Annotated in this window: 106 protein-coding genes, 4 tRNA genes and 1 rRNA gene (1 of these 111 cut by a window edge); 88 read left to right on the top strand and 23 right to left on the bottom strand. The window is 28.7% G+C overall.

The genetic code is table 11. From position 1 onward, the window contains the following. The 12 genes from IC174_RS15480 to dnaA form a co-directional block, all read right to left on the bottom strand. Nucleotides 1-67 (bottom strand): 16S ribosomal RNA (locus IC174_RS15480); the annotation flags it as partial. A gap of 181 nt (nt 68-248) precedes the next feature. Beyond that, a complete protein-coding gene (locus IC174_RS15475) occupies nt 249-1,022 on the bottom strand; it encodes a SigB/SigF/SigG family RNA polymerase sigma factor (protein WP_227436593.1) in 774 nt (257 codons plus the stop codon). After that, entirely contained in the window at nt 1,022-1,429 is a 408-nt protein-coding gene (locus tag IC174_RS15470; protein ID WP_227436592.1) for an ATP-binding protein, read from the bottom strand. Before IC174_RS15470 ends, IC174_RS15475 begins: the two co-directional genes overlap by 1 nt. 3 nt (nt 1,430-1,432) lie before the next feature. Further along, on the bottom strand, nt 1,433-1,750 hold the full coding sequence (locus IC174_RS15465; protein ID WP_227436590.1) for an STAS domain-containing protein: 318 nt from the start codon (nt 1,748-1,750) through the stop codon (nt 1,433-1,435). 11 nt (nt 1,751-1,761) lie between these two features. Beyond that, nucleotides 1,762-2,022 (bottom strand): hypothetical protein, encoded by a 261-nt coding sequence (locus tag IC174_RS15460; RefSeq protein WP_054272124.1) that lies wholly within the window; start codon nt 2,020-2,022, stop codon nt 1,762-1,764. Continuing rightward, complete coding sequence (locus IC174_RS15455; RefSeq protein ID WP_227483332.1) at nt 2,022-2,318, bottom strand: YtxH domain-containing protein; 297 nt, start codon at nt 2,316-2,318, stop codon at nt 2,022-2,024. The genes IC174_RS15460 and IC174_RS15455 overlap by 1 nt, the downstream gene beginning before the upstream one ends. 68 nt (nt 2,319-2,386) lie before the next feature. Beyond that, a complete protein-coding gene (gyrA, locus tag IC174_RS15450; protein ID WP_227436586.1) occupies nt 2,387-4,813 on the bottom strand; it encodes a DNA gyrase subunit A in 2,427 nt (808 codons plus the stop codon). 19 nt (nt 4,814-4,832) lie between these two features. After that, the gene (gene gyrB / locus IC174_RS15445; RefSeq protein WP_227436584.1) at nt 4,833-6,734 is read right to left on the bottom strand and encodes a DNA topoisomerase (ATP-hydrolyzing) subunit B; all 1,902 of its coding nucleotides are present in this window, start codon (nt 6,732-6,734) and stop codon (nt 4,833-4,835) included. Continuing rightward, nucleotides 6,735-7,850: a DNA replication/repair protein RecF gene (recF, locus tag IC174_RS15440; protein WP_227436582.1), complete on the bottom strand. Its 1,116-nt coding sequence runs from the start codon at nt 7,848-7,850 to the stop codon at nt 6,735-6,737. It lies immediately after the preceding gene. A gap of 16 nt (nt 7,851-7,866) precedes the next feature. Continuing rightward, nucleotides 7,867-8,073 (bottom strand): S4 domain-containing protein YaaA, encoded by a 207-nt coding sequence (gene yaaA, locus IC174_RS15435; RefSeq protein WP_227436580.1) that lies wholly within the window; start codon nt 8,071-8,073, stop codon nt 7,867-7,869. Nucleotides 8,074-8,210: 137 nt separating this feature from the next. Next, nucleotides 8,211-9,317 carry a DNA polymerase III subunit beta gene (gene dnaN / locus IC174_RS15430; RefSeq protein ID WP_227436578.1) on the bottom strand — a complete coding sequence of 369 codons (1,107 nt, stop codon included), beginning with the start codon at nt 9,315-9,317 and terminating at the stop codon, nt 8,211-8,213. A gap of 241 nt (nt 9,318-9,558) precedes the next feature. After that, nucleotides 9,559-10,878, bottom strand: a complete 1,320-nt coding sequence (dnaA, locus tag IC174_RS15425) for a chromosomal replication initiator protein DnaA (protein WP_255613010.1) — start codon at nt 10,876-10,878, stop codon at nt 9,559-9,561. Nucleotides 10,879-11,536: 658 nt separating this feature from the next. Between dnaA and rpmH the strand changes: the two genes are divergently transcribed. The 12 genes from rpmH (at nt 11,537) to IC174_RS15365 (ending at nt 21,838) form a co-directional block, all read left to right on the top strand. Further along, nucleotides 11,537-11,674 (top strand): 50S ribosomal protein L34, encoded by a 138-nt coding sequence (gene rpmH / locus IC174_RS15420; RefSeq protein WP_003420485.1) that lies wholly within the window; start codon nt 11,537-11,539, stop codon nt 11,672-11,674. Nucleotides 11,675-11,751: 77 nt separating this feature from the next. Further along, entirely contained in the window at nt 11,752-12,096 is a 345-nt protein-coding gene (gene rnpA, locus IC174_RS15415) for a ribonuclease P protein component (RefSeq protein WP_227436576.1), read from the top strand. Nucleotides 12,097-12,128: 32 nt separating this feature from the next. After that, a complete protein-coding gene (gene yidD, locus IC174_RS15410) occupies nt 12,129-12,380 on the top strand; it encodes a membrane protein insertion efficiency factor YidD (protein WP_227436574.1) in 252 nt (83 codons plus the stop codon). A 31-nt stretch (nt 12,381-12,411) separates the two neighbouring features. Further along, nucleotides 12,412-13,119, top strand: coding sequence for a YidC/Oxa1 family membrane protein insertase (locus IC174_RS15405; protein WP_227436572.1), 708 nt, complete (start codon nt 12,412-12,414; stop codon nt 13,117-13,119). Further along, the gene (jag, locus tag IC174_RS15400; protein WP_227436570.1) at nt 13,088-13,717 is read left to right on the top strand and encodes an RNA-binding cell elongation regulator Jag/EloR; all 630 of its coding nucleotides are present in this window, start codon (nt 13,088-13,090) and stop codon (nt 13,715-13,717) included. Before IC174_RS15405 ends, jag begins: the two co-directional genes overlap by 32 nt. A 109-nt stretch (nt 13,718-13,826) precedes the next feature. Continuing rightward, the gene (gene mnmE, locus IC174_RS15395; RefSeq protein WP_227483331.1) at nt 13,827-15,206 is read left to right on the top strand and encodes a tRNA uridine-5-carboxymethylaminomethyl(34) synthesis GTPase MnmE; all 1,380 of its coding nucleotides are present in this window, start codon (nt 13,827-13,829) and stop codon (nt 15,204-15,206) included. 122 nt (nt 15,207-15,328) lie between these two features. Then, entirely contained in the window at nt 15,329-17,224 is a 1,896-nt protein-coding gene (gene mnmG, locus IC174_RS15390) for a tRNA uridine-5-carboxymethylaminomethyl(34) synthesis enzyme MnmG (RefSeq protein WP_227436566.1), read from the top strand. After that, nucleotides 17,217-17,936, top strand: a complete 720-nt coding sequence (gene rsmG / locus IC174_RS15385) for a 16S rRNA (guanine(527)-N(7))-methyltransferase RsmG (protein ID WP_227483330.1) — start codon at nt 17,217-17,219, stop codon at nt 17,934-17,936. The genes mnmG and rsmG overlap by 8 nt, the downstream gene beginning before the upstream one ends. 164 nt (nt 17,937-18,100) lie before the next feature. Further along, entirely contained in the window at nt 18,101-18,886 is a 786-nt protein-coding gene (noc, locus tag IC174_RS15380; protein ID WP_227436562.1) for a nucleoid occlusion protein, read from the top strand. A 135-nt stretch (nt 18,887-19,021) separates the two neighbouring features. Further along, nucleotides 19,022-19,795: a ParA family protein gene (locus IC174_RS15375; protein WP_227436560.1), complete on the top strand. Its 774-nt coding sequence runs from the start codon at nt 19,022-19,024 to the stop codon at nt 19,793-19,795. A gap of 1 nt (nt 19,796) precedes the next feature. Continuing rightward, nucleotides 19,797-20,663, top strand: coding sequence for a ParB/RepB/Spo0J family partition protein (locus IC174_RS15370; protein ID WP_227483329.1), 867 nt, complete (start codon nt 19,797-19,799; stop codon nt 20,661-20,663). 32 nt (nt 20,664-20,695) lie between these two features. Next, nucleotides 20,696-21,838: an aminotransferase class V-fold PLP-dependent enzyme gene (locus IC174_RS15365; protein ID WP_227483328.1), complete on the top strand. Its 1,143-nt coding sequence runs from the start codon at nt 20,696-20,698 to the stop codon at nt 21,836-21,838. 78 nt (nt 21,839-21,916) lie between these two features. Here IC174_RS15365 and IC174_RS15360 read toward each other — a convergent pair whose 3' ends face one another. Continuing rightward, nucleotides 21,917-22,498 (bottom strand): GerMN domain-containing protein, encoded by a 582-nt coding sequence (locus tag IC174_RS15360; protein WP_227436554.1) that lies wholly within the window; start codon nt 22,496-22,498, stop codon nt 21,917-21,919. A 258-nt stretch (nt 22,499-22,756) separates the two neighbouring features. Between IC174_RS15360 and rstA the strand changes: the two genes are divergently transcribed. The 19 genes from rstA to IC174_RS15265 all read left to right on the top strand — a co-directional run bounded on the left by rstA (nt 22,757) and on the right by IC174_RS15265 (nt 35,554). Beyond that, complete coding sequence (rstA, locus tag IC174_RS15355; RefSeq protein ID WP_227436552.1) at nt 22,757-24,049, top strand: toxin production/motility transcriptional repressor RstA; 1,293 nt, start codon at nt 22,757-22,759, stop codon at nt 24,047-24,049. Between the two features lie 104 nt (nt 24,050-24,153). Beyond that, nucleotides 24,154-24,741: a sulfurtransferase-like selenium metabolism protein YedF gene (gene yedF / locus IC174_RS15350; protein WP_227483327.1), complete on the top strand. Its 588-nt coding sequence runs from the start codon at nt 24,154-24,156 to the stop codon at nt 24,739-24,741. 78 nt (nt 24,742-24,819) lie between these two features. Continuing rightward, nucleotides 24,820-25,083 carry a DUF3343 domain-containing protein gene (locus tag IC174_RS15345; RefSeq protein ID WP_227436548.1) on the top strand — a complete coding sequence of 88 codons (264 nt, stop codon included), beginning with the start codon at nt 24,820-24,822 and terminating at the stop codon, nt 25,081-25,083. A 14-nt stretch (nt 25,084-25,097) separates the two neighbouring features. Beyond that, entirely contained in the window at nt 25,098-25,283 is a 186-nt protein-coding gene (locus IC174_RS15340; RefSeq protein ID WP_054275506.1) for a DUF951 domain-containing protein, read from the top strand. Nucleotides 25,284-25,385: 102 nt separating this feature from the next. Continuing rightward, a complete protein-coding gene (locus tag IC174_RS15335; protein WP_227436546.1) occupies nt 25,386-26,582 on the top strand; it encodes a PLP-dependent aminotransferase family protein in 1,197 nt (398 codons plus the stop codon). A 219-nt stretch (nt 26,583-26,801) separates the two neighbouring features. Then, a complete protein-coding gene (gene rpsF, locus IC174_RS15330; protein ID WP_227436544.1) occupies nt 26,802-27,080 on the top strand; it encodes a 30S ribosomal protein S6 in 279 nt (92 codons plus the stop codon). 36 nt (nt 27,081-27,116) lie between these two features. Beyond that, the gene (locus IC174_RS15325) at nt 27,117-27,551 is read left to right on the top strand and encodes a single-stranded DNA-binding protein (RefSeq protein WP_227436543.1); all 435 of its coding nucleotides are present in this window, start codon (nt 27,117-27,119) and stop codon (nt 27,549-27,551) included. Nucleotides 27,552-27,569: 18 nt separating this feature from the next. Next, nucleotides 27,570-27,797, top strand: a complete 228-nt coding sequence (rpsR, locus tag IC174_RS15320) for a 30S ribosomal protein S18 (protein WP_021386573.1) — start codon at nt 27,570-27,572, stop codon at nt 27,795-27,797. A gap of 141 nt (nt 27,798-27,938) precedes the next feature. Beyond that, a complete protein-coding gene (locus IC174_RS15315; protein ID WP_227436541.1) occupies nt 27,939-28,259 on the top strand; it encodes a MazG-like family protein in 321 nt (106 codons plus the stop codon). 7 nt (nt 28,260-28,266) lie between these two features. After that, nucleotides 28,267-29,223 (top strand): YybS family protein, encoded by a 957-nt coding sequence (locus IC174_RS15310; RefSeq protein ID WP_227436539.1) that lies wholly within the window; start codon nt 28,267-28,269, stop codon nt 29,221-29,223. 10 nt (nt 29,224-29,233) lie between these two features. Then, entirely contained in the window at nt 29,234-31,228 is a 1,995-nt protein-coding gene (locus IC174_RS15305; RefSeq protein ID WP_227436537.1) for a DHH family phosphoesterase, read from the top strand. Next, nucleotides 31,229-31,678 carry a 50S ribosomal protein L9 gene (rplI, locus tag IC174_RS15300; protein WP_054275501.1) on the top strand — a complete coding sequence of 150 codons (450 nt, stop codon included), beginning with the start codon at nt 31,229-31,231 and terminating at the stop codon, nt 31,676-31,678. 18 nt (nt 31,679-31,696) lie between these two features. Further along, entirely contained in the window at nt 31,697-33,025 is a 1,329-nt protein-coding gene (gene dnaB, locus IC174_RS15295) for a replicative DNA helicase (protein WP_227483326.1), read from the top strand. Between the two features lie 204 nt (nt 33,026-33,229). Continuing rightward, complete coding sequence (locus tag IC174_RS15290) at nt 33,230-33,538, top strand: hypothetical protein (protein WP_227436532.1); 309 nt, start codon at nt 33,230-33,232, stop codon at nt 33,536-33,538. Between the two features lie 81 nt (nt 33,539-33,619). Then, nucleotides 33,620-34,909, top strand: coding sequence for an adenylosuccinate synthase (locus tag IC174_RS15285; protein ID WP_227436530.1), 1,290 nt, complete (start codon nt 33,620-33,622; stop codon nt 34,907-34,909). 307 nt (nt 34,910-35,216) lie between these two features. Continuing rightward, nucleotides 35,217-35,292, top strand: a tRNA-Lys gene (locus IC174_RS15280). Nucleotides 35,293-35,298: 6 nt separating this feature from the next. After that, nucleotides 35,299-35,373, top strand: a tRNA-Glu gene (locus IC174_RS15275). A gap of 4 nt (nt 35,374-35,377) precedes the next feature. Next, nucleotides 35,378-35,453 (top strand) — tRNA-Val (locus tag IC174_RS15270). Between the two features lie 26 nt (nt 35,454-35,479). After that, nucleotides 35,480-35,554, top strand: a tRNA-Thr gene (locus IC174_RS15265). 365 nt (nt 35,555-35,919) lie between these two features. Here the strand turns inward: IC174_RS15265 and IC174_RS15260 are convergent. Together IC174_RS15260 and IC174_RS15255 are read right to left on the bottom strand one after the other, a co-directional pair. Continuing rightward, nucleotides 35,920-36,912, bottom strand: coding sequence for an ATP-binding protein (locus IC174_RS15260; protein WP_227436528.1), 993 nt, complete (start codon nt 36,910-36,912; stop codon nt 35,920-35,922). An 8-nt stretch (nt 36,913-36,920) separates the two neighbouring features. Next, a complete protein-coding gene (locus tag IC174_RS15255; RefSeq protein ID WP_227483325.1) occupies nt 36,921-37,979 on the bottom strand; it encodes a DnaD domain protein in 1,059 nt (352 codons plus the stop codon). A 124-nt stretch (nt 37,980-38,103) separates the two neighbouring features. Between IC174_RS15255 and IC174_RS15250 the strand changes: the two genes are divergently transcribed. From IC174_RS15250 to rlmH, 4 genes are all read left to right on the top strand, one after another. Beyond that, nucleotides 38,104-39,567 (top strand): M1 family metallopeptidase, encoded by a 1,464-nt coding sequence (locus tag IC174_RS15250; protein ID WP_227483324.1) that lies wholly within the window; start codon nt 38,104-38,106, stop codon nt 39,565-39,567. Between the two features lie 84 nt (nt 39,568-39,651). Continuing rightward, nucleotides 39,652-40,449: an MBL fold metallo-hydrolase gene (locus IC174_RS15245; RefSeq protein ID WP_227436522.1), complete on the top strand. Its 798-nt coding sequence runs from the start codon at nt 39,652-39,654 to the stop codon at nt 40,447-40,449. A gap of 12 nt (nt 40,450-40,461) precedes the next feature. After that, complete coding sequence (locus tag IC174_RS15240; RefSeq protein ID WP_227483323.1) at nt 40,462-42,564, top strand: EAL domain-containing protein; 2,103 nt, start codon at nt 40,462-40,464, stop codon at nt 42,562-42,564. A 68-nt stretch (nt 42,565-42,632) separates the two neighbouring features. Next, on the top strand, nt 42,633-43,112 hold the full coding sequence (rlmH, locus tag IC174_RS15235; protein WP_227436517.1) for a 23S rRNA (pseudouridine(1915)-N(3))-methyltransferase RlmH: 480 nt from the start codon (nt 42,633-42,635) through the stop codon (nt 43,110-43,112). Nucleotides 43,113-43,173: 61 nt separating this feature from the next. On the opposite strand, the gene IC174_RS15230 is transcribed toward rlmH, so the two are convergent. Beyond that, nucleotides 43,174-43,803, bottom strand: coding sequence for a BglII/BstYI family type II restriction endonuclease (locus IC174_RS15230; protein ID WP_227483322.1), 630 nt, complete (start codon nt 43,801-43,803; stop codon nt 43,174-43,176). 186 nt (nt 43,804-43,989) lie between these two features. Between IC174_RS15230 and IC174_RS15225 the strand changes: the two genes are divergently transcribed. From IC174_RS15225 to IC174_RS15180, 10 genes are all read left to right on the top strand, one after another. Next, a complete protein-coding gene (locus IC174_RS15225) occupies nt 43,990-45,255 on the top strand; it encodes a DNA (cytosine-5-)-methyltransferase (protein WP_255613402.1) in 1,266 nt (421 codons plus the stop codon). A 125-nt stretch (nt 45,256-45,380) separates the two neighbouring features. Continuing rightward, nucleotides 45,381-45,719, top strand: a complete 339-nt coding sequence (locus tag IC174_RS15220) for a hypothetical protein (protein ID WP_227483321.1) — start codon at nt 45,381-45,383, stop codon at nt 45,717-45,719. A gap of 84 nt (nt 45,720-45,803) precedes the next feature. Continuing rightward, on the top strand, nt 45,804-46,064 hold the full coding sequence (locus tag IC174_RS15215) for a Mor transcription activator family protein (RefSeq protein WP_227483320.1): 261 nt from the start codon (nt 45,804-45,806) through the stop codon (nt 46,062-46,064). A gap of 19 nt (nt 46,065-46,083) precedes the next feature. Beyond that, nucleotides 46,084-46,788, top strand: coding sequence for a hypothetical protein (locus IC174_RS15210; protein WP_227483319.1), 705 nt, complete (start codon nt 46,084-46,086; stop codon nt 46,786-46,788). A 76-nt stretch (nt 46,789-46,864) separates the two neighbouring features. Next, nucleotides 46,865-47,155: a DUF960 family protein gene (locus tag IC174_RS15205; RefSeq protein ID WP_227483318.1), complete on the top strand. Its 291-nt coding sequence runs from the start codon at nt 46,865-46,867 to the stop codon at nt 47,153-47,155. 18 nt (nt 47,156-47,173) lie between these two features. Then, entirely contained in the window at nt 47,174-47,461 is a 288-nt protein-coding gene (locus IC174_RS15200) for a hypothetical protein (protein WP_227483317.1), read from the top strand. Nucleotides 47,462-47,792: 331 nt separating this feature from the next. Then, on the top strand, nt 47,793-48,161 hold the full coding sequence (locus IC174_RS15195) for a hypothetical protein (protein WP_227483316.1): 369 nt from the start codon (nt 47,793-47,795) through the stop codon (nt 48,159-48,161). A 159-nt stretch (nt 48,162-48,320) separates the two neighbouring features. Then, complete coding sequence (locus IC174_RS15190) at nt 48,321-49,967, top strand: recombinase family protein (RefSeq protein ID WP_227483315.1); 1,647 nt, start codon at nt 48,321-48,323, stop codon at nt 49,965-49,967. Nucleotides 49,968-49,998: 31 nt separating this feature from the next. Further along, the gene (locus IC174_RS15185) at nt 49,999-50,664 is read left to right on the top strand and encodes a hypothetical protein (protein ID WP_227483314.1); all 666 of its coding nucleotides are present in this window, start codon (nt 49,999-50,001) and stop codon (nt 50,662-50,664) included. 252 nt (nt 50,665-50,916) lie between these two features. Then, nucleotides 50,917-51,198 carry a hypothetical protein gene (locus IC174_RS15180; protein ID WP_227483313.1) on the top strand — a complete coding sequence of 94 codons (282 nt, stop codon included), beginning with the start codon at nt 50,917-50,919 and terminating at the stop codon, nt 51,196-51,198. A gap of 827 nt (nt 51,199-52,025) precedes the next feature. Here the strand turns inward: IC174_RS15180 and IC174_RS15175 are convergent. Next, on the bottom strand, nt 52,026-52,769 hold the full coding sequence (locus IC174_RS15175) for a PHP domain-containing protein (protein ID WP_227483312.1): 744 nt from the start codon (nt 52,767-52,769) through the stop codon (nt 52,026-52,028). A gap of 165 nt (nt 52,770-52,934) precedes the next feature. Here IC174_RS15175 and IC174_RS15170 point away from each other — a divergent pair, with 165 nt between their 5' ends. The 9 genes from IC174_RS15170 to IC174_RS15130 all read left to right on the top strand — a co-directional run bounded on the left by IC174_RS15170 (nt 52,935) and on the right by IC174_RS15130 (nt 61,112). After that, nucleotides 52,935-55,502 (top strand): sigma 54-interacting transcriptional regulator, encoded by a 2,568-nt coding sequence (locus tag IC174_RS15170; RefSeq protein ID WP_227483311.1) that lies wholly within the window; start codon nt 52,935-52,937, stop codon nt 55,500-55,502. Between the two features lie 230 nt (nt 55,503-55,732). Beyond that, complete coding sequence (locus tag IC174_RS15165; RefSeq protein WP_227436507.1) at nt 55,733-56,137, top strand: PTS sugar transporter subunit IIA; 405 nt, start codon at nt 55,733-55,735, stop codon at nt 56,135-56,137. A gap of 23 nt (nt 56,138-56,160) precedes the next feature. Next, nucleotides 56,161-56,658 (top strand): PTS sugar transporter subunit IIB, encoded by a 498-nt coding sequence (locus IC174_RS15160; protein ID WP_227436505.1) that lies wholly within the window; start codon nt 56,161-56,163, stop codon nt 56,656-56,658. Nucleotides 56,659-56,660: 2 nt separating this feature from the next. Continuing rightward, complete coding sequence (locus tag IC174_RS15155; protein ID WP_227436503.1) at nt 56,661-57,062, top strand: PTS sugar transporter subunit IIA; 402 nt, start codon at nt 56,661-56,663, stop codon at nt 57,060-57,062. A 17-nt stretch (nt 57,063-57,079) separates the two neighbouring features. Next, nucleotides 57,080-57,568 (top strand): PTS sugar transporter subunit IIB, encoded by a 489-nt coding sequence (locus tag IC174_RS15150; protein WP_227483310.1) that lies wholly within the window; start codon nt 57,080-57,082, stop codon nt 57,566-57,568. A gap of 27 nt (nt 57,569-57,595) precedes the next feature. Next, entirely contained in the window at nt 57,596-58,351 is a 756-nt protein-coding gene (locus IC174_RS15145) for a PTS mannose/fructose/sorbose/N-acetylgalactosamine transporter subunit IIC (protein ID WP_003425166.1), read from the top strand. Continuing rightward, entirely contained in the window at nt 58,351-59,214 is an 864-nt protein-coding gene (locus IC174_RS15140; protein ID WP_227436499.1) for a PTS system mannose/fructose/sorbose family transporter subunit IID, read from the top strand. The genes IC174_RS15145 and IC174_RS15140 overlap by 1 nt, the downstream gene beginning before the upstream one ends. Nucleotides 59,215-59,260: 46 nt before the next feature. Continuing rightward, nucleotides 59,261-59,740: an L-2-amino-thiazoline-4-carboxylic acid hydrolase gene (locus IC174_RS15135; protein WP_227436497.1), complete on the top strand. Its 480-nt coding sequence runs from the start codon at nt 59,261-59,263 to the stop codon at nt 59,738-59,740. 64 nt (nt 59,741-59,804) lie between these two features. Continuing rightward, entirely contained in the window at nt 59,805-61,112 is a 1,308-nt protein-coding gene (locus tag IC174_RS15130; RefSeq protein WP_227436496.1) for a M20 family metallopeptidase, read from the top strand. 308 nt (nt 61,113-61,420) lie between these two features. On the opposite strand, the gene IC174_RS21150 is transcribed toward IC174_RS15130, so the two are convergent. The 3 genes from IC174_RS21150 to IC174_RS15120 form a co-directional block, all read right to left on the bottom strand. After that, nucleotides 61,421-61,543 carry a hypothetical protein gene (locus IC174_RS21150; protein WP_413926651.1) on the bottom strand — a complete coding sequence of 41 codons (123 nt, stop codon included), beginning with the start codon at nt 61,541-61,543 and terminating at the stop codon, nt 61,421-61,423. Next, nucleotides 61,540-61,773 (bottom strand): transposase, encoded by a 234-nt coding sequence (locus IC174_RS15125; RefSeq protein WP_255606218.1) that lies wholly within the window; start codon nt 61,771-61,773, stop codon nt 61,540-61,542. The genes IC174_RS21150 and IC174_RS15125 overlap by 4 nt, the downstream gene beginning before the upstream one ends. A 108-nt stretch (nt 61,774-61,881) precedes the next feature. Then, nucleotides 61,882-62,763 (bottom strand): LysR family transcriptional regulator, encoded by an 882-nt coding sequence (locus IC174_RS15120; protein ID WP_227436494.1) that lies wholly within the window; start codon nt 62,761-62,763, stop codon nt 61,882-61,884. Nucleotides 62,764-63,105: 342 nt separating this feature from the next. Here IC174_RS15120 and IC174_RS15115 point away from each other — a divergent pair, with 342 nt between their 5' ends. From IC174_RS15115 to IC174_RS15010, 22 genes are all read left to right on the top strand, one after another. Beyond that, nucleotides 63,106-64,494, top strand: coding sequence for an LVIVD repeat-containing protein (locus tag IC174_RS15115; RefSeq protein WP_227483309.1), 1,389 nt, complete (start codon nt 63,106-63,108; stop codon nt 64,492-64,494). 26 nt (nt 64,495-64,520) lie between these two features. Then, entirely contained in the window at nt 64,521-65,477 is a 957-nt protein-coding gene (locus IC174_RS15110; RefSeq protein WP_227436490.1) for a flavodoxin family protein, read from the top strand. A 50-nt stretch (nt 65,478-65,527) separates the two neighbouring features. After that, entirely contained in the window at nt 65,528-65,797 is a 270-nt protein-coding gene (locus IC174_RS15105) for a hypothetical protein (RefSeq protein WP_227436488.1), read from the top strand. Beyond that, complete coding sequence (locus IC174_RS15100; RefSeq protein WP_227436486.1) at nt 65,790-66,302, top strand: DUF1097 domain-containing protein; 513 nt, start codon at nt 65,790-65,792, stop codon at nt 66,300-66,302. Before IC174_RS15105 ends, IC174_RS15100 begins: the two co-directional genes overlap by 8 nt. A 31-nt stretch (nt 66,303-66,333) precedes the next feature. Next, on the top strand, nt 66,334-67,188 hold the full coding sequence (locus tag IC174_RS15095) for an acetyl-CoA hydrolase (RefSeq protein WP_227483308.1): 855 nt from the start codon (nt 66,334-66,336) through the stop codon (nt 67,186-67,188). A 196-nt stretch (nt 67,189-67,384) separates the two neighbouring features. Beyond that, on the top strand, nt 67,385-67,513 hold the full coding sequence (locus IC174_RS15090) for a winged helix-turn-helix transcriptional regulator (RefSeq protein ID WP_227436484.1): 129 nt from the start codon (nt 67,385-67,387) through the stop codon (nt 67,511-67,513). Continuing rightward, nucleotides 67,510-67,770: a MerR family transcriptional regulator gene (locus IC174_RS15085; RefSeq protein WP_227483335.1), complete on the top strand. Its 261-nt coding sequence runs from the start codon at nt 67,510-67,512 to the stop codon at nt 67,768-67,770. The genes IC174_RS15090 and IC174_RS15085 overlap by 4 nt, the downstream gene beginning before the upstream one ends. A gap of 228 nt (nt 67,771-67,998) precedes the next feature. Beyond that, a complete protein-coding gene (locus IC174_RS15080; RefSeq protein ID WP_227483307.1) occupies nt 67,999-68,520 on the top strand; it encodes a cysteine hydrolase family protein in 522 nt (173 codons plus the stop codon). A 494-nt stretch (nt 68,521-69,014) separates the two neighbouring features. Next, entirely contained in the window at nt 69,015-71,096 is a 2,082-nt protein-coding gene (locus IC174_RS15075) for a BglG family transcription antiterminator (protein ID WP_227483306.1), read from the top strand. Nucleotides 71,097-71,111: 15 nt separating this feature from the next. Further along, nucleotides 71,112-71,399, top strand: a complete 288-nt coding sequence (locus tag IC174_RS15070; protein ID WP_227436477.1) for a PTS sugar transporter subunit IIB — start codon at nt 71,112-71,114, stop codon at nt 71,397-71,399. A gap of 27 nt (nt 71,400-71,426) precedes the next feature. After that, nucleotides 71,427-72,698, top strand: a complete 1,272-nt coding sequence (locus IC174_RS15065) for a PTS ascorbate transporter subunit IIC (protein ID WP_227483305.1) — start codon at nt 71,427-71,429, stop codon at nt 72,696-72,698. A gap of 63 nt (nt 72,699-72,761) precedes the next feature. After that, a complete protein-coding gene (locus IC174_RS15060; protein WP_227436474.1) occupies nt 72,762-73,364 on the top strand; it encodes a KpsF/GutQ family sugar-phosphate isomerase in 603 nt (200 codons plus the stop codon). Nucleotides 73,365-73,368: 4 nt separating this feature from the next. Continuing rightward, a complete protein-coding gene (gene dapA, locus IC174_RS15055; RefSeq protein ID WP_227483334.1) occupies nt 73,369-74,274 on the top strand; it encodes a 4-hydroxy-tetrahydrodipicolinate synthase in 906 nt (301 codons plus the stop codon). Between the two features lie 105 nt (nt 74,275-74,379). Continuing rightward, nucleotides 74,380-75,012: a ketohydroxyglutarate aldolase gene (locus IC174_RS15050; protein ID WP_227436597.1), complete on the top strand. Its 633-nt coding sequence runs from the start codon at nt 74,380-74,382 to the stop codon at nt 75,010-75,012. Nucleotides 75,013-75,295: 283 nt separating this feature from the next. Further along, nucleotides 75,296-75,721, top strand: coding sequence for a helix-turn-helix domain-containing protein (locus IC174_RS15045; RefSeq protein ID WP_227483304.1), 426 nt, complete (start codon nt 75,296-75,298; stop codon nt 75,719-75,721). Nucleotides 75,722-76,722: 1,001 nt separating this feature from the next. After that, a complete protein-coding gene (locus IC174_RS15040) occupies nt 76,723-79,233 on the top strand; it encodes a diguanylate cyclase domain-containing protein (protein WP_227483303.1) in 2,511 nt (836 codons plus the stop codon). Between the two features lie 326 nt (nt 79,234-79,559). Next, nucleotides 79,560-79,904 (top strand): zinc ribbon domain-containing protein YjdM, encoded by a 345-nt coding sequence (locus tag IC174_RS15035; protein ID WP_227436468.1) that lies wholly within the window; start codon nt 79,560-79,562, stop codon nt 79,902-79,904. A 104-nt stretch (nt 79,905-80,008) separates the two neighbouring features. After that, complete coding sequence (locus IC174_RS15030; RefSeq protein ID WP_227436466.1) at nt 80,009-80,248, top strand: hypothetical protein; 240 nt, start codon at nt 80,009-80,011, stop codon at nt 80,246-80,248. A 350-nt stretch (nt 80,249-80,598) separates the two neighbouring features. Then, nucleotides 80,599-81,465 (top strand): pentapeptide repeat-containing protein, encoded by an 867-nt coding sequence (locus IC174_RS15025; protein ID WP_227483302.1) that lies wholly within the window; start codon nt 80,599-80,601, stop codon nt 81,463-81,465. Nucleotides 81,466-81,581: 116 nt separating this feature from the next. Next, nucleotides 81,582-81,986 (top strand): YmaF family protein, encoded by a 405-nt coding sequence (locus IC174_RS15020; protein WP_227436462.1) that lies wholly within the window; start codon nt 81,582-81,584, stop codon nt 81,984-81,986. 314 nt (nt 81,987-82,300) lie between these two features. Beyond that, the gene (locus IC174_RS15015; protein WP_227483301.1) at nt 82,301-82,750 is read left to right on the top strand and encodes a GNAT family N-acetyltransferase; all 450 of its coding nucleotides are present in this window, start codon (nt 82,301-82,303) and stop codon (nt 82,748-82,750) included. 492 nt (nt 82,751-83,242) lie between these two features. Then, entirely contained in the window at nt 83,243-85,078 is a 1,836-nt protein-coding gene (locus tag IC174_RS15010; protein ID WP_227483300.1) for a glycerophosphodiester phosphodiesterase, read from the top strand. A gap of 90 nt (nt 85,079-85,168) precedes the next feature. Here the strand turns inward: IC174_RS15010 and IC174_RS15005 are convergent, their stop codons facing one another. Beyond that, a complete protein-coding gene (locus IC174_RS15005) occupies nt 85,169-85,495 on the bottom strand; it encodes a winged helix-turn-helix transcriptional regulator (RefSeq protein ID WP_227436457.1) in 327 nt (108 codons plus the stop codon). Nucleotides 85,496-85,727: 232 nt separating this feature from the next. Here IC174_RS15005 and IC174_RS15000 point away from each other — a divergent pair, with 232 nt between their 5' ends. The 6 genes from IC174_RS15000 to IC174_RS14975 all read left to right on the top strand — a co-directional run bounded on the left by IC174_RS15000 (nt 85,728) and on the right by IC174_RS14975 (nt 91,536). Next, on the top strand, nt 85,728-86,132 hold the full coding sequence (locus IC174_RS15000; protein WP_227436455.1) for a pyridoxamine 5'-phosphate oxidase family protein: 405 nt from the start codon (nt 85,728-85,730) through the stop codon (nt 86,130-86,132). Nucleotides 86,133-86,410: 278 nt separating this feature from the next. Beyond that, nucleotides 86,411-87,193, top strand: coding sequence for a DUF2268 domain-containing putative Zn-dependent protease (locus IC174_RS14995; protein ID WP_227483299.1), 783 nt, complete (start codon nt 86,411-86,413; stop codon nt 87,191-87,193). Between the two features lie 481 nt (nt 87,194-87,674). Beyond that, nucleotides 87,675-89,087 carry a potassium/proton antiporter gene (locus tag IC174_RS14990; protein ID WP_227483298.1) on the top strand — a complete coding sequence of 471 codons (1,413 nt, stop codon included), beginning with the start codon at nt 87,675-87,677 and terminating at the stop codon, nt 89,085-89,087. A gap of 81 nt (nt 89,088-89,168) precedes the next feature. After that, entirely contained in the window at nt 89,169-89,981 is an 813-nt protein-coding gene (locus tag IC174_RS14985) for a MerR family transcriptional regulator (protein ID WP_227483297.1), read from the top strand. A gap of 284 nt (nt 89,982-90,265) precedes the next feature. Further along, complete coding sequence (locus IC174_RS14980) at nt 90,266-90,871, top strand: hypothetical protein (RefSeq protein WP_227483296.1); 606 nt, start codon at nt 90,266-90,268, stop codon at nt 90,869-90,871. A gap of 47 nt (nt 90,872-90,918) precedes the next feature. Beyond that, entirely contained in the window at nt 90,919-91,536 is a 618-nt protein-coding gene (locus tag IC174_RS14975) for a DUF488 family protein (RefSeq protein WP_227483295.1), read from the top strand. 159 nt (nt 91,537-91,695) lie between these two features. On the opposite strand, the gene IC174_RS14970 is transcribed toward IC174_RS14975, so the two are convergent. Next, nucleotides 91,696-92,148 (bottom strand): staygreen family protein, encoded by a 453-nt coding sequence (locus IC174_RS14970; RefSeq protein ID WP_227436443.1) that lies wholly within the window; start codon nt 92,146-92,148, stop codon nt 91,696-91,698. 511 nt (nt 92,149-92,659) lie between these two features. On the opposite strand from IC174_RS14970, the gene IC174_RS14965 reads away from it, so the two are divergent. The 5 genes from IC174_RS14965 (at nt 92,660) to IC174_RS14945 (ending at nt 96,845) form a co-directional block, all read left to right on the top strand. Further along, nucleotides 92,660-94,018, top strand: coding sequence for an MATE family efflux transporter (locus tag IC174_RS14965; RefSeq protein ID WP_227483294.1), 1,359 nt, complete (start codon nt 92,660-92,662; stop codon nt 94,016-94,018). 272 nt (nt 94,019-94,290) lie between these two features. Next, nucleotides 94,291-94,671: a VOC family protein gene (locus IC174_RS14960; protein WP_227436439.1), complete on the top strand. Its 381-nt coding sequence runs from the start codon at nt 94,291-94,293 to the stop codon at nt 94,669-94,671. Nucleotides 94,672-94,782: 111 nt separating this feature from the next. Further along, nucleotides 94,783-94,983, top strand: a complete 201-nt coding sequence (locus IC174_RS14955; RefSeq protein ID WP_003420681.1) for a hypothetical protein — start codon at nt 94,783-94,785, stop codon at nt 94,981-94,983. Nucleotides 94,984-95,177: 194 nt separating this feature from the next. Further along, nucleotides 95,178-95,906 (top strand): ATP-binding cassette domain-containing protein, encoded by a 729-nt coding sequence (locus tag IC174_RS14950; protein WP_227483293.1) that lies wholly within the window; start codon nt 95,178-95,180, stop codon nt 95,904-95,906. A 21-nt stretch (nt 95,907-95,927) separates the two neighbouring features. Beyond that, nucleotides 95,928-96,845: a SufB/SufD family protein gene (locus IC174_RS14945; RefSeq protein ID WP_227436436.1), complete on the top strand. Its 918-nt coding sequence runs from the start codon at nt 95,928-95,930 to the stop codon at nt 96,843-96,845. On the opposite strand, the gene IC174_RS21425 is transcribed toward IC174_RS14945, so the two are convergent. Then, nucleotides 96,837-96,944, bottom strand: coding sequence for a hypothetical protein (locus tag IC174_RS21425; RefSeq protein WP_227436595.1), 108 nt, complete (start codon nt 96,942-96,944; stop codon nt 96,837-96,839). The two genes, IC174_RS14945 and IC174_RS21425, sit on opposite strands and share 9 nt — an antisense overlap. Nucleotides 96,945-96,987: 43 nt before the next feature. Here IC174_RS21425 and IC174_RS14935 point away from each other — a divergent pair, with 43 nt between their 5' ends. Continuing rightward, a protein-coding gene (locus tag IC174_RS14935; RefSeq protein WP_227483292.1) for an amidohydrolase family protein crosses the window boundary here: on the top strand, nt 96,988-97,776 show its 5' portion. It continues 396 nt past the right edge of the window; the window shows 789 of its 1,185 coding nt (coding positions 1-789); its start codon is at nt 96,988-96,990; its stop codon lies beyond the right edge, outside the window.

Genomic DNA, 97,776 nt, shown 5'->3' with positions numbered 1-97,776 from the left:
GCTCAACTTGCATGTGTTAGGCACGCCGCCAGCGTTCATCCTGAGCCAGGATCAAACTCTCAAATAAAAGTTTATCAGGCTCAGATACTATTGTTATCTAAATATCTGGCTTTATGGTTTGTTTCTTAATATAAATTAACCTACTGTTTAATTTTCAATGTTCGTATTTTTTCTTGTTCCTTTTTTTCAAGGACAAGTAATACTATACCATCATTCAAACAGTAGGTCAATACTTTTTTTATTATTTTTTAGAAATTTTTTTCATATTCTTTTTTTAGCTTTTCTACGACCTTTTTTTCTAAGCGAGAAACAGTCATTTGAGATATATCTAATTCTTTAGCTATACTAGACTGGGTTTTATCGAAGAAAAATCTATCTTTAAATATTTTTACTTCTAACTCATTTAAAGTTTCAATAAACTTATTAATAAAATCTTCGTATTCTATACTTCCGAAATTACCTTCTTCTTTTCCTATTTTATCAATAAGAGTTATGTCTTTGTCTTCTGAATCATCATTACTTGATGAATCTAAAGACATAGGTTGATAACCATAAGATGCTTCCATAGCCTCTAGTACATCTTCTTCACTAACTCCTATATAGTCAGCGATATCTTTTACCTTTGGATGTTTTTTATTTTCTTGCTCTAGTTTAATTTTCGCATCACTTATCTTTTTGCTTAATTCTTGTATTCTTCTTGGTACTCTAAGTGTCCATACTTTATCTCTAAAATATTTTTTAATTTCTCCTACTATAGTTGGTGTTGCAAAACTGGAGAATTCAAATCCCTTTTCAACATCATATCTATCAATAGCATAAATTAATGCTAATGAAGCAACTTGATATATGTCTTCAAAATCAACACCCTTGTTTATATACTTTTTAGCTAACAACCTTGCTAAATATAGATGTCTTTCAATAAGAATATTCCTGATATCTACGTTTTTATTTGTATTATATAAATTAAATAGCTCTTTTGTATCCATATTTAGGTAATGTGTAGCATTAGCTACATTTTTCATTAAATATCAACTCCTAAATACTTAGTCATTTTTATTTTTGTTCCTTGATTACATTCTGATTCAATATCTACATCATCCATTAAAGTTTTAATTATAAATAATCCAAGACCACTTTCTTTTGGATTCTCTAAATCTGGTGTACTTATTGAGCTAACATCATATCCTTTTCCATTATCTTGAATCTCTATATTAATTGCATCGTCTAAAATATTAAATACTATATTGAATACATCATCATTACTATGTTTTATTGCATTGGTACATGCCTCTGATACTGCTACCTTTATATCTTCTATATCATCTATTGGAAACCCCATTTTATTTGCAATCCCAGACGCTGTTAATCTTATTATGCCTACATAATCTGGATTTGTAGTAATTTCCATCTTTATAGTTTCACAAGCCAAAATTTATCCCTCCACTTTAAATATTTTATCTAGACCTGTTATAGTAAAAATTTTCCTAACATTACTCTTAGGATTTACTATGTATATCTCTTTTTCATTTATTTTTAGTTTTTTTAAAACACCTATCATAGCTCCTAAACCTGTAGAATCTATATAATCTAAATCTTTAAGATTAATCTTTACATCCAACATGTTTCTTTCTATTAAACCATGTAAATGTTCTTTTAATTTATCTGCTGTAGAGACATCAAGTTCTCCATCAATACAAACATTCCAAAACTTATTTTGAGAATCTAAATTTGAATCTATATTCATAGACATGTAAAAACCTCCTATTTTCTCTTAATAATTTTAAATATATTACCTATACTCAATATCTTATTAATTACATAAACTATATCATCTATTCCCTTTGATATTGATGATGCATTTTCAACAATATCTTGTATATGTCTTTCATTGTAATCTACAATCTTATAAGCTTTTTCAACAACTTTATTTAAACTATTTAGAGTTTTAGCTAAATAAATTGCTACTATAAGAGCCGAACTACCTACTAACACTGCTCCTATTTGCCACCCCCATGCATTCATTAGTTAACATCTCCCTCTTCGTCAAAACTTTTACTTATTACTATATCTTCTTCTGAAATTTTTATATCTTCTTCATTATTATCATCATCTACTAAAGTTATTATTCTCTCTTTAACATCATTAAATGTTTCATGTAGAACTTCTTTTGGGTTTTCTTTCACTTTATCAAACTTATCTTTTGTCTCTTTTCTTAACTCAGAACCTTTTTTTGGTGCAAGAAACATACCAAATATAAAACCTAAAATGGCTCCTATTAATAAAAATCCACCTTTTTTACAACCTCTTTTATTACACATAACAACTACTCCTTTCAATTTTAAATTTTTATCTAAGTACATTATACAAAAAGAATAGGATATTTATCCTATTCTTCTTCAATATTTATTTTAGCAATCGAAACTACATTCACTTCTTCATTAGTTTTCATTAATTTAACACCACTTGTAACCCTTCCAAATAGTGAAATTTCATTAACTCTTATTCTAATAAGAACTCCATCAGAATTTATAATCATTATCTCATCATCTTCATTGACCATCTCTGCACCAACAATTGTACCAGTTTTTTCAGATATGTTATAAGTTTTAATTCCTTTTCCAGCTCTTATTTGGCTTCTATATTCTTCTATATTTGTTCTTTTACCAAAACCATTTCTACTGACAACTAATACATCTGTACCTTTACTACAAAGATTCATAGATACAACAAAGTCTTTTTTACTTAAAGTTATACCTTTTACACCCATTGCTGTTCTACCCATATATCTTATATCATTTTCATCAAACCTTATAGACATACCTTCATTAGTTACTAAAAGTACTTCCTGTTTTCCATCTGTTAGCTCTACTCCAATAAGTTCATCATCATCTCTTAAACCTATAGCAATAAGACCAGATTTGTTTATATTTTTAAACTCTTCTCGTTTAGTCTTTTTAACGATACCTTTTTTAGTTGTAAGTAATAAATATTCATTTTCATCATTACCATCTATAGGTATTAAAGTTGCAATCTTTTCGTCTGCTGACAATTGAAGTAAGTTTACTATAGCAGTACCTTTTGCTTGTCTCTTACCTTCAGGTATTTCATATGCATTTAATTTAAATACTCTACCCTTATTTGTAAAGAACAGTAATCTACTATGAGTAGTTGTAGTTATCAAATGTCTTACAAAGTCCTCTTCTCTAGTTGTAAGTGCTGAGATACCTCTTCCACCTCTTTTTTGGCTCTTATAAGTATCAGATGGAAGTCTTTTTATATATCCAAAGTGAGTAAGAGTTATGGCTATTTCCTCATCACTTATAAGATCTCTCATATCTATCTCGCCTTCAGCATGTCTTATTTCTGTTCTTCTTTCATCAGAATAATTTTCTTTTATTATTGTCATTTCATCTTTTATTACATTTAAAAGTAATCTTTCATCAGCCAAAATTTCTTTTAATCTATTTATTTTCTTTATTAAGTCTTCATACTCAGCTTCTATCTTATCTCTTTCTAGACCTGTAAGTCTTTGAAGTCTCATATCTAGTATAGCTTGAGCTTGAATCTCAGTTAGATTGAATTTTTCTACTAAACCTATCTTAGCTTCTTGGCCTGTTTTTGAAGCTCTTATCAAGCTTATAACAGCATCTATATTATCTAAAGCAATTTTTAATCCTTCTAAAATATGTGCTCTTGCTTCAGCTTTGTTTAATTCAAATTTAGTTCTTCTTGTAACAACATCTTCTTGATGTTTAATATAATGATATAGTATTTGCTTAAGATTTAAAACTCTTGGTTGACCATCTACAAGAGCAAGCATTATTATACTAAATGTATCTTCCATTTGAGAATGTTTATACAGATTATTTAATACTATATTAGCATTAGCATCTCTCTTTAATTCTATAACAATTCTCATACCATTTCTATTACTTTCGTCTCTTAAATCTGATATACCTTCTATTCTTTTTTCTTTAACTAACTCAGCTATTCTCTCAACTAATTTAGCTTTATTTACTTGATAAGGTATTTCTGTAACTATTATCTGTTGTTTTCCTTTTGGAAGTTCTTCTATAAAAGCTCTAGATCTAACCTTAACTTTACCTCTTCCAGTTCTATATGCCTCTGCTATATTCTCTTTTCCCATTATAATTGCAGCTGTAGGAAAATCTGGACCTTGTATAAATTTTATTAAGTCCTCAACACTACAATCTGGATTGTCAATCAAATGTACAGTTGCATCAATTACTTCAGCTAAGTTATGTGGAGGTATTGAAGTTGCCATCCCAACAGCTATACCATTAGACCCATTCACTAATAGATTGGGATACCTTGCTGGTAGTACTGAAGGTTCTTTTAATGATTCATCAAAGTTTGGTTTAAAATCTACAGTTTCTTTTTCTATATCTCTTAATAATTCTAATGATAATTTACTCATCTTAGCTTCTGTATAACGCATTGCCGCTGGTGAGTCTCCATCAACAGAACCAAAGTTACCATGACCATCTACTAAAAGTGCTCTAGTTGAAAAGTCTTGAGCCATTCTAACCATTGCAAAATAAACAGCAGTATCTCCATGTGGATGGTACTTACCTAAAACGTCCCCAACAATACGGGCTGACTTTCTATATGGTTTATCTGGTGTTAAGTTTAATTCACTCATTGAGTATAGTATTCTTCTGTGAACTGGCTTTAGACCATCTCTAACATCAGGAAGAGCACGTCCAGCTATAACACTCATCGAATAATCGATATAAGATTTTTTCATTTCTTCCGCTATTTCAATAGGGAGTATTTTGTTATTTTCTTCCATGTATACTAATCCCCTCTCTCTATATATCTAAGTTTCTAACGAATCTTGCATTTTCTTCTATAAATTCTTTTCTTGGAGCAACCTTATCACCCATAAGCATTGAAAATACTTCATCTGCAATTGCAGCATCTTCTACAGTTACTTGCAATAAAGTTCTTGTATCAGGATTCATAGTGGTATCCCATAATTGTTCTGCATTCATCTCTCCAAGACCTTTATATCTTTGAAGTTCTGCACCATTTCTTCCAATTTCATCTAATAAAACATTTAATTCTTTATCTGAATAAACATAATGTTCCTTTTTTTGCTTTGTTACTTTATATAAAGGAGGTTGTGCTGCATAAACATACCCCTCATCTATAAGAGGTCTCATGTATCTAAAGAAGAATGTTAATAGTAAAGTTCTTATATGAGCTCCATCTACATCGGCATCGGTCATAATTATAATTTTATGATATCTAGCCTTATCTATATCAAAATCTTCTCCTATACCACAACCATAAGCTGTTATCATATTTTTTATTTCGTCTGAAGATAATATTCTATCTAGTCTTGATTTTTCGACATTAAGTATCTTACCTCTTAATGGAAGTATCGCTTGACTATTTCTATCTCTACCTTGTTTTGCGGAACCTCCCGCTGAATCTCCTTCGACTAAGAATATTTCACTTTTAGCAGGATCTTTTTCTGCACAATCTGCTAATTTTCCAGGTAAAGATGTGCTTTCTAAAACACTCTTTCTTCTTGTTAATTCTCTTGCTTTCTTTGCAGCTTCTCTAGCTCTTTGTGCTCTCAAAGCTTTATCAACTATTATTCTAGCTGTTGCTGGATTTTCCTCTAAGAAAGAGCCAAGTTCATCAACCGTTACACTATCAACTACACCTCTCATAAAACTATTACCTAGTTTTGTTTTAGTTTGTCCTTCAAATTGAGGTTCTGGTAATTTAACTGATACTACAGCTGTAAGTCCTTCTCTTATATCTTCACCTAATAAGTTAACATCATTTTCTTTTAAGAATTTATTTCTCTTAGCATAATCATTTACAGTTTTAGTAAGAGCTGCTTTGAATCCACTTAAATGAGCTCCTCCTTCATGCGTATTTATATTATTTGCAAAAGAATATATGTTCTCTGTATAACCATCCGTATATTGCATAGCTAATTCGACAATACAATCATCAACTTTTTTATCTATATAAACTATGTCATCATGTATTCCAGTTCTAGATTTATTTAAATACTTAATATATTCTACTAGACCACCTGTATAGTGAAATTCTTTTCTTTTTTCTTGATTTTCTCTTTTATCTTCAAATACTATTTTTATTCCTTTATTTAAAAAAGAAAGTTCTCTAAGTCTATATTCTAATGTTTCATATTTAAACTCTATTTCATCAAATATAGTAGCATCAGGCATAAATTGAATTATTGTTCCTGTACTTTGAGATTCTCCAACTATCTCAATCTTAGATGTTGGTAGACCTTTTTCATATGTCTGCTTATATATTTTTCCATTTAAATAAACTTCTGCTATCATCCATTTTGATAATGCATTAACTACAGAAACACCAACTCCATGAAGACCTCCAGATACTTTATATCCTCCGCCTCCAAATTTTCCTCCTGCATGAAGATTAGTTAATACTGTTTCTAAAGTCGATTTTCCAGTCTTAGGATGTGTTTCGACTGGGATACCTCTTCCGTCATCTTTTACTAAAATACTGCCATCTTCATTAATAGATACATATATATTTGAACAATAGCCTTGTAAAGCCTCATCGATACTATTATCTACAACTTCATAAACTAAGTGGTGTAAACCTCTTGGGCTTGTACTACCAATATACATACCTGGTCTTTTTCTAACGGCCTCTAATCCCTCTAATACCTGTATCTGACTTGCACCGTATTCTTGTTTCATTTAATTTCCTCCATTCTCTATGCTAATAACATTGCCGTTTTCAATATTAAATATTGTAACATCCTTTTCATCAAATATTTTTTTATGTGAAATTTCAGCACTTGTTATAAACATTTGAACATTGCTTAAATTATTTACTAAAAGTTTTTGTCTTGCTTCATCTAACTCACTAAAAACATCATCTAAAATTAATACTGGATATTCTTCAACCTCATTTTTTATTAATTCTATCTCTGATAGCTTTAATGATATTGAAGCAGTTCTTTGTTGACCTTGTGAACCAAAAAGTCTTGCATCTAAATCATTTATGAATATATTTAAGTCATCTTTGTGTATACCATATCTAGTAGTTCTAGATTCTATATCATTAGGTCTATTTGATGACAACTTGGCTAAAAATTTATTATATACTGTTTCTATAGTATCTTCGTCAGTTATATTTATTTGAGTTTTATATTTGATTGATAATTTTTCAACTCCATTAGTCAAATTCATATGCATATGTTCAGATATATTAGCTATCTTTTTTATAAAGTCTCTGCGTAAAATATAAATATAACTTCCGTATTTTGCTAGTGTATCATCATATACATCTAATAAAGCTTCATCAACATGCATGCTTTTTAGAACTCTACTTCTTTGAGAAAGTATTTTATTGTAATTAGTAAGATAATTATAATATTTAGGAATAATTTGGCTAATCTCTTTATCTATGAAAGTCCTTCTCTCTTTAGGACCTTCTTTAACCAGTCTTAAATCTTCAGGTGAAAATATGACAACATTTAAGTTGCCAAGTAATTCCTGCATTTTTTGCAAAGGAACTTTATTTATTCGTATCCCCTTTTTATCTTTTCCAATAATTAGCTCTATTAGACTATATTTATTATATTTTGAAAAACTTCCTCCAACATATAAATTTTCACTATTAAATCTAACCATTTCTCTATCTTTGTTGGTTCTAAATGACTTGCCAAAAGAAAGCATATAAATAGATTCTACTATATTTGTCTTTCCTTGACCATTTTTTCCAACAAGAAGATTCACTTTACCATTAAATTCCAGATGCAACTTTTCATAATTTCTAAAATTAACAAGCTGCAAACTTTTAAGTTTCACAAAAAGTTCTCCTTTTTTACAATACTTTTATTTTAGTTCCTTCTATCTCAACTATATCTCCTGATTTTATCTTTTTCCCTCTTCTTAATTCTATTTCATCATTTACAGTCACTAAACCTTCTTGAATTAAAAATTTTGCATGACCTCCGGTTGATGCAATCTCTGCTAGTTTTAGGAATTGATCTAACTTTATATAGTCTGATTCTATAGTTATTTCAGTCATAAGAGTTCCTCCTTGCCATTATTTTAGGTAAATAGGTATTAATACACTAAAAATATATTATACCATAAAAATACTTGCAAAAGGAGTTGCCTAAGATTAGAAAAATTTTTCTACAAAAGACAACTCCTTAATATCTACTATATATTAGATGATATTCTTACTGGAAGTAATAAGTAAATATAATTAATATCATCTGTTGGTTTAATTATACAAGGATTTACATTTGTAGTAAATTCTATAAATATTTCCTCATTATCTATATTTTTCAATCCTTCAATAAAGTATCGAGAGTTAAAAGCTATATCTAAATAATCTCCATCTAAATCTATTTCAACTTCTTCATAGACATTTCCTTTTTCTGTATTAGAAGTAATTGCCATTACTTTATCCCTTATAGATAATTTTATAAGGTTATTTTTTTCTGATTGAGACAATAAAGATGCTCTTTCTATACTATTTAAAAGTTCTTTAGTATTTAACTTTACTCTACTATTATGCTCTCTTGGCAATAATTTTTTATAATCAATAAAATCTCCTTCAAGTAATCTTGTAATAATTTTTGTATCATTAATTATAAAAATAGCATTTTTTTCGTTAAATCCAACTTTAACATTATCTTCTCCAGAAAGCAAGCTATTTACATCTATAAGTGTCTTTCCTGGAATTATTACTTTTATATTTTCAGTTAAACTATCAACTGAACAGCTTTTTACAGCTAATCTATAGCCATCAATTGCTACTAGATTTAAATTTTTATCTACAATTTCTAGAAGTTCTCCCATTAAAACAGGTTTTGTTTGGTCTTGTGAAATAGCAAATACAGTTTGTTTAATCATATTTTTTAGGAGTTCTTGAGGTATGCTGTATAAATCTTCTTCATTTAATTCTGGTAGTTTAGGAAATTCTTTAGCTGCATATCCTTTAATTTTAAATCTTGAATTTACACAATTTATGTAAATATTATTTTCTGAATCTGTTTCTATCTCAACAAAAGAATCTGGTAATTTTCTAATTATATCTCCAAATAATCTTGCATCTACAACAACATCACCTTTTTCTATAATCTCTGCTTGTACATAAGTTTCTATTCCTATCTCCGCATCATATCCAGTAAGTTTTAACTGGCCTTCTTCTGTAGATATAAGTATACCCTTTAATAGTTCTATAGTTGTTTTTCCATTAATAGCTTTTTGAGCAATCCCGATTCTATTTGCTAGGATTTTTTGATTACAAATTATTTTCAATGTGGATAACCTCCTCTGGCTTTTTATATAAAAAAATAAGTTAAAATCATAGTAGTAATAGTAGTAGGTGTTGTTGATAATGTTAATAAGTACATGTAACATTATAAATGCAAAGATATCAACATGTGTATAAGATGTTGATATCTTTGTTATTTTATACTTAATTATTTGTTAATAAATTTTAATATAAAAAAGTATAAACAAGTTATTCAATAGATATAAACAGACAATTGTGTATAAATTATCCCTTTAAATCTGATATAATTTTGTCTATTTTAGTCTTAATTTCTTCGCTTTCTTCTATGTCTCTAGATACTTTATCATGAGCATGAATTACTGTTGTATGATCTCTTCCTCCAAATTCTTCACCTATTTTAGGGAGAGACAAATCAGTAAGTTCGCGCGTTAAATACATAGCTATTTGTCTTGGAAAAGCTATTGAACGAGTTCTTTTTTTAGAATTAAAATCTTCCATTTTTAAATTGAATACAGAAGAAACTTTTTCTTTTATTCTAAGCACATTGATTTCTTCATTTTTAGAAGTTGTTATAATATCTTTTAAAGCTTCTGTAGCAAGATCAAAAGATATCACTCTATTACTAAGAGAAGAGTAAGCAACTACTCTAGTTAAGGCACCTTCTAGTTCTCTTATATTTGACTTAATATTTTTTGCTATATATGACATAACTTCGTTTGGCACTTCTATACGTTCTAGTTGAGCCTTTTTTCTAAGGATAGCAATCCTTGTTTCAAAGTCTGGTGCCTGAATATCAGTTATAAGTCCCATTTCAAATCTCGATCTTAATCTATCTTCTAGTGTAGGTATATCTTTTGGTGGTCTATCACTAGAGATAATTATTTGTTTATTTGCCTCATGAAGAGTATTAAATGTATGGAAAAACTCTTCTTGAGTTCTTTCCTTCCCAGCTATAAATTGAATATCATCAATTAATAAGACATCTACATTTCTATATTTATTTCTAAATTCTTCATTTTTATCATCTTTTATAGAGTTTATAAGTTCATTAGTAAATTTTTCTGAAGAAACATAAACAACTTTTGAATCTTTTTTTTGGCTGACAATATGATGTCCAATAGCGTGCATTAAATGAGTTTTACCTAAGCCAACCCCTCCATACAAAAAAAGTGGATTGTAAGCTTTAGCAGGAGATTCAGCAACTGCAACACATGCAGCATGAGCAAATCTATTGCTATTACCAATAACGAACGTATCAAATGTGTATTTTGGATTCAGGTTAGGGTAAAGTACTCTATAATTTAAATCTGCACTATCAGAATTTAGGTCAGCAACTTCTTTTTCGCTCAATACAAATTTAATATTATACTTTTTTAATGACAGTTGATTTATAGCATCTTCAATTAAATGCAAATATCTATTTTCTAGAATATCTTTATTAAAATCACTAGGAGCTAGTAGTATCAAGTCATTAAGATGTATTTTTAATGGTACGATGTTTTTAAAAAAGGTATTAAAACTTACTGAAGTTAAGTCACCTTTTATTAATTGTAGGGTTTTGTCCCATAAAGAAACTATATCCATAATATAAACCTCCGAACAGAATAATTAATATTTTCCACAAAGTTATTAACAGAAAAGCAAAAATATATATAAATTTTACAGAATAACTAAATTTATGGATAATGGTGTTGATAAATTAATAATAGTATAAATTATTAAAAAAATATGAAAAGATATAAACAATATGTAGATAAAGTTATAAATAACATAAACATACAATAAATGGTGATTATAACTAGAGTATTGTCAGTAATCTTAAAAGTTATACACAAAAGTATCCACAAGCTGTGAATAATTTTTAATAAGTTGATAACATTTATACACATTATCAACAAGTATATTTATAATATCAAAATATATGTCAAACTTCAATGATTTGTAACTAATTTATCCACAATATTAACTAATTGTTGATAAAAATATAAACATGTTAAATTTGCTTTATTTGTGTATATAATTGAAAAAAATAATTTAGAATAAAATTAAATAGATTTTTACTAGTATTTTCAATAAAAAAAATACATAATATATATATGGTAGATTTTGTGATGCAAGCATACCAAAAACTCGTTGACAACGATAGTAAAAGTATTTATAATTATATGTGTTATGTTTACTTTGAGGGTAAAGTTATTATTTTTATAAACGGAAAATGAAATCTGAAAGGCGGTGCAAAATAATGAGTAAAAGAACTTATCAACCAAAAAAGAGACAAAGAAGTAAAGAACATGGTTTCAGAAAAAGAATGAAGACGTCTAACGGAAGAAACGTGTTAAAAAGAAGAAGAGCTAAAGGAAGAAATAGATTAACTCATTAATTACAAAAGGGCCGCTGCAAAGGTGGCCTTTTTGTGTAAATAATTACAATGCATAGCTGTGTTTATGGAGGTTAACTATGGACTTTAATAGGACAAAGGGGTTAAAAAAAGACTCTGATTTTAGAAAAGTATATAAACACGGCAAATCTTTTGCAAACAGATATTTAGTAATATATATACTTAAAAATAAATCAGATTATAGTAGAATAGGTATTTCTGTTTCAAAGAAAGTAGGAAAAGCTATCACTAGAAATAGAGTAAGAAGATTAATAAAAGAAGTCTACAGATTAAATATTGATGAAAAAATTAAGCCTGGATATGATATAGTATTTATAGCAAGAGTATCTAGTAAAGATGCTAGTTTTAAAGAGATAGACAAGTCTATAAAAAATTTAGTTAAAAGAACGGATATTTCTCTTTAAATTATATGCTATAAATATGGAGGTTAATAATTTTGAATAAAATAATTTATATATTAAAGGAAATAAGTAGGTATTTATCGAATTTATGTATTTATTTAGTAAAATTTTATCAAAAGTATATATCTCCCTTAAAGGGACCTACTTGTAGATTCTATCCAACTTGCTCACAATATTCAATAGAGGCATTTAAAAAATATGGATTTGTAAAAGGTATGTACTTAACAATAAGAAGACTTCTAAAATGTCATCCTTTTCATCCAGGAGGTTACGACCCTCTAAAATAAAAGAGAGTAACTATTAGGAGGTATAAAAAAATTGAATATAATAGGAAATTTCTTAGGATTAATTCTTAAGGTAATATTTGAATTTGTTAACCACTATGGTATTTCTATAATAATTTTTACTATACTTGTAAAGATTATTTTACTACCATTAACAGTTAAACAGACTAAGTCAACAAAGGCAATGCAAGATATACAACCTCGTATAAAAGAGATACAAGAAAAATATAAAAATAAGCCAGAAAAACAAAATGAAGAAATTGTTAAGTTATATGGAGAAGCTAAAATTAATCCACTATCTGGTTGTTTACCTTTATTAATACAGTTTCCTATATTAATAGGATTATTTAGCGTTTTAAGAGAGCCAGTTGCTCATGGCGTTTTTGCAAATCAAGCTGCATTTATGGCAGCTGACAATGGGTTTTTATGGATAAAAAGTTTAACAGCACCAGATTATGTATTAGCAGTATTTTCAGGAGCAAGTGCATATGTAATGCAAAAGGTAATGACTCCAAAGGACCAACTACAAGGCTCTATGAAAGTAATGACATATGTAATGGCAGGGATGTCTTTCTATTGGGGATTTATATTCCCAGCAGGACTTACATTGTACTGGACAGTAAGTAACTTATTCTCAATAGCTCAGTATTACTTAATAATGAATCCTTTAAAAGCTAAGCTGGCTGCTAACTCTAAGGAGGAAAAAGTTAATGAGAAAAAGCCTAAAATTAATAAAAAGTAAAAGTAAAGAAGAAGCTATAAATAAGGCGATAGCAGATTTAAATTTAAAAGTAGAGGATATAGAGGTAGAAATACTAGAAAATCCAAGCAAGGGGTTTTTAGGTTTTATAGGTGCTAAAGATGGTACCTATGAAATTTTTGTTATTGAAAAGGAACTAGATGTAGCTAAAAATTTTATAGAGGTAATGTTGAAAAATGCAAATGTTGATGCCAAAGTCAATGTATCTCAAAAAGATAATTTAATCATGGTTGATATTGAAGGCAAAGAAGCTGCAAGTTTAATTGGTAGAAGAGGGGAAACTTTAGATTCTATTCAATTTTTAACTGGATTAGCTCTTAATAAAATAAATAAAGACTCTCATACAAGAGTACTTGTAGATATAGAAAACTATAGGTCAAAAAGAGAAGAATCTTTAATAAGATATGCTAATAAGGTTGCTAGAGAAGTAGCGAAAACAAGAAAAACTAAAAAATTAGATTATATGAATCCATATGAGAGAAGAATAATACATTCAGCCCTTCAAAATGACAAATATGTAATTACATATAGTGAAGGAACCGATCCATATAGAAGATTAGTAATTGAGTGTAAAAGATAAAATCAACCTCCTAAACATTAGGGGGTTTTATTTTTTAATCTTATTAAATCATTGTAATTGGTCAAAAATAAATCTATATGTAAAAATTATAAATTAAGAGGTGATAAATTTGTTTATAGATGATACAATAGCGGCTATAGCTACAGCACCTGGAGAAGGTGGTATAGGTATACTGAGAATAAGTGGAGAAAAAGCTTTAAAAGTTGCAGAAGAAATCTTTAAATCCATGTCAGGAAAGAGTATAAAAGATTATAATAAAAGAACATTAATATATGGAAATATTGTAGATAATGAAAATGCAATAGATGAAGTATTATTGGCATATATGAAGGGGCCCAATTCATACACAGGAGAAGATGTTATAGAAATAAATTGCCATGGTGGATTTATTTCAGTAAAGAAAATTTTAGAACTAATATTATCTAAAGATGTTAGATTGGCAGAAGCTGGGGAGTTTACTAAAAGAGCATTTTTAAACGGAAGAATAGATTTATCTCAAGCAGAAGCAGTAATAGATGTTATAAAGGCAAAAACTGATATAGCTCATGAAGTTGCTCAAAACCAGTTAGAGGGTTCTCTATCAAAGAAGATAAGAGACTTAAGAGATAAAGTTACTGAGATACTGGCACATGTAGAAGTTGCTATAGATTATCCTGAAGAAGATATTGAACATATAACATATCAAACGCTTAAGGATAAAACTGGTGAACTTAAAAAAGAAATTAAAAAATTATATGATACAGCTGAAAGTGGGAAAATACTTAGAGAAGGCTTGAAAACAGTAATTGTTGGGAAACCAAATGTAGGAAAATCTTCACTGCTTAACTCTATTTTGGGAGAAAATAGAGCTATAGTTACAGACATACCAGGAACTACTAGAGATGTTATAGAGGAATTTGTTAATATAAAAGGTATACCTCTTAAGATAGTTGATACAGCAGGTATAAGAGATACTGATGATATAGTTGAAAAAATAGGCGTTGAGAAATCTAAAGAATCATTTACAAGTGCTGATTTAATTATAATGGTTTTAGATGCATCAAGAAAGTTGTCAGAAGAAGATGTAGAAATATTAAAGAAGCTTAAAGATAAACAAACAATAGTACTATTAAATAAAAATGACTTAAAACAAGAGATTGAAGAAGAAAAAATACTTAAATATGTAGAAAATAATAGTATAATAAGAATATCAGCTTTACAGCAAGAAGGAATAGAAGCATTACAAGATAAGATAGAGTCTATGGTATATAAAGGAAGTATCAAAAACAATTCTAGTTTAATAGTAACTAATTCTAGACATAAGGATGCACTTGGTAAGGCATATAAGTCTGCAACAGATGCTTTAATTGCTCTAGAACAAAGTATGCCATTTGACTTTGTAGAAGTAGATTTAAAAAATATATGGGACTATCTTGGATATATTAATGGAGATACAGTAACAGAAGATTTATTAGATAATATATTCCACAACTTCTGTATAGGAAAATAGGATGTAAAACACAAAAGGAAAGAAGATATAGAAGTAATAAATTTCATTTTTTATTGTAGAAATTATAGATATTTTATAGTGTTTCTCATGAAACATTAATATTAAAAAGAAAGGAATTATAAATGATAAAGTTTGAAGCAGGAAAATATGATGTTATAGTAGTTGGGGCAGGTCACGCGGGATGTGAAGCTGCTTTAGCTACGGCAAGAATGGGATATAAAACTTTGATAATAACAATGTCTTTAGATTCTATTGCATTAATGCCTTGCAATCCATCAATTGGTGGAACGGGTAAAGGTCAGTTAGTAAAAGAGATAGATGCTTTAGGTGGTCAAATGGGACTAAATATAGACAAGACATATATACAAAGTAGAATGTTAAATACTGCTAAAGGACCAGCAGTTCATTCCTTGAGAGCCCAAGCAGATAAATTTAAATACCATGAAGAAATGAAAAAAACATTAGAAAATGAGCCAAACCTCGATATAGCTATGGATGAAGTTGTAGAAATATTACATGAAGGAAATGTTGTAATAGGTGTTGGAACTAAGCTAGGATGTTCATTTAAATCTAAAGCTGTAATATTAGCTACTGGAGTTTATTTAAATTCAAAAATATATATGGGTGAGGTGGCATTTTACGAAGGTCCTAATGCATTAGGATATGCAAAATACCTTACAGATAGTTTAGTTGAATTAGGTCTTAGAATGAGAAGATTTAAAACAGGAACACCAGCAAGAGTCCATAGAGATAGTATAGATTTCTCTGTAATGTCTCTACAAGAAGGTGACGAAAAAGTAACTCCTTTCTCATTTATGAATGAAAACATAGAGAAAGAGCAAGAACCTTGTTATTTAACAAGAACCACTGAAGATACTCAAAGAGTTATACTAGATAATTTAAAAAGGTCTGCCATGTATAGTGGAGTTATAGAAAGTACTGGGCCAAGATATTGTCCTTCTATAGAAGATAAAGTAGTAAGATTTAGTGATAAAACTTCACATCAATTGTTTATAGAGCCAGAGGGTTTGAATACTAAAGAAATGTATATTCAAGGGATATCAACTAGTTTACCTTTTGAAGTTCAACTAGATATGTATAAAACTATAAAGGGGCTTGAAAACTGTAAGATAATGAGACCTGCATATGCTATAGAATATGATTGTGTGGACCCAACACAATTAAAAATAAGTTTAGAAATAAAAGGTGTTGAAAACTTATTTAGTGCAGGGCAATTTAATGGAACTTCTGGATATGAAGAAGCAGCAGCTCAAGGGCTTATGGCGGGTATAAATGCTGTTAGAAAGATAGAAGGAAAAGAACCTTTTGTATTAGATCGTTCAGAAGCATATATAGGTGTATTATTAGATGACCTTGTTACTAAAGGAACTAATGAACCTTATAGAATGATGACATCAAGAGCAGAATATAGATTGTATTTAAGACAAGATAATGCGGATATGAGATTAACTCAAAAGGGTTATGAATTAGGCTTAGTTAAAAAAGATAGATATGAAAGATTCATAAATAAGAAGAATGCTGTTGAAAAAGAATTTGAAAGATTAAAGAGCGAAAGAGTTACACCAAAGGAAGTAAATAATTTACTAGAAGAAAAAGGTGCAACGCCAATAAAAGTTGGAATATCACTGTATGAGTTTTTAAAAAGACCAGAGGTATCCTATGAATTGCTTGAAGAAATAGGAAAAGATGCTGGTGAAGATGTTTCAAGAGAAGTTAAAGAACAATGCGTAATAATGACTAAGTATGAAGGTTATATAGACAAGCAATTAAAACAGATAGACCAATTTAAAAAGCTTGAGAATAAAAAATTAGATGAAAAAATAAATTATTCATCAATAGAAGGACTTAGATTAGAAGCAAGACAAAAGTTAGATGACATAAAACCTATTTCAATAGGTCAAGCATCTCGTATATCAGGTGTTTCTCCAGCTGATATATCAGTGTTACTTATACACCTAGAACAAGTTAGAAGAACTAGAGGTGGAAAAAGTGAATAATATAGAACTTCTAGAAAATGGAATTAAAAATTTTAATATAGATACAAATGATGATATGTTACAAAAATTTAAAACTTATAGAGATATATTAGTTGATTGGAATCAAAAAATGAACCTTACAGGAATAGAGGATGAAAAAGAAGTATATATAAAACACTTTTTAGACTCTATTTCAGCTGTAAAAAATGGATATATAAAAAATGGTATGTCCATAATAGATGTTGGTACAGGTGCTGGTTTTCCAGGTATACCACTAAAAATATGTTTAGAGGAGTTAGAGTTAACCTTATTGGACTCTTTAAATAAAAGAATAAGCTTTCTAGAAGAAGTTGCTAGAGCATTAGAACTAGAGGGTATTAAATTTATACATGGAAGAGCTGAAGATTTTGGAAAAGATGAAAAGTACAGGGAAAAGTATGATATTGCTACAGCAAGAGCTGTAGCTGGATTACCAATTCTTATGGAATTTTGTGTACCATTTGTAAAAGTAGGAGGATATTTTATTTGTTTAAAAGGTCCAAATGCTAATCTAGAATTAGAGGAATCAAAAAAGGCTATAGATACTTTAGGATTAGAGTTTATTGAAAAAATAGATGTAGAATTACCAGAAATAGATTTAAATCATAATATATTAGTTTTTAAAAAGATACATGAAACACCAGTTAAATACCCTAGAAAAGCTGGTAAGCCAGCTAAAAATCCTATTAAATAATCAAGATATTAATTAGTAGGCAACCTTAATCATTTCTCAGGAAATAATTAAGGTTGCCTCAAAACAAACAAAAATAAAGGAATTATTAAAGTAGATGCAGAAATAAAATTGTATGTACATATAGAGAACAAAAATATTTATATCTAAAATAAGAGAGGTATGTTATGGAAGATAAAAGAGTTATGGAGATACCTATAGAAGATATAGTTCCAAATCCATACCAACCAAGAAAAATATTTTCACAAGTTTCATTGGAGGAATTGAGCAATTCTATAAAGGTATATGGTATAATTCAACCTATAACAGTTAGAGCAAAAGATGGTAAATATGAACTAATTGCTGGAGAAAGAAGATTAAGAGCAGCTAAGTTAGCAGAGCTTAAAACTGTACCAGCAATTATAAATAATATGAACGATGAATCTTCTGCTGTTCTAGCGTTATTAGAAAATTTGCAACGAGAAGACTTAAATTTTATTGAAGAAGCAATTGGCTATGAAAACTTAATAAAAGAGCATGCTTTTACTCAACAGCAATTAGCAGAAAAATTAGGTAAAAATCAATCTACTGTAGCAAACAAGCTTAGAATATTAAAGCTTCCAAACGATATAAAAATGAAGCTAATAGAGAATAATTTAACAGAAAGACATGCTAGGGCATTCCTTAAATTACCAAGTGAAGATTTAATGAAAAGTGTACTAGAAAAGGTCATAAAGAATGAATTGACTGTTAAAAAAACAGAAAAACTGATACAAGATATACTAGAAGAAATTGAAATTCAAGAAGAGCCTGATAAAAAACAGAATATAAAGGGTGCTATGAGTATAAGAATTTACATAAATACTATAAAGCAAGCCTTTGATGCTATATCAAATACAGGAATTGATGCTAAGTATAATGAAATAGATAAGGGAGATTATATGGAAGTTGTTGTAAAAATCCCTAAAAAATAGAGATTACTGCTTACCAGTAATCTTTTTTTTTAAAACAAGCCTTGTAATATAAATTGATTTATAGACATTATTTATAATTATAAAAGCAACTAGTCAATATTTAAAATTAATTTGATTCTTAAAGGGGGGAACATCATGGGCAAAGTTATAGCTATATTTAATCAAAAGGGCGGAGTCGGAAAAACTACAACAAATGTAAATTTAAGTGCCAGTTTAGGAACCTTAGGAAAAAAGATATTAGTATTAGATTTGGACCCTCAAGGAAATACAACTAGTGGATATGGTATTGATAAAAATGAAGTAGAAAATACAATCTATGAGATTATGTTAGATGGTTTGCATATTAAAGAAGCAATAATAAAAACAGAGTTTGAAAATGTAGATGTAGTTCCATCAGCTACGGAACTAGCAGGTGCAGAGATAGAGCTTGCATCTATAAATAATAGAGAGTATATTTTAAAAAATTCCATAAAAGTAGTAAAGGATGAATATGACTATATATTTTTGGATTGCCCACCTTCACTTGGAATGCTTACAATAAATTGTCTAACGGCTGTAGATAGTGTTTTAATTCCTATACAATGTGAATATTATGCCTTAGAAGGTGTAAGTCAATTAATGGAGACTATAAAATTAGTAAAATCAAGATTAAATACAGATATAGAAATTCAAGGTGTTGTTTTGAGTATGTTTGATGGAAGAGCCAATCTATCAATACAAGTTGTTGAAGAAGTTAAAAAGTACTTTAAAGGTAGTGTATACACTACTCTAATTCCAAGAAATGTAAGACTTGCAGAAGCTCCTAGTCATGGTAAACCAGCAATTTATTATGATAAAAGATGTAGGGGGTCTGTAGCTTATTTGGAACTAGCAGAAGAATTTATAGATTTAGAAGAGGAGGAGTGGTAGTATGGAGAATAAGTCTAAAAGAAGTAATAGATTGGGTCGAGGTCTTAGTGCATTGATACCAGAAATTAAAGGAGAAACTTCAGATAAAGAAATAGTTAATATAGATATAGACAAAATATATCCAAACGAAGTTCAGCCAAGAAAGCAATTTGATGAAGAAAAAATAAAAGTATTATCTGAGTCTATAAAAAATTATGGTGTACTACAACCAATAGTAGTTAAAAGAGATGAAAACAATAAGTACATGATAATAGCTGGTGAAAGAAGATTTAGAGCATCAAAACTTGCAAATAAAAGTCAAATACCTGCTATAATTAAAGATATAGAGATGAAAGACATAATGGAGATAGCTTTAATTGAAAACTTACAAAGAGAAGATTTAAATTCAATAGAAGAAGCACTAGCATATAAAAGTTTAATTGAGCATTATAATGTAACTCAAGAAGAAATATCAGAAGCTGTCGGTAAAAGTAGACCTCATATAACTAACACTTTGAGACTTTTAAATCTAGGACAAGATGTTATAGACATGATAGATAGTGGTAAAATCACAGCAGGTCATGGAAAGGCTCTATTAAGGATTGTAGATAGAAAATTACAACTACAAATTGCAAAAAAGATAGAAGAGGAAGAACTTTCTGTAAGAGAAGTTGAAAATATTGCAAAAAAAATATCTGAAAATAAAGAAGAAGATATGCCAAAGAAGTCTAAGCCTAAAGATGTATTTATTTTAGATGTAGAAGATAAACTTAGAAATATTTTTGGAACTAAAGTAAATATTTCCAAAGGTAAGAAAAAAGGTAAAATAGAGATAGAATACTATAATGATGATGATTTAAACAGTATTGTATCAATGCTTCTTGAATAACACACAAATATAAAATAGAGAGGACGATGAATATGATTTATCTAGACAATGCTGCAACTACATATCCAAAACCAGAAAGAGTTTATGATGCTGTTTTAGATTGTATGAAAAACTATTGTGCAAATCCAGGAAGAGCAGGGCATAAGCTTGCTATGCGAGCTGCTAGAGAAATTTATGATACAAGAGAAAATATAGCTAAGTTATTTAATGTAAGTAATCCTATGAATATAGTATTTACGTCTAATGCAACAGACTCTTTGAATTTAGCAATAAAAGGTGTATTACAAAAAGGAGATCATGTAATAACAACATCTATGGAACATAATTCAGTAATAAGACCTATAAAAGCTCTTGAGAAAAAAGGGGTTGAAAATACTGTAGTAAAATGTGATGATGAAGGTTTTTTAGATTATGAAGAGTTAGAAAAATCAATAAAGGATAACACTAAGCTGATTGTAACTACACATGCATCTAATGTATGTGGAACATTAATAGATATAAAAAAAGTTGGAGAAATAGCTAAGAAACATAATATAATATTCTTGGTAGATGCATCACAAACAGCAGGTGTTTATGATATAGATGTGAAGAAATGTAATATAGATATGTTGGCTATGCCAGGTCATAAATGCTTATTTGGACCTCAAGGAACAGGTATCTTATATGTAAGAGAAGGCCTAAATTTGAATATATTAAAAGAGGGTGGGACAGGTAGTAAATCAGAAGAAATGGTTCAACCAGAACTGTTCCCAGATAAATACGAGTCAGGAACTCATAATACTCCAGGTATAGCAGGGCTTAACCAAGGTGTATTATTTATATTTGAAAGAGGAATCAACAATATAAGACAACATGAAGAAGAATTATGTCAATATATGCTAAATAAGTTAGAAGGAGTATCAGATGTAAAGATATATGGACCAAAAGACAGTAAAAAAAGAGCCTCAGTAATAGCTATAAATATAGGAAACATGGATTCTGGAGAGGTTACTTTCTTATTAGATAGTGAATATAATATAGCAACTAGATCAGGAATACATTGTTCTCCATTAGCTCATACTACTTTAGGTACATTAAAACAAGGTGCGGTAAGATTCAGTATAGGATATTTTAATACGAAAGATGAGATAGATAAAGCAATAGATGCCTTGAAGAAAATTTCAAAAAATAAATAGTATAAATTACAACATAAAAATAGTGTCAACTTTATAGATAGTTGACACTATTTTTGTAACTTAATATAATTTAAAAACTTACTTTAAATAATCTCCATCTTCAAGAACTATATGACCGCTTTCATAGTTAGCGCCATCAACAGTAAGCTTTATTTGTTCAACATTCATGTTTTTTATGTAAGTACGTGCAACTGAATCAAGCATTAAAGTTTCTGCATCACTACCTAAGTTTGATTTTGTAAAATCAGAGTTAACATCTAATATACCAGTTTTTACACCATCAATATCTTTTGTAGTAAATGAATTTAGTTTTGCAGATTCTGGAATTACTTTAAGCTTTTGTAGCTCAGCAAATAAAGTGTTTTCATCAATTTTTTCTAAATCAACCTTATTCTCAATTAAATCTGTTTTGTCTACATCAAAAGAATAAATAACAGCAGACTCCGTCTTTTTTTCTTCCTTTGGAGCTGATGTAGACTTTTTATTAGGAACTTCTTTTTCATCATTATTTTCTTTATTGTTTTCTTCCTTTGGTTGCTCAACATTTGTATTATTTTTAGTTTCTTTTTTAGTTGCTTCATTTTGAGCATTGCTACATCCAACTGCCAATATAGATATAGATAATATACTTAACACTAACATTATTTTCTTGTTTTTCATAAAAATTACTCCTCTCAAGATACTATTCTTATATATAATTATAATCGTTATGACTGAATATATGAATACAAAATAGTAACAAATTTAAAAAATGATTTATTTAAGTTAATTAAATACAAAATAAACTAAATATTAGTCATTTTTATGGGAAATCATTTAATGTATAGAGAAAATATTGTAAAATAAAAGTAGTGTTTTTAAAATAAATATAAGTTATAATTATATTATAAAAAAATGTCTTCAAAAGGTGGGAATAGTATGGAAATTTTGAGCTTAGGAGAAAAGATTAAGAAATTAAGAAAAGAAAAAAATATGACATTAAAAGAGTTAGCTGGAGATAGAATAACAGCAGCACAAATAAGCCATATAGAGAGAGATAAATCTCATACTAGTTATGAACTGTTGGAATATCTAGGTGATAAGTTAGATGTAAGCGTGGAATATTTATTAGAAACAAAAGAAATGCAGTCAAAAAAGATAACAGATAATTTAATACTGCAAAGTGAAATTTATATAAAAGAGAATGAGTTAAACAAGGCTGAGGACCAAATAAAAGAAGTTTTAGATATATGTAAGAGATACGATTTAATGGAGAACTATGGCAGATGCAATTTTCTTATGGCTAACATTAACTTAAAAAAATCTAATTACAATAATGCTATAGAAAACTTTGAAAAGGCTTTATTTTTCTTTATAAAAAACAATGATAGTGAAAACATACTAAAGTGCTATTTAAACATAGGAAAGATATATATGCAAGAAGACTTTTATAAAGGTGCGATAAGTCACTTTAATTTTGCAGAGGAAATTTTGTCAGAGAATAAGTTTGAGGATATTAACGTATATAAGGAATTATATAGTAAGATGGCATATTGTTATATAAAATTAGATAATCCAAATATGTCATTAAAGTACATAGATAAAATAAATGAAATAGATAATAAAAATGATAGAAAAGAAGATGTCGATATTTTGGTGTTAAAAGCAAACAACATGCTTGAGATTGGAAAATATGAGGAATCAAAAGAGTATTTTAAAAAAGCACTAAAAATACTTGAAAATGAAGATAATAAAACTGGAATAGCAAATGTATACTTAACAATTTGTGATGTTTATAGAAAAATAGGTGAGACAGATAGAGTTCTTGAATATTCTCAAAAAGTGTACAACATAAAGAAAAATGATGAAGACGAATATATGATGTCAGGTTTATTCAAGATAATAGAAGCGTACATAGATAAAGAAGATTATGATTTAGCTAGAAAATATTGTAAAATAGCTTTAGCATCATCAATAAAAAATAAAAATAAGTTTAATGAGTATAAGGCATTAAAATTCTATTCTAATATGTATAAGAATCAAAATGAAATTACTCTTGCTATTGAGTACTTAATTAAATGTATAAAAATAGTATCAGACTTAGGTAATAATAAGATATTAGCAAACTTGTACATAGACTTAGGTCAATTATATTCAAGCATATCAAAAGAGAAAGAATTAGAGTACTACCAAAAGGGAGTATTTATGTATAAAAATTTAGAGATAATGTAAGTATAATAAACCTATAATAGTATAGAAACAATCTATAACAAGCAAGATAATATCTATGATAAAATATAAATTGTATGAATAATTTTAAGGAGATGAATCAAACAATGAGTATAAAAATAGATGCTAGAGGGCTTGCTTGTCCTAAACCAGTTATAAATACAAAAAAAGAATTAGATAATATAGAAGAAGGCATTGTAGTTACAACAGTTGACAATGAAACAGCAAAAGAAAATATATTAAAGCTTGCTAAATCTTTAAATTGTGAAGCAAGGATTGTTGATGAAAAAGAAAACTTAATTTCTATAGAAATTAAAAAAGGTAATAATGTTGTAGTTCAAAAAGAAGAAAGCGAACTAGAATATACATGTGTATTTATATCTTCAGATAAGATGGGATTGGGAAATGATGAATTAGGACAAGTATTAATAAAAGGTTTTATATATACTTTAACAGAATCAAAGCCATATCCTAAACATATACTTTTAGTTAATGGAGGAGTAAAATTAAGTGCTGAAAATGAAGCAACTATAGAAAATCTTAAAATACTTGAAGATGCAGGGGTAGAAATTTTATCTTGTGGAACCTGTTTAGATTACTATAATTTAAAAGAAAAATTACAAGTTGGTTCAGTTACAAATATGTACACTATAGTTGAAACATTAAAAAATGCATCAAATACTATTTCTATATAATGTATGTTTGTTTAACAATATAAAGTTAATAGGAAATATTAAACTAAAGAAAAGTAGATAGTCAGAAAGGATTAAGCAATGAATCAAATGTATATAGTATCATTTAATTCTACACATCATGCAATAAGGTCAGAAAAGCTATTTGGTGAAAATGGTTTAAAAGTAATGGCTCTTCCAACACCAAGAGAAATAACAGCAAGCTGTGGAATATCAATTAAATTTTCTTTTGAAGATATGAAAAAAATAAAGACAATTTTAGTTGAAAATAATGTAGATATAAAGGGAATTTACTGTATAAGTAAATTAGAGGATGGCTCAAGGGAAGCAAAGAAGTTAGATTAGGAGGCTAATTATTTATGCCAATGGATTTAAAAATAGGGGATATTGTTGAATTGAAAAAACAACATGCATGTGGATGTAAAGAGTTTGAAATCGTAAGAACTGGAATGGATATAAAGATAAAATGTACGAAATGTTCAAGGCTAATAATGCTTGATAGAGAGACATTAGAAAAGAGAGTAAAAAAGCTAATAAAAAAATGATATAAATTTAACATTTAAAAAATGTCAAATACCGTATATTAATATCCAAATTTTTGGTATAATAGAAATTGAAGAAAACATTTTCATGGGGGTGCTTTAATTATGGCAGTTAAATATGCAAAAAGAATGGAAGGTTTACAAGGATCTGAAATACGTGAGCTTTTAAAACTTACTCAACAACCACAAATAATATCTTTTGCGGGTGGAATGCCTGCTCCAGAATTATTTCCAGTTGAAGAAATGAAAAAAGTATCAGTTGCAGTGCTTGAAGAAAATGGAAGATCAGCTATGCAATATACTACAACAGAAGGATATGAACCATTAAGAGAAAAAATAGCAGCTAGAATGAATGACAAAAACAAAACTAATGTAGATAAAGATGATATATTAGTTACAAGTGGTTCTCAACAAGGTCTAGATTTTGCAGGAAAAGTATTTATTGATGAAGGTGATGTAATTTTATGTGAAAGCCCATCTTACATAGGAGCTATAAATGCATTTAAATCTTACCAACCTAAATTCATAGATGTTCCAACAGATTCTAATGGAATGATAATGGAAGAACTAGAAAAAATACTAGAAACAACTGATAGAATAAAAATGATTTATGTAATACCTGATTTCCAAAATCCAACAGGAAGAACTTGGCCACTTGAAAGACGTAAAAAATTCATGGAAATAGTAAATAAATATGAAATACCAGTAATAGAAGATAATCCATATGGAGATTTAAGATTTGAGGGAGAATCTTTACCATCTTTAAAATCAATGGATACAAAAGGATTAGTAATATTCTTAGGAACTTTCTCTAAAATATTCTGCCCAGGATACAGATTAGGATGGACTTGTGCTTCTCCAGAAATACTATCTAAATTTAACTTTGCAAAACAAGGTGCAGACTTACAAGCATCAACTATATCTCAAATGGAAGTAAGTAAATTTATGGATATGTATGACTTAGATGAACACGTTGATAAAATAAAAGCTGTTTATATCAAACGTAGAGATGTTATGCTTAAGACTATGGAAGAAGAATTCCCAGAAGGATTAGTATTTACTCATCCAGAAGGTGGATTATTTACATGGGTAGAGCTTCCAAGTAATTTAAATGCTAAAGAATTAATGCCAAAATGCTTAGAAAAGAATGTTGCTTATGTTGCTGGAGGAGGATTCTTCCCTAATGGTGGTAGAGAAAATACTTTCAGACTTAACTATTCAAATATGCCAGAAGAAAAAATAATAGAAGGTATCAAAAACATAGCATCAGTTTTAAAAGAAGCTATGGGTGTTGAAGCTTAATTAAAAATAATAACTTAAGATATATTATAAGGGATGGCAATAGCCATCCCTTGTTAATTTAAAAAATATATTTCACCTTATATTAAATATTAAAATTTGTCCAAAATTTAAATTGACATAAATAAGAAAAAATGATAAAATGTGTAGGTATGAGATTTTAGTCTCATTTCTCTGCTCTAAGAGTGTAGAGCCGTTAAGTCCAAAGGGAGGTGAATTATAGTGAGAAATTATGAATTAGTTTATGTAGTAAAGCCAAACTCTGATGAAGAAACAAGAGAAGCTGTACTAAACAAAGTTAAGGAAGTTGTTGCAACTGAAGGAGAAATAGTTAAAGTTGATACTTGGGGAACTAAAAAATTAGCTTATCCAATAGCTAAGTTTACAGAAGGTTTCTATGTGTTAGTTAACTTCAAATCAGCAGTAGACGTTCCTAAAGAAATAGACAGAAACTTAAAGATAAATGAAAACGTAATAAGACACATGATAGTTGTTGCTTAACAACTAGTTTTATTATAAAAAATAGGTGGTGTTTTTATGAATCAAGTTGTATTAGTGGGAAGGTTAACTAAAGACCCTGAATTAAGATACATCCCAGGTACAGGAACACCAGTGGCATCATTTACAATAGCCATTGATAGAGACTATGTAAAAAAAGATGGATCTAAAGAAACTGATTTTATACCTGTTGAAGTAATGGGTAAATCCGCTGAATTTTGTGCCAACTACATAACTAAAGGTAGATTAGTTGCACTTCAAGGATCGATAAGAGTAGACAATTATCAGACACAATCAGGCGAAAAAAGAACTTTTACAAAAGTAAGTACTAGATCGGTACAAGCTTTAGATAGCAAGAATAAATCGGAAAATTCATATAAAGAGAGTGCTCCAGCTTTTGAGCCAAGCTTTGAACCTCAAGGGTTAGACCCACAAGGTTTCCAAGCTATAGATGATGACGATATACCATTTTAAAAAGGAGGGAAAAAAGTCATGATGAATAAAAAAAGACGTAAGAAAAAAAGAGTTTGTCAATTTTGTGCTGACAAAAACGCTAAAATAGATTACAAAAGTACTCAGAGATTACAAAAGTATATAACTGAAAGAGGAAAGATATTACCAAGAAGAATATCTGGAACTTGTGCTAAGCATCAAAGAGAATTAACAGTTGCTATAAAAAGATCAAGAAATATAGCACTTTTACCATATACATTAGATTAAAAAATGAGCCTTGTGCTCATTTTTTATTATAGATATTTATATAAGTAAATGAGACGAGCTATAACGCTCGTTTTTTTGTTTATATACTTAAATATATTATTATTTATGATATAATATTATATATTAAGGAGGGTTGCAAACGTGAAAATAGATAAAGGTTCTGAGATAACAAGAAACATAAAGATAATAGAGTGGATGAAAACAGAAATATTAATGAGTGTAAGTGATTTGTTTAACTTATTATTTAAAGGGGTAAAACCTTTAGATGAGGCAATTCAAGATACTCTAGCAAATATAATAATGATAACATATCTCTTAGCAAAGAGATTAGGAATTAGTTTTAGAGACGTAGATTATAAAGTCAAGGAAAAAATAAAAATTGGTATAGAGGAAGACCATAGTGTTGAAAGATGGTATGGAGATTTATCTAACTTAAAAAAACATATGGATAATAGGGAGTGATATTAAATTGAATAATAAAATTAGACTATCTAAAGCCATGTCTATAATAGTTTTAGCTATAATAATTGCTTTAGTAATAGCCTATATTCCAATGCTAGGAATGTTTAGCATATTAGCAGCTGTCCCATATGTAATTATAGGTGCCATCACTGATAAAAAGTATTCTTTTTTATCTATTTTGATTACATTTTGTGTGCTAGTTTTATTTGCAGACATTTCGTATGCATTAAATATATGTATAATGTATTCTTTGCCAGGCATAGCAATAGGAAAGATGCTAAAGAGAAGTTTTGAGCAAGAAGATAGTAATAAATTTGAACCAATATATGGAGGAACAATAATATTTGTGCTTGCAATGGTTGTGTATTTCTTTGTATTGAAGACATTTTTAAATGTAAATTTATTAGATGAAGTTTCTAAAATGATAACAGAAATTGTAAATATTCAAAAAAATAGTTTTTCTGCAACTGAGCTTAAAGTATTTGATAAAATGAAGCCAGATGAAATTGTAAGTTATTTTACAAATATGCTACCAATGATGTTATTCTTACAGGGTTTATTATCAGCATTTGTAACATATTATTTAAGCGTATTCTTTATCAAAAGGATTACAAATTTGAATATAAGATTTCCTAAATTTGCTGACTTTTATTTACCAGGAAATGCTATAGTCACAACTTTTTTACTTTATTTATTAGTCTTATTTATTGAAATTATTGGCTCAAAATTATATACAGAATTAATAATGACTAATTTACAGCTAGTTTTTAACTTAATGTTTGTAATTCAAGGAATAGCAGTTTGTATTTATTATTTAAAGAAATGGATAAGACAAGGGCCAAATAAAATTATGTTTCTTTCAGGGATAATTTTATGTTTATTTGGATTTATGGGAATATCTTTTGTTGGTATGGTAGATAGTATAATTGACTTTAGAAAGGTGAGAAGTTATAAATCCACTTAGGAGGATAGAAATGAGTAATAAACAAACCTTTAAATTAAATATGCCAGAAATAAATTTATATATAATTATTATTGGTATTTCTAGTATAATTTTGCTTTATTACAACTTGTATGTAGGGTGTTTATTTTTCTGTATTTTTGCATATATGGTTTTTCACAATTGGAGAACAACTAATATTAGACGTCATGAATGGACAGAGTATATTCAAAATTTATCTTTAGATATAGATGAAACAACTAAGAAAGCTATAATAAATCTTCCAATACCACTATGTATTCTAGAATTTGATGGAAATATATCATGGTATAATGGAAAGTTTTATGATATGATTGGTCAAAAAGATTTACTTGATAAAAATATAGAAGATATAGTTAAAAATCTTAATTTAAGAAAAGTATTAAATGAAAATAAAGAGATGTACACTGAAATAAACTATAAGGATAGAGAATATACAATAGTTTATAATGTTATAAAAAATGATCAAGAAAAAAATCCTAAATATTTAATGATATTATACTGGATAGATAAGACAGAATATTTACAAGTAAAACAAGATTATGATGATGAAAAAGATGCAATGATGTTAATACAAGTAGATGGATATGATGAAGTATTAAAAAGTGCAGCAGAAGATAAGAGAGCTTTAATTAATGTTGAAGTAGAAAAAATACTTTCTGCTTTAGAATTAAATTCAAATGGTGCTTTGAGAAGGACTTCAAAAGATAAATTCTTCTTGGTAATGCATAAAAAAGAGTTAAAAAAATTGGAAGCTGAGAAGTTTTCTATTTTAGATACAATAAGACATATTGATTATGGAAATAATCTTCCTGTTACAATAAGTATAGGAATTGGTATAGATGGAGATACATTAAATGAGAACCTAAAACTTGCTACAGGTGCTCTTGATTTAGCACTTGGTAGAGGAGGAGACCAAGCTGTTGTAAAGACAAAAGATAAGTTTGTATTTTATGGTGGAAAGTCTAAGGCTGTAGAAAAGAAAACAAAAGTAAAATCTAGACTTATAGGTCATGCTCTGAGAGAGGTTATACAAGAAAGCGATCATGTTTATATAATGGGTCATAAATATCCTGACATGGACGCTATGGGAGCCGCAGTTGGGGTTTATGATATATGTAAATCTTGCAATAAGACAGCAAATATAGTTTTACAATCTGTAAATGAATCTATAGAGATATTTATAAACAAAATAAATGAAAGTAATTATTATAAGAAGTTGTTTATTGGAAAAGAGGAGGCTATTGATAACTGTACTAAAAATACACTAGTTGTTGTAGTTGATACTCATAGACCTAATTATACTGAATGTGAAGAACTCTTAAAGTTATCAGAGAAGGTAGTAGTAATAGACCATCATAGAAGAGGTGTAGAGTTTATAAATGATGCAGTGCTTTTATTCCATGAAATATATGTATCTTCAACATGTGAAATGGTTACAGAATTAGTTCAGTATATGGATGAAGAGGTAACAATCAATAAACTTACAGCTGAAGGTCTTTTAGCAGGAATAAGCTTAGATACTAAAAACTTTGCATTTAAAACAGGTGTGAGGACATTTGAAGCTGCTTCTTACCTTAGAAAAGTTGGAGCAGATACAATAGAAGTCAAGAAGTTTTTCAATTCTGATGTAAAAGATTTTATAATAAAGGCTGAAATAATTCAAAGTACAAAGATAATTAATAATAGAATATGTCTAGCATATTCAAGTACAGAAATAGATAGTATAAACGTCATAATAGCTCAAACTGCTGATGAGCTATTAAATATAAAAGAAGTAGAAGCCTCCTTTGTATTAGGAGAAAAAGATGATACTATATTTATAAGTGCAAGGTCTTTGGGGCAAATAAATGTACATGTACTTATGGAAAAATTAGGAGGCGGGGGACATATAGATATAGCTGGTGCACAGTTAAAAAATGTTTCTCTAAAAGAAGCTTACAAGATAGTAAATAAAATAATAGAGGAGTATTTAGAGGAGGAAGAATAGATGAAAGTTATATTATTAAAAGATGTAAAAGGAACTGGTAAAAAAGGGGAAATGAAAGAAGTAAGTGATGGATATGCAAGAAATTTCTTATTTCCTAAGAAAATGGCTGTGCAAGCAGATAGTGTAGCAATCAAGGAATTAAATGAAAAGAATAAATCTAAAGAAATAAAAGCTCAAAAAGAATATGAAGAAGCTGTTTTACTAGGAAAACAAATGGAAGAAATTAATATAGAAATATATTCAAAATCAGGTGAAGGTGGAAGATTATTTGGTTCAATAACAGCCAAAGAGATAGCTGAGCAATTGAAGAAACAAAAAGATATAGATGTAGACAAAAGAAAGATTTTATTAGATGAACCAATAAGAACTTTAGGTTCAACATTTGTAGAAATAAAAATACATCAAAAAGTAACTACTAAAATAAGAGTAGATGTAAAAGAAAAACAGTAATAACTAGAGGTGATAAAGATGGAAGACATGACGAGAATTCCTCCTCACAGTGTAGAATCAGAGCAGTCAATATTAGGTTCTATACTGCTAGACAAAGATGCTATAATAACAGTTACAGAAACTATAAGGCCTGATGACTTCTATAAAGAGGCTCACAAAATAATATATGAATGTATGATAACTTTAAGCAATAAAGGTGAGCCTATAGACTTAATAACATTGACAGAAGAGCTAAGAAAACAAGGGCATCTTAATGATATTGGAGGAATCAGTTATATTACAAGTCTTTCTACAATAGTGCCAACAACTTCAAATGTAAAATACTATGCTGATATAGTAAAAGAAAAGTCTGTACTTAGAAAGCTTATAAAAGCATCTAATGAAATAATAAATCTAGGATATAGTGGAGCAACGAAAATTGAAGATGTTTTGGAACAAGCTGAAAAGAGAATATTTGATATATCACAGGAAAAAACTAGTGATGATTTTAAATCTATAAACTTAGTTTTGATGGATGCCTATGATATGATAGAAAAATTATATACAAATAAAAGCGATGTAACTGGTATAACTACTGGTTTTAAAGATTTAAATAAAAAAATAAATGGTCTTCAAAGAACAGATTTAATATTAGTTGCGGCAAGACCTGCAATGGGTAAAACGGCCTTTTCTTTAAATTTAGTACAAAATGCAGCTTTAAAAGGAGATGCTTCTGTAGCTGTGTTTAGTTTAGAGATGTCAAAAGAACAGTTAGTACAACGTATGCTATCTTCGCAATCTAGTGTAGAATTGAAAAAGATAAAGACTGGAACACTTAATGATAATGATTGGCCTAGGATTATAGATGCAATGGCAGTACTGTCAGATGCAAAAATACACATAGATGATACTCCTGGAATAAAAATATCAGAATTAAGGTCAAAGTGCAGAAAGTTAAAGATAGAAAAAGGTCTAGATTTAGTGCTTATAGATTATCTTCAACTTATGGAAGGTGAAGGTAATAATGAAAGTAGACAACAAGAAATATCTAAAATATCAAGGTCATTAAAAGTATTAGCAAAAGAATTAAATTGTCCTGTAGTAGCATTATCTCAGTTATCACGTGCCCCAGAGCAAAGAGCAGACCATAGACCTATGTTATCTGATTTAAGAGAATCTGGAGCAATTGAGCAGGATGCAGATATAGTTATGTTTTTGTATAGAGATGAATACTATCATGCTGATTCTGAGAGTAAAAATATAGGAGAAATAATAATAGCAAAAAATAGACATGGTGAAACTGGTTCTGTGGAACTAGTTTGGCTTGGTGAGGTTCAAAGATTTGGGGATAAGTTGAGAGACCTATAATTTAACTAATATCCACAGAACATCCTTTCTTTCTACAGGAAAAATGTGGATACATGTCACTAAATATGTCTAAACCTTGAAATTTAGCTAAAAAATTATCCACACTATCCACAGATAGCCTGTTGATAAGTGTGAATAAGTAGATAAAGCAAGCTTTTAGCTTGCTTTATCTGTGTATAAGTATTAATTATCAGGAGGAATAATATGGAAAAAATAAGCTTAAAATGTATATATCCCAATATAATTAAAGTACTTGATGAAATAAACTTATTTAGGATAGTTGATAATAATTTAAAAGAATCAATTGTTGTTTATGCTAGTATTGTGGACAATCAATATCATATAAACATGACTAATACAAACTTTGGAAATATAATTAATGTATGTAAATTAGAAAAACTTTTAGACGTGGACAAGTTTATAGAAAAAGTTATAAAAAATAGCACAGAAATTAAAAAAATAGATGACTTTTCAAAAATAGAAGAGTATCTGTTAAATATTGGAGAACGTTAAAAAAGTTGAAAAAAATACGAATATTTGATAGAATAAATAAGTAAAGCGTTCGAGAGTATATAAAATATAGAGGTGAATTACATGAAAACAGTTGCAATTGTTGGTTCTCAATGGGGAGATGAAGGTAAAGGTAAAGTTATCGATTATCTTGCTACTCAAGCAGATGTAGTAGTAAGAGGACAAGGTGGAAATAATGCAGGTCATACATTAGTTGTTGAAGGTAAAAAATATGCATTACACTTAATTCCATCTGGAGTTTTAAATCCAAAGACAGTGAACATAATCGGAAATGGAATAGTATTTGACCCTAAAGGATTCTTAGAAGAATTAGAAATGTTTAAAGCAGATAATATAAATACAGAAAACATAAAAATTAGCGATAGAGCTCATGTTATATTCCCATACCATAAAGAGCTAGATGCATTATCAGAAGAAGCTAGAGGCGATTTAAAGATAGGTACGACAAAAAAAGGTATTGGACCTTGCTATATGGATAAGACAGAGAGATCTGGAATCAGAATATGTGATTTAATGGATAAAGATAAATTTGCCATAAAATTAAAGGCTCAGATAGAAGCTAAAAACAAATTAGTTAGAAACATATATGGAAAAGAAGAATTATTTGATTTTGAAGCTATATATAATGAATATATTGGGTATGCAGAACAAATAAAAAAATATGTAGCAGATACATCAGTTATTGTATATGACGCGGTAAAAGCAGGTAAAAAAGTGTTATTTGAAGGAGCACAAGGTACTTTATTAGACTTAGACTTAGGAACTTATCCATTTGTTACATCTTCTCATCCAATATCTGGGGGATTTGCTATTGGTGCAGGTATAGGACCAAATATGATAAAGGATGTTGTTGGTATAGTAAAAGCTTATACTACAAGAGTTGGAGAAGGTCCATTTGTTACAGAACAAATAAATGAAACTGGTGATAAGATAAGAGAACAAGGGCATGAATTTGGAGTAACTACTGGTAGACCAAGAAGATGCGGGTGGTTTGATGCTGTTATAGTAAAATATGCAGCTAGAGTTAATGGATTAACTAGTATTTCATTTATGTTATTAGATGTGTTAACTGGATTTGACAAAATTAAAGTTTGTACATCTTATAAAATGGACGATAAAATAATAACAGATTTCCCAGCTTCGTTAGATGATTTAGCAAAATGTGAACCTATATATGAAGAATTAGATGGATGGAATGAAGATATAACTCAAGTAGACAATTTTGATGACCTTCCAGAAAATGCAAAGAAATATATTGCTAAAATAGAAGAGTTGATTGGAGTAAGTGTAGATATGGTTTCTGTTGGGCCTAATAGAGCTCAAACTATAATAAGAAAAAACATATTTGCTTAGTATCTTAAGTAAGTGATTTAAATTATAAATGATTAAAAAAAGAGTATCTCAAGATAATATTTACAATTATTAGAGATGCTCTTTTATATTGAGTTAAAATTATTTATGTATATTTTAATAAAATTAAGGTCGAATTTATACCCTTGAATTAGATGTCTTATTTAGATGATTTTGTTGAAAATCAATGATTCAGGATTATTTTAATTATGTACTAAAAAAAATAAAAAAAACTGTTGACTAAAAGTTATACAGCAGTTATAATATAACTTGTGAGTGAAAGAAACGACGAAAAAAGTCGAAAAAATGTGGTCTATTAGCTCAGTCGGTAGAGCACCTGACTTTTAATCAGGGTGTCCCGCGTTCGAGTCGCGGATAGATCACCAAATCATGGCTCGTTGGTCAAGAGGTTAAGACACCGCCCTTTCACGGCGGTAACAGGGGTTCAATTCCCCTACGAGTCACCAATATGGGACTATAGCTCAGCTGGGAGAGCACCTGCCTTACAAGCAGGGGGTCACAGGTTCGAGCCCTGTTAGTCCCACCAGTTTTTAGATGAAAAATACTATATATGCTGGTGTGGCTCAACGGTAGAGCAGCTGACTTGTAATCAGCAGGTTGTAGGTTCGATTCCTATCACCAGCTCCACAAAATACATACATGTAAATTAATATAATTTTCTATGCTACAGGATACTTTTAGGTATCTTTTTTTTAATTGCGTCAAAAATTAATTATAATTAAATTTTTAAATATTATACAATATCATATATTTAGAAACAGAGTCTATAAATGTACTATAATAAATTTAAATAATGCAATATATTAAGAATGATATTAATATATATAAAATTACAAACTAGATAAATGATTAGTATATTAAAAGGTATATTAGGAATATAATTAGAAAAACTGAATGGATAATGTGATTATATAGTATAAGTTTTAAACAGAGAAGCAAGTATGTTCTTACCTCTCTATTTAAAAATAAAAAAATGTTTTTTAAGGGCTACGTTATTTAAATCTCTCCCATCTCAAATCATCTCCAGTAAATTCTAAAATTCTAAACTTATCTAAAATCCTAGATAGAATTCTTTGAGTATAAGTATTTCCTATTTGAGATGGTGTTAAGTTGGTTGATATAATAATCTTTTTACCAGCAACAAGTCTTGTGTTTACAATATTGAAAATCTCTCCACTAGTAAAAGAATTATTAAGTTCAGTGCCAAGGTCATCTATTATTAATAAATCACAATCAAACAAGTTTTTATAATTTTCTTCACTTATTTGATTGTTTGGGTCTCTTCTAAATTTATAGTCTTCAAGAATATCTAAAATTCTAAAAGATGTTTGATAAATTACAACATTACCTTTGTCTAACAATTCTTTTGCAATACAGTTACACATATATGTTTTACCTAGTCCAGTAGAACCATAAAACAATAAGTTTTCACTATTATCTACCTTAAAGTCATGAACAAAATTTTCGCAGATACTTAGATTATTTAACATATTTTCTCTTGGAGATATTTCTCCATCAGGACTCTTTTTAGGAGAAAATATATTCAAGTTAAAATTCGAAAAATTTTCCTGACTTAAAATTCTATCTAAATTAGACATTTTATAAGCCTCATTTACAATTTCTTGTTTTAGACAAGAACATTTTTCACCATTAGGTAAAAATCCTTTGTCTTTACAAGAGTCACATTGAAACTTTATTTCTAAGTAATCAAGAGATATGTTGTTTTTAACTAAAAGTTCTTCTTTTCTCAATTTTAAAGATTCTATAGTTTTCTTAGACTCATTTACAATTTCATCTTTAGATTTAGGATTTAAAAGAACTGTTTTAGCTAAGTTAAGACCTATTTTAGAAATATCATCATCTATAGATTTTATCTCAGGAATTCTATTATAGACCTCATTTTTTCTATGTTCCAATAGTAGCTCATTTTTATCTCTTTTATTGGCATATTTAGCCAGTATTTTTCTTATTTTATCTTCATTCATTTAATCACCTACTTAAACTTTTCTTTTTGACTTTTTTTAATAATTTCATCGAGTTCATCAGATGTATATTGAGTAAATGTTTCGTTGAAATTATGAAACTTAGTTTTCTTGTAAGTATTGTTGTTTTGAGTAGTATTAATCTGCTTCTTATTAATATTCTCCTTAACTATACGTTCTTCCTCTTTTTGCTTTAAATCATTTAAATTTTTTATATTTTTTTCGTGCCAATTTTTAATTATTCCATTTATATAAGATATACTTGGGTTTGGTATATTCTTAGATTTAGAACATGCATTTACTATTAAGTCCATATCCATGTCAAATTTATCAAACCAAGCATCTATGAGTTCTTTTTCTGATTTCGTTGCTTGTCTTGAAAATCCCAATTCATTGAAAATAGTTTTATATAAAATATATCGTTCACTTCTAATCAAGAAGCTGTCTTCAACATCTTTTGGGGTATATAAATTTGAATCATACCAGTTTCTAATAATGCCTTCGATGTATTTAACTGGTTTAGATGTACCAGTTTTATCTTTAACATATTCATAAGCACAAAGTATCATATCAGGGCCCATGTTGTATTTATTCATTATATCCATAATACTTATTTTTTCACTTGGGTCAAGATATCGACCAACTATTTTATTTATAGAATTGAACATCTTTCTAATACTTGGATTTTCAGAAGTAGATACAACTTTATCTGTATTAGATTTTACAGATGAATTATTACCTAATATATTTTCGATATAGAAATTTTTTAAATCTAAAAATTCTATTGAATAATTAAAATTATCATATTCTCCATTATCATGTATTTTTATAATCTTTTTTTCTTCCCAGAATTTCCAAGCAGATAGTACATCAGACAAAGGTATATTTAGGTTCTTGGCTATTGAGCTATTGTCAAACTTAGGATTAGAAGTAATATCACATGCCTGTCTATAGCCTAAAAGATAAACTTTTACGTATAACCCGTCCGCCATTGGCATAAATATATCTATAAAGATATTGGGAATAGTGATTTCACCTAAATCTATTTCATTGCTTTCTTTGAAAAACATTTTATCACCTCAGATTAAATTATATCATTTTTTGTATTACATTTGGTTGTAAACAAATAAAAGGTCATAAGATTAGCATGTAAATATTTTCTAAAAGTATTCATTTTAAAAAGGAGGAGATATTTTGGTTATAAAATTCAACCAAAAAGTAAGAAGAACATTATCAGTAGCAATTTTATTTATGGTACTAATAATAGGTTGCTTCATAGAAAAGGATGACAGTTTAGAAACGTACAAAGAAAAATCTAATTCAAAGATAAATCAATATAATATGGATGTTATATTTGATGATGAAACTAAGAGGTTAATGTGCAATCAGAGTGTTGAGTACATAAATAAGACAAAATCAAACATGGATAAAATATATTTCCATATATATCCGAATGCTTTTTCTAAAAAAGAATTTGCTCCTTTTGAAAAAGATGAGATGACAAGAGCCTATCCTAATGGATTCAATGAAGGATATATAGATATAAAAAACATACTAAATAATAGCAGTAAAATGGAATATAAAATCAAAGGAGATAAAAATGATATACTAGAAATAGAATTGGGGAAAGAGTTAAAGCCAAATGAAAAGATATCTCTGGATATAAAATATAACGTAAAAATACCAAACTCAGTGGGAAGGTTTGGATATGGAGAAAACACTATAAATATTACTAATTGGTTTCCTATAGCTTGTGTTAATGATGAAAGAGGATGGAATCTAAAGAGTTATGAAACTATTGGGGACCCATTTTATAGTGAAACTAGTGATTTTCATGTGAAACTATTGATTCCAAATAAGTATAAGATTGCTCATACAGGTAAACTTGTTAATGACAAACATGATAACAAGAAAATGTTGTATGAGATAGAAGCTGAAAACGTTAGGGATTTTGCATTTATATTAAGTAGTAAATTTGATGTAAATAAAGTTGACTCAAAGGGTGTAGCTATTAGTACATACAATTTAAATAAGAAACTTTCTAGCAGAGCAACAGAGATTGCAAAAGATTCAATAAATATATTTAGTGAGTTGTTTGGCAAATACCCATATAAAGAATATTCTGTTGTAGCAAGTGATTTCTTTATAGGTGGAATGGAATATCCAATGCTTGTTATGATAGACCAAAGCTTATATAATGAAAAAAATGAGTTTTTACTTGAGTATGTTATAGCACATGAAACAGCGCATCAATGGTGGTATTCTGCTGTTGGAAATGATGAAATAAGTGAACCTTGGTTAGATGAAGCACTTACTGAATATTCTACAATAGTTTATTTTGAACAAAAATATGGAAAAGAAATGGCAAATAAACTTATAAAAACTATGCAAATACAAACAAAGAGTTATTTGAGTGAAAACATATTTAAACCATCAAATGAGTATAAAAATTCTACTGAATACAGTTTAAATGTTTATACAAAAGGAGCAACAGCTTTTAATGAAGTAAGAAAAGAAGTTGGAGATAAGGTATTCTTTGAAACACTAAATGAATATTACAATAAATACAAACATAAAAATGCCAATGGAAGAGCTTTTGTAGAGTTATGGAACAGTAAAGGGGTAGATATAAATAAGATTATAAGTGAATACAAGTAAATTTCGTACAGAGTATTAAATTTTATTTAATACTCTGTTTTTTTGGTATAATATAATTTATAAGGCAGAAAAAGAGGTGAAATAATGCTAAAGTATTGTTCAGTGGGAAGTGGTAGTAGTGGAAATTGCCACTATATAGGATATAAAAATACTAATATACTGGTAGATGCAGGATTAAGTGGAAAGAGAATAACTACAGGTCTTAAAGACATTGGAGTAGATTCAGATAAATTAAAAGGGATATTTATAACTCATGAGCATATTGACCATATAAAAGGGGCAGGTATATTGTCAAGAAAGTTTGACATACCAGTGTTTGCTAATATAAAGACATGGTGTTCTATGAAAGACAAGCTTGGTGATATTAAGGACAAAAATATGAAGGTCTTTGAAAATGATAAAACTTATTCATTAGGAGATGTTATAGTAAGACCTTTTTCAATAGAACATGATGCAGCTGACCCAGTTGGATATAATTTCTATACAGAAAACGATGAAAAAATGTCTATAGCTACTGATATAGGGTGTATTACTGAAAATATAAAAAAACATCTATATAAATCTAAATTAGTGGTATTAGAATCAAATTATGACCCTAATATGCTTATGATGGGTTCATATACATATGCTTTAAAGAAAAGAGTAATGTCAGATACAGGACATTTATCTAATGAAGATGCAGCAAATTTCTGTGTTGAACTTATTGATAAAGGTACAGAATCTATATTATTAGCACATTTAAGTAAAGAAAATAATTTTCCAGAATTGGCATATGAAACTTCAAAGGGAGTATTAGCATCAAACGATATAGTAGTTGGGCAAGATGTAAAACTAGATGTATTATCACGCAATGATGTTTCTAATGTTTATAAGATGAAGTAGAGGTGAATAACTTTGCTAAAAAGAAATTTCGAAAATGTTGAGGATAATAAAATCTTATATTCTATAAAGCAAGGGATGATTTTAGCAATACCTGCTATTATGACTGGTTCAATTGCACTTGTTATTTTGAATCTTCCAATAAAAATTTATCAAGAATATATAGCAAGTTTATTTAATGGTGAGATTTTAAATATGCTTACATTTATAAATGATTCTACCTTAGGAATTATCTCATTAATAATATTGTTGACAATAAGTTATAGCTATGGAAAAATCTATGGGAGCAAGTATACAGTACTTGTTCCTATAGTTGCAATGTGCTCTTTTTTAGTATTTTCACATGGTAGTGAAATAGATTCTTATGTGGAGATATTTAAAACAAAGTGGTTGTTTACAGCTATTATTGTTTCCATAACGTCTTCTATGTTATTTGTAAAGCTCACAGAGTCTTTTATAACAAGTGTAAAGTTTCATACAGAGGGGGCTGATGCTGATTTTAATATGGTGGTTTCAGCTATAATTCCATTTATAACTGTAGTATTTTTATTTTCTATTTTGCGTGTAATAGTAATAAATCTAATTGGAAGTTCAAATTTTCAAGATATATTTTATAATTTATTTTCAAATATATTTAATAGTATGGGAAGAAACCTTATGAGTGCTTTGCTATTTATATTTCTAATGCATTTTATGTGGTTCTTTGGTATTCATGGAAGTAATGTACTTGACACAGTTGCAAAAAATTTATTTGAAAATGGGATGGCAATTAACATAAATTTAGTTAATAATAATCAATTACCAACAGAAATTTTTACTAAGACTTTTTTTGATACAATGGTTTTATTTGGTGGATGTGGAGCTTTGTTGTGTTTAGTAATTGCCATTTTTCTTAGTGAGAAACGTATAAATGTAAGAAAGCTGGCTAAAATTGCTTCAATACCAGCTCTTTTTAATATAAATGAGATGCTAGTTTTTGGGATTCCAATTGTTTTTAACTACATCATGTTTATACCATTTATAATTACACCTATGATTCTAACAATTACAAGTTATGTAGCTATGTCTACAGGTATTGTACCTTGTACAGTTTCTGCAGTAGAATGGACATCACCTATATTTTTAAGTGGATATATGGCTACAGATTCAATAAGAGGAAGTTTGTTGCAATTGTTTAATTTGTGTGTAGGAGTTATGATTTATATTCCATTTATAAAGATGTCACAAAATAGATATATTTACATGTTTAAAAATAATATAGAAAATTTAACAAATTTAGTAAAAAGATGTGAATTAACAGGAGAACAACCAAATATTTTAAATCATAGTGGAAAAATAGGTTCAATATCAAAAATGCTAGCATCAGATTTAAAGTTTGCTATGAAAAAAGAAGATATAGAGATTTTTTATCAACCACAAGTTAATTATGATGGGAATATTGTAGGAGCAGAGGGGTTACTTAGGTGGAGGCATTCAATAGGTGGATTTATTTATCCGCCACTTGTTATACTTTTAGCTAAAGAAGAAGGTTTTTTAGATGAACTTGGAGAGTATATTATTAATAAAGCATGTGTTGATTTAAAGAAAAGTGAAAGCTTATTAATAAATCCTATTAAATTTTCTGTAAATATATCTCCAGACCAACTTAATGCTCCTAATTTGCCAGAGCAAATAAAAAATATAATTGAGAATAATAATATCAACCCTAATATGCTTGGTATAGAAATCACAGAGCAGGTTGCATTGTCAGGTTCTCAGATAATTATAGATCGAATAAATGCAATACATGATTTGGGTATAAAGCTTATTATGGATGATTTTGGAATGGGACACAGTTCCCTTGTATACCTCCAAAATAATAATTTTGATATAGTTAAGTTGGATGGTTCACTTGTTAAAGAGATACTTACAAACAAAAGAAGTAGTGAAATCATAATGTCTATTGTAAATCTTTCAAAAAACCTAGATTTTGATATAATCGTGGAGTATGTTGAAAATTTAAATCAGAGAGATAAGTTGTATGGCTTAGGATGTGAAATATATCAAGGATATTATTATAGTAAAGCTATACCTTTTGAGGAGTTTATAGATTATGCAAATCGAGAACTTGCTAAATAGTCTTACTAATAGTTTGTAAGTTATATTAGTATATAAATTTGTAATAAGATTAAGTTTAGGAGAAGTATATGAATATAAGTATAGTTGTAGTAGGTAAAATTAAAGAAAAATATTTAAAGTTAGGTATTGATGAATTTAGAAAGAGGCTTTCTAAGTATTGCAAGTTGGAAATTATAGAGTTAGATGATGAAAAAGCTCCCGAAAATTTAAGTGCTAAGGAAATGGAAATTATAAAAGATAAAGAGGGAAAGAAGATTTTAGGTAAGATAAAGCATAACAGCTATGTTATAGCTCTTGCTATTGATGGAAAGAATTTGTCTTCCGAAGAACTGGCTAAGACTATGAGTGATTTAGCAGTTAGAGGTAACAGTAGTCTTTGTTTTATAATTGGAGGTTCTCTAGGGCTTTCTGATGATGTTTTGGCTAGGGCTGATTATAGATTATCTTTTTCTAGGATGACTTTTCCTCATCAGATGATGAGGTTGATATTGTTAGAGCAGATTTATAGGGCTTATAGGATAAATAATGGAGAACCGTACCACAAGTAACGGAGCACGGTTTTTGAAGATAAATAAGAAGATAGTAGAAACATACTATCTTCTTATTTTGTTACTCATTTAATCTAGAGACTCTACCATAAAAATTTCTACCTTCTTTGTAATGTTCTATTACAAAAGATTCTGGAGCTGTTAAGCCTATAATTACCATGGGAACAGTTAATATATTATTTAGTGGGGGTAGGTATTGTAAGAACTTTTCATAAGAGCCTGTGGCACCATCAAAACCACCAGCAGATTTCATTTCATCAGTTGCGCATATAAGTATACCAGCCCTAGTTTGAATATCTTTTTCGACATGGTTTAATTCACTTGCAAGCACAGGCTTTATAAGATTCCATGCTACAGCTTCGCCATGATTAAATGCAACTTCTATGGAAATACCATCTTTCGCAAAATCTAATCTCCAGTTACTATTACCTCTACTACTTCTATAAGTAGGATCATTAAAAATAAAGCTTTGTCTACGCCATCCTCTAGATATTAACCTATCATCTATCAAATAGTTTATTGCTTCTGAAATACTTTTAGCCCTTCTTTGCTGAGACTCGAAATAATTTATGATATCTTCATCACTAATACTTTGAAGAGCATGAATAACTTCATGCCATAAAACTTGGAAATCTTCTTGAGTATTAAAAATTTCTAATCCATATCTAAAAGAATGAGTTACAAAATTCATAGATACCTCCTATATTAAGTTATTATTTAAGGAGATTATAGCATAACAATAACAACTTTAGTAGAAAATAAATATATATAATTATTAAAATAATTTATAAAATCGATCTTTTATTTATATTTAAATTGTATTATAATAAATTATATTGATAAAACGAATGATAAGTGGAAGTGCGGTGAATACAAAATGGCTATAAATAAAACAGTATGTGAACTTTTTGCAGGTGTAGGTGGATTTAATGTAGGTTTAAGTAAATCGGATGAGTGGAATGTAGTTTTTGCAAACCAATGGGAACCAAGCAGAAAATCTCAGTATGCATATGAATGCTATAAAAGTAATTTTCCAAATCACTATATATTAAATAAGGATATAGCAGAAGTTAATGAAAACTATGAAAAATATAATATACCTAAATATAACTTACTAGTGGGTGGTTTTCCATGTCAAGATTACTCAGTGGCGAGAACAAAAGCTAAAGGACTAGAAGGAAAAAAAGGTGTTCTTTGGTGGGAAATAAATAAATTTTTAGAAAGAGATAGACCTAGATTTGTATTACTTGAAAATGTAGATAGATTACTAAAATCTCCAGCTAAACAAAGAGGAAGAGATTTTGGTATAATGTTAGGTTGTTTTAGAGATTTAGGATATAGTGTAGAGTGGAGAGTAATAAATGCGGCAGACTATGGGTTTGCTCAAAAAAGAACAAGAGTATTTATATTTGCATCTTTAAATACAACTAATTACTATATGAATCAAATAGGTAAGATAGAAAATAAATATATAAAAGAAGAAGGATTTTTTTCAAATCAGTTCCCAATAGAGGAGATATGCAAAACAAATGAATTTGATTTATATCAAGACATACTTACAATATCTAATGATTTAAGTTTTGAATTTTTAAATAGTGGAATTATGTTTGAAAATAGAATAATAACTCAAAAATATACTCCTAAAATAAAAAATCCAGTAACTATTAGAGAAATATTAGAAACAAATGTCGACGAACAATTTTACTTAGGTGATAATCTCGAAGATTGGAAGTACATGAAGGGTGGTAAAGCTATACCGAGAACATCAAAAGATGGGCATGAGTATATTTACAGAGAAGGTGCATTGTCTTTTCCTGATAAACTAGATAAACCTGCCCGAACAATGTTAACAAGTGAGTCATCAAAAAATAGGAGCACACACGTAGTTAGAGACTTAGAAACTAATAGATTGAGAGTATTAACTCCTATAGAATGTGAAAGACTAAATGGATTTCCAGATAATTGGACAAATACAGGTATGACTCAAAAGTTTAGATATTTTTGTATGGGAAATGCATTAGTAGTAGGATTAGTCGAGAGAATGGGAAGAAGTTTAAGTGAAATATTTGAAAATGAAAGTGGAATATTTGAAAATGCATATGATGAAGTAGCAATAACTAATACTGATATTAATATAGAGTAAATATTAAAGTAGAAGAGATTGTAACAAAATTTAATTTTAAATATATATTATAACTATGATAGGGCTAGATGAGATAAATACAATTCATCTAGCTTATTTTGTTTTCAAATAAGGAGGAAGATACGATGATAATAAATATTTGGAAAAAACAAGACTTAGACTTAGTAAAGGAACTACCGACAGAAGTACTATCTTCAATAGAAACTACCATAGAACTACTAGATGAAAACTACGGTATAGAAAGAATAGCAGAAAACTTAGGTGGATATGTAGTTGTAGTAGATAAAGCTAGAATAGAAGAGCTAAAACAACACCAACTAAAAGGAATAATACCTGAATACATAGACGAAATAGAAGGAGCTGAATATATTTCAGCTCTATTTTTGTGTTCAAATGATTTCTCAATAGTAGTTGTTTGCAAGAAAGAATTAAAGAATCTAATAGAAATAGATAAGGAACAATAGGTGGAACTTTTCAAGGGATAATCGCAGAAGAAACTTTCCAAAGAAATAGTTATTATTAATAGGTACTGATAGAGGAGGTGGAGCATGAAAAAAGATAAGAGTGACTATAGAGGAATCTATTCAGAAATGGTAGAGATTTTAGGTGAAGAGATTGTAAAGATGATACATAAACACTATAAGGGACAGCAGATAAATCTACCTATGAAACTACATTCAAATGAGTACGTTGAAAGGTACATCATTGAAAATAAGGATAATAAAAGTTTAAGAGAGATGGCTAGAGAACTAGGTTACTCTGATAGATGGGTAAAAAGATTGATAAATAAGATTACAACAGAGGAATAGCATTTGGAGGAGATTGGGCATGAAAAAAATAACTATAGCAATAATGATGATAGTAATAATATTTGCACTTACAGGATGTAAAAATACTGAGGAAATGGAATCTAAATACACTCACGACCAACAAGTATTTGGATATTTTCAAAGGGCAGAATCTGATTTACAAGACAATTACGGATATTACAAGAAACAAGACAATCAAGATTTAGCGATAGCTGATTTTCAAAAAGAGTGTCAAAATTTAATTAAAGATATGAATGCATTAGAATTACAAACAAAAGAAGGGAAAACAGTGAGAAAGCATAAGGTAGAACAATTTACATACTTGTGCAACTACTTAATAGAGAATTGGGGAATGATTTTTAGTGATGCAATAGCTGATGAAGGATATCAAGAATTAGTCGAAAGAGGATATGAGTACTCAAATGACCTTAATAAAGCAAAAGAAGAGGTAAGAAGTAAAAACGAGAATAAATCGTATAATAGGGAAAGTAGATATTTCATATTCGGAATAATTGTAGGTACAGTAATATTTGCAATGCTTAACAAAATGGTAAACATACGATATTTTGGGTGTGCAGGAATAACTTTTACTTGGGGGACTTGTATAGCAGTAAGTACATATGTAATAGCACCAATAGTAGGAGAATTACTAATGTGGGTAATAGGAATTGGTTCAGTAATAATATTGTATGCAACATTAAAGAATAAGAGTAATAATGTATAAAATAAGAGTAGTAGAAGAGGTAGTCGATAAAAAGACTATCTCTTTTTCTATGTTCAAAATGAAAGGATGAAGATAAATGTTTGATAAAGATAGATACTTAACTAGAGGTGTTTCCAAGGAAATACCATTAGAAATACAGATACTATTGTGGTCAATGATAGGAGAAATAAAAATAAAGAAAGACTATTTACAGGTATTTGAAATAGAGCCTATAAAAAATAGCTTACTTAAAATAGAGCATAGGCAAGAAGTACCTAAGTATCAAAAAGAGCATGTAGTAGTAAATACAGGAATAAATTCTAAAGTAAAGATATTTGTAATAGATGATGGAGAGTATTCAACAATGATGTTGAGTAGTGAGTACTAATAAAAAAGGAGAAATAAAATGAGTAAAATAATAAAAGAAACCAAATACTGTAAGGTACTTAAACAAACTAAAATTAGAGAAGATAATATAGCTTACGGAATAGAAAAAATATTTGTAAAAGAACTAAATCAAGAAGAAATAAGATTTGTTTACTTCAAAGACACATACAGACAAGAGGAACAATTAGTACCAAGACCACTAGATTTACCAGAAGAAGATTTACTAAAACTAATTGAAGTTGCAATAAAACAAAATGTGTTTTCAAAAGAGTTTTTAAATAATCTAAAAGAAGTAGTAAATAAGTAGGTGATACTAGGAGGTGCAAAATGACTGTAGAGCTATTTGTAGAAGGAGTAACATTTGGAATAACAACATTTAAAACTATAATAAATCAAAGGAAAGAATATCTTAAAAAATAGAGGAGGATGTAAAATGTGGGGATTTGTAATAGGAGCAGTAATAGGTTTAGGAGTTTGTATAGCAGTTGAAATAATGGTTTCTAACAAAGCTATATTGGTATAAAATAGTAATAAGGTTGACATAGTTAGCCTTATTTTTTTTGACAATAGATATTTACAGAAAGAAGGTAATATATTGAAATAGATAATAAAAAATAAACTAAATTAGGAGAAAAACAATGGATACATGCAGAATGAACATATACAGTAACTATAAAAATGAAAACGTAGCAATTTACGCTAAGAAAAGTTTAGAGAAAGAAAATGTAAATGAGCTTGTAATGGGAAAAGTAACATGGATGAAAATGGAGATAGAAGAGTTTGGTGTAAACATATTAGAATTTGTAGATAGTCATACAAAAGGAGAGTATCAAGAGATAAATAAGCTAATAGAGCTAGTAAAGAAAGATGAAATAAAAGCAATCTTAATTTGGGATTTTGATGATATACCAGCAGAGCTGGTAGAAATCTTAGTAGACGAATGTAGTAAAAGGGATGTTTACTTAAATGGATTTCTAACAACTATAAAAATAAAAGATGTAATATAATTTAACAAATAAAAATAAATTGCATCTAAAAAATAACGTGAAAACGTGAAAATAATATTAAAACCCTTGGAACAACAAAATGTTTAACGTGAATCTAAACGTGGTTTCAAGGGTAATTAGTGACAAAAAACGAGAAAATAGTGTTTGGAGGACATCAAGATGACTAAAAAGGTAGCAATATATTGTAGAGTATCAACGGTAGAGCAAGCAGAAGAGGGCTATAGTATATATGAACAAAGAAGAAGGAACATAGAATACTGTGAAAAAGAGGGGCATGAAGTTTTCAAAGTATATGAGGATAGAGGTATAAGTGGTAAGAATATTTCGGGTAGACCAGGACTAAAAGATCTTTTACAAGATGCCAATATAGGTAAGTTTGATTTAGTAATAGTTTGGAAGCTAAATAGAATAAGTAGAAGGCTGATAGACATACTTAACATAGTAGATACGCTAGATAAAAATAAAATAGCATTTCGCTCTCTAACAGAAAGCTTTGAAACAGAAACACCAGCAGGAAAACTACAACTTAATATCATGGGGGCAATAGGAGAATTTGAAAGAGGTACTATAGCAGAGAATGTAAAAATGGGAATGATAGCAAGAGCTAGAGAAGGAAAGTGGAATGGTGGAAAAGTACTGGGATACGATATAGTAGAAATACCAAGTGAAGGAAAAAAGAGAAAAGATACTAAATTAGTAATAAATGAAAAAGAAGCAATGACAGTAAGAAGAATATTTGAGTTGTATAGTGAGGGGTATGGATACAAAGCTACTGTAAATAGAGTAAACCAAGAAGGTCATAGGAGTAAGAAAGGTAATGCATTTGCTACAGCTACAATAAAAGAAATACTAAAAAATCCAGTCTACATTGGAAAGATAAGATACAATTTAAGACAAGATTGGAATGAAAAAAGAAGAAGAAATATCAATCCTGACCCAATACTTGTAGATGGGGAACATGATGCAATAATAGATACTCAAACATGGGAAAAGGTACAAATAATACTAAAAGACAGAAGCAAAACTCACAATAGAGTCTATGATAGTGAGCTAATTCTAAGTGGGCTATTGAAATGTCCTGTTTGTGGAGTATCAATGACAGTAAGCAGGTCAACTAGAAAAAGAAAAGATGGAAGTAAAGCAGTAAATGAGTACTATGCATGTAGCAATTGGAAGAATAAAGGAACAGCAGTGTGTAATTCAAATTCTGTGAAGGCAGAGGTTGCAGATGAAGTTGTAATCAATAAACTAATAGAAACAGTAAACAATGAGCTACTACTAAAGAAGGTAATAAATAACATCAACAAGAATAAGTCTAGTAAGTTAAAGCCTAAACTAGATGAAATGAACTTAGTAAATAAGGAAATTGATAAACTGAATGGTAAGAAGAACTCTAGCATAGAGCTATTTGAAGATGGAATATTGGCTAAGAGTGAGTTGGCAGAGAGAGTAAAGAAACTAAATGAAGATATAGATACTTTGAAGTTTAGGCTAGATGAAATAAAGCAAGATGTAATGTTAGCAGAAGGAGAACCAATACCTTTTGAATTAGTAAGTCAAGTAATAAAGAAGTTTGGAGAAGTATTTAAGGAGAGTAGTACAAGACAACAAAGAAAGCAGTTGTTGAATTTACTTGTATCAAAGGTAACAATAGATAAGTCAAGAAAAATAGATACTATAGAGCTACAGATAAATGAAGATGTAATAAGATACTTAGTGAAGGAAGGGTCGTCTGAAGAAGACGAAGACCCTTCCTTTTTTCATGTTTCTATGTTTAATTGTACTACTTTAAAATTTGTAATATAATAAGAAGGAATAAAAACTAGGGGGAGAGATTGTGAATAACACATCTAAAAAAATAATAATACGTACATTTTGGATATCAGTACTATCAATAGTAATAATAAATGGAATAAACTATATCAGTATAAAGTCACTTCCTATAGCACATAATAGTGATTGGATTCCATTCTATGGTAGTTTTATAGGTGCGATATTAAGTGGAATTGTAGGGGGATTAATAACATTAGAAGGTGTAAAAGAAACTATTGATGATGCAAAAGAAGCAAGAAAAATAGATGAAAGACAAAGAATTAGACCATATTTACATATGGAATTAGAATCATTAGATGGGTCTTCTAAGGATATAAAGATAGATGTAAAAAATACAGGAGAAAATAGAGGGAATAGTAAATACCGTATATTTTCAATAAGATTAAAGAATATAGGATTAGAATCGTGTGTAAATATAAGAATGAATGACAAGATAATAGAAAATAGTTTGCAAAAAGGTTTCTTAACTAGAGAATTTACAATAAACTCAGAATTCTATGATGGGGAAGAATCAATAAATAACATACCTGTAGAGATTACATTTGAAGATTTAATGGGTAATTTATATAAGCAAGAATATTGTATAAATTTCTTGGGAAATGTTGAATACAATAAATTGAGAAGGATACAAAATAATACTTCTCCTATATATATTGAAACAAGAAAGTAAAACACGCTCCGTTGGAGGTGTAACGGAGAACCATATCATAAGTAAGGGAGCACGTTAGTCTTAACCACTGAAATAAGTTGGTTAAGGCTACTTTTATTTTACAGGCATATAATAAGTTAAAGTACAAATAATATATAGTATTTTGATATAAATTATCAGATTAGATTTAGTAAAGTATCGAAATTGATTAAAATATAGATAAATAAGTAGATAAAGAGGGATTAAACAATGAAGTATAAAATAATAAATTAGGTGAGGTCTGATTTAGAAGCGAAAAACTTTGAAAAAGTGGCTGAAGTTGAAATTTTAAGAAACTTAGCATCTTGTGTCGGTTTAGGTGTAACTAAAGAAGAAATGAATAAATTAAGAAATTTATCATCAGAGGAATTAAAAAATATTGCGGAGAAATGCAAGAAAGCATATTTACATGCTGTAGACTTTATAACAACAGAACTACCTTTAACTAGTCATGGATATTTGCCTTATCCATTACAGTTAACATATTTCATTTGCATTAAGAAATGTATTAAGTAAAACATATGCTCTTATTCTTTCTATGAACAACCTTAGAAGCTTACTGGACGGAGCTCTAATAAATACACAGTCAGTACTGTCTATAGTCAATAAAAATGAATATCATCACATTTTCCCAAAAGATTATTTGAAAAATAAAGGGTTTAATAAAAATTAAATTAACTGTAATGGAAATATATGTATAATTAATCTGAATAACAGTAGAACTATATCAAATAAAGTACCTAGTGATTATTTCAAAATAATTAAAAATAATTTAGGTGATAACTTAAAAGATGTGTTAAGTAGTAATTTCATAGATTAAGAAAGCTATGAGTACCCCTTAAAAGATGATTATGCTGGATTTATAACAGCTAGAATAAATTAATAGTAAAAAAGCTAAGGAATTGTGTGAAGATGACTTAGCTTTTTTACCTGGACATGATTTATTTAGAGAACAAGATATTGACGAAACAAGTAACAATGAACAATTAACTCTAATTTAATATTATTTTATAAAATTGTAGCAAAATATATGCTCTGTTGGATTTATAATGGAGCAGTGTTTCAAAGGTAATAATGAATAAGAAAAGAGAAATAGATAGCATAGAGATATAAATAAATGATGATGTGATAATATACTTAATGAAGGATGGGCTGCCTAAATAACAAGGTAACCCATCCTTTTTGTATTTACTTGGAATAAATTGTGTAAATTTGAAAAGTAAATATATAAAAAGTAGACAAATACGTAAATTATAGTCTATTTGTAGTTAATATGAGATTGGCATTTTAAATAGGATAATACTCTAATTTTTATAAGAGTTAAAGCAAGCATGTATTATTACTTAAATATTTGTATAATCAACATCTAGTAATTTACCTTTTTGGTGAAAATGATTAATAAGTTTTTTAGGATAATTCATTATTAATTCATTTGGAAAATTACCTTCTTTTAAGATATTCTCAGAATACTCATAGTTACCTATATCAAAACAAATGTGAGCATCTGAAGTTAGTATGATTTTAGTACCATGTTTTTTGCAAAGTGTAGCAATATACTTACAATTATCCGAGCTACCATTTCTTGACACTCCTTTGATAGAACAATTATTTATCTCTATTAAGATATTCTTTTCCATGGCTAATTTAATGATTAATTCATAGTCGATTGGGTAGTTTGGGTTTCCAAGGTGGCCTAATATTTCAATATTATCATGCTTATTTATTGCATTTATTAAGGCTTTAGTATTATTCTCTAATGTATTTGGTGAAAAAACGGCTTCGTGAAATGACAAAATAAGATAATCTAATCGAGAAATGACAAAGGGTTCTAAATCGATGTTTCCTTCAGTGTCTAGTGTATTTGCTTCACATCCTCTTAAGATTATAATGTTATTTATGATTCTTGGGATATTTTGAATGTTGTGAAAGTACCATTTGTGGGGAGAACCAGGCATCTTAGGACCATGTTCAGATGTACCTAGTATCTTAATTCCATTTTCTTTACAATAATTAATATTTTCTAACAAAGTGCTATAGCCATGACCACTGACTATAGAGTGGGTGTGTAAATCTGATAAAAAATTCATATAAATTCCTCCTCTATAAAAGATGAGGGTAACGTAATTTATATTATAAAATGAACAGGAAAGAAAATCAATAGTTACACAATTAGACAAAAATATTGAAATATTGTAGAATTAAGCTTAATAATAAATATTTAACAGTATTACTGCTTATAGGGGAGGTTAACTATGATACAAAAGAAGCTATCAAGGAAAGAAAAAGTTTTAATTTGCTTGAAAAGATTAACAGAAGAACACTTGAACCTTAATAATGGCATTAGATTTGGATTTGATGCAGAACATATTGCTACTGAAGTAGGTATAAATAGAAGTAATGCTAGTAAGGAATTAAATCAATTAATAAAGGAAAATATCATTATAAAGATAAAGGGAAAACCTGTTCAGTACTTATATAAAGAACGTATTGAGAGTATTTTAGGAAAGAAACTAAATACAGGGATATTTGATAATATTAACTCTATAAACGAATATAGTGAAAATGATTCTATCAAAGATGAGTATATTGTAGAGGGTATAAAAAAAGAGAACAATATTTTTAATTTAGTAGGATGTGACGGAAGTTTAAAGTCCCAGATAGAGCAAGCTAAAGCAGCAGTAATATATCCACCTAAGGGGTTGAGTACATTAATAATAGGACCTACAGGAGTTGGTAAATCTATATTTGCAGAATATATGTATAAGTATAGTTTAACTATAAAAGAAGATAGTGATAATGCACCATTTATCATATTTAACTGTGCTGATTATTCTGATAATCAGCAATTATTATTAGCACAGCTTTTTGGATATGTAAAAGGAGCATTTACTGGAGCTGATAAAGATAAATATGGTATTGTACATGAAGCTAATAATGGAATATTGTTTTTAGATGAAGTTCATCGACTATCTGCAGAGGGACAAGAAATGTTATTTCTGCTTATGGATAAAGGTATATATAGAAGATTAGGAGAGGCTAATAAGGTACATGAGTGTAGGGTTATGATAATTGCAGCTACTACAGAAGATCCAGAGATAGCAATGTTGGAAACGTTTTTAAGAAGAATACCTGTAACTATAAAGATTCCGTCTTTAGAGGAAAGAGGCTTTCAAGAGAGAATGAAGCTTATATGTTATTTTTTTAAAGAAGAAAGTATTAGGATTGGTGTTAAGTTAAAGGTTTCAAAAGAAGTTATTAAGGCATTTATTTTATATAAGTGTAAGGGAAATATAGGACAATTAAAAAGCGACATACAATTAATTTGTGCAAGAGCTTTTTTAGATTATATGACCTATAAAAGAGAATGTGTATATGTAAGACTCTCTCTTCTACCAAACAATATTAGAGAATCATTATATGGAAATAATAGAAAAGAGGAGTTTGTACAAAACTTCAGTTTTATTGGGAAAGATGATATTATTTTTTTACCAGAAGAAAAGAATTTTGAAAGTGAAAATTTATTAATAGAAAATAAAAAATATGATTTAGATTTCTATGGAATGATAAAAGAAACTTGGAATAAACTTCAACAGGAAGGGATTAAAGAGTCACAAATTAGAAGCGTTATAGATGAAGATATACATAAGTATTCCTATAATTTAATGAATACTTTTATATATAATAGTAGTAATCAAACAGCTTATAACAATATTGTTAATGATTCAATTGCAACTACTGTGAAGTATATTTTACAAAAGCATGATAAATGGAGCAAAAGAGAAGGATTAGATAAATTAATAAAAGCTATAGCCTTACATATTCAGAATTTAATTGAAAGAATAAAGATTGGGAACATAGTAAAGCATCCTAATAAAGATGAGATTATGAAGGAAAGAGCATATGAATATAACATAGCAAAAGAAATATTATCTAACATGTCGTTAATGTATGGAGTTGAGTTTCCAGAAGATGAAGCAATTTTTTTAGCAACGTTTCTTTATTTATCTTATGTGGGATTAAATGAGGAGAGTATAGCAATATTAGTTATAATGCATGGTGAATCTACGGCATCTAGCATGGTGAATGTAGCTAATACTTTACTGGATTGTAACCATGCGGTGGCAATCAATATGGGATTAGAAGATAGAGTTCAGGATATTTTAGTCCAAGCTGTAGAAATAGCCAATGAAATTGACAAAGGAAAGGGAATTTTAATTCTAACTGATATGGGATCTATTTTAACATTTGCTAAAGTTATTCATGATGCTACTGGAAAAGAAGTAAAAGCAATAGATATGGTAAGTACACCTATTGTAATAGAAGCAACTAGAAAGGCCTTAACTCCGGAAATGACATTAGAGAAATTATATTTTAATATTATAGAATCTATAAAGAAACATTATGGAGATATGGAAATTATGTATGCTGAAAAAGATAATGGTGGTAGATATTTTGATAGATTACTAATTGATAATATTAGTAAAACTTTGACTTTTTTAAATGGGGAAAAGGCTTATTTTATATTAAAAGAAGTAATTAATAGAATTAGCGAACATTATTCTTTAGTAATTCAAGATGAGCTTTTAGTAAAGTTTATATTTCATTGTTCATGTATGATTGAAAGAGTAATAATAAAAGAGTCTTTAGTTTATAAATTATATGAAGAAAGAATTAGTAGAAGTAAAGAATTATATTTAGTTATAAAAGAAAGCTTTAAGCTTGTAGAAGAGACATTCGATATAATTATTTCAGATATGGAATATGCAAATATATTAGATATATTTGAATCACAGTATGATACAGATAAATTCAAAAGTTGATACAAAATTTAAATATAGCCAAAAGGCTATCTTTTTTTTACCTATTTTTGATACAGATTTGATACAGGTTTGAAAAAGATTTTGATACATATTGAAAAAGTGAGTTTTTTTTATAAATTAAGTAAAAAGATTTGATTAAATCCTGTAAAATAGCCATTTGTTATTGATACACATAAGTTGGCACAACAATTGCTTATATAAAAAGTGACAAGAAAAGTGAGGTGAGATTGGTGATTGGGATAATAGTTATGACTCATGGGAATTTTAGTGAAGAAGTTATAAAAAGCTGTGAACTTATTGCAGGACCAGCAGAAAGAACAGCAGCAATTAAACTAAATAGGAATGATAATATTGAAGACTTAAATAGAAATTTTGTAGAAAAGTTAAATGAATTAGATGAAGGTGACGGAGTTTTAGTATTAGCTGACCTATTAGGAGGTTCACCAAGTAATGTTGCAAGTTTAAACCTTAAAAAAGGTGGAAAGTTTCATGCACTTACTGGAGTAAATCTTCCAATGCTACTTGAAGCTTTAATTAATAGAGATGGAAAAAGTTTAGAAGAGTTAGCAGAGACATGTATTGAAGCGGGGAAAACTGGTATAAACCATATTAATAAAGTTCTTGGCTCAATGTAATAGAAAAAGGAGTTCGATTAAAAATGTCTTTAGTAAAATATTGCAGATGTGATGATAGATTAATACATGGTCAAGTGATATATAAATGGGTTAAGCATCTAGGTGTTAAAAAAATAGTAGTAGTAGATGATGAAACAACCAATGATGTTATTGCTAAAGGTTTGATAAAAATGGCAGCACCAAAGAATATTGATTTATCAATATTAACTGTAAGTGAATCAAGGAGGTATTTTTATAATAACCAAGCTGATGATAACGTTTTTGTATTAATTAAAAACTTAGATACTGCAAATAGAATGAAAGAAGAAGGAATTGATATTAAAAAACTTATTATTGGAAGAATACCTACAGGGATAGGAAAAAAGAAAATATCTCAAAGTGTATATATTAATAAAAAAGAATTTCTTTTAATAGATGAATTTATTAAAAAAAATATTAATGTATCAATTCAAATGGTACCTGACGAGGACGAAGTAGAGTTAAATCACATTATTAATCGCTATAAAGGAGAGTTTGTTTAGCAATGAATAAATATAAGGCAATCATACTCTGCCATGGAACTTGGGGAAAAGTATTAGTAGAAGAAGCAAATAAAAACTTTGGATTGTCAAATCAATACGAAGTTTTATCACTAAGCCCTGAAAAAGATGTTTCTGTATTCATGAAAGAGGTTGAAGAAATAGTAGATAAAGAGGATGTGAAAATTATAATATCAGATCTATATGGGGGATCTACATCAAATGTTGCAATAGCTGTTGCTATAAGAAGAGGGATAGATGCAATAAATGGACTTAGCTTACAGACAATTTTAATCGTAGATGAAGAATTAAGCAAAGAAGATAAAGTACATACATTACCAGAAAGAATCGTCAGAAAAAATAATAGCCTTTGTGTGGACTTAATTAAAGAATTTAAAAAAATATAAATTATGAGGTGGATATAATGACAAAAATAACATTAGTAAGAGTAGATCATAGATTAATTCATGGACAAGTTATAACAAAATGGGTGAAAATCGCTCAAGCTCAAAAAATAGTAATAGTTGATGACTTCTTAGGTCAAGATGAATTTATGGCTGACGTATATAGGATGGCAGCACCATCAGGAGTAGAAGTGGCTATTTTAACAGTAGAAGATGCAGGGCAAGCATTCCAAAACAATACTTTAGGAGATAAAAATATATTTATTCTATTTAAGAACGTTGATATGGCAAATAAGGCGTATAAGGCAGGTCTTAAGTATGAAAAGATTCAATTAGGAGGTATTCCAAATGAAGCAGGAAAGAAGATGGTATTTACAGCTGTTTCATTAGGAAATGAAGATGTAGAACAACTAAATGAACTTAATGAAAATGGGGTTGAAATAGTTCTACAGGTTATACCAGAGGAATCATCTATGACGTATGAAAATGCGTTAAAGAAATTTAAATAAAAATTTATAAATTAGGAGGAATTATAAATGGAATCTGTTTTGATGTTGGCAATTGTAACAGGATTATGGTATTGGTTTGCAGCAGGTCTTGCAGGGTATACCCTTTTCTCAACACTAAAGTCTCCTTTATTTATAGGTTTTAGCCTTGGATTACTTTGGGGTGATGTAACAACTGGTATGATTGTTGGTGCAAGTATAGAAATGGTTTATCTAGGAATGGTAGCAGCAGGAGGAAATATTCCATCAGATAAATGTTTAGCTGCTCTTATTGCAATACCAGTAGCACTTCAAACTGGTGTTAATGCAGAAGTTGCAGTATCTATTGCGGTACCTTTAGGTGTTATAGGAGTATTAGTTAATAACTTAAGAAGAACTGGTAATGCTGTATTAGTTCATAAGGCAGATAAGTATGCCGAAGAAGGTAATACAAAAGGTATCTGGAGATGTGCAACACTTTACTCTTTAATATTTGGGTTTGTTTTAAGATTTCCAATAGTTTTTGTATGTAACTTTTTTGGAGCAGATTTAGTTCAATCATTATTAGATGTTATACCACAATGGTTAATGAATGGATTAACAGTAATGGGTGGTATATTACCTGCATTAGGTTTTGCAACAACAATATTTACTATAGGTAAAAATAAATTCTTACCAATGTTTATTATAGGATTTTTTATGGTTCAATATTTTGAAATATCAATTACTGCAGCTGCAATATTTGGTGTTTGTATAGCTCTTTTAATTACATTTATGAAAGAAGATAAAAGGGTGGGTGAAGTATAATGCAAGAAATAAAAAACAAAGAAGTTAAAAATGAACAAGGTACGACTGAAGTTAATAAGACAAGAGTACTTACGAAGAAAGATGTAACAAAAACATATCTAAGATGGTGGTGGACAGCAGAATTATCTAACTCTTTTGAAAGAATGCAAGCATTAGCAGTTTGTGCAAGTTTCACTCCGGCTTTAGAAAAGTTATATAAGAGAAAAGAAGATTTAATAGATGCGTTAAAGAGGCATTTACAATTTTTTAATACTCAAGCTATATGGGGAGGGTTAATTCACGGTACAGTTTTAGCTATGGAAGAAGAGAAAGCTACTGAAGGAAAAATCCCAGGAGAAGTTATTTCAGGTGTTAAGAATGGGCTTATGGGACCTTTGGCTGGAATTGGAGATACTTTAGATTTTGGTACATTTCAAACAATATTCTTGGCTTTAGGTGCTTCATTTGGAGCAGAAGGAAGTGTTATAGGTGCATTTTTCCCAATAATGTTTAGTATATTACTATTTTGCGAAGGTTATTACTTATTCCATTTAGGATATTCTTTAGGTAGAGATTCAATTAAGAAAATTCTATCAGGTGGTATTGTCAATAAGATAATTGATGGTGCTTCAATTCTAGGAATGTTTATGATGGGAGCATTATCTGCAACTACAGTTAAGCTTTCAACTCCATTATCATTTGATATTGGTGGTAAAGCAATTGTTGTTCAAGACACATTAAATATGATTGCTCCAGGTTTATTACCACTTGGTGTTGTATTCTTCGTATATTGGGGAATGAAATACAAGAAGTGGACAATAACTAAGTTATTAGTAATTTTAGTTGTAGTAGCATTAGTAGGATCATTAATTGGAATATTCTAATTTACAATGATTAAAATATAGAATTTAATTTTAGGAGGAGAAAGACATGTCAGAAAAAATGTATACAGAGAAGGAATATTTAGAAGGAATTAGAGGAGCAACAGGAGAAAGAGCAGTATGGTTCTATCTTCTTATGAAAGAAGCTGAAAAATTAGGAGTTAATCCAGATGATATATGTAAAGAAGCAATATATGGATTTGGCAAAATGAGAGGTCAAAAATATAGCGTAGCAGATACTCCAGGAAAAATGGCAGAAATGTTATATAACAGTAAAGGACAAAAAGTGTTTGAAATGGAATTAGTAGAAAATACAGATGAGAATGGAGTTTTAAAATTCCATCACTGTCCATTAGATGCTGCTTGGAAAGAGTATGGATTAACTAAAGAAGAAAGAAAAGAAATTTGTAGATTAGCTTGCTACGGTGATTATGGAAGAGTTGATTGTGCACAAGGTGTTAGATTAGAGTTTGCTCAAAAATGTGCTCATGATGATGAAGTTTGCGAATTAGTATTCACAAGAAAATAGTTTTTAATGCTAAAAGCCTGTTCTTTAAGAACAGGCTTTAAAAAAACAGAAAGTAGGTTGATTTATGGATATAAGCAGAAGTGTAGATAATAGTTTAAATAGAACAGTAGAATTCCTAAAAGAATTAATAAAAATTGATACACAACAAGGTGAACCTATTTCACAATGTCCTTTTGGTATCGGACCTAAAAAATCTTTAGATAAAACTTTAGATTACTGCACTAGTTTGGGTTTTAGCGTTAAAAATATTGATAATTATATTGGATATGCAGAAATTGGAGAGGGAGAAGAATTAATAGGAATTCCAATGCATTTAGATGTAGTTCCCCCAGGAGATGGTTGGAGTGTAGATCCATTTTCGGGAGCAGTAATTGACAATGTTATTTATGGAAGAGGTGCCATAGATAATAAGGGGGCTGTATCTATGCTTATACATGTATTGAAAAACATAAAGGATATGTACCCTACAATTAATAAAAGAATAAGATTAATTTTTGGTACAAATGAGGAAACAGGTATGAAGTGTATCAAATATTATTTAGATAAAGGTGAAGAAATTCCAAGTATGGGCTTTACTCCAGATGCTATGTATCCAGTGGTTAATGGAGAAAAAGGAAGAGTTCATATAAGGATAGAAAAAGAGATTAAAATTGATAAAAGTAAACCTTACATAATAGTAAGTGGAGGAACTAAAGAAAATGTTGTTCCGTCTTATTGTACTGCAAAGATTATTAATGGAATTATTTCAGAATTAACTACTAAAGGAGTAGCTGTGCATGCAAGTAATCCTGAAAAGGGAGAAAATGCTATATCTAAAATGATAATAAAGATAGTTAAAGATAATATGGATTTTCAGTATAGAGAAGATATAGAATTAGTTTCAAAATACCTTTGCAGTGACTATTATGGAGATGCATTGGGAATTAATCAATATGATGAGGTGTTTAAAAGCACTACTTTAAATTTAGGAATATTAAAAGTGAATGAAGAAAAAATCATATGTGAGCTAGATATAAGGTATGGTAAAAATATAGTTTTAAACAATATAATAGATAGATTCAAAAAGTTTTTTTGTAATGGTTGGAAAATAAAGATTATTGATCATAAAGACTTACATTATGTGGATGAGAGTAGTTTAGTACTTAAAAAGTTATTAGAAGCCTATGAAAAAGTAACAGATGAAAATGGATATACAATTGCTATGGGTGGTGGCACATATGCAAGTTGGTTTAAAGATATGGTGGCGTTTGGACCTAAGTTCTTAGAGTATAAAACTGGTGGTCATGGAGCAGATGAAAGAGTACCAATAGAGCATATACGAAAGAATATGGAGATATATACCTTGGCTTTAATAAAACTATTAGAATTGTAAAAGGAAAATAGAACTTATGTGCAAATATAATTAAGAATACATTAAAGGTAGGTATACCTGGAACTGGGAAAATAGGAATAAAAATAACAGCTGGACTTGGTGGTGTTATTAAAACAATAAGGTTTTTGAGTTTGGAAATATTTATGTGTATTCTTTAAATAAAAGTTTATCTTTTAAGTGATAATTAAATATTTATTGATAAGGCTATGGCTTTAAAAATCATAGGCTTATTTTGATATTTTTTCCATTTTTGCAAAAATTATTATCCCTTTAAGAAAATTTCTTGAATTTTTTGAAATATTTCTTTATTAACTTAAAGTTAAAATTCTTTCTTCAAAGTAAATACTTAAATGAGCTAAAATTTGAGTCCAATTTCTAATTACCTTTGGTTCAAAATCTACATTTCGGTCTCTTGGAATATTTAAAGTTATTTCTCCAAAATCTGATTTAACATTTTTATTTCTATATCCATTTCTAGAGTTTTAGTATTTTTATTCTTATTATCATACCTATCATAACCTAGATGCTCATCAAGCTCCGCTTCTAACATTTGATGAATTGTACTTGCAAATAAATCCTTTAACATGTCTTGAACATCTGTAGTTGTTTTAACATCATATTCTTCAATAAGTTTTTTTAATATTTTGTTTTTGTTAAACATAAAAAGTGTGTACCTTCATTTATATAGTGATATTTAATATTTTAATTATCATTACTTTTTAGAAGAATACACACTTTATTTTAAAGACCAAGTTAATATTAATTAATTTTATATTATAGAAATAAATTTTTCTAATGCTGGATTTGTATTGTTTTTATTCCATACAACTACAACTTCGATTCTATTTTGTACTTCATTTATAGGTACAATTGCAATATCCTGTTTTATCATAGTATCTACAACACAAAATGAAGGTAAAATGGATATACCCATGTTAGAGGCTACTAGTGACTCAATAGTATTAAAATCATTTGAACGTTGTACAACATTAGGTACGAATCCCGCTTCACGATATCTATTCTGTATCATGGATTTTTGCCCATACTCATCTCCTGTTTCCTTTACAAAAATAAACTTCTCATGTTGTAGCTCAATTAAATCAATAGAATCCTCATTGCAAAGTGGATGACCATGGGGTAAAAGAGCTACCAAAGAATATCTTTCTACAGTTTTATATTCAAAATCTTTTAATGGTTGATTCTCTGGATTAATAACAAAGGCAAGATCCATAAAATTATTTTTTACTAAGTTTAAAAGTTCAGTTATCTCGTTAGTACAAATTTCCATAGATATATTAGGGTATGTATTAGAAAATTCTTTTAAATATTGTTGGAATTTGTTTTTTTCATATCCTATTAAGATTCCAATACTCAAAGTTCCAAAAGAACCATGTGCAAATTGTTGTGTCTTTTCAATAGCGTCATTGATATTTTTTATTATAGTACGAGCCTCAGATAAAAAAACTTTTCCAGCTGGTGTTAGCTCAACATGTCGTTTACTTCTTGTAAATAGAGTCACATTTATTTTTTCTTCTAAAGCTTTTATTTGTTGTGTAACAGCAGTTTGGGAAATATAAAACTTTTCTGCTGTTTTGGTAAAACTTAGATTTTCTGCTACAGATATAAAATATTCCAATTGCTTAGTATTCAAATAATCACCCCTATTTAAACTTTATTGTTTGTAGACCTTATTCATATATAATTAAAACTTATTATAGTATAAGAAAATTTACTTTTAAATAATATTGGAAAATATTTGTATAAAAATATATGTTTTAGACATATTTCTATATTAGGTTTTATAAAATTATCAAAGATAGACTAACTACTTCATCCTCAACATAAGTAGGCTGGAAAGGTAGTTAACATGGAGTAGCTCAATAATAAGAATAACTTATATATTCCCATGAAAACGATATTGGATTTAAGTAAGTTTGTCTCATAAAATGAAAGTATAGCAATTAATAATATTTTAAATGAGAAGGGAGAAAAAATGGAAGATAAATTTTATGCAAAAGGAAAAGGAAATAACGGATATGTTAAAAATCTTGAAGTTTGTTCCTTTAATGACTTAGATGGAACTTGTGGAATGTTTCAGATGGCTCTGTACAAAAGAGATGAAAAATACTATTTATATGGATGTTGTTTTGGGGGAAGTAAAAAAAATGGAGTAATGATTAGTGATGTGACAGATCCTTATAATCCACAATTTATAAAACATTTTCAAATGTTAAATCCAAAAGAGTATCCTACAACAACTACTCCAAAAATTCAAATAGCAGATGATTTAATGATAGTAGCTATGAGTTGTGGAAGTGGACCAGGAGCACTTGTAGATCAAGCTAAATTAGCAAGTATTAAGTGTGAAGCAGGAATCAGAATATATAGTTTAAAAGAAGACCCTTTAAATCCTAAGTTTTTAGGTTACTGGGATTGTGGATTAAAGCATGTAATGGGTGTTCATAGATTTATGTACAATGGTGGAAGATATGTACATTTATCAAGTGATTGTGTTGGATTTGAAGGTCTGATTTATAGAGTTATAGATATAATAGATCCAACTAATCCAGTGGAAATAGGTAAGTGGTGGAGACCAGACCAATATGCAGATGGATATCCAGATAGAACTTTTGATGCAGGAGCACCTCATTGTCCAGAATTTATGGATAAAGGATGGCTTCATGGACCACCATTTGTAAGAGATGGAAAAGCATATTGTGGTTATGGAGGAGCTGGTTTAGTTGTATTAGATGTTGAAGATTTAACAAGACCAAGATGCTTAGGTGAATTACCATTTATGCCTGCATTTTCTAGTAAACTCGCAGGAGCAAGAACTCATACAGCACTACCATTACCAGGAAGAGATTTAGTTGTTGTGCAAAATGAGGGAGAACGTTTCCAGTTTTTTAAGCCAGAGAGTATTACAGATGTTCAAGCTATGAATAATATACATATGGTTGATGTTAGTAATCCAACAAGACCAACATTAATTGCTCAATTCCCATATCCTGAAGTACCAAAGGATTTCCCATATCCTAACTTTAATGTTGCAGGGCTAGGAAAACCAGGGCCATTTGGTCCACATAACCTTCATGAGCCAATGGATAATAAACCATGGCTAGAGCAAAGAGGAGATAGAGTATATTGCTGTTATTTCCATGCAGGATTAAGGGTTTATGATGTATCAGATCCATATTACATCAAAGAGTTAGCATATTTTATACCACCAAATCCAAATAAAACGCCAGAAGAATCTTATTTCCCAGGATTCCCTGGACCACGCTTGGCAGTAACAGAAGATCTTATTGTTGACGATAGAGGTTACATCATTATAGATGCCCTAGATGATGGATTCTATATATTAAAAATGAAAGAAGATTAATAAACACTAAAGAGGGAGAGTTAAAAATGAAAATACTAGGTATTTCTTTTGGAACAAAAAATGGAAATAATGACACCATGTGTAAAGTGGCACTTAAAGGTGCTCAAGAAGCAGGAGCTGAAGTAGAATTTATTCAAATGTCATCTCTTAACATTAAACATTGTACTGGATGTTGTGCATGTGTTAAGACTTTATTATCTGGAAAAGGTAGTATGTGTGTATTAAAGGATGATTTTGAATGGTTACTTGACAAAATGAAAGATGCAGATGGGATAGTAGTTTCAGACCCTATATTTGAGGAAGGAGCATCAGGTCTATTCCATACTATAATGGACCGTTTTGGACCAAGAGCAGATAGAGGAAATAATATTATAGGAATAAAAGTTGCAGAAGCTACAGGAGGAAAAACTCCAGACCCAAGAATGCTTAATGATAAAGTAATATCATTCATGGGAATAGGAGGGTCAGACTGGGGTACAAGAGTTCAATGTGAGCATGCTATGTTAGCATTAATACCAATGTGGAAAGTTATAGATAATGCTTGGTTCCCATGGGCAAAGGAATTAGTAATGGATGGCTCAAAACTTGCTCAAGTTCATCAAATAGGTTTAAACATAGTTGAAGCAGCAGAAGATTTTGAAAAAGCTTTATACAAAGGAGAAGAAGGAGTCTGTCCACATTGTAATAATAGATTATTCTACCTTGAGCCAGGTACTAAAAAATCAATATGTGCTCTATGTGGTATAGTTGGAGAATTAGATACTGCAAGTGGAAAAACTGTATTTAGTTTCCCAGAAGAGCAATTAGGTCATGCTCATGATACTTTAGCAGGTAAGTTTATACATGGTGATGATATTAAGAAAATGGAAGGTCATTATGCAGAAGTTCGTAAAACACCAGAATTTAAAGAAAGAAAAGCCGCTTACAATTTTATAGAACCATTAACCAAAGAAAAGCATGCTGAACTTTCATTAGGAGAATAATTAAAATATGAAGATTCATATTTTAATTAGTGTTATAGGAGATTTATTATATGAATGAAAAGCCACACTTTAAACAAATTGGAATTATTAATATAGTAAATAATATCCAAATAGCACTTATCATATCGACTATAGAAGCAATTATTGCTTTAGTACCTGCATATTACAATGTTAGATTAGCTCCAGTGTTTATTGCTATGTTTATACCACTACACTTAATTTGTTTTGTAGTATCTATGATTGCAAATCCAATAACAATAAGGTTAGTGGGAATGAATCAAGCTATAGAAACTACTAATTATAATATAGGAAATGGATAGAAAGAAAAAAGAAATATTAACACTATCCATAGGGATTGCTTTACTACCTCCTTTATGGGCAGTGCTAGCACCTTATATAGGAATAAAAACTGGAGCAGTAGCATTAATTTGTGCAGGATTATATGTAACAAATGGTAATAAACGAAAAGATGGATTAAAAATAATGTTTGGTTTTTGGTGTGGAGATTTATGGGCAGTGTTGGCTATTATAATTATGGAATACATAAATCTCAACCCAAATCTAGAATTATTTTTAACACTTGGTATATTAGGTTTTTTTGCAGTTATAATTGCATCCTTATTTGAAAAAGTAATTTTCTTACCATCATGGCTTTGTGGTTGGGCCATAGGTCTAACTATTATGACAGGTGAAAGTATTATTAACTTACAAAGTCTTTGTATTCAAGTTGCTGTGGCTATGGCAGTAGGAGTATGGTATGTAGGAGCAGGCGTAGATTTATTTACTGTATGTATTTTGGAGAAAGATAAAAAAACGGGAAATTGAAAGCATATGAATATAATTTGATTATAGGAGAATGTTTATGGGATTTGAATTTAAAATAATGAGAAGTTTAATATATGTAGGACTTGCTAAGGAAGAGTATAGACCTAAATTAATGGACTGGTTATATCGCTACCATATTCCAGATAGTATTAGTAATTTTGGGCCATATTGTACTAAATATGCTTTTTATCAAGCATATCCTACACCAGATGAAGGCGAACGTTTTGGTGTACGTAAGATGCAATTAACAGAGCATTATTGGATTGTAGATGAACATATGCCTGAAATGGCAAATAGAATTATGACAGAATACATGCCTATGGATGTTCTCCGTTGGCAAGGGTGTATACCAGATGTGGAGAATAAAAAAGTTCATGAGAATGCAGAAAGTGGAGATGCAGGACGTGCAGTAGGTGGGGATAATGGATGTCCACCATTTATATTTGCTTTTGTTCCAATAAACTGGGAAGAAGATTTTAGAGGAAAAGGACGTACTGTACAAGATGGACCAAACTATCGTTGGCAATTTATGATTAAGTACCCAGATGGAATTTCTAAAGAAGAAGGAGAAGGATGGTTCTATGATGAGGTAGTTCCATACTTTACAAACTGCTGTTATGTTAATCGTTTTGTAAGTAGTAAAATCATGATTAACTATGGAGCAACTGCCTTTGATCGTGTAGTAGAACTATGGTTTGAAGGAGAAGAAGAATGGTATAAAGCTGTGGTTGAGGGGACAAAATCATTTATCAAAAAGCCAGAATGGGCACAAGAAGAAGAGTTCCCATATTTAAAACCACAATTTAATATTGCCTCAGTATTCTTAGGCGATATAGCAACTATGGACGCATATTCACAGTATCGTGGATATATTCCAATGAGATAAAATCAAGAAGTTCCTTTTATGATGACAAATAGTTAAAATAATAAAACTGTTATCATGAAGGGAACATTTTTGTGTCTAGAAAAACTTTTGAAGTAAAAGTTAAATATGTGAGAGTGTATCTTAAAGGTAAAGAATCATTGTTAGATACATGTAGATAATATAATATTTACAATGTATCATATTAATAAGTTTATACTTGAGTTATGAAGTAAAAAGAGTAATTCCAAAGATTACAAATGGTATGATGATTGTGATACTTCAAGTTTTAGAAGGTGTTGGAATTGTTAATAGGAAGAAATTTAATGAACATGAAGAACTCATATAACAGTAGGAGGATACAATGTATACAATTGGACAGTATCTAAATTTTTAGGAATATCTAGAGACACACTAAAATTTTATGAGAACAAAGGCTTAGTAAATCCCAAGAAAAATGATGAAAATAGATATAGAAAATATAATCAGTTTGATATATATGATATTACAACAATAAATTTTTATAGAGAAATGGAGATAGAAATTAAAAAGATTCAAGAAATAAGAAAAAGTAAGAGTATAAACAACTTAGAACTTTTGCTATAAGAGAAAGAACAAACTCTTTAAGAATGTAAGGGATAATCATATGCTAAGTGAGTGATATGATTATCTCTTATTTATTAATTGAATTTAAGTAAAAATTACTTGTAGATATTCTCTTAAGCTGGAGCCTAGTTTTAATAGGTTTTTCACAATAAAAATTTATAGGCTAATATTTATTTTTATAGTAAAATATAAAGAAATTATTAGAGTAACATTCAAGGAGGAATAGGTATGGTTTTATTAATTGTTGATACACAAAAACTAATAACAAATGAAAAGTTATATAAATTTCATGAATTTGTAGCAAATGTAGAAAGTTTAATTGATACAGCAAGAAAAAATAATATAGAAGTAATCTATGTCCGTCATGACGATGGAGTTGAAAATGAGTTGACTAAAGGTAAAAACGGATTTGAAATATATGAAAAATTTAAACCATGTGATGAAGAAAAAATCTTTGATAAAGAAGTAAATAGTGCTTTTAAGGGAACAGGCTTATTAGAATACTTAAAAAGTACTAGTGAAAAAAATATAATTATTGCGGGACTTCAAACAGATTACTGTATTGATGCTACTATAAAATGTGGATTTGAACATGGATTTAACATAATAGTCCCAGCTTATGCAAATACAACTGTTGATAATTCATTTATGTCAGCAGAACAATCATATAAATACTACAATGAATTTATCTGGAATGAAAGATATGCAGAATGTATTTCAGTGGACGAAACACTTAGAAGGATGAAATAAATATAGATTATTACATAAGAAAAAACTTAACTTACTTAGTCTAAAATATTAAAATCATAAGGAACATAGACTGCGACATTTATATTTACATAAGTTGATTTCAAATTTAAGTTCCAACAAAGGATGTTAAATTCCAAATTAAAAATCAGACTTAACATATTAGAGTTATATATAAGGCACATCAATTTTATTTTGAATTAATGTGCTTTTTAGTTGTAGTAATTTATTCATAATCAATATAATTTTTATTATTTAAATCAATTTTTCTTGTGTTTCTTTATTTAAGAAACTCTTTTTTTATCTATAGAATCTATACATATATTATAGTTTGTATTTTAGATAAGTTTAATTTTTGTCTTAATCTAAAACAAAAGTTAGACTTAAATGAAATTGAAAAGGCTAAAATTATCAAATAAAATAAATATTGTGGAGGTGATGAAAATCTAGTGATAATACAAAGACTAATCTTAACAAGAAAGTAGGGATTAATAGAAGTGGATAAAGAAATTGTATCAATTCTTCAGGTTTTATTAAATAGCACATTGATTACAGCTGACGAACTACAAGAAGAATCTAATGCATCAAAGAGGCAAATTACTTATAGAATAAATAAAATCAATGACATACTTAAAGTAAAAAAAGTACCACTTATATATTTAAGAGCTGATAAAGATATTATTGTTAAAAAAGATACAAAAGATGCAATTAGAGAAATCCTCGAAAAAAACTATTCTAAGAATACTTACTATTTTAGCAAAACAGAAAGACTTTTATATATGTATTTAATGCTTTTTATTAATCTGGAGGATATTTCAATTAATCATTTTATAGATTCTATAAAAGTAAGTAGGTCTACTGTAAATCTTGATTTTAAAGATTTGATACCAGAACTTGAAAAAAAGAACATTAAAGTTAAGAACAATCGTATAAACGGATATTACCTAGTCGGGAATGAGATGGAAATTAGAAGAGTACTTATTAAAAACATTATAGAAACTCTATCTAATGAGAAAAGTTCAAGAGTATTTGATATTTTTATTGAAGAGTATAAGTTAGATAGTTTTGAAGAAGCTAAAAAAATTATATTAAAGCTTGTAAAAAAATATGAAATTACTTTTGTTGAAGATAGATTAATAGAGTTTATATATATCTTTATCTTTCTAAAAGCAAGAATGTATTCAAATAGAATAGTTATTCAAGAAAATATAGATATTCCTAATATTGCAGTCATGAGTTCGATGAAGGAATACAAATTTGCTAGGGAGTTATTAGAAGTATATGAGAGTAAAGAGAAGATAAAATCTCATAATATAATGTATATTAGTGCTTGGATTTTAGGTATATCAGTAGGAAATGATGAAGAAGATACAGAAGATAGAGCTGTTATTTCAAAAATTGTAAATAAAATGATGACAAAGTTTGGATATTTAAGTGGAGTTTATTATATAAGTCAAGAAAAAATATTTAAGAGACTATATTCTCATTTTAGACCAGCCTATTACAGACTTTTATTTAAATTACCTATTTATAATCCAATTTGTGAAAAGGTAAAAGAAGAATATAGATTAGTTTATAGAATTGTGAGTAATGCAATGAAAGAGTTTTGTGGGCTATTTGGAGAAGACATTCAAGAAGAGGAATTGGCATATTTAACTATGCATTTTGCAACCCTTTTCTCAGATAAAAAAGAGTTTGATGGACCTAGAAAAAGGAGAGCATTGATAGTTTGTTCAAATGGTGTTGGCAGTTCAGCTATTTTACATGCAGAACTTACAAGCTTGTTCCCTGATTTGCATTTTCTACCAATACTAGAATCCTCTGAACTGGGAAATATTAGTGAATCTGTAGACATTGTGTTTACAACTAATTATAAGGCGGAGGGTTTAAAAACAGATGTGCCAGTGATTAAAGTTAGTCCTGTTATGACCCCAAAAGAAAAATATAAGGTTACACGTGAAGTGTACATTCAATTGGGTGATATTTTTTTAAGGCAACCTAAAATCGATGAGGTTATGGATATAATAAAAAAATATGCGAAAGTAACTTCTGAAAGTATGCTTTCAAGTGAGTTATTAGCCTATTTTACACAGATAGAAAATTTTACGTCTAAGGAAGGAGAAGGACCTATGCTAAGTGACATTACTAATGAAACGCTAATAAAACTAAGGATAAAAGCTAAAGATTGGGAGGAAGCTATTAGACAGTCAGCTTCTGTCTTAGTTGAAAATAATAAAGTAACTGAAGCCTATGTAGATGCTATGGTTAATTCAGCAAAAGCGTCTGGACCATACATAGTAATTACAAAACATGTGGCACTTCCACATGCTAGACCAGAAGCAGGGGCAAAAGAAATTGCAATAGGGATTGCTACTTTAGAAAATCCTGTTGAATTTGGAAATGATAATAATGACCCTGTAAAATATGTATTTTGCTTAAGTGCAATAGATAATAATAGTCATTTACGTGCTATGTCAGAGTTAGTTGAACTATTGGAAGAAGAAGAATTCTTTAGAGTTTTGGATAATGCTAAGGAAGCTAATGAAATTATTGATTTTATAAAAACACATGAATTATAAAAGGGGGATTTAATTATGTATAAAATTTTAATCGCATGTAGAGCAGGAGTTGGCTCAAGTTTGATGTTAAAAATAAAGACTCAACAAATTATTAAGGAAAATAATTTTCCAATTGAAGTAGAGCATGGTTCATTAGACTCCTTAAATGGATTCAATGGAGATGCTGTAGAAACATTAATTGATGTTGCTGAAGAGTTAAAAAATAAAAATTTGAAATTTGATATAATTGGAATTCACAACATTGTTGACCGTAATGAAATTAAAACAGCATTAGAAAAATTTCTTGCATCAAAAGAAAAATAAAATTTAATAGAATAAGGAGGGCTATTTATGGAGTTTATTATTAGTTTATTGAGTACGCCAGCTGTTTTACTTGGTGTAGTTGCATTTATAGGATTGATTCTTCAAAAGAAACCAGCTGTTGAAGTATTTACTGGAGCTTCAAAAACACTTATAGGTTTCTTGATATTTGGTATTGGTGCTTCAGCTATGACTGGAGCATTACAGAACTTCAATAAATTATTTCAACAAGGTTTTGGAATTACAGGTGTTATAGCTTCACCAGAAGCAGCTACTGCACTTGCACAAGGTACATATGGTTTTGCGGTTTCATGTACATTGATTCTTGGATTCATATTAAACTTAGTTTTTGCACGTATTACAAGATTCAAAAATATTTTCTTTACAACAGGTCATAGTTTATTCTTTTCTTGTGTATTAGTTTTGATTATGAAAGCACATGGATTCGATAACACAATTACTATTTTAGTGGGTGGTACTATCTTAGGATTTATGTCTGCTGCATTACCTCAATTCTGTCAACCATTTATGCGTGAACTGACAGGTGGGGATGAACAAGCTATTGGTCACTTCAACATGATTGGTTATGGCTTATCAGGTTATATTGGTCGTTTATTTTCAAAGCATAAAGAAGAAACAACAGAAGCGATTAAATTTCCTAAGTGGTTATCAATATTTAGAGATTTCTTAATGGGTCTGTCTATAGTTATGTTAATCTTATTCTATGTAGCAACTTTAAAAGCTGGACACGCATTTACTCAGGAACTTGCTGGCTCAACACATTGGTTAGTATTCCCTCTTATAGAAGCATTTACATTCGTAGCTGGTATGTCAATATTAATGTCTGGTGTTCGTATGTTCTTGGCTGAAATAACTGCAGCATTCGTAATTATTTCAGAAAAATATATTCCAGGTTCACGTCCTGCATTAGATGTACCAACAGTATTTCCATACGCACCAAATGCAGTTATTATTGGATTTATCTCAGCATATGCTGCTGGTCTATTAGCAATTGTTATTATGGCATCATTTCCTAATATATTCCCTGTAGTAATTATTCCAGCTGCTCATATATGTTTCTTCTCAGGTGGTACAGCTGCGGTATTTGGTAATGCATCAGGAGGATGGAGAGGAGCTATTGTTGGCTCATTCGTTGTAGGATTATTTCTTGCATTCTTACCAGTTATACTATATCCAGTTTATGGAACACTTGGTATAGAAGGAGCAACTTTCCCTAATATTGATTATAACGTGGTTGGTTCAATATTACATAATATTTTACAATTTATAAAACCTATCTAAAACATATTAATATTATACAAGGATAATAGGTATTCCTATTATAATTTTAAGGAGGATAAATCTATGGTAGAAAATACATTACCTGTATTTCTAGAGAATCTATCTAATGAAGTTGCAACGTTCATTGCTTCAATAGATGAAGTATCTATAAACAAAGCATGTGATTTAATTTTCGAAGCAGAAAGAAGTTATGGACGTGTGCATGTAACTGGTATTGGTAAACCAGGTCATGTATCAGGGTATATTTCTTCATTACTTTCATCTACTGGAACACCAGCATATGTATTGCATGGTACAGAAGCAGTACATGGGTCAAGTGGTCAAGTACTTGAGGGTGATGTTGTTATTGCAATATCGAATAGTGGTGAAACTCAAGAATTAAAAGCAACTGTTGAAACATTAAAAGCAAATGGAGCAAAAATAATTGGGGTGAGTGGTAATGTTGATTCATACTTAAAAAATTCTTCTGATATATTCCTATTTGCAGGCGTTAAACAGGAAGGAGATTGCCTTAATAAGGCTCCTCGTGCATCAATTCTTGCTGAAACTATAGTATTACAATCATTAAGTGTTGCACTTCAGTACGCTAAAGGTCTTGATGCAAAGCAGTATTTAAAGTGGCATCCAGGAGGAAGTCTTGGAAAGTCTATTAGAGAGGGAATATAATTTTATGAAATATAAAGGTATTATATGTGCAATGATAACTCCATTTGATGAAAATCAAAATATCAATCCACACGCAACATGTGAATTGATTGATTATCTAATTGATAGAGGAATCTATGGATTATTTATTTTAGGAACTAATGGTGAATGTCATGTGCTTACAGATGATGAAAAGGTTGAATTTGCAAAGATTGTTATCAATCACACTAACAATCGTGTACCTGTTTTTGTTGGAACAGGAGGTAATTCAACTCGTGAAGTTATAAGTTTATCCAAGAGAATGGAAGAAATAGGTGCAAGTGCATTATCAATTATTACGCCATATTTTGTAACACCAACACAACAGGAATTAATTTTACATTATAAAACTATTGCTAATGCAGTTAACTTACCAATTATGATGTATAACATGCCAAGTAAGACTGGAATTAATATTGAACCTGAGTCAGTACATGAATTATCTAAGGTAAAGAATATTGTTGGAATAAAGGATAGTAGTGGTAAGCTTGATAATATAAAAGCTTATATTGAAATAACTAGGAATGAAGACTTTAGTGTATTTTCAGGTTCAGATTCCCTTATTCTTGATACTTTGAAATCTGGTGGGCAAGGTGCTGTAGCAGCCACAGCAAATTTTTTAACAGAGATTGATATTGCTATTTATGATAACTTTATTAAGGGTGATTTAAGAGCAGCTCAAAAAGCTCAAAATAGTATTGAAGAACTTCGTCGTATCCTAAAATTTGGGACTATTCCATCTGTTATAAAGAAAACTGTTGTCTTGAATGGAATTAATGTTGGGACTGCACGACTTCCTGTAATTGAGCCAATGGGAGAATTGCTTGAAGAAATTAAGCAAGTAGTTGAAAATTATAAAACTTTATTCAATAAAAACTGTGAGAATAGATAACACAGATAGTGACATCACATTGACATATAACTAATATAGTATTGTAAAATGGGATTGGAATTAATGAAGAATCAAAATGCTTTGATGAATGTAGAGGTGAATGGTATGAAAAAGATGAATATAACTAAAAGAATGGTAGAATGTGGAGCTCTAGCAATTGTAAGAGTGGAAACACTTGAGCGTGCATGTGAGATTGCTGAAGGCTGTATTAAAGGTGGAGTACCAGTTATAGAAATGAGTTATACCTTGAATAATGCTGGAGAAATCATTCAAGGGCTTAGCAAAAAGTATGGTAAAAGACTTTGTGTGGGTGCTGGAACAGTTTTGGATAGTGAAACAGCTCGTCATGCCATTTTACATGGAGCTCAGTTCATTATTGCACCGAATTACAATGAAGGTGTAGCAAAAACTTGTAATAGATATCAAATTCCTTACGCACCAGGGTGTACATCACTAACAGAAGCAGTAGATGCATTGAGTTTAGGAGCTACCTTTATCAAAGCTTTTCCAATATCAGATTTCTATGGACCTAAACTAGTAAAGGTATTTAAAACACCAATACCTGATATGCCAATATTGGCAAGTGGTGGAATTACTCTTGATAACTTGCATATATGGTTGGAAAATGGTGTTGATGTGTGTGGATTTGGTGGGTTATTAACCAAGGGTAGTGTTGAAGATATTGCTGAAAATGCCAGAAAGATTCGTGAAACAATTAAAAATATAAGAAAAGCTTAAAGTTAGAGCTGTTGCTGAACAATTATAAATTGATGTGTAACAGCTTTTTTTTTACGAAGAGTAGCTTATTTTCAAGAAATAAATTTCATTTAAAATTCCAAAAAAGGAGTTGAATTTAAAATTTGATTAGAAAAAAATCAATTTTAAGGCAACTCCTTTATTATTTTTTTATTTGAAATGTAGATAAATTCAGCAATGCAACTAATAGTTAACATGGTGCAACTATATAAGTCTTGTGAATAAATCAATAAATAAATATAATTTAAATTGAGATGAGGTGATTATGTTGAACTTGGGGGAAAGTTTAAAAAGACTAAGAAAAGAAAGAAATCTATCACAAGAACAACTTGCTGAAATGCTAAATGTATCTAGGCAAGCTATATCAAAATGGGAATCCAATAAAACATATCCAGATATAGAAAATTTAATACTATTAAGAAATCTATTTAATGTAACTTTAGATGATTTGATAGTTAATACAAATAAAACTGAAGCTGAAGATACGATTGTACCAGGTAAATTACCTACTGATAATATCGCAGATTATGATAAAAATGAGGAAGAAAATGACCCATCAGATAATTTAATTATAGGTGGTTTTATAATTGGCATCTCAATTGGATTTGTCACAAGTAATTTTATGTGGGGGATAGTTGGTAGTTTTATAGGTATGGGAATTAGTTATATACTTGACTATGTAAAAAAATAGAATAAATTAAATTTTAAAAAAGTTAAACCTACAGATTTACTTTTAGTTGAAGATTGAGGTAGTTTTTCTGATGCTATATTAGATAATAATTATCTAGGTATAACCACTTACTTTTTAATTATTGATAAGAAAGAAAATAAATTTATTAAACAATTTTAGTACATTTACTGTAGTACACTTAAAAATAAAACTTTATAATAATGAATAATTAACATAGACCATATAAGATAATTACTTATGTGGTTATTTTTTAGTGAAGAAATTACTTTTAAAAGTATAGCAAATAACTATACTATAAGTAATAGATACAGTTTTTATGTGTATAGTATATAACATAGAATAAAAAACAAAGAATATATTTAATTGATATTAAAAAGAATTTAAGAATAGATAGTATCTCTAAGTTTAAAAAAATGAATATTAATATATAATTAACTCGAAAAACATATAGTTTTATAAGATAATTTAGAAGAATATTTAAAAATACGTATTAAAAATAGCAATGGTCAATCAGACTTGTAGAGTTAATACAAAACACTGTAGATAGTATATTTAAATTGATATGATTTTCTATTATTTTTTCCATAATTTCAATGGTTTTATCTTATTTTTCTATTTAGAAAAGGACTGATTTAAAGTTCAAGTTATGATATAATTTCATTAAAAGAAGGCAAATTTTAGATAAATATCAGAAAATTATGGTTAAGAAACAATAAGTTCCACCCTATATATAAAATTAATCAAGTTTTGTTTGCAATAAATCAAACCTATTGCCTAAATTAGAAGAAATCAATTTGTATAATTTTTGAAGTTGTAGCATTAGGGAAATCAACAATAGCCATACCTTTAGCATTCAAGCTGGACGATGTGTGAAAATTTAAAAGTTAAATAAAACAATATTGTAAATAAAATAATTTGACACACTGATTATTCACTTTTATCATTATGCTAATTAGCACAATAGATTAGAAGTGGGTATAAAGAGAGGAGGATAATTAAAAATGAAGCAAGAAGATACTGGGACACATCGAATGTGTAAAGAAGAGAAAGTAACAAATAATGAAGTTATTTCAGAGGACATGCTAAAAGCTATGGATATTGGAGTTAGTAAGCATATTTTAGATGATTCATTTACAATTATCTGGGGAAATACAGCTTTTTATCAGTTGTTGGGATATACAGAGAAAGAATTTTTGTCTCATTTTTCTAGTCTTAGACATTATTATGAAGATAATCTTTATCATTTTGAAGCTATGAAAAGTCATTTTTTAGATGCTTATCAGAATGGTAAGAAAAGTGTAGAATATCAAACTTGCATTCCAGTAAATCATGGAGAATATGTTTGGGTAATAATGACTGGTATATTAGTTGAGCCACAGGAGGATGGAAAAGCAATAGTCTATATCATATATTCAAATATTGATGAGTTAAAAATTAGACAGAATGAACTATATGAGATGGAAAAAGAAAGTACAGAGAGTTTTAAGTGGATGATGTCAGAGTATGCTGGAAATGTATATATAAGTGATATGGATACATATGAGTTGTTGTACGTAAATAAACAGTCATGTAATACTCTACAGGCATCAGCAAATGAGGTGATTGGGAAAAAATGCTATGAGGTAATTCAAGGTAGAACTTCCCCATGTCCATTCTGTACCAATTCATGTTTAAAAAAAGATGAGACATATGAATGGGAGTTTTACAATTCCAAGTTGAAGCGAACATTTATGATTAAAAATCGTATGATAAATTGGGAAGGACACAGAGCACGCATAGAGTTGTCTTATGATATGTACAGTTCTGAGTATAGACTTGCAAAAAAAGATCAGGAAAGAGAATCAATCCTGAAAACTATTCCAGCAGGAATGATTCGAATGGATGCAAGGGATTATCTTACAATACTCTGGTATAATGATATATTTCTGAATATGATTGAATATACAAAGGAGCAGTTTAAAGAGGAACTTAATAGCCAATGTTTATATTTATATCCTGAGGATTATAAGCGTGCGAAGATGATGGCGCAAGATTTAAAAGAGTCTGGAGATAATGTTGTATTTGAAGCAAGAGCATATACGCGCTCAAAAGAAGAACGTATATGGACTATCACTCTATGTTATATTAGTGGAGAAGACAGTTGGGATGGAATACCATCTTTTTATAGTGTAGGACTTGATATTACAAAAGAAAGAAAACAGATTGAGAAATTGCAATACATAGCAGAGAAAGATGCATTGACAGGAATTTATAATCGTGCTGAAACAGAAAAGCAGATTAAGGAATATGTTGAACAAAATTTAGATGCTATGGGTGCGCTATTTATGATTGATACAGATAATTTCAAACATATTAATGATACAGAAGGTCACATGATTGGAGACATAGTGCTCACAGAGATGGCATCAGGCATGAAAAAAATAATGCGCGATAGTGATGTTGTTGGCAGAATAGGTGGAGATGAGTTTGCAATTTTTATGAAGAACATTTCTTCAACTAAAGATGCAGAAAAGAAAGCAGAAGAATTGCTGTATATGTTCCGTCATCTATTTCAGAAAGAAAAAAGCTCTGTAAAAGTAACCTGTAGTATTGGAATCTCTATATATCCGAAAGATGGTAATACATTCAAGGAAATGTATACAAGAGCTGATAAGGCTTTATATCAGGCAAAAAGTTTGGGTAAAAACAATTATGTCATCTATAATCATGATGCCTTTAAAGGCTTGGAAGAATTGAATTACTCTTCTCTTGGGACAGCTATTGATTCAGAAAAAAAATACGTCGAATCTTCTGATAATCTTACACGTTATATATTCCGTGTCCTTTATCAGACCGATAATATAGACCAGACGATTAATATGATACTTGAAATTATTGGTAAGCAGTTTAATGTGAGTCGTGCTTATATCTTTGAAAATTCAGAAGATGGTCGATACACTTCTAATACTTATGAATGGTGTAATGAGGGAATCATTCCTCAAATAGAATACTTGCAAAATGCTGATTATGAGGACTATGGAGATTATGAAAAACTCTTTGAAGATGATTCTGTTTTCTATTGTCGTGATGTACATACATTAAGTCCTGAATTAGAGGAATTGTTTTCTAGTCAAGACATACATTCCACACTTCAATGTGCATATAGAGAAGATGAGGTATTCAGAGGATTTGTTGGATTTGATGAATGTACTGGTCTACGTCTATGGACACAAGAAGAAGTCAGTACATTAGCTTTGATTTCTCAAGTTCTATCAATATTTTTGCAACGTAAGAAAAAGAAGAAATTAAATCAACAGATGCAGCAATACCAGGCTATTATAGATAGTATTGATCAATGTATTTATGTTGTTGATAAGGAAGATAATTTGTTATTGTATGGAAATAAAAGATTTAAGAGTACATATCCTAAATTACATATTGGGCAGTATTGTAATTATGACTCTATAGATATTAATAAGACTCTTATAACATGGAATCAAAAGGAAGCATATTTATGTGTCAGTATGATTTAGTAGTAAAAGAAGTACTATGTTGGGCATAAATTAAATTTTACTTTAGACAAAATATTTTCGTTGACTATAGGAAATATTAGAGTTCTTATTTAAGGAATTAGGTAAATTTTGTAATGATATTGAAATATCAATTTATAAAAAATAGTATTAGTTTTAAAAGCAGTTGATTATAACAGATTGACTGTTTTTTCTTTTATAAATATTTAAAACTATAAGTACAAGGCTATATTTGTCAATATAAGTATAATGTGGTATCATATAGGCTCAAAAGAAATTTTATATATTTAAAAATAAAATTAAAAATAATAAATGGAGGACATATGAATATGGAAAATTTGCCAAATTGCCCGAAATGTAATTCAGAATATACTTATGAAGATGGAACTCTTCTAGTTTGCCCAGAATGCTCTCATGAGTGGACTTTAGAACTAGATACAGAAGAAGATACAAACATTATTAAAGATGTAAATGGAAATGTGTTAAATGATGGAGATGCTGTGACAGTAATCAGAGACCTTAAAGTAAAAGGAAGTTCATCATCTATAAAAATAGGAACAAAAGTAAAAAGTATACGTTTAATTCATGACCCATCTGATGGGCATGATATAGAATGTAAAATAGATGGTTTTGGAGCTATGAAACTAAAGTCTTCTGTTGTCAAAAAAGCATAGTATAAAAAATTTGTGGTATTTATGAAATAATCTATATAGCTATTATACAAATATAAATTTAAGACTTTAATGTAGTAATAGAAAATTCATTAGGAGGGTAACGTATGTGTTATTTTTTAAAAGGTGAAGAACAAGATTATTATGTAAATAAAGTAATGGAAGAAATGAAAAAAGTAGTACCTATAGTATACAGATGCTGTGAAGATAGTGAAGATGGAGAAGCAGTAGTTGGGTGTGACGAAAATGGGGAAGCAAAGTTATGGATAACATTTGGCCCAAATGAAAGATTAGAAATGGATAAACACATAGAAAAAGGTACATTACTAGAATATATTATTGGTTAAGAAAGAAATCTTATGATTTCTTTCTTTTTTTGTGACAAATTTAGATTATATATTTAAAAAGAAAATTAATGATGCAATACAAACATCAATTCACATTGGAGAATAAAAAGCGAAAAATTTTTAGTTTATTCTGCAATGTGTAATATTAGACTATTGTGGATGCAAAAACTATTGGCATGAAAAAGGCATTGTCACAAATATTAATATTGATAGATTACTGTATACTATTGGAATAAAGGACACTTTAACTTATAATTAAGAAGAAGTAATTTTGTATAAATAGTTTAAAAATGATTTGTTAATAAATATTAATTTATATTATAAAATGTAAAAATAAAAGGAGAGTAAATATGAAAGCTATACATAGAGATACATATAATAATCAATTATTTAAAGATTTAAAAATTGATTGTGAAAAGTGCTTTGGACTTTGTTGTGTGGCACTTTATTTTTCTGCTTCAGAAGGTTTTCCTGCTGATAAGGAATCAGGTAAGCCATGCACTAACTTACAATCAGATTTTAAATGTTCTGTACATAAAAATCTTAGAAATCAAGGATTTAGAGGCTGTACTACGTATGATTGCTTTGGTTCGGGTCAAAAGGTAGCACAGGTAACATACAAGGGAAAAAACTGGATACAAGAGCCAGAATTAGCAAACCAGATGTTTGAAGTATTTTTAATTATGAGGCAGTTACATGAAATGTTATGGTATCTTAAAGAAGCATCTACATTAGATATACCTAATTCAATCAAAGAAAAACTCAATCTAATAATTGAAGAAACTGATGAGCTAACTAATATGAGTCCAGAACAACTAATAGATTTAGATATAATATCACATCGAACAAAAGTTAATTCATTATTGTCACAAGCTAGTGACTTTGTACTAGAAAAAGCTAAATCCTTTGTAAAGACTTCTAATTTTAAAAATAAGAAAAAATTAAGTAAAAGTATAGATTTAATAGGAGTAGACCTTAGAAAAACAAATTTAATAGGAGCAGATTTAAAAGGTAAATTTCTTATAGCGGCTAATTTAAGGGAAACAGATTTAAGTGGTGCTAATTTGATAGGGGCAGATTTAAGAGACTGCGATATTAGAGGGGCAAATCTTAAAAATAGTGTATTCCTTACACAATTACAGATTAATACTGCAAAGGGAGATTCTAATACGAAGTTACCAGATACACTAGTACATCCTAAATACTGGGATAAATAATTAAATTATTACATAACTTTACAAAATATGAACCTTTTTGACTCCAGTTCATAGTATATATTAGAGATTCTTTAGAGGAATTTCTTAATATATAATATAATAGGAGAGATATAAAAATGAGTTGTCAAAATTGTAAATGTGAAAAAAATTATATGTATGAGGATTATAAATATAATAAGTGTAATAAGTGCTATAATGACTATGAAGAAATGACACATGTCCATGAATACTCAGAAAGTGTTAAATTAGCAGAAGAATGTGAAGATAGACATAATCATCGTGCTGCAGGAGTTACAGGTGAAGTTATACCAATAAATGGCGGAACAAATCATGTTCATAAAATAAATGATAATGTAGATTTTCTTGACCATTTCCACAAGATATGTGTTACAACAGGTCCAGCAATTAATATACCAGGAACTAATAAGCATGTTCACTTAGTATGTGGAAATACTACTGTTAGTGATGGTCATTGCCATAAATTCCTTTTTACTACTCAAATAGAAGCACCTTTAGTATAAACTAAGGTAAATTATTGTAGCAAATTTATTGAATGTAAGTAAAGTATAAAAGTGTATTATATACAATGTTTAAACTTAATGAGGACTATGATATTAGCTTTCATAGTCCTTTATAACTTCTATCTTTGATAAAAAAGAATATTCATTTATAAGTATCAGAGGCATTTTAACTAGTATTCAACAGTGAATTTATTTGCCCAAAATACATGATTATAAATTATAATAAACTATTTACAAAATAAAATTTTATTGTGATTATACTTAACATAAGGTTGTACTATGTAATTAAAATATACTATGGAGAGGAGATTATTATGAGCTCTGAAATAGTTTTTGAAGTTAAACAAAGGAGTGCAAAAGAGCTTCAAGAGATGTTACAAATTTGGGAATCATCAGTAAGAGCAACACATGATTTTTTGACAAAAAAAGATATTGAATCTTTGAAGCCAGTAGTTAAAATTGGTTTGACACAAGTAGAAACTATGGTTTGTTTAAAAGTTGATAACATGATTAAAGCTTTTATGGGAATAGATAAAGATAAAATTGAAATGTTATTTATAAAAGATGAATATAGGGGTAATGGTATTGGAAAAAAACTAATATTATATGCTATAGATAAATACAATATAAAATATGTTGATGTAAATGAACAAAATAAAAAAGCAGTGGGATTTTATATTCACTTAGGATTTAAAGAGTTTGATAGGTCTGAAATAGATGGGCAAGGGAATCCATTTCCAATATTACATATGAGGCTAAGTTAATATAGATATAGTTAAATGAAAAAATATGCATATGAAAATATAAATATGCATATAGAGAATTCTACAACTTAAATAAAATTGTAATTGTCCTAATCTATTTGGGTAAATATGATACTATATTTGCTACAGAACTTACAAATGATAATACACTAAAATATGACTGTAAAGAAGGAAGAAAGTTATATTTAGTTATTGTTTGATATGTCCAATAAAATAATATTATAAAATGATAAACCTTATAATTTTAATTCTAGCAATTAAATTTGAAAATAATTTATTTTATTTTCTATAGATTCAGCACTATATTAAATATATAAGCAAATACAAGTTAATAGTAAAAAGCACTTTCTTAAGAAGAAGAAAGTGCTTTTTTATTTGTGAATAGTTGTAAATATAATAATTTGAGAGATATTAAATTATAAATTATTAAAAGATAATATATATTTAAGTGATTTACAGGTTAAAATATAATAAAAAGATTAAGGGGATATCATGAAAAAGAAAGTTTTAAATAATTTTATAAAATTGGTGAAATATAACTGGAGTACATTAATTCTATTTGAGCTATTTCATAAAGGATTAGCTTTGTTGATTATATTACCATCAATCAAACTTGTATTAAGTAGCTCTATGAAAAGTGCAAATATAGTGTATTTAAGTACTGATAACATAGGAGAAATATTAACGAATCCTCTATCAATAATATTAGCCATACTGTCAATTATAATATTGGCGTTTTATATGTTTTTTGAATTTACTTCAGTGATTATTTGTTTTGATAAATCACGAATTTCTGAAAAAATTACTTTGTTTAAACTTATTAAATTATCCTTAAGAAAATCTATAAACATATTGAATCCTAAAAATATATTATTATTTGTGTTTGTATTACTAATAGTTCCATTAACGAATATAGCCCTAACCTCAGGCTTTATAGGGAAAATAAAACTTCCTGAATATATATTGGATTATATAAGTTCTAATATTGTTCTGAATATAATTTATATGGTTTTAATTTTAATATTATATATATCAGTCATTAGATGGATTTTTAGTATACATGAGGTAACTCTAAATACAAATAGTTTTAAAGAAGCAAGGAAAAAAAGTGCTAGCCTTACAAAAGGAAAAGCAATAAAATTAATACTTTATTCCTTAGGATTATCTCTAATAATTACTGTTATGGGGTATATAATTTATCATGTTATTATTATATTGATAGGAATATGGACTAAAAATTACACAAATGCAAACTTTTTAAAAGATATATTTATTAGTAGATGCATTATGTTTAATGATTATGCAGCATTTATTTCATCAATAGCTATATTTATAATTAGTACTGGATTTATTTCTGCATTTTATTATGAATATAATGACATTCGTGTCTATAAAAAGAATCTAGAAAAACAAAAAAACTCAATAAAGTCAGTATTAAAAGTTACTTTGAAAATAGTAGTAATTTTATTTATCTTACATATTGAGTCAATGATGTACTCTTTAAATAATGATATTTTATTTAATACTTCATTTTTTTACAACACAACAGCAACGGCTCACAGGGTTTCAGCGTTGGTTGCTCCAGAAAACACTATAGCAGCATTTAAAGAAACCTTCATAACTCAAGCTGAATATGCTGAAATTGATGTTCAAGAAACTAAAGATGGAGAGTTGATTTTATTTCATGACTATAATTTTGAAAGAGTCACTGGTGTAAATAAAAATGTTTGGGAAGTGAATTATGATGAAATTAAGACATATGATGTAGGAAGTCATTTTAGGTCAGATTTTGCTGGGGAGAAAATACCAACTCTTGATGAGGCAATGAAGTATTCTAAAGGCAAAATAAAATTGCTAATAGAAATAAAGCTTAATGGTCATGAAAAAACTGATGTAGAAAAAAGAGTATTAGAGCTAATTAAATCAAATAGAATAGATAATCAATGCGTTGTAGCATCCATGAATAAAAATGTATTAAAAAGGGTTAAAAAATTAAATCCCAATATGGTAACTTGTTATTTAACAGCAGTTGCATATGGGAATTTTTATGACTGGGACTATGTTGACATATATGGAATAGAGTCCACCTTTATAAATAAAAAGGTAGTAGATAACATACATCAAAAAGGAAAACAAGTTTTTGTATGGACTATTAATAGCAGTAAATTAATGAAAAAAATGATTATTTTAAATGTAGATAGTATAATTACAGATAATCCATTTTTAGTAGATGATGCAATTTATTGGCAGAAAAATGGATTCATAAATAGAGTAGCTAATTATTTATTTAGGCATGATTCTGATAAAGATATAATTGAAGTGTATTAGACTAAAAAATGTGCAAATTCCAAAATAATAATATATTTATTTTATAATATTTTTAAATAACCGTATCATAGTGAAGAGATACGGTTATTTTTATTTGTTAATAACTTTGTGTCTGTAATCATTTCCCCATTCATGCATTGAATTTAGAACTGGCTCAAGACTATAACCAGTTTCTGTTAGAGTATATTCTACCTTTGGAGGAACTTCTGGATAAACTTTTCTAGTTACTAAGTCACTTTCTTCCATAGACCTTAAGTTTGATGTTAAAACTTTTTGAGTTATATCTCCAATAGATTTTTTGATTTCACCAAATCTTTTAGTACCATCTAATAGCTCTCGTATAATTAATACCTTCCATCGATTACTGATGAGTTGTAAAGTAATCTCTACAGGACATTCAGGTAAATCTTTTTTCATAAATCACAACATCCTTTCTTTAATAATCTTCTTTAAAGTATTATATCATTTTAGGGAATATGTATAAAAATTTCTTTTAAATATATAAGTATTAAAAAAATAAACTGTGCCAATAGTTTCTATTAGGTAACTATAGTACTTTAAAGTGCTTACTATACAATAGATACTAATGAGCTTATTATATTATTAAAGAAATAAAAAATACAACAAATTATTTTAGGGGGTAGATGAAATGAATGAAGTAGTAAAATTTTTAAAGGAAAATCCAGTTCAATATTTTGCAACAATAGGAGCGGATGGAAAGCCAAAAGTTCGCCCATTCCAATTTATGATTGAAGAATGTGGAAAATTATATTTTTGTACAAGTAATGAAAAAGATGTATTTAAACAAGTTAAAAAAAGTCCATATGTAGAAATAACTACGTCAACTCCTGAATTTGCTTGGATAAGACTATGTGGAAAAGTCATATTCTCAGACAATAAGGATATAAAGAAAAAAATAATTGAATCTAGTGAACTTGTTAAATCAATCTATAAGAATGAAGATAATCCTACTTTTGAAATATTTTATCTTGAGGACGCTAAGGCTGTAATCTCAGATTTTTCAGGCGAGCCACCAAAAGAATATAGTATTTAATACAAAAAAATAATTAATATCAAGAGCTAGCAATATTATTTTAACAACATTAAAATAGAATTTAAGTTAGATGATAATATTATACTTGTTTTAACATAATTAATTTTAAGAAATAAAATAAATGTTTAAAAATCTTATACAAATCCATCACATTACAAATATATAAGAGAGTCATATTATATGAAATTAAATGATTCTCTTGTTTATTTGTATAAGTTTATATATTGACATTGACGCTACGTAATTCTATATACTTTATTTTAAAGGAGATGATAAAAATGAATATTGTAGAGGTACGCTCAGATAAAATATATAAAAAAATAATGAATGCACCTGCAAATAAGAAAGAGGATATATACAGATATGAGTTGATGAAGCCTTTTGAGTTTAAATGGATGTGTATAAATGTTCCAATCACTGCAAAACAAGAAGGTGGATATGATGTAATTATGGCAAGTGATATGATGGGGGTTTTATCTCCAAAAGATATTAATGAAAGTCAAATAAATAACATAGATATTCTATCCAATGACAAACTTTGGAACAAGTGTAAAGAAACTATTGAAAGTTCCATAAAGCCTTTTATAAAAGAGGGGTATAAATTGAACACTGAGGAGTATAAATTTTCAATATTATTAGCAAATCCAGAAAACCCTTATACAATATTAAGTGATGGATATTTTGGTGATGGTGGAATTCCAGGATATATATTTTTGTCAATAGTCCCAAATGAGTATACTATTAATAGGTTACCAGTAGCACTAGCACATGAATGTAATCACAATATTCGATTTCAATTTATAAATTGGAGTAATAACATAACTTTAGAAGAAATGATGATAAATGAAGGTCTTGCAGAAAACTTTGCAACATGGATGTTTGGTGATGATATAGCTAAAATGCAAGGATATTTTCCAGTAGGACTACCTTATTGTGCAGGATATGCCTGTGGTTACTATATGATTAAGTATTATTTAGAAAAAACAAACAAGTCAATAGTTGAGGCTACTTTATTACCATATAGTGAAATTATAGAGGTAATAAGGGAGTTTTGGGATTAAATCTATAAGTTGCATAATCTAAAAAGGATTATGCAACTATTCTATTTTTGAGAAAAATAAATTGACAATGATTTGTAAGAAATATACAATAATATATATAAAGAAATATTTCAATGATAAAATTTTGAAGATTTCATATCTAGTGTATCTAATACTACATGCTAGTTTCTTATTACTTATCTAAATATTATGTATTTCATAGTTACCTGTAAATTTACTATAAAAATATGAAATACACTAAATAATCGACTGAAAAATGAAATATTAATTAAATAAAATTCAAACTATAAAGATTAAATGAATATAATTAAAGTAAATATATAAAATTGAGTATAATATGGAAATTCTAATAGATTGTTAAATTTTAATTATACTTTGTACACTATAATTATAAAACTTATATCATGTTGATACTTAAATAGGCAATACAATTGCAGATATTATTTAATCTGTAAAGTTTATATGAAATGGAGATGATGCTATGACAGAATTGATGATTATAAGTGGGTTAGTGCTATTGATTTGTATAACCTCAAGCAAGGTATTATATAAATTTGGAGTACCGATATTATTGATTTTTATCTTATTGGGTATGTTATTTGGGTCTGATGGAATGGTAGGAATCTATTTTGATAACTATGAGTTAACAAAACAATTATGTTCTATTGGATTGATATTTATAATGTTTTTTGGAGGATTTGGAACAAACTGGAATATGGCTAGACCAGTTGCAATACCTTCCATAATGATGTCTTCATTAGGCGTAATAATTACAGCAGGTGTTACAGGTATCTTTTGTTACATGGTAATAGGAACTAGTGTATTTGAAGGTTTGTTAATTGGAGCAATTGCAGCTTCAACAGATGCTGCATCTGTATTTGCTGTATTACGTTCTCAAAAACTAAACCTAAAAGGTTCTCTTGCTTCATTATTAGAAGTTGAAAGTGGAAGTAATGACCCAATAGCATATATGTTAACATTAATTATTTTGACACTGATGAATAATTCTGGTGTAGAACTGATTATTCCAATGGTAATAAAACAAATAACTTTTGGATTGGCAATAGGATTTATATTGGCAAAATTATCTGTTTATATTTTGAAAAATTCAAATTTTGAGATAGAAGGATTTTATACTATATTTATTATAGCTATTGTGTTACTTTCTTATGCACTTAGTGAGTATGTTGGAGGAAATGGATATTTAAGTGTATATATTTCAGGTATCATTATAGGTAATAATAGGATACCTCATAAAAGGAGTCTAGTTCATTTCTTTGATGGAATTTCTTGGATTATGCAAATAATGTTATTCTTTATGTTAGGATTGCTATCCTTCCCTTCCAAACTACCAAGTGTATTTGGTGTAGCAATGGCCATATCTATATTTATGATAATTATTGCAAGACCATTAGCCACATTTATAACTCTAGCAAAATTTAAATTTTCAAACAAAGAAAAATTGTTTATATCATGGGTAGGTCTTAGAGGTGCTGCATCAGTAGTTTTTGCAATTTATGCAGTTACTCAAGGAGTAGTTATAGAAAATGACATATTTCATATAATATTTTTCATAGCCTTACTTTCAGTAGGACTACAAGGTACATTGATACCAGCTGTAGCAAGGAAGTTAGACTTGGTTGATGATAATACACCTGTATTAAGAACATTTAATGACTATGATGGTGAAATTAGTTCTAAGCTTATAGAAGTAAATATAGACGATGATAATAAGTGGGCTAACAAGAGTATAATGGATTCTAATATACCAGAAGACATATTAATAGTTATGATAAAACGAAAAGAGCAGGTTTTAGTACCTAAAGGGTCAACTGTTATAAAAAGAGGGGATATTTTAGTATTAAGTGGAGACAAAATTGAAGAATTAATATAATTATAATTTATTTAATATTGACTTTGACCTAAGGGTAAGGTTTAAACTTAAATTAATCAAGTCTAATGCGCAGGTGATGAGATGTTTTCTATAGGAATGTTTTCTAAAATAAATAAAATAACTACAAAGACATTAAGGTATTATGAAGATATAGGGCTGTTAGAGCCAGAATACGTAGACGAATTTACAAAATACAGATACTATACAACAGAACAATTGCCAAAATTGCATCAAATAATCACCTTAAAACAAATGGGCATATCACTAGTTGAAATAAAAGAAATAATAGAAAAGCCTGAAGAAGTGGAAAGGATTTTAATAAACAAAGAAAAAGAGATATTAGATGTAATGAGGAATGAAGAATATAAGCTTATTAAACTACGTAATTACCTTAAAAACTTAAAAGGAGAAGTCGATATGAATAATGTAATTATTAAGTCTCTACCAAAAGTTAAAATTGCTTCTATGAGAAAAGTATTAAAGAATTATGATGAACTTTTCAATTTGTTTCCAAATGTAATGGCTGGAGAAATGATGAAATCAGGGTGTACATGTATGGTTCCAGACTATTGTTTTAATATATATCATGATGGTGAATATAGAGAAACAGATATGGATGTTGAGATGTGTCAGGCGATAAATGACCTAAAAGAAGACACAGATTTATTAAAATTTAAAGAAATAGACGAAGTTGAAAATGCAGTTTGTATATTGCATAATGGCTCATATTCAACATTAGGAAAAACTTATGCAGCAGCATTTAAATGGATACAAGATAATAAGTATGAAGTAATAGGGCAATTTAGAGAATCTTATATAGATGGGATATGGAATAAGGAAAATGAAGAAGAATGGTTAACAGAAATCCAGATACCTGTGAAACATATTTTATAGTAAATTAAAATAATATATAAGTAATTAAGTAAGGTCTGTCTAAATAAAAAGATAGGCCTTATTTTTATATTTAATATATTTTACTAGATTTTTATGTATTTAAATATGCAATTTAAAATAGAGTTTTATACAACTAAGCTTAGAAAAACTGGTCTAACATAAGACATACAATTAATTGTTTAATTTTAATTAATTAATGATAGGATATGAAAATATACAACTTTATAAATAAAATATATTGATATTTTATTTATAAAGTTGTATATTTTCGTTGAGGTGATAAAGTGGAAAAATATAAAGTATTAACTGATAAAGTAAAACAAGTATTTAATGGATTTTATATTGATTATGAAAATGAAGATTTACCATATATAGATTTAGATAGGACTGACAAGATAATACTAAATGAAAGGTATTTTAAAATAGATAGTTTTCCTAAAACGATGGATAAGGAATCTCCACATAGTATCCTTGATGTATTTTGGGATTTAGATAAAGTAAAGGATAAGTATTTTATACAGGAAAATAAGTTTTTAAGAGCACTATTAATTATAATGAGTTACAGTAAAGAAATAATAATTGTAAGTGAATATTTTGTAAGTGAAAATAAAAAACATATAAAAAGAGTACTAAGTAAAAAGGAGAGTACATATCTAGAACAATTAAGCGATACCTTATTTGATTTTAAAGAAATAGGGTATAATTACTATATAATTGATGCTCTTATGAAGTTGGCACTAAGAGAAAGAGTTTATTTCTCTATATATATGTTGGATTTGGGAATAGGATTAGAAATAAATGGATTATTTAGCAATGTATATATAGGGTTAAATGGAAGTATAGATATAGTTAAGTATATTTGCAATGTAGAGGGCTTGTATGTAAGATAGATTATCAATTGTATAAAATAGTAATTTTAAGAATAGTAGGTGATTGTATGGAAATATTTGCAATAGGTCATTCAAATTATCCATTTGATAAGCTTATTAATATGATAAAAAAATATAATATAAACTGTGTAGTTGACATTAGAGAAACACCATATTCTAAATATAATATTCAGTATAATAGGGAGGCATTCAATGAATCCCTAAGAAAGGCTGGATTTGTATATATATACATGGGCAAGGAATTTGGGGCAAAAAGAACTAATAAAGATGTATATACAAAAGAAGGTTATGCAGATTTTGAAGAGGTAATAAAGGAAGAAGTATTTTTAAAAGGAATCGAAAGATTAAAAAAGGGATGTCAAATGGGTTATAAAATAGTTTTATTAGGTGCAATGCAAGAGCCTATAAGGTGTCATAGAAGTATTTTACTAGGAAAAATATTAAATAAAGAAGGTTTCAATGTAAAATATATAATGCATGAAGGACATTTAGCATCTCAAGAAGATATAGAAGAGTCATTATTAGATAAGTATTTTAGTGATAGAAAACAACTGAGTATTGATAATTTATTAGGAAATGCGTTAACAAGAGAAGATATGATACAAGAAGGCTATAGATTAGCTAATAAAGAAATAGGATATAGAACAGAAAAAATAGGTAAGTAAAATATATGAACTACCCAAAAACTTAAACACCATTTGATAAGAAAAATTATTATAAATTTGTAACAGTTAAACATGATGTACTAGCTAAGGTTTTTATGTTAAATTAATATCATTATCTAAAAGGTTACATTGTTTTAAATAGCACATCATGTTGTACTGTTAAAAAATAAAATCTCTAATATTACCATAATCAACTGTTCTATTAAGAGTAGGATGGCTAGATATAAATCTAACTGTAATTTTTGAGTTTAATAAACAAGGATTCGAAGTTAAAAACACTCTGTCTCCATTGACAATAGAAGTAATAGCCACTGGTAAAATATCAACAAATGTATCATATCTACTTTTAGCAATTTGATAAGGATAGTTTCCTACAAAAACAAATAGATTTAAGTCATATATATCATCAACGAACCAAGCCCATTGACCATAAACTTTGTCAATACTTACTGTACCTAAACCAAGTGTATCAAAGTATGTTGCTATAGTTAAATAAATATTTTCCATGTTTTCTAAGTATGAAACAGTATATCTTCTGAAACGTATAGGTGCTGTGGCAGAAATAGGGTAAACCATATTTACATTTAAATTATTCGCATTCAAATTAACCAAAGTATCACATCCTAAAAATAGTCTATAAGATACAATATTTAAATTGATGTGATTTTGTTACAGATATCTTATAAGATTTTATAAATGATTAGAATTAGGATACAAAGTGAATTAACAAGCCTAATAAGATATTCTACACTAATAGGTACAGGTTGGTAATAGTGTCAAATTGTTATTACAGGACTTATATGTGATAATATTATGAAATTGTTATTATTGTACAATAGTGGTACAATATTATCGAAATACAGTGATTGCGTTTGATGTCCAGCTATATTAACTGGTTAATTTAACTCATAAATATTTTAAATCTAGTATCCATAAAGAATAATAAACATAAGATAATTATAAAGATATACTGTGTTCAAATGATATTAAACAAGATTTATATTATTTGAATACAGTATATTATAACGTTGAAAATACAATTCTAAACCTTATGATATCAATTCATAGTTTGATAAACTAATTAAAAATTAAATTTATATAAAGAGGGAAAAGAGGAAAAGGAATGTTTATAAGGAAGAATGTTATAAGATTAGCAATTCCTATAATGATAGAGCAGACATTTGTTATGCTTTTAGGGGTATTTAATACAATGATGGCAGGTCATATTGGGGAAGAGGCTGTATCTGCAGTTGGAATGGTTGATTCAATCAACAATATATTTATATCTGTATTTGCTGCGCTATCTGTTGGTGCTACTGTTGTTGTAGCTCAACAAATAGGGAAAAGAGATAATGAAAAAGTAAATGAAACTATCAAGCAAGCATTAATATCTGGTGTAATATTATCATTTACAATAACAGTATTAATGTGGATTTTTAGAATAGGTGTAATCAATTTGTTTTATGGTTCAGCAGAAGAATTGGTAAAATCAAATGCAAAACTATACATAGAGTTTACATTATTCACCTATCCATTTATTGCAACACAGCAGATAGCAAATGGTATTCTAAGGGGTTGTGGAGATGTAAAGAAACCTATGTATGTGACTATGTTTATGAATATAGTAAATGTAACATTAGGATATATACTTATATATGGTGTTGATTTAAATACTTTAGGAATAAATTTACAGACACCTTCTTATGGCATAACAGGAGCAGCTATGTCTATTGCCATAGCCAGAATAATCGGATGTATAGTTATTGTAAGGGCTTTGTTTAAAGGGAATGAATTTATATCTATAGGTAAAATATTTCCATTTAAGATTGATGTTGAAACTCAAAAATCTATATTCAATATAGGTATACCAGCAGGGGTTGAACAATTACTTTTTAATGCAGGTAAATTGATTGTTCAAATATTTATAGTTACTATGGGAACATCAGCGATTGCATCAAATGCAATAGGAATGTCAATTGCATCTATTATAAATGTAATTGGAAATGCATTGGCCTTGTCTGCTACCACTTTGGTGGGGCAATATATAGGACGGGGAGACATCAAAGGGGCTAAGAGTACCTTATTGTATCTAACTAAATTTGCAACGGTTTGCTTATTTGCAGTAGGTGCTATATTTATACCAATTGCACCATGGATTTCAAGCATGTATACTCAAAACTCGAATGTAATTGATGTATCAACACAATTGATTCGAAGTGATTGTTTAGCTATGGTAATATGGCCTATATCCTTTGTATTATCAGCAGGGCTGAAAGGTGCTGGAGATACTAGATATACAATGATGACAGCCGTAATAGGAATGTGGATTTTTAGAATTTTTACAGGTTACGTATTAGGGGTTGTATTAGAATTTGGAGTGCTAGGAATTTGGATAGGTATGTATACAGATTGGCTTGTTAGAGGAACATTATATTGTTTGAGATTAAGAGGAACGAAGTGGCTAAAACACAAAGTTGCATAGAATATATAAAATCACTTTTAGATAGTAAATTCTATTTAAAAGTGATTTTTTATTTAGAGAATATCATAATTATAAGTATGATATATAGAAAAATTAAAATATGTAAATTAAGTATATAATTATATGGACACTATAAATTATATACTGTAGAGAATTACATAATTTGGCGACAAATATTAGAAATATATATCTATATTTAATAATATATATGGGTATATTATTAAATATAAAAAATATTAGATATTTATTTAATAATAAAGGTGGGTATTTTTATGATAAATAAAATAGGAAAAATAACTCTCTATGTAAATAATCAAGAGGATGCAAAATTGTTTTGGACAGAAAAATTAAATTTTGTGGTAACTTATGAAAAAGAAATGGGTCCAGATATGAAATGGGTGGAAGTAGCACCAAGTAAAAATGAATTTACAACATTTGTATTGTATGATAAAAATCTGATGATGAAGCAAAATCAAGATGTAAATTTATTGCATCCATCAATAATTTTAAGTACAAGAGATATTCATGGAACTTATGAACAGATAGCAAAGAATAAAGTTGAAGTAGGGGAATTAATGGAGATGCCTTATGGAAGAATGTTTTCTTTTAAAGACCAAGATGGAAATTCTTACTTAGTCAGAGAAGATAAATAATTTTGTAAAGTGTTAAATTTACTCAATATCTGATATAATTATTATAATTTAGTATTAAACGATAATTATATAATTAAAAATCAATTGTAAAATTTGAGTAGAGGTGATAAAATGTTTAAGAAAATGGCAGTACTAAAAGATATAGCAACTAAAATAGGACGTAAAAAAGCGTATGAATTATTAGAAATGGTTGAAGGTAATGACGCTTTTGTAGCTGAAGTAAAAATAAAAAAGAATGGGATTGAATCTAAAAAAGAAGAAATCATGTTAAAAGATAATCAAAAAATAATATTAGAGTATATAGAAGGTTAATTTTTAGATACATATATAATTAAATAATACTGATTTTTAAAGATGAGTTATGAAAACTCATCTTTTTTATTTTTTCATAACTTTGTTTTATATTTAATATATATTTTATCCCTTAGAGTTGCTGAGATATAAAAAGTACTGATATAATAAAAGAATGGATATAAATGTAATATTTTACAGAAAAGAGGGGTATTATGCTTGAAATAAAAAATCTTTCCTTTAATGTTGAGTCTAACAATGAGGAGCTAGGAATAATAAATGATGTTAGCCTTTCATTTGAAAAAGGCAAACTTATTGTTATCACAGGACCAAATGGTGGAGGAAAATCCACAATTGCTAAGCTTATTATGGGAATTGAAAAAGCCACTAGCGGTCAAATACTTTTAGATGGAGAAGATATAACTAATCTTAGCATCACAGAAAGAGCAAAAAAAGGAATAGGATATGCATTTCAACAACCACCAAGAATAAAAGGTATGACAGTTGAAAACCTGCTTACTCTTGCTCATGGAAAACCATTGTCTACTGATGTGTGTTGTCAATATCTTACAGATGTTGGATTGTGCTCAAAAGACTATTTAAATCGTGAAGTTGATAACTCTCTTTCTGGAGGGGAAATGAAAAGAATCGAGATAGCAACTCTTTTTGCTAGAGATTTAAAGGTTTCTATATTTGATGAACCTGAAGCAGGTATAGACCTTTGGAGTTTTGGAAAGCTTAATGAAAGTTTTAAGAAAATTCATGGGGAATCTGACCAAACTATAATCATAATTTCTCACCAAGAAAGAATACTAGAGTTAGCTGATGAAATAATTGTTTTACAAGATGGTTCAGTAAAAAGCCATGGAACAAAAGATGCTATATTACCTGAAATCATGTGCCAAGTTAATTCAAACTGTGGATTAATGAAAGAAATGAATTAATTAGAAAGGAAGGCAAATTAAATGAACAAAATAGACTTAAATCTTTTAGAAAAAGTTGCTGAACTTCGTGGAACTCCATTAGGAGCATACAATATACGTAAAAATGGACAAGGTATAGAAAGACATTCAACTGAAAATGTAACTATAGCTCCAAAGACTGATAAACCTGGAATTGATATTATAGTAAAACCAAACACTAAAGGAGAAAATGTTCATATACCAGTAATAGTAACAGAAGCTGGTGTACAAGACATGGTTTATAATGATTTTGAAATTGGAGAAAATGCAGATGTTGTTATAATTGCTGGTTGTGGTATACATAATTGTGGTAATGATGACAGTGAACACAATGGAATACATAGATTCTTCTTACATAAAGGAGCTCGTCTAAAATATGTGGAAAAACATTATGGCGAAGGTGATGGAGAAGGAAAAAGAATTTTAAATCCAGTTACGATTGTTAATATGGGTGAAGATTCATATTGTGAAATGGAAACAATTCAGATTAAAGGCGTTGATTCAACTAAAAGAGAAATGGATGCCACTTTAGGTAAAGGAGCAAAGATAGTTGTATTTGAAAAGTTGTTAACTCATGGAAATCAAGTTGCAGAATCTAATATGAAGGTTATATTGGAAGGTGAAAATTCTTCTGCTCAAGTAATTTCTCGTACAGTTGGTCAAGACAACTCTAAACAAAAATTTAATCCTTGTGTTATTGGGGATTCTCTTTGCTCTGCACATGTTCAATGTGACTCAATAATTATGGGAAATTCTCAAATTAGTGCTATACCTGAAATTGCTGCAAACCATCCAGATGCTCTTTTAGTACATGAAGCAGCAATTGGAAAGATTGCAGGAGACCAAATTTTAAAGATGATGACATTAGGACTTACAGAAGAAGAAGCAGAACAACAAATACTAAATTGTTTTTTAAAGTAAGTCCAAGTTTTTATTTAATTTAATATAATTAATATAGTATAATATAATGAATAAGTCTAAAATTTTTTTATTTTTAGACTTATTTTCTTTATGTAAGATAAAACTATTAGAGAAATTATACTGTAATTAGGATGTGGAATAAATGAAAAACTTACTTATAAGAAATGGCACAATAATATCTCCAAAAGATGGTATCAAATTTGAGAAAAGAGATATCTTGGTTTTACATGGAAAGATATGTGATATTGGATTAAATCTTAAAGAAATGATAAGAAAAGAAAAAATACTCATAAACAAAGAGTTTGAGATAATAAATGCTAACAACATGTATATTTCTCCTGGATTTATAGATGTTCATACCCATTTTTATAAGAGAAAATTACCTACAGGTATGGATTCTGATTCAATTGGAATTGAAAAAGGTTCAACAGTTATATTTGATGCAGGTACAGCAGGTCCTGTAAATTACTACGATTTTAAGAAAAAATATATGGATGAATGTAAGACTGAAGTGTATTCATTTTTAAATGTAACTAATGAGGGATTAAATATATTGAATGAATCAACATCTTTAGATGTTATAAATTTTGATAACATTGAGTCTATTGTAGAAAAAAACATGGAAAAGATAAAAGGTATAAAAGTAAAAGCAAGTAAATTTCAATCTAGTACAGATGGTATAGATATAATTAAGAAGTCAAAGCAAATTGCAGAAAAATTAAATTTACCATTAGTGGTATATATAGGGGAGTATCCATCATATATAGATGAAGTAATGAATATTTTGGGAAAGGGAGATGTAGTTACGCCTGTATATGGAAATAGCACAAATGGAATATTTAATGAATCTGGCAGTTTGAGAGAATCTGTATTAAATGCAAAAGATAAAGGTGTATTATTTGATGTATGCCATGGATTAGAGCAGTTTGAT

Source organism: Clostridioides sp. ES-S-0001-03 (assembly GCF_020676075.1).
Classification (GTDB): domain Bacteria; phylum Bacillota; class Clostridia; order Peptostreptococcales; family Peptostreptococcaceae; genus Clostridioides.
Note: the sequence above shows the minus strand (reverse complement) of the source record. Positions and strands in the feature narration are given on the sequence as shown.

What these genes read in the sequence shown, in the direction of transcription:
- rplI (WP_054275501.1), top strand. Translation starts at nt 31,229, where the DNA reads ATGAAAGTTATATTATTAAAAGATGTAAAAGGAACTGGTAAAAAAGGG.
- IC174_RS14985 (WP_227483297.1), top strand. Translation starts at nt 89,169, where the DNA reads ATGTTTTCTATAGGAATGTTTTCTAAAATAAATAAAATAACTACAAAG.
- IC174_RS15195 (WP_227483316.1), top strand. Translation starts at nt 47,793, where the DNA reads ATGGATACATGCAGAATGAACATATACAGTAACTATAAAAATGAAAAC.
- IC174_RS15065 (WP_227483305.1), top strand. Translation starts at nt 71,427, where the DNA reads ATGGAGTTTATTATTAGTTTATTGAGTACGCCAGCTGTTTTACTTGGT.
- IC174_RS15040 (WP_227483303.1), top strand. Translation starts at nt 76,723, where the DNA reads ATGAAGCAAGAAGATACTGGGACACATCGAATGTGTAAAGAAGAGAAA.
- IC174_RS15220 (WP_227483321.1), top strand. Translation starts at nt 45,381, where the DNA reads ATGATAATAAATATTTGGAAAAAACAAGACTTAGACTTAGTAAAGGAA.
- IC174_RS15365 (WP_227483328.1), top strand. Translation starts at nt 20,696, where the DNA reads ATGATTTATCTAGACAATGCTGCAACTACATATCCAAAACCAGAAAGA.
- IC174_RS15230 (WP_227483322.1), bottom strand. Translation starts at nt 43,803, where the DNA reads ATGAATTTTGTAACTCATTCTTTTAGATATGGATTAGAAATTTTTAAT.
- gyrB (WP_227436584.1), bottom strand. Translation starts at nt 6,734, where the DNA reads ATGAAACAAGAATACGGTGCAAGTCAGATACAGGTATTAGAGGGATTA.
- IC174_RS15150 (WP_227483310.1), top strand. Translation starts at nt 57,080, where the DNA reads ATGACAAAAATAACATTAGTAAGAGTAGATCATAGATTAATTCATGGA.
- IC174_RS15475 (WP_227436593.1), bottom strand. Translation starts at nt 1,022, where the DNA reads ATGAAAAATGTAGCTAATGCTACACATTACCTAAATATGGATACAAAA.
- IC174_RS15140 (WP_227436499.1), top strand. Translation starts at nt 58,351, where the DNA reads ATGCAAGAAATAAAAAACAAAGAAGTTAAAAATGAACAAGGTACGACT.
- mnmG (WP_227436566.1), top strand. Translation starts at nt 15,329, where the DNA reads ATGATAAAGTTTGAAGCAGGAAAATATGATGTTATAGTAGTTGGGGCA.
- IC174_RS15015 (WP_227483301.1), top strand. Translation starts at nt 82,301, where the DNA reads ATGAGCTCTGAAATAGTTTTTGAAGTTAAACAAAGGAGTGCAAAAGAG.
- IC174_RS15100 (WP_227436486.1), top strand. Translation starts at nt 65,790, where the DNA reads ATGGATAGAAAGAAAAAAGAAATATTAACACTATCCATAGGGATTGCT.
- IC174_RS14960 (WP_227436439.1), top strand. Translation starts at nt 94,291, where the DNA reads ATGATAAATAAAATAGGAAAAATAACTCTCTATGTAAATAATCAAGAG.
- IC174_RS14995 (WP_227483299.1), top strand. Translation starts at nt 86,411, where the DNA reads ATGAATATTGTAGAGGTACGCTCAGATAAAATATATAAAAAAATAATG.
- IC174_RS15105 (WP_227436488.1), top strand. Translation starts at nt 65,528, where the DNA reads ATGAATGAAAAGCCACACTTTAAACAAATTGGAATTATTAATATAGTA.
- IC174_RS15255 (WP_227483325.1), bottom strand. Translation starts at nt 37,979, where the DNA reads ATGTTTTTCAAAGAAAGCAATGAAATAGATTTAGGTGAAATCACTATT.
- IC174_RS15035 (WP_227436468.1), top strand. Translation starts at nt 79,560, where the DNA reads ATGGAAAATTTGCCAAATTGCCCGAAATGTAATTCAGAATATACTTAT.
- IC174_RS15000 (WP_227436455.1), top strand. Translation starts at nt 85,728, where the DNA reads ATGAATGAAGTAGTAAAATTTTTAAAGGAAAATCCAGTTCAATATTTT.
- IC174_RS15215 (WP_227483320.1), top strand. Translation starts at nt 45,804, where the DNA reads ATGAAAAAAGATAAGAGTGACTATAGAGGAATCTATTCAGAAATGGTA.
- dapA (WP_227483334.1), top strand. Translation starts at nt 73,369, where the DNA reads ATGAAATATAAAGGTATTATATGTGCAATGATAACTCCATTTGATGAA.
- IC174_RS15160 (WP_227436505.1), top strand. Translation starts at nt 56,161, where the DNA reads ATGTCTTTAGTAAAATATTGCAGATGTGATGATAGATTAATACATGGT.
- IC174_RS15025 (WP_227483302.1), top strand. Translation starts at nt 80,599, where the DNA reads ATGAAAGCTATACATAGAGATACATATAATAATCAATTATTTAAAGAT.
- IC174_RS14955 (WP_003420681.1), top strand. Translation starts at nt 94,783, where the DNA reads ATGTTTAAGAAAATGGCAGTACTAAAAGATATAGCAACTAAAATAGGA.
- IC174_RS15455 (WP_227483332.1), bottom strand. Translation starts at nt 2,318, where the DNA reads ATGTGTAATAAAAGAGGTTGTAAAAAAGGTGGATTTTTATTAATAGGA.
- rstA (WP_227436552.1), top strand. Translation starts at nt 22,757, where the DNA reads ATGGAAATTTTGAGCTTAGGAGAAAAGATTAAGAAATTAAGAAAAGAA.
- IC174_RS15005 (WP_227436457.1), bottom strand. Translation starts at nt 85,495, where the DNA reads ATGAAAAAAGATTTACCTGAATGTCCTGTAGAGATTACTTTACAACTC.
- gyrA (WP_227436586.1), bottom strand. Translation starts at nt 4,813, where the DNA reads ATGGAAGAAAATAACAAAATACTCCCTATTGAAATAGCGGAAGAAATG.
- IC174_RS15305 (WP_227436537.1), top strand. Translation starts at nt 29,234, where the DNA reads ATGAGTAATAAACAAACCTTTAAATTAAATATGCCAGAAATAAATTTA.
- IC174_RS15285 (WP_227436530.1), top strand. Translation starts at nt 33,620, where the DNA reads ATGAAAACAGTTGCAATTGTTGGTTCTCAATGGGGAGATGAAGGTAAA.
- IC174_RS15245 (WP_227436522.1), top strand. Translation starts at nt 39,652, where the DNA reads ATGCTAAAGTATTGTTCAGTGGGAAGTGGTAGTAGTGGAAATTGCCAC.
- IC174_RS14945 (WP_227436436.1), top strand. Translation starts at nt 95,928, where the DNA reads ATGAACAAAATAGACTTAAATCTTTTAGAAAAAGTTGCTGAACTTCGT.
- IC174_RS15155 (WP_227436503.1), top strand. Translation starts at nt 56,661, where the DNA reads ATGAATAAATATAAGGCAATCATACTCTGCCATGGAACTTGGGGAAAA.
- IC174_RS15080 (WP_227483307.1), top strand. Translation starts at nt 67,999, where the DNA reads ATGGTTTTATTAATTGTTGATACACAAAAACTAATAACAAATGAAAAG.
- noc (WP_227436562.1), top strand. Translation starts at nt 18,101, where the DNA reads ATGGAAGATAAAAGAGTTATGGAGATACCTATAGAAGATATAGTTCCA.
- IC174_RS15125 (WP_255606218.1), bottom strand. Translation starts at nt 61,773, where the DNA reads ATGTTTAACAAAAACAAAATATTAAAAAAACTTATTGAAGAATATGAT.
- IC174_RS15260 (WP_227436528.1), bottom strand. Translation starts at nt 36,912, where the DNA reads ATGAATGAAGATAAAATAAGAAAAATACTGGCTAAATATGCCAATAAA.
- dnaB (WP_227483326.1), top strand. Translation starts at nt 31,697, where the DNA reads ATGGAAGACATGACGAGAATTCCTCCTCACAGTGTAGAATCAGAGCAG.
- IC174_RS15135 (WP_227436497.1), top strand. Translation starts at nt 59,261, where the DNA reads ATGTCAGAAAAAATGTATACAGAGAAGGAATATTTAGAAGGAATTAGA.
- IC174_RS15115 (WP_227483309.1), top strand. Translation starts at nt 63,106, where the DNA reads ATGGAAGATAAATTTTATGCAAAAGGAAAAGGAAATAACGGATATGTT.
- IC174_RS15465 (WP_227436590.1), bottom strand. Translation starts at nt 1,750, where the DNA reads ATGTCTATGAATATAGATTCAAATTTAGATTCTCAAAATAAGTTTTGG.
- IC174_RS15095 (WP_227483308.1), top strand. Translation starts at nt 66,334, where the DNA reads ATGTTTATGGGATTTGAATTTAAAATAATGAGAAGTTTAATATATGTA.
- yedF (WP_227483327.1), top strand. Translation starts at nt 24,154, where the DNA reads ATGAGTATAAAAATAGATGCTAGAGGGCTTGCTTGTCCTAAACCAGTT.
- IC174_RS14950 (WP_227483293.1), top strand. Translation starts at nt 95,178, where the DNA reads ATGCTTGAAATAAAAAATCTTTCCTTTAATGTTGAGTCTAACAATGAG.
- IC174_RS14975 (WP_227483295.1), top strand. Translation starts at nt 90,919, where the DNA reads ATGGAAATATTTGCAATAGGTCATTCAAATTATCCATTTGATAAGCTT.
- IC174_RS15210 (WP_227483319.1), top strand. Translation starts at nt 46,084, where the DNA reads ATGAAAAAAATAACTATAGCAATAATGATGATAGTAATAATATTTGCA.
- IC174_RS15360 (WP_227436554.1), bottom strand. Translation starts at nt 22,498, where the DNA reads ATGAAAAACAAGAAAATAATGTTAGTGTTAAGTATATTATCTATATCT.
- jag (WP_227436570.1), top strand. Translation starts at nt 13,088, where the DNA reads ATGAGAAAAAGCCTAAAATTAATAAAAAGTAAAAGTAAAGAAGAAGCT.
- IC174_RS15325 (WP_227436543.1), top strand. Translation starts at nt 27,117, where the DNA reads ATGAATCAAGTTGTATTAGTGGGAAGGTTAACTAAAGACCCTGAATTA.
- IC174_RS15345 (WP_227436548.1), top strand. Translation starts at nt 24,820, where the DNA reads ATGAATCAAATGTATATAGTATCATTTAATTCTACACATCATGCAATA.
- IC174_RS15290 (WP_227436532.1), top strand. Translation starts at nt 33,230, where the DNA reads ATGGAAAAAATAAGCTTAAAATGTATATATCCCAATATAATTAAAGTA.
- yaaA (WP_227436580.1), bottom strand. Translation starts at nt 8,073, where the DNA reads ATGACTGAAATAACTATAGAATCAGACTATATAAAGTTAGATCAATTC.
- rpsR (WP_021386573.1), top strand. Translation starts at nt 27,570, where the DNA reads ATGATGAATAAAAAAAGACGTAAGAAAAAAAGAGTTTGTCAATTTTGT.
- IC174_RS15130 (WP_227436496.1), top strand. Translation starts at nt 59,805, where the DNA reads ATGGATATAAGCAGAAGTGTAGATAATAGTTTAAATAGAACAGTAGAA.
- IC174_RS15145 (WP_003425166.1), top strand. Translation starts at nt 57,596, where the DNA reads ATGGAATCTGTTTTGATGTTGGCAATTGTAACAGGATTATGGTATTGG.
- IC174_RS15050 (WP_227436597.1), top strand. Translation starts at nt 74,380, where the DNA reads ATGAAAAAGATGAATATAACTAAAAGAATGGTAGAATGTGGAGCTCTA.
- IC174_RS15340 (WP_054275506.1), top strand. Translation starts at nt 25,098, where the DNA reads ATGCCAATGGATTTAAAAATAGGGGATATTGTTGAATTGAAAAAACAA.
- IC174_RS15030 (WP_227436466.1), top strand. Translation starts at nt 80,009, where the DNA reads ATGTGTTATTTTTTAAAAGGTGAAGAACAAGATTATTATGTAAATAAA.
- rlmH (WP_227436517.1), top strand. Translation starts at nt 42,633, where the DNA reads ATGAATATAAGTATAGTTGTAGTAGGTAAAATTAAAGAAAAATATTTA.
- IC174_RS14990 (WP_227483298.1), top strand. Translation starts at nt 87,675, where the DNA reads ATGACAGAATTGATGATTATAAGTGGGTTAGTGCTATTGATTTGTATA.
- dnaA (WP_255613010.1), bottom strand. Translation starts at nt 10,878, where the DNA reads ATGGATATAGTTTCTTTATGGGACAAAACCCTACAATTAATAAAAGGT.
- rnpA (WP_227436576.1), top strand. Translation starts at nt 11,752, where the DNA reads ATGGACTTTAATAGGACAAAGGGGTTAAAAAAAGACTCTGATTTTAGA.
- IC174_RS15205 (WP_227483318.1), top strand. Translation starts at nt 46,865, where the DNA reads ATGTTTGATAAAGATAGATACTTAACTAGAGGTGTTTCCAAGGAAATA.
- IC174_RS15170 (WP_227483311.1), top strand. Translation starts at nt 52,935, where the DNA reads ATGATACAAAAGAAGCTATCAAGGAAAGAAAAAGTTTTAATTTGCTTG.
- IC174_RS14965 (WP_227483294.1), top strand. Translation starts at nt 92,660, where the DNA reads ATGTTTATAAGGAAGAATGTTATAAGATTAGCAATTCCTATAATGATA.
- IC174_RS15335 (WP_227436546.1), top strand. Translation starts at nt 25,386, where the DNA reads ATGGCAGTTAAATATGCAAAAAGAATGGAAGGTTTACAAGGATCTGAA.
- IC174_RS15045 (WP_227483304.1), top strand. Translation starts at nt 75,296, where the DNA reads ATGTTGAACTTGGGGGAAAGTTTAAAAAGACTAAGAAAAGAAAGAAAT.
- IC174_RS15010 (WP_227483300.1), top strand. Translation starts at nt 83,243, where the DNA reads ATGAAAAAGAAAGTTTTAAATAATTTTATAAAATTGGTGAAATATAAC.
- rpmH (WP_003420485.1), top strand. Translation starts at nt 11,537, where the DNA reads ATGAGTAAAAGAACTTATCAACCAAAAAAGAGACAAAGAAGTAAAGAA.
- IC174_RS15200 (WP_227483317.1), top strand. Translation starts at nt 47,174, where the DNA reads ATGAGTAAAATAATAAAAGAAACCAAATACTGTAAGGTACTTAAACAA.
- IC174_RS15225 (WP_255613402.1), top strand. Translation starts at nt 43,990, where the DNA reads ATGGCTATAAATAAAACAGTATGTGAACTTTTTGCAGGTGTAGGTGGA.
- IC174_RS15370 (WP_227483329.1), top strand. Translation starts at nt 19,797, where the DNA reads ATGGAGAATAAGTCTAAAAGAAGTAATAGATTGGGTCGAGGTCTTAGT.
- IC174_RS15375 (WP_227436560.1), top strand. Translation starts at nt 19,022, where the DNA reads ATGGGCAAAGTTATAGCTATATTTAATCAAAAGGGCGGAGTCGGAAAA.
- IC174_RS15175 (WP_227483312.1), bottom strand. Translation starts at nt 52,769, where the DNA reads ATGAATTTTTTATCAGATTTACACACCCACTCTATAGTCAGTGGTCAT.
- IC174_RS15190 (WP_227483315.1), top strand. Translation starts at nt 48,321, where the DNA reads ATGACTAAAAAGGTAGCAATATATTGTAGAGTATCAACGGTAGAGCAA.
- IC174_RS15460 (WP_054272124.1), bottom strand. Translation starts at nt 2,022, where the DNA reads ATGAATGCATGGGGGTGGCAAATAGGAGCAGTGTTAGTAGGTAGTTCG.
- IC174_RS15020 (WP_227436462.1), top strand. Translation starts at nt 81,582, where the DNA reads ATGAGTTGTCAAAATTGTAAATGTGAAAAAAATTATATGTATGAGGAT.
- IC174_RS15110 (WP_227436490.1), top strand. Translation starts at nt 64,521, where the DNA reads ATGAAAATACTAGGTATTTCTTTTGGAACAAAAAATGGAAATAATGAC.
- IC174_RS15060 (WP_227436474.1), top strand. Translation starts at nt 72,762, where the DNA reads ATGGTAGAAAATACATTACCTGTATTTCTAGAGAATCTATCTAATGAA.
- IC174_RS15070 (WP_227436477.1), top strand. Translation starts at nt 71,112, where the DNA reads ATGTATAAAATTTTAATCGCATGTAGAGCAGGAGTTGGCTCAAGTTTG.